The sequence below is a fragment of the Pseudomonas sp. WAC2 genome (genome assembly GCF_030403525.1).
In the GTDB taxonomy this organism is placed as follows: domain Bacteria; phylum Pseudomonadota; class Gammaproteobacteria; order Pseudomonadales; family Pseudomonadaceae; genus Chryseomonas; species Chryseomonas luteola.
Window position 1 is genome coordinate 342873 of sequence record NZ_JAUEPD010000003.1, and the last position, 114729, is coordinate 457601.

Annotated in this window: 106 protein-coding genes (2 of these 106 running past the window's edge); 49 read left to right on the plus strand and 57 right to left on the minus strand. The window is 54.8% G+C overall.

The features are described 5' to 3' along the window. Positions 1-297: the 5' portion of a hypothetical protein gene (locus tag QWJ10_RS08785; RefSeq protein ID WP_289925590.1), read on the minus strand. Its footprint begins 225 nt before the window's first position; only the first 297 of its 522 coding nucleotides appear in the window; it begins with the start codon at positions 295-297; its stop codon lies beyond the left edge, outside the window. A gap of 663 nt (positions 298-960) precedes the next feature. On the opposite strand from QWJ10_RS08785, the gene QWJ10_RS08790 reads away from it, so the two are divergent. Next, complete coding sequence (locus QWJ10_RS08790) at positions 961-1260, plus strand: hypothetical protein (protein WP_289925592.1); 300 nt, start codon at positions 961-963, stop codon at positions 1258-1260. 51 nt (positions 1261-1311) lie between these two features. Here the strand turns inward: QWJ10_RS08790 and QWJ10_RS08795 are convergent, their stop codons facing one another. After that, positions 1312-1605 (minus strand): hypothetical protein, encoded by a 294-nt coding sequence (locus tag QWJ10_RS08795; RefSeq protein WP_122041192.1) that lies wholly within the window; start codon positions 1603-1605, stop codon positions 1312-1314. 517 nt (positions 1606-2122) lie between these two features. Here QWJ10_RS08795 and QWJ10_RS08800 point away from each other — a divergent pair. The 3 genes from QWJ10_RS08800 to rfbD all read left to right on the plus strand — a co-directional run bounded on the left by QWJ10_RS08800 (position 2123) and on the right by rfbD (position 4812). Beyond that, entirely contained in the window at positions 2123-2797 is a 675-nt protein-coding gene (locus QWJ10_RS08800; RefSeq protein WP_074820994.1) for a 3-oxoacid CoA-transferase subunit A, read from the plus strand. Beyond that, a complete protein-coding gene (locus QWJ10_RS08805) occupies positions 2794-3438 on the plus strand; it encodes a 3-oxoacid CoA-transferase subunit B (protein ID WP_122041193.1) in 645 nt (214 codons plus the stop codon). Before QWJ10_RS08800 ends, QWJ10_RS08805 begins: the two co-directional genes overlap by 4 nt. A gap of 495 nt (positions 3439-3933) precedes the next feature. After that, entirely contained in the window at positions 3934-4812 is an 879-nt protein-coding gene (gene rfbD / locus QWJ10_RS08810; RefSeq protein WP_289925605.1) for a dTDP-4-dehydrorhamnose reductase, read from the plus strand. A 116-nt stretch (positions 4813-4928) separates the two neighbouring features. Here rfbD and QWJ10_RS08815 read toward each other — a convergent pair whose 3' ends face one another. The 3 genes from QWJ10_RS08815 to QWJ10_RS08825 form a co-directional block, all read right to left on the minus strand. Continuing rightward, entirely contained in the window at positions 4929-5927 is a 999-nt protein-coding gene (locus QWJ10_RS08815) for an LLM class flavin-dependent oxidoreductase (RefSeq protein WP_019366499.1), read from the minus strand. Then, positions 5924-6358, minus strand: coding sequence for a helix-turn-helix domain-containing protein (locus tag QWJ10_RS08820; protein ID WP_010796370.1), 435 nt, complete (start codon positions 6356-6358; stop codon positions 5924-5926). Before QWJ10_RS08820 ends, QWJ10_RS08815 begins: the two co-directional genes overlap by 4 nt. Before the next feature lie 160 nt (positions 6359-6518). After that, a complete protein-coding gene (locus tag QWJ10_RS08825) occupies positions 6519-7499 on the minus strand; it encodes an aldo/keto reductase (protein ID WP_289925611.1) in 981 nt (326 codons plus the stop codon). A gap of 196 nt (positions 7500-7695) precedes the next feature. On the opposite strand from QWJ10_RS08825, the gene QWJ10_RS08830 reads away from it, so the two are divergent. Beyond that, positions 7696-8121: an OsmC family protein gene (locus QWJ10_RS08830; RefSeq protein WP_010796368.1), complete on the plus strand. Its 426-nt coding sequence runs from the start codon at positions 7696-7698 to the stop codon at positions 8119-8121. 348 nt (positions 8122-8469) lie between these two features. On the opposite strand, the gene aroE is transcribed toward QWJ10_RS08830, so the two are convergent. Together aroE and hemF are read right to left on the minus strand one after the other, a co-directional pair. Continuing rightward, entirely contained in the window at positions 8470-9294 is an 825-nt protein-coding gene (aroE, locus tag QWJ10_RS08835) for a shikimate dehydrogenase (RefSeq protein ID WP_289925614.1), read from the minus strand. Positions 9295-9329: 35 nt separating this feature from the next. Beyond that, positions 9330-10244: an oxygen-dependent coproporphyrinogen oxidase gene (hemF, locus tag QWJ10_RS08840; RefSeq protein WP_112297975.1), complete on the minus strand. Its 915-nt coding sequence runs from the start codon at positions 10242-10244 to the stop codon at positions 9330-9332. Positions 10245-10376: 132 nt separating this feature from the next. Here hemF and QWJ10_RS08845 point away from each other — a divergent pair, with 132 nt between their 5' ends. Both QWJ10_RS08845 and QWJ10_RS08850 read left to right on the plus strand, forming a co-directional pair. After that, entirely contained in the window at positions 10377-11363 is a 987-nt protein-coding gene (locus QWJ10_RS08845; protein ID WP_289925617.1) for an NADPH:quinone reductase, read from the plus strand. A 70-nt stretch (positions 11364-11433) separates the two neighbouring features. Next, the gene (locus tag QWJ10_RS08850) at positions 11434-15084 is read left to right on the plus strand and encodes a PAS domain S-box protein (protein WP_289925618.1); all 3651 of its coding nucleotides are present in this window, start codon (positions 11434-11436) and stop codon (positions 15082-15084) included. 29 nt (positions 15085-15113) lie between these two features. On the opposite strand, the gene QWJ10_RS08855 is transcribed toward QWJ10_RS08850, so the two are convergent. The 3 genes from QWJ10_RS08855 to QWJ10_RS08865 are packed head-to-tail and all read right to left on the minus strand — an operon-like array spanning position 15114 to position 17915. Beyond that, positions 15114-15668 carry a Sua5/YciO/YrdC/YwlC family protein gene (locus tag QWJ10_RS08855; protein ID WP_289925619.1) on the minus strand — a complete coding sequence of 185 codons (555 nt, stop codon included), beginning with the start codon at positions 15666-15668 and terminating at the stop codon, positions 15114-15116. Positions 15669-15719: 51 nt separating this feature from the next. Then, positions 15720-16835, minus strand: a complete 1116-nt coding sequence (gene dprA, locus QWJ10_RS08860) for a DNA-processing protein DprA (protein ID WP_289925621.1) — start codon at positions 16833-16835, stop codon at positions 15720-15722. 54 nt (positions 16836-16889) lie between these two features. Then, positions 16890-17915, minus strand: coding sequence for a LysM peptidoglycan-binding domain-containing protein (locus tag QWJ10_RS08865; protein WP_289925622.1), 1026 nt, complete (start codon positions 17913-17915; stop codon positions 16890-16892). A gap of 143 nt (positions 17916-18058) precedes the next feature. On the opposite strand from QWJ10_RS08865, the gene def reads away from it, so the two are divergent. From def to QWJ10_RS08885, 4 genes are all read left to right on the plus strand, one after another. Then, positions 18059-18571: a peptide deformylase gene (gene def / locus QWJ10_RS08870; protein WP_289925623.1), complete on the plus strand. Its 513-nt coding sequence runs from the start codon at positions 18059-18061 to the stop codon at positions 18569-18571. Between the two features lie 123 nt (positions 18572-18694). Further along, positions 18695-19639 (plus strand): methionyl-tRNA formyltransferase, encoded by a 945-nt coding sequence (gene fmt / locus QWJ10_RS08875; RefSeq protein WP_289925624.1) that lies wholly within the window; start codon positions 18695-18697, stop codon positions 19637-19639. Then, a complete protein-coding gene (rsmB, locus tag QWJ10_RS08880; protein WP_019366490.1) occupies positions 19636-20943 on the plus strand; it encodes a 16S rRNA (cytosine(967)-C(5))-methyltransferase RsmB in 1308 nt (435 codons plus the stop codon). The genes fmt and rsmB overlap by 4 nt, the downstream gene beginning before the upstream one ends. Positions 20944-20956: 13 nt before the next feature. Further along, positions 20957-21271: a hypothetical protein gene (locus tag QWJ10_RS08885; protein WP_125888038.1), complete on the plus strand. Its 315-nt coding sequence runs from the start codon at positions 20957-20959 to the stop codon at positions 21269-21271. Positions 21272-21284: 13 nt separating this feature from the next. Here the strand turns inward: QWJ10_RS08885 and QWJ10_RS08890 are convergent, their stop codons facing one another. The 4 genes from QWJ10_RS08890 to QWJ10_RS08905 form a co-directional block, all read right to left on the minus strand. Next, positions 21285-21551 (minus strand): PilZ domain-containing protein, encoded by a 267-nt coding sequence (locus QWJ10_RS08890; protein WP_010796356.1) that lies wholly within the window; start codon positions 21549-21551, stop codon positions 21285-21287. 34 nt (positions 21552-21585) lie between these two features. Beyond that, the gene (locus tag QWJ10_RS08895; protein ID WP_010796355.1) at positions 21586-22905 is read right to left on the minus strand and encodes an Nramp family divalent metal transporter; all 1320 of its coding nucleotides are present in this window, start codon (positions 22903-22905) and stop codon (positions 21586-21588) included. 120 nt (positions 22906-23025) lie between these two features. Beyond that, positions 23026-23913 (minus strand): lysophospholipid acyltransferase, encoded by an 888-nt coding sequence (locus QWJ10_RS08900; protein WP_122044697.1) that lies wholly within the window; start codon positions 23911-23913, stop codon positions 23026-23028. Positions 23914-23968: 55 nt separating this feature from the next. Continuing rightward, entirely contained in the window at positions 23969-24538 is a 570-nt protein-coding gene (locus QWJ10_RS08905) for a DNA-3-methyladenine glycosylase I (RefSeq protein ID WP_289925625.1), read from the minus strand. A gap of 102 nt (positions 24539-24640) precedes the next feature. Here QWJ10_RS08905 and glyQ point away from each other — a divergent pair, with 102 nt between their 5' ends. The 4 genes from glyQ to QWJ10_RS08925 are packed head-to-tail and all read left to right on the plus strand — an operon-like array spanning position 24641 to position 28961. After that, entirely contained in the window at positions 24641-25591 is a 951-nt protein-coding gene (glyQ, locus tag QWJ10_RS08910) for a glycine--tRNA ligase subunit alpha (protein WP_026004032.1), read from the plus strand. After that, the gene (gene glyS / locus QWJ10_RS08915) at positions 25588-27642 is read left to right on the plus strand and encodes a glycine--tRNA ligase subunit beta (protein WP_289925626.1); all 2055 of its coding nucleotides are present in this window, start codon (positions 25588-25590) and stop codon (positions 27640-27642) included. Before glyQ ends, glyS begins: the two co-directional genes overlap by 4 nt. Before the next feature lie 5 nt (positions 27643-27647). After that, on the plus strand, positions 27648-28184 hold the full coding sequence (gene gmhB / locus QWJ10_RS08920) for a D-glycero-beta-D-manno-heptose 1,7-bisphosphate 7-phosphatase (protein ID WP_219651306.1): 537 nt from the start codon (positions 27648-27650) through the stop codon (positions 28182-28184). A 3-nt stretch (positions 28185-28187) separates the two neighbouring features. Further along, positions 28188-28961: a lysophospholipid acyltransferase family protein gene (locus tag QWJ10_RS08925; RefSeq protein WP_289925627.1), complete on the plus strand. Its 774-nt coding sequence runs from the start codon at positions 28188-28190 to the stop codon at positions 28959-28961. A 55-nt stretch (positions 28962-29016) separates the two neighbouring features. Here the strand turns inward: QWJ10_RS08925 and QWJ10_RS08930 are convergent, their stop codons facing one another. The 5 genes from QWJ10_RS08930 to dnaA form a co-directional block, all read right to left on the minus strand. Continuing rightward, a complete protein-coding gene (locus tag QWJ10_RS08930; RefSeq protein ID WP_125888033.1) occupies positions 29017-29574 on the minus strand; it encodes a GNAT family N-acetyltransferase in 558 nt (185 codons plus the stop codon). Positions 29575-29736: 162 nt separating this feature from the next. Further along, positions 29737-32157 (minus strand): DNA topoisomerase (ATP-hydrolyzing) subunit B, encoded by a 2421-nt coding sequence (gyrB, locus tag QWJ10_RS08935; RefSeq protein ID WP_019366479.1) that lies wholly within the window; start codon positions 32155-32157, stop codon positions 29737-29739. Then, the gene (gene recF / locus QWJ10_RS08940) at positions 32154-33263 is read right to left on the minus strand and encodes a DNA replication/repair protein RecF (protein ID WP_019366478.1); all 1110 of its coding nucleotides are present in this window, start codon (positions 33261-33263) and stop codon (positions 32154-32156) included. Before recF ends, gyrB begins: the two co-directional genes overlap by 4 nt. Positions 33264-33275: 12 nt before the next feature. Beyond that, positions 33276-34379 (minus strand): DNA polymerase III subunit beta, encoded by a 1104-nt coding sequence (gene dnaN / locus QWJ10_RS08945; protein WP_019366477.1) that lies wholly within the window; start codon positions 34377-34379, stop codon positions 33276-33278. A gap of 28 nt (positions 34380-34407) precedes the next feature. Beyond that, on the minus strand, positions 34408-35901 hold the full coding sequence (dnaA, locus tag QWJ10_RS08950; protein WP_289925628.1) for a chromosomal replication initiator protein DnaA: 1494 nt from the start codon (positions 35899-35901) through the stop codon (positions 34408-34410). A gap of 546 nt (positions 35902-36447) precedes the next feature. Between dnaA and rpmH the strand changes: the two genes are divergently transcribed. The 21 genes from rpmH to glmS all read left to right on the plus strand — a co-directional run bounded on the left by rpmH (position 36448) and on the right by glmS (position 56580). Beyond that, a complete protein-coding gene (rpmH, locus tag QWJ10_RS08955) occupies positions 36448-36582 on the plus strand; it encodes a 50S ribosomal protein L34 (protein ID WP_010796343.1) in 135 nt (44 codons plus the stop codon). 14 nt (positions 36583-36596) lie between these two features. Then, the gene (rnpA, locus tag QWJ10_RS08960; RefSeq protein WP_010796342.1) at positions 36597-37004 is read left to right on the plus strand and encodes a ribonuclease P protein component; all 408 of its coding nucleotides are present in this window, start codon (positions 36597-36599) and stop codon (positions 37002-37004) included. Then, positions 36997-37233: a membrane protein insertion efficiency factor YidD gene (gene yidD, locus QWJ10_RS08965; protein ID WP_073450114.1), complete on the plus strand. Its 237-nt coding sequence runs from the start codon at positions 36997-36999 to the stop codon at positions 37231-37233. The genes rnpA and yidD overlap by 8 nt, the downstream gene beginning before the upstream one ends. 14 nt (positions 37234-37247) lie before the next feature. Next, the gene (gene yidC / locus QWJ10_RS08970) at positions 37248-38981 is read left to right on the plus strand and encodes a membrane protein insertase YidC (RefSeq protein WP_019366474.1); all 1734 of its coding nucleotides are present in this window, start codon (positions 37248-37250) and stop codon (positions 38979-38981) included. A gap of 61 nt (positions 38982-39042) precedes the next feature. Beyond that, positions 39043-40410: a tRNA uridine-5-carboxymethylaminomethyl(34) synthesis GTPase MnmE gene (gene mnmE / locus QWJ10_RS08975; RefSeq protein WP_289925629.1), complete on the plus strand. Its 1368-nt coding sequence runs from the start codon at positions 39043-39045 to the stop codon at positions 40408-40410. Between the two features lie 437 nt (positions 40411-40847). Beyond that, positions 40848-42740 (plus strand): tRNA uridine-5-carboxymethylaminomethyl(34) synthesis enzyme MnmG, encoded by a 1893-nt coding sequence (gene mnmG, locus QWJ10_RS08980; protein ID WP_026004031.1) that lies wholly within the window; start codon positions 40848-40850, stop codon positions 42738-42740. 2 nt (positions 42741-42742) lie between these two features. Further along, positions 42743-43390 carry a 16S rRNA (guanine(527)-N(7))-methyltransferase RsmG gene (rsmG, locus tag QWJ10_RS08985; RefSeq protein ID WP_289925815.1) on the plus strand — a complete coding sequence of 216 codons (648 nt, stop codon included), beginning with the start codon at positions 42743-42745 and terminating at the stop codon, positions 43388-43390. An 8-nt stretch (positions 43391-43398) separates the two neighbouring features. After that, positions 43399-44184: a ParA family protein gene (locus QWJ10_RS08990; protein WP_010796337.1), complete on the plus strand. Its 786-nt coding sequence runs from the start codon at positions 43399-43401 to the stop codon at positions 44182-44184. A 9-nt stretch (positions 44185-44193) separates the two neighbouring features. Continuing rightward, the gene (locus QWJ10_RS08995; protein ID WP_125888029.1) at positions 44194-45066 is read left to right on the plus strand and encodes a ParB/RepB/Spo0J family partition protein; all 873 of its coding nucleotides are present in this window, start codon (positions 44194-44196) and stop codon (positions 45064-45066) included. 144 nt (positions 45067-45210) lie between these two features. Further along, positions 45211-45615 carry a F0F1 ATP synthase subunit I gene (locus QWJ10_RS09000; protein WP_010796335.1) on the plus strand — a complete coding sequence of 135 codons (405 nt, stop codon included), beginning with the start codon at positions 45211-45213 and terminating at the stop codon, positions 45613-45615. Positions 45616-45631: 16 nt separating this feature from the next. Next, a complete protein-coding gene (gene atpB / locus QWJ10_RS09005; protein ID WP_010796334.1) occupies positions 45632-46495 on the plus strand; it encodes a F0F1 ATP synthase subunit A in 864 nt (287 codons plus the stop codon). A gap of 115 nt (positions 46496-46610) precedes the next feature. Further along, positions 46611-46868, plus strand: coding sequence for a F0F1 ATP synthase subunit C (gene atpE / locus QWJ10_RS09010; protein ID WP_010796333.1), 258 nt, complete (start codon positions 46611-46613; stop codon positions 46866-46868). A 56-nt stretch (positions 46869-46924) separates the two neighbouring features. Continuing rightward, positions 46925-47395, plus strand: coding sequence for a F0F1 ATP synthase subunit B (locus tag QWJ10_RS09015; protein WP_010796332.1), 471 nt, complete (start codon positions 46925-46927; stop codon positions 47393-47395). An 11-nt stretch (positions 47396-47406) separates the two neighbouring features. Further along, on the plus strand, positions 47407-47943 hold the full coding sequence (locus QWJ10_RS09020; protein WP_019366468.1) for a F0F1 ATP synthase subunit delta: 537 nt from the start codon (positions 47407-47409) through the stop codon (positions 47941-47943). Positions 47944-47961: 18 nt separating this feature from the next. Continuing rightward, entirely contained in the window at positions 47962-49506 is a 1545-nt protein-coding gene (atpA, locus tag QWJ10_RS09025) for a F0F1 ATP synthase subunit alpha (RefSeq protein ID WP_010796330.1), read from the plus strand. A gap of 51 nt (positions 49507-49557) precedes the next feature. Next, positions 49558-50418, plus strand: coding sequence for a F0F1 ATP synthase subunit gamma (gene atpG, locus QWJ10_RS09030; protein ID WP_010796329.1), 861 nt, complete (start codon positions 49558-49560; stop codon positions 50416-50418). Positions 50419-50450: 32 nt separating this feature from the next. After that, positions 50451-51827, plus strand: coding sequence for a F0F1 ATP synthase subunit beta (gene atpD / locus QWJ10_RS09035; RefSeq protein ID WP_010796328.1), 1377 nt, complete (start codon positions 50451-50453; stop codon positions 51825-51827). A 39-nt stretch (positions 51828-51866) separates the two neighbouring features. Continuing rightward, the gene (locus QWJ10_RS09040; RefSeq protein ID WP_010796327.1) at positions 51867-52292 is read left to right on the plus strand and encodes a F0F1 ATP synthase subunit epsilon; all 426 of its coding nucleotides are present in this window, start codon (positions 51867-51869) and stop codon (positions 52290-52292) included. 141 nt (positions 52293-52433) lie between these two features. Continuing rightward, entirely contained in the window at positions 52434-53795 is a 1362-nt protein-coding gene (gene glmU / locus QWJ10_RS09045; RefSeq protein WP_289925630.1) for a bifunctional UDP-N-acetylglucosamine diphosphorylase/glucosamine-1-phosphate N-acetyltransferase GlmU, read from the plus strand. A gap of 101 nt (positions 53796-53896) precedes the next feature. Next, complete coding sequence (locus tag QWJ10_RS09050) at positions 53897-54667, plus strand: DeoR family transcriptional regulator (RefSeq protein ID WP_289925818.1); 771 nt, start codon at positions 53897-53899, stop codon at positions 54665-54667. 77 nt (positions 54668-54744) lie between these two features. After that, positions 54745-56580, plus strand: a complete 1836-nt coding sequence (gene glmS, locus QWJ10_RS09055) for a glutamine--fructose-6-phosphate transaminase (isomerizing) (RefSeq protein ID WP_289925631.1) — start codon at positions 54745-54747, stop codon at positions 56578-56580. Between the two features lie 36 nt (positions 56581-56616). On the opposite strand, the gene QWJ10_RS09060 is transcribed toward glmS, so the two are convergent. Then, complete coding sequence (locus tag QWJ10_RS09060; protein WP_237719490.1) at positions 56617-56916, minus strand: glutamine synthetase; 300 nt, start codon at positions 56914-56916, stop codon at positions 56617-56619. A 200-nt stretch (positions 56917-57116) separates the two neighbouring features. Then, the gene (locus tag QWJ10_RS09065) at positions 57117-57485 is read right to left on the minus strand and encodes a hypothetical protein (RefSeq protein ID WP_019366464.1); all 369 of its coding nucleotides are present in this window, start codon (positions 57483-57485) and stop codon (positions 57117-57119) included. Between the two features lie 55 nt (positions 57486-57540). Between QWJ10_RS09065 and QWJ10_RS09070 the strand changes: the two genes are divergently transcribed. Together QWJ10_RS09070 and QWJ10_RS09075 are read left to right on the plus strand one after the other, a co-directional pair. Next, the gene (locus QWJ10_RS09070) at positions 57541-58509 is read left to right on the plus strand and encodes a CobW family GTP-binding protein (RefSeq protein WP_289925632.1); all 969 of its coding nucleotides are present in this window, start codon (positions 57541-57543) and stop codon (positions 58507-58509) included. 85 nt (positions 58510-58594) lie between these two features. Beyond that, positions 58595-59659, plus strand: coding sequence for an energy transducer TonB (locus QWJ10_RS09075; RefSeq protein ID WP_289925633.1), 1065 nt, complete (start codon positions 58595-58597; stop codon positions 59657-59659). Positions 59660-59728: 69 nt separating this feature from the next. Here the strand turns inward: QWJ10_RS09075 and QWJ10_RS09080 are convergent, their stop codons facing one another. From QWJ10_RS09080 to QWJ10_RS09160, 15 genes are all read right to left on the minus strand, one after another. Beyond that, positions 59729-60217: an acyl-CoA thioesterase gene (locus tag QWJ10_RS09080; RefSeq protein WP_019366461.1), complete on the minus strand. Its 489-nt coding sequence runs from the start codon at positions 60215-60217 to the stop codon at positions 59729-59731. Positions 60218-60318: 101 nt separating this feature from the next. Next, positions 60319-61080 carry an SDR family oxidoreductase gene (locus QWJ10_RS09085; RefSeq protein WP_010796319.1) on the minus strand — a complete coding sequence of 254 codons (762 nt, stop codon included), beginning with the start codon at positions 61078-61080 and terminating at the stop codon, positions 60319-60321. Positions 61081-61236: 156 nt separating this feature from the next. Then, positions 61237-61638, minus strand: a complete 402-nt coding sequence (locus QWJ10_RS09090; RefSeq protein WP_010796318.1) for an SMI1/KNR4 family protein — start codon at positions 61636-61638, stop codon at positions 61237-61239. A 159-nt stretch (positions 61639-61797) separates the two neighbouring features. Continuing rightward, positions 61798-62643 carry a TIM44-like domain-containing protein gene (locus QWJ10_RS09095; protein WP_010796317.1) on the minus strand — a complete coding sequence of 282 codons (846 nt, stop codon included), beginning with the start codon at positions 62641-62643 and terminating at the stop codon, positions 61798-61800. Positions 62644-63152: 509 nt separating this feature from the next. Continuing rightward, the gene (locus tag QWJ10_RS09100) at positions 63153-63581 is read right to left on the minus strand and encodes an EamA family transporter (RefSeq protein WP_289925635.1); all 429 of its coding nucleotides are present in this window, start codon (positions 63579-63581) and stop codon (positions 63153-63155) included. Between the two features lie 53 nt (positions 63582-63634). Then, on the minus strand, positions 63635-65803 hold the full coding sequence (uvrD, locus tag QWJ10_RS09105) for a DNA helicase II (RefSeq protein ID WP_197872478.1): 2169 nt from the start codon (positions 65801-65803) through the stop codon (positions 63635-63637). Between the two features lie 74 nt (positions 65804-65877). Then, on the minus strand, positions 65878-67257 hold the full coding sequence (yegQ, locus tag QWJ10_RS09110) for a tRNA 5-hydroxyuridine modification protein YegQ (RefSeq protein WP_019366457.1): 1380 nt from the start codon (positions 67255-67257) through the stop codon (positions 65878-65880). A 131-nt stretch (positions 67258-67388) separates the two neighbouring features. Beyond that, positions 67389-67712: a hypothetical protein gene (locus QWJ10_RS09115; RefSeq protein WP_019366456.1), complete on the minus strand. Its 324-nt coding sequence runs from the start codon at positions 67710-67712 to the stop codon at positions 67389-67391. Between the two features lie 35 nt (positions 67713-67747). Next, positions 67748-68164 carry a hypothetical protein gene (locus QWJ10_RS09120; RefSeq protein ID WP_019366455.1) on the minus strand — a complete coding sequence of 139 codons (417 nt, stop codon included), beginning with the start codon at positions 68162-68164 and terminating at the stop codon, positions 67748-67750. An 80-nt stretch (positions 68165-68244) separates the two neighbouring features. Next, positions 68245-68568 (minus strand): hypothetical protein, encoded by a 324-nt coding sequence (locus tag QWJ10_RS09125; protein WP_019366454.1) that lies wholly within the window; start codon positions 68566-68568, stop codon positions 68245-68247. Between the two features lie 130 nt (positions 68569-68698). After that, the gene (locus QWJ10_RS09130) at positions 68699-69121 is read right to left on the minus strand and encodes a hypothetical protein (RefSeq protein WP_019366453.1); all 423 of its coding nucleotides are present in this window, start codon (positions 69119-69121) and stop codon (positions 68699-68701) included. A gap of 18 nt (positions 69122-69139) precedes the next feature. Continuing rightward, positions 69140-74077, minus strand: coding sequence for an RHS repeat-associated core domain-containing protein (locus QWJ10_RS23165; protein ID WP_354669624.1), 4938 nt, complete (start codon positions 74075-74077; stop codon positions 69140-69142). Beyond that, the gene (locus QWJ10_RS09150) at positions 74074-74814 is read right to left on the minus strand and encodes a DUF4123 domain-containing protein (RefSeq protein WP_197872480.1); all 741 of its coding nucleotides are present in this window, start codon (positions 74812-74814) and stop codon (positions 74074-74076) included. The genes QWJ10_RS23165 and QWJ10_RS09150 overlap by 4 nt, the downstream gene beginning before the upstream one ends. Next, positions 74804-76864: a type VI secretion system tip protein TssI/VgrG gene (gene tssI, locus QWJ10_RS09155; protein WP_289925639.1), complete on the minus strand. Its 2061-nt coding sequence runs from the start codon at positions 76862-76864 to the stop codon at positions 74804-74806. The genes QWJ10_RS09150 and tssI overlap by 11 nt, the downstream gene beginning before the upstream one ends. Positions 76865-77097: 233 nt before the next feature. Beyond that, complete coding sequence (locus tag QWJ10_RS09160) at positions 77098-77616, minus strand: Hcp family type VI secretion system effector (protein ID WP_010796308.1); 519 nt, start codon at positions 77614-77616, stop codon at positions 77098-77100. Between the two features lie 411 nt (positions 77617-78027). On the opposite strand from QWJ10_RS09160, the gene hexR reads away from it, so the two are divergent. Together hexR and QWJ10_RS09170 are read left to right on the plus strand one after the other, a co-directional pair. Beyond that, positions 78028-78906, plus strand: a complete 879-nt coding sequence (hexR, locus tag QWJ10_RS09165; protein ID WP_026004183.1) for a transcriptional regulator HexR — start codon at positions 78028-78030, stop codon at positions 78904-78906. Positions 78907-79014: 108 nt separating this feature from the next. Then, a complete protein-coding gene (locus QWJ10_RS09170) occupies positions 79015-79206 on the plus strand; it encodes a PA3496 family putative envelope integrity protein (protein WP_010796306.1) in 192 nt (63 codons plus the stop codon). On the opposite strand, the gene QWJ10_RS09175 is transcribed toward QWJ10_RS09170, so the two are convergent. Then, positions 79178-80131, minus strand: a complete 954-nt coding sequence (locus QWJ10_RS09175; RefSeq protein WP_074820887.1) for a LysR family transcriptional regulator — start codon at positions 80129-80131, stop codon at positions 79178-79180. The genes QWJ10_RS09170 and QWJ10_RS09175 overlap by 29 nt on opposite strands. A 152-nt stretch (positions 80132-80283) precedes the next feature. Between QWJ10_RS09175 and QWJ10_RS09180 the strand changes: the two genes are divergently transcribed. Beyond that, positions 80284-81699, plus strand: a complete 1416-nt coding sequence (locus QWJ10_RS09180; RefSeq protein WP_289925645.1) for an acetyl-CoA carboxylase biotin carboxylase subunit — start codon at positions 80284-80286, stop codon at positions 81697-81699. Positions 81700-81710: 11 nt separating this feature from the next. Beyond that, complete coding sequence (gene oadA / locus QWJ10_RS09185) at positions 81711-83516, plus strand: sodium-extruding oxaloacetate decarboxylase subunit alpha (protein WP_289925647.1); 1806 nt, start codon at positions 81711-81713, stop codon at positions 83514-83516. A gap of 23 nt (positions 83517-83539) precedes the next feature. Here the strand turns inward: oadA and QWJ10_RS09190 are convergent, their stop codons facing one another. Next, positions 83540-85546, minus strand: coding sequence for a bifunctional diguanylate cyclase/phosphodiesterase (locus tag QWJ10_RS09190; protein ID WP_125890043.1), 2007 nt, complete (start codon positions 85544-85546; stop codon positions 83540-83542). Positions 85547-85790: 244 nt separating this feature from the next. Here QWJ10_RS09190 and QWJ10_RS09195 point away from each other — a divergent pair, with 244 nt between their 5' ends. Continuing rightward, the gene (locus tag QWJ10_RS09195; protein ID WP_289925653.1) at positions 85791-87002 is read left to right on the plus strand and encodes a YeeE/YedE family protein; all 1212 of its coding nucleotides are present in this window, start codon (positions 85791-85793) and stop codon (positions 87000-87002) included. 45 nt (positions 87003-87047) lie between these two features. Here QWJ10_RS09195 and QWJ10_RS09200 read toward each other — a convergent pair whose 3' ends face one another. The 3 genes from QWJ10_RS09200 to aspA all read right to left on the minus strand — a co-directional run bounded on the left by QWJ10_RS09200 (position 87048) and on the right by aspA (position 91293). Further along, positions 87048-88046, minus strand: a complete 999-nt coding sequence (locus tag QWJ10_RS09200; protein WP_289925657.1) for an asparaginase — start codon at positions 88044-88046, stop codon at positions 87048-87050. Further along, positions 88043-89458, minus strand: a complete 1416-nt coding sequence (locus QWJ10_RS09205; protein WP_289925659.1) for an alanine/glycine:cation symporter family protein — start codon at positions 89456-89458, stop codon at positions 88043-88045. The genes QWJ10_RS09200 and QWJ10_RS09205 overlap by 4 nt, the downstream gene beginning before the upstream one ends. Before the next feature lie 404 nt (positions 89459-89862). Then, entirely contained in the window at positions 89863-91293 is a 1431-nt protein-coding gene (aspA, locus tag QWJ10_RS09210) for an aspartate ammonia-lyase (protein WP_122041245.1), read from the minus strand. 168 nt (positions 91294-91461) lie between these two features. On the opposite strand from aspA, the gene QWJ10_RS09215 reads away from it, so the two are divergent. The 5 genes from QWJ10_RS09215 (at position 91462) to QWJ10_RS09235 (ending at position 95168) form a co-directional block, all read left to right on the plus strand. Then, positions 91462-92370, plus strand: a complete 909-nt coding sequence (locus QWJ10_RS09215) for a LysR substrate-binding domain-containing protein (RefSeq protein ID WP_026004185.1) — start codon at positions 91462-91464, stop codon at positions 92368-92370. A gap of 207 nt (positions 92371-92577) precedes the next feature. Beyond that, positions 92578-93069: a 5-(carboxyamino)imidazole ribonucleotide mutase gene (gene purE / locus QWJ10_RS09220; protein ID WP_019367489.1), complete on the plus strand. Its 492-nt coding sequence runs from the start codon at positions 92578-92580 to the stop codon at positions 93067-93069. Continuing rightward, positions 93069-94151, plus strand: coding sequence for a 5-(carboxyamino)imidazole ribonucleotide synthase (locus QWJ10_RS09225; protein WP_289925663.1), 1083 nt, complete (start codon positions 93069-93071; stop codon positions 94149-94151). The genes purE and QWJ10_RS09225 overlap by 1 nt, the downstream gene beginning before the upstream one ends. A 141-nt stretch (positions 94152-94292) precedes the next feature. Continuing rightward, the gene (locus tag QWJ10_RS09230) at positions 94293-94541 is read left to right on the plus strand and encodes a GlsB/YeaQ/YmgE family stress response membrane protein (RefSeq protein ID WP_019367491.1); all 249 of its coding nucleotides are present in this window, start codon (positions 94293-94295) and stop codon (positions 94539-94541) included. 75 nt (positions 94542-94616) lie between these two features. After that, positions 94617-95168 carry a DUF3299 domain-containing protein gene (locus tag QWJ10_RS09235; protein ID WP_019367492.1) on the plus strand — a complete coding sequence of 184 codons (552 nt, stop codon included), beginning with the start codon at positions 94617-94619 and terminating at the stop codon, positions 95166-95168. 52 nt (positions 95169-95220) lie between these two features. Here the strand turns inward: QWJ10_RS09235 and QWJ10_RS09240 are convergent, their stop codons facing one another. Continuing rightward, the gene (locus tag QWJ10_RS09240) at positions 95221-95598 is read right to left on the minus strand and encodes a glutaredoxin (protein WP_010796292.1); all 378 of its coding nucleotides are present in this window, start codon (positions 95596-95598) and stop codon (positions 95221-95223) included. Between the two features lie 195 nt (positions 95599-95793). Here QWJ10_RS09240 and QWJ10_RS09245 point away from each other — a divergent pair, with 195 nt between their 5' ends. Further along, positions 95794-96468 carry a uracil-DNA glycosylase family protein gene (locus tag QWJ10_RS09245; RefSeq protein WP_289925668.1) on the plus strand — a complete coding sequence of 225 codons (675 nt, stop codon included), beginning with the start codon at positions 95794-95796 and terminating at the stop codon, positions 96466-96468. Here the strand turns inward: QWJ10_RS09245 and QWJ10_RS09250 are convergent. The 15 genes from QWJ10_RS09250 to tssH form a co-directional block, all read right to left on the minus strand. Then, entirely contained in the window at positions 96458-97018 is a 561-nt protein-coding gene (locus QWJ10_RS09250; protein ID WP_289925670.1) for a hypothetical protein, read from the minus strand. The two genes, QWJ10_RS09245 and QWJ10_RS09250, sit on opposite strands and share 11 nt — an antisense overlap. Before the next feature lie 151 nt (positions 97019-97169). After that, the gene (locus tag QWJ10_RS09255; RefSeq protein WP_289925673.1) at positions 97170-97682 is read right to left on the minus strand and encodes a hypothetical protein; all 513 of its coding nucleotides are present in this window, start codon (positions 97680-97682) and stop codon (positions 97170-97172) included. Further along, positions 97672-100737, minus strand: a complete 3066-nt coding sequence (locus tag QWJ10_RS09260; RefSeq protein WP_289925674.1) for a hypothetical protein — start codon at positions 100735-100737, stop codon at positions 97672-97674. Before QWJ10_RS09260 ends, QWJ10_RS09255 begins: the two co-directional genes overlap by 11 nt. A 29-nt stretch (positions 100738-100766) precedes the next feature. Continuing rightward, positions 100767-101243 carry a hypothetical protein gene (locus tag QWJ10_RS09265; protein WP_289925675.1) on the minus strand — a complete coding sequence of 159 codons (477 nt, stop codon included), beginning with the start codon at positions 101241-101243 and terminating at the stop codon, positions 100767-100769. Positions 101244-101251: 8 nt separating this feature from the next. Further along, positions 101252-103282, minus strand: coding sequence for a type VI secretion system tip protein VgrG (locus tag QWJ10_RS09270; RefSeq protein WP_289925677.1), 2031 nt, complete (start codon positions 103280-103282; stop codon positions 101252-101254). A 141-nt stretch (positions 103283-103423) separates the two neighbouring features. Continuing rightward, positions 103424-104410: a serine/threonine-protein kinase gene (locus QWJ10_RS09275; protein WP_289925680.1), complete on the minus strand. Its 987-nt coding sequence runs from the start codon at positions 104408-104410 to the stop codon at positions 103424-103426. An 11-nt stretch (positions 104411-104421) separates the two neighbouring features. Further along, the gene (locus QWJ10_RS09280; RefSeq protein ID WP_150348406.1) at positions 104422-105159 is read right to left on the minus strand and encodes a PP2C family serine/threonine-protein phosphatase; all 738 of its coding nucleotides are present in this window, start codon (positions 105157-105159) and stop codon (positions 104422-104424) included. Beyond that, positions 105160-108693 carry a type VI secretion system membrane subunit TssM gene (tssM, locus tag QWJ10_RS09285; protein WP_289925683.1) on the minus strand — a complete coding sequence of 1178 codons (3534 nt, stop codon included), beginning with the start codon at positions 108691-108693 and terminating at the stop codon, positions 105160-105162. It abuts the gene before it with no gap. A gap of 19 nt (positions 108694-108712) precedes the next feature. Then, on the minus strand, positions 108713-109588 hold the full coding sequence (icmH, locus tag QWJ10_RS09290; RefSeq protein ID WP_010796282.1) for a type IVB secretion system protein IcmH/DotU: 876 nt from the start codon (positions 109586-109588) through the stop codon (positions 108713-108715). A gap of 2 nt (positions 109589-109590) precedes the next feature. After that, the gene (gene tssK, locus QWJ10_RS09295) at positions 109591-110922 is read right to left on the minus strand and encodes a type VI secretion system baseplate subunit TssK (protein ID WP_289925687.1); all 1332 of its coding nucleotides are present in this window, start codon (positions 110920-110922) and stop codon (positions 109591-109593) included. A 4-nt stretch (positions 110923-110926) separates the two neighbouring features. Continuing rightward, the gene (gene tssJ / locus QWJ10_RS09300) at positions 110927-111400 is read right to left on the minus strand and encodes a type VI secretion system lipoprotein TssJ (RefSeq protein WP_122041256.1); all 474 of its coding nucleotides are present in this window, start codon (positions 111398-111400) and stop codon (positions 110927-110929) included. Positions 111401-111405: 5 nt separating this feature from the next. Continuing rightward, entirely contained in the window at positions 111406-112623 is a 1218-nt protein-coding gene (tagH, locus tag QWJ10_RS09305; RefSeq protein ID WP_289925692.1) for a type VI secretion system-associated FHA domain protein TagH, read from the minus strand. Positions 112624-112641: 18 nt separating this feature from the next. Continuing rightward, positions 112642-112776, minus strand: coding sequence for a hypothetical protein (locus tag QWJ10_RS09310; protein WP_010796278.1), 135 nt, complete (start codon positions 112774-112776; stop codon positions 112642-112644). Between the two features lie 61 nt (positions 112777-112837). Then, positions 112838-114343: a sigma 54-interacting transcriptional regulator gene (locus tag QWJ10_RS09315; protein WP_289925695.1), complete on the minus strand. Its 1506-nt coding sequence runs from the start codon at positions 114341-114343 to the stop codon at positions 112838-112840. 10 nt (positions 114344-114353) lie between these two features. Beyond that, positions 114354-114729 carry the 3' end of a type VI secretion system ATPase TssH gene (gene tssH, locus QWJ10_RS09320; RefSeq protein ID WP_289925698.1) on the minus strand. Its footprint extends 2231 nt past the window's final position, so 376 of the gene's 2607 nt are visible here — the last part of the coding sequence; the start codon falls outside the window, past its right edge; its stop codon occupies positions 114354-114356.

Below are 114729 nucleotides of genomic sequence, written 5' to 3' on the forward strand. Positions count from 1 at the left end.
CTGCGCGAGCACGGCCTCGACTACGGCCTGCTGCTGATACTCGGTAAGCGTGACCGTCAGGACAGTCAAGTGCTCGGTAATGGCCTCGCGCGCGGGCTCATCATCGGCCAGGTCGAAAAGTGAACAGAAGAAATGGCTGATTCGTTCACCCAGCGAACCTGTGGAAGAACCTGCCGTCTCATTTCGAGAGGCTGAAAGTGAGATATGCCGACCGGCTACGCCTTTTGCGATCAACTCATGTCGGACATGCTCGGCTTCGCTTAGGCAGCCGAAGGCTGCTTTGAGAATGTGCTCCATCGCTACCACCCTTTTTAGTTATTGTGTTCACAGCCCGCTTAGCCGGGCCTGTCGCTAAAGGCAGACAGCGCCACCTGAAGGGAAAGGGCTCATCTGCCTGCCAAGGGATTCTGCAACAAGGTAAAAAGGGTTGGTGAGAGCATTTCGTCCGCCCGGCACATGCCGATGGGCAGCAATACGACTAGGACTGGACAGATCCAAAAGACCTCTCTGACGGGGTCACTTTGAGCCGCTGCGCTGGAGTGCCTCTACTGAAACCATTCCAGCGAAACCGCTTCGATGCGCAGGAAGAAGAAGGCTCGCTTCAGAGCGCGCCTGTAAGCGTTGAGTCACCTTATACATTTTTAGACGAAAGGCTATGCCAGCATATCCTGGCGACGGCAGGGACGGGCAATACCGTGACTGACGTTTTGAAGCAGGGCTGGTCCAGCCAAGGCAACAAGACGTAATAAGGCCAGAAACGATCGACAGTCCAGAGGGTCCTATCCGTTCGAAAACATAGTCCAGGCACTTGAGCTAACGGCCTGTGGCTTTAGCACAAACCCATGCTTATTTACATGAACCTGCTCACAGGTCTGCACGGCAGCTCCCCATTTTCTTCGGAGCGCGCGTAGGATTTCAGGATGCAGTTAACCTGCCTGACTGCTTGAAAAGGAATTCAGCATGAAATGCCCCCACTGCAAACAAAGCATCAGCGCCTTCCACGCTGCAGTTTTCGGTCCTCCTGAATCGGATGGAAGCCGATTATGTCCCGAATGCCGCAAACCCTTTACCTTGAAGCTCGATGTGTTCAGAGCCATCCCAGCAGCAGCCAGCGGTGCCGCGGCCGCCCTGTTGATTGCCTTCAGGATTCCCTATGTCGGCTTTCTTCTGGGTGCCTTCGTCCTGGTATTTTCGCTATATCTGACCTCGATGCGCCTGACCAAACCTGCATCGGCTGAAGAAGAGGCAGTTTCACCATGAGCGTCCGGCTGCCACATCAGGCGGGCAGCCCAGAAAGGAGAGGGGGGTACGTCAGGACTTAGGCATGCCTTCCAGCATGTACTTCTCAAGCTCGACCCGGCACGTAAGGCGGGTGCAGGCAAAAACTCGGTCATTCCAGTCGGCCAGTTCCGGATAGTCATTCTGTTCGAGCGTATCCAGAAAGCCCTTGAGGCGGTATGCCTCGCTTGCGCCAAGGCGCATCAAATCAAAGCCGTGACTGATCGCAACGATCTGCAGCAGCTCGCTGACTCGCTCACCCCAAAAGACATGCTGCTCTTTGGGTACAAAACGTCCAATACTGGACGCGGAGTGAAGATAGCTCATTCAGTGTTTCCTGAAGAATATTCATTCAAATCCCTTGTGTTGATAGCGTTAGCGCGAAAGCCGAATTTCCTGTGGCCTCTTTAGTAAGTCGACACAGTAAAAGGAAACTTTAGGATCACAATGTTTTTTGCTTAACCGATTCTCCCGTGTTCAGGAATGATTCAGATTTCCCTACAATACCGTGAATTAGTGCACACAAATATTTGGGTAACCTAATTGCCAATGCTTGACCTAGAGCCTTTTGCCATCATCGCATTTGTGTAAGTCATTAAAATGACCAGCGCTGTGCCGGTTAATTCTCCAAAGGCCGTATTGAAATGCTGAGATGGTCTACTTGCCTTACAACAGCGTACTAATACGGGTGCCGATCGATAAACGCACATATGAAGCGTTTTGTGTCCGATTATCGGACACAACCACCTTTTTCAAGGGATGCAATCGCATATGCTCGGTGCATGCGGCTTACCTCCTCGGCTGGTGCATGAGCAACAGCGAGACCCTTGAATGAGGACATACAATGATCAACAAGATTGTCGAGAGCCTGAGCCAGGCGGTGGAAGACATCCACGATGGTGCCACCGTGATGATTGGCGGCTTCGGCCCATCCGGACAGCCTTCTGAGCTGATTGATGCGTTGATAGCGCACGGTGCGAAAGATCTCACCATCATCAACAACAATGCGGGCAATGGCGATGTAGGCCTGGCAGCCCTGCTCAAGGCAGGTCAGGTTCGCAAAATCATCTGTTCATTTCCACGCCAGACCGACTCCTATGTATTCGACGAGCTTTACCGTGCCGGCAAAATTGAACTGGAGTTAGTGCCGCAAGGCAATTTGGCCGAGCGCATCCGCGCTGCGGGTGCCGGTATCGGCGCCTTTTTCACGCCGACCAGCTACGGCACGATTCTGGCCGAAGGCGTGGAAACACGTGAAATCAACGGCAAGCACTACGTTATCCAATATCCCATTCATGCCGACTTTGCTCTGATTCGCGCGGACCGTGCCGACCGTTGGGGCAACCTGACCTACCGCAAGGCTGCCCGCAATTTTGGTCCCATCATGGCGACAGCCGCAAAGACTACCATCGTGCAAACCCGTGAAATTGTGGAGCTGGGCGAGATTGATCCGGAAATCATCGTTACGCCAGGCATTTTTGTGCAACGCGTCGTTCGTGTTTCAGGAGATCAGGAATGAACAGACTCAACCGCAACCAGATCGCTGCCCGAGTCGCCCAGGACATCCCGGAAGGGGCCTACGTCAATCTGGGCATTGGACTGCCGACGCTAGTGGCCAACCACCTGCCGGCTGACCGCGAAATTTTTCTGCACAGCGAGAACGGCATACTGGGCATGGGTCCGGCGCCAGAGGAGGGCAAGGAAGATTCTGATCTGATCAACGCTGGCAAGCAGCCTGTCACCCTGCTGCCAGGCGGTGCGTTTTTTCACCATGCGGATTCGTTTGCAATGATGCGCGGCGGCCATCTGGATATCTGCGTGCTCGGCGCTTTCCAGGTATCCGTCACAGGCGATCTGGCCAACTGGCACACCGGCGAGCCTGATGCGATTCCTGCCGTAGGGGGTGCTATGGACCTTGCAATAGGTGCCAAGCAGGTCTTTGTCATGATGGATCTCATGACCAAAGCCGGGCAAAGCAAGCTGGTCGAGCACTGTACCTACCCGCTGACGGGCGTAGGCTGCGTATCTCGTGTGTATACCGATCTGGCTATTTTCGATATTGCTGACGGCCGCGTGTATGCCAGCGAACTCGTCGAAGGCCTCACACTTGAAAGTCTTCGGGAAATGACTGGCCTTGCACTGGTACAAAAGCCGGTTTGACCCTTATCAAAGAAGAGCGGCCTTGCCATGGAACTCACAAGCCTCAAGGTACTAGGCCCGCTTCTTCTGCCAACTTCATGGCCTTTCAACAGCCTCTGTAAAGGTTTGTCTGTCTTGAAACAACTTTGCTGACAAACCGTCACAAAGGTGTGTTAGTGTTCGCCGACTAAGCACGCTGTTATTGGCACGTTTTATGACCAATCTCCTTTTCTGGCTGCCCACGCCGCCATAGCGCTCCGCCCCGCCTCTGGCCTTGCCCGTATAGGCAGGCACACTATCGCCCTGGTTTTTTATAAACTGCGGTGCTCTGTGTTTTTCGCTTTATTTAAAGTTTGCTTAACTTTTAAACGCGTTCAACATAGCGACCATCACATTGATTTACTGTTGGGCAATAATTGAGCATCAGTCGCTCATTATTAAACCAACCACTATCGGGTTCGTAATTAACTAGCTCACTGCTTTTTGATTAGTACCGCTCGATCAGGCTGGAGAACTATGAAGATTTTAATTACAGGTCGAAGCGGTCAGGTCTCTCAAGCGCTGCAAAGAAACCTTAAAACCGGCCATGAACTTATTGTCCTAGGTCGTGATGCCATGGATCTTGCAAATGAAGAAGCTATCCGTGAAACCGTTCGACGTGTGCAGCCAGACCTGATCATCAATGCTGCTGCATATACAGCTGTGGATAAGGCTGAGACCGACGCCGAAATGGCTTTCAAGGTAAACGCAGAGGCACCGCGGATTCTGGCGGAGGAAGCCGTGGCACGAGCCATTCCGTTCATCCACTATTCGACCGACTATGTGTTTGATGGTGACAAGAACGGGCCCTATAGTGAAGAAGATGCTACCTATCCCACCAGCGTATATGGCGAAAGCAAGCTGGCTGGCGAACAGGCGGTACAGGCCGTAGGTGGACAATATTTGATTCTACGAACCAGTTGGGTCTACTCCCAGGATGGCCATAACTTCGTTCGTACCATGCATCGCCTGCTGCAGGAAAAAGACGAGTTGCGCGTTGTAGACGATCAGATCGGCATACCGACATGGTCCGATACAATCGCGGCAGCCACTGCTCACATCGTGAGTCGCATTGCCATGGGGAACCCAGGCCCCTGGGGTATTTACCACCTTACCTCGACTGGCAAGACATCCTGGTTTGGCTTTACCGAAACGATTGCTCAGAAACTTGAAGAGCAAGGCCGTTTACGTGCCCGGCTTTATCCTATTGCCACGTATGAGTATCCCACTCCAGCGAAACGCCCAGCTAATTCACGAATGGATTGCTCACGTATTCAGACCAACTGGGGTGTGCAATTACCCGAGTGGAAAGAAGCCTTCGAACAGTTCTGGCAACAGAATTTTGCAGATAAGTAGCGCGCTAACTAGTTAATACTAATTTAATAGCCTATTGATATCTCTTTGGGATGCACTGATATCAGCTTTATTAATTTTAGTGTTAATAAAAAGGGCGCTGTAGCGCCCTTTTTATATCAGCCTTTAAGTTCGGCCAGAATCTGATACGACCTGAGTCGATCAGCATGTTCATACACGTCGCAGGTGAAAATCAATTCATCGGCATCGGTCTTCTCAAGCAGCAAATCGACCCGCTCGCGTACCTTGTCTGGTCCTCCAATGATCGCCATGCCCAGCATGTTCAGCACAGCGTCTTTTTCATGAGGCAACCATTCAGGACTCATGTTTCGAACCGGCGGGCGAAGCACTAGGCTTTGGCCACGCATCAATGCCAGGACGCGCTGATAAACCGTGCTTGCCAGGTAATTGGCTTCCTCGTCGCTGTCTGCAGCAACCAGCGGAACACCCAGCATGACATAGGGCTTGTCCAGCACCTCGGAAGGGCGGAAGTTTTCACGGTACAGACGAATCGCTTCATGCATATAGCGTGGCGCAAAATGGGATGCAAAGGCATACGGCAAACCTTTGGCAGCCGCCAGCTGAGCACTGAACAGGCTCGACCCCAATAGCCAGATCGGTATGTTGCTATCGACACCCGGCACGGCGATTACCCGCTGTTCTTCCTGTCGTGGACCCAGGAAGTACTGCAGCTCCTCTACGTCGGAAGGGAAGTCATCGGCGCTTCCCAAACGATCGCGACGCAGCGCATGGGCGGTCATCTGATCGGACCCAGGCGCACGACCAAGCCCCAGATCGATACGGCCCGGATACAGAGCATCCAGCGTGCCGAACTGCTCGGCCACAACAAGAGGGGCATGGTTGGGCAGCATGATGCCACCGGAGCCGATGCGGATCGTGGATGTACCACCCGCCAGGTAACCGAGCAGAACGGCCGTGGCCGAGCTGGCGATACCGTCCATGTTGTGATGCTCAGCGACCCAGAATCGGTTATAGCCCAGCCGCTCCGCATGGCGAGCAAGGTCAAGTGAGTTGTGCAGAGCCTGGGCGGCGTTGCCATCGTCCCGTACCGGCGCCAGGTCCAGAACGGAAATGGCAGTGTCTTTGAGTTGAGTCATGCAGAAGTCTCCTCGTTAGCCGCGGCAGGCTCTTCAATTTGCCGCTGCCGCACGGCCAGATCGTAGGTATCGCGCGCCTGCTGAATGATCGGCTGCGATTGAGCGGCCCAATCGGCCAAGGCTCTGATGGGAATGACCAGGCTTTGCCCGATCCCGGTCAGGGCATATTCCACTTGGGGCGGCGTTGAGGGAATGACCGTTCGGGTAATCAATCCATCGCGCTCCAGGTTGCGCAACGTGACGGTCAGCATTCGTTGGGAAATGCCATCGATCTGACGCTTGAGTTCATTGAAACGCAGTGGTCCGCTGTCCAGCTTGAAAACAGCCAGTACCGACCAGGCATCGCCTACACGGTCCAGCACATCACGGATAGGGCAGTCGTGGTTTTTCAGTCGGCGGCGCCCGGTAGCGGACTTGTTAAAATCGTCCATGGCAACCTCGCTGAGCGTGATTACATCAAGAAACTCACTTTACGCCTTTAAGGCAGTTATTAAAAGTAACCTGGCTCTTTTTAGTGACTATGAAACCGATAGGGTGAGGTAATGGCGCGGTAGGTCCGGTACGACAGGTGTCGTACCGGAAAGACCGTGATCAGGCAAAACCGACCACACCATGAGGGACATAAGGTTCCTCAAGGCGGGCGATCTCTTCGGCGGTCAGGTTGAGCGAGAGGGCGGCCACAGCGTCTTCGAGGTGCTGCGGTTTGGACGCACCAATGATGGGTGCACTGATGCCCGGTTTTTGCACAACCCAGGCCAGTGCCACTTGTGCACGCGGTACGCCACGCTCGTTGGCAATCTCGGCCACACGCTCAACCACACGGCGGTCGGCATCGGCCGTATTGGCATACAGGCTCTTGCCAAACTCGTCACTCTCAACGCGTGCGCTGCTGGTATCCCAATCTCGGGTCAGCCTTCCACGGGCCATGGGGCTCCAGGGAATGACCCCTATGCCTTCGTCAAGGCAGAGCGGCAGCATTTCGCGCTCTTCTTCGCGATACAGCAGGTTCACATAATTCTGCATGGTGACGAAACGGGTCCAACCATTTCGATCCGCCACGTGCAGAGCCTTGGCAAATTGCCAGGCGTACATGCTGGACGCACCGATATGCAGCGCCTTACCCGCCTTCACCACATCGTGCAGCGCTTCCATGGTTTCTTCGATGGGCGTTTCATAATCCCAGCGGTGGATCTGGTACAGGTCCACGTAGTCAGTGCCCAAGCGCTTGAGGCTGGCATCGATACTGGCAAAGATCGCCTTACGTGACAGGCCGCCCACGTTGGGCTTGTTGCGCATCGGAAAATAGACCTTGGTGGCCAGCACAATCTCGTCACGCCGGGCAAAGTCCTTCAGCGCCCGACCGACGATTTCCTCACTGGTACCATCGGAATAGGCGTTGGCGGTATCAAAGAAGTTAATGCCCATGTCGAGGGCTTTCTTGAGTAGCGGGCGACTCTCTTCTTCGCCCATCGTCCATGGATGATTACCACGTTCAGGCACGCCGTAGGTCATACAGCCCAGGCACAGCGGAGAGATTTTCAGGCCCGTAGACCCGAGGTTCTTATAGTCCATAACGACTCCTTGAAATGAATCAGACCGGAGAAAAGGCAGGTCATAGGCTGACCACAACCCTGGCCATTTGCTCCGGCCCTTTTACCTTACCCTGATGAACACCACCTGTACGCCTTACGTTTCGCCGCACCCTCCAACGAACTTTGCCCAGCATCCGATTTCACATATAACTCGAGTCATCCACAGGAGAGGAACCATGAAAAAGACAGCATCTGCTGTATGGCAAGGTGGTTTGAAGGACGGTAAAGGTACGATTTCCACAGGCAGCGGCGCGCTGAAGGAAAATCCCTACGGTTTCAACACTCGCTTCGAAGACCAGCCCGGCACTAACCCTGAGGAGCTGATTGGCGCAGCGCATGCGGGCTGCTTCTCCATGGCCTTTTCCATGATGCTGGGGATGGAGAACTTTACAGCCGAGCGTATCGAAACCAAGGCAGTGGTTACGCTCGATAAAGTAGGCGAAGGCTTCGAAATCACGACGATTGATTTGACCATGTCGGCCAAAATCCCAGGCATCGACAACGACCAATTCCAGGCCATCGCCAACAAGGCGAAGGAAGGCTGCCCGGTCTCTAAGGTACTGAACGCCAAGATCAGCCTGGATGCCACATTGCTGAACTGATATTCAATTCAGTGCCTGGCTACGCTGCCGGGCACTGGTTGCCGCAAATACCTTCCAGCAACACTTCAAGCGTAAATAGAGACAACATTAATCCTGTGGATATCTTCCCAACCTTGCACTGGAGCCAGATCTTATCCACATGCGCTATAGTCGCCTCCACTGCTACTTCCGCTTAGTGCACCTGACTTTTATCTGCAAGCGATTAATCCCGTCAGACATAACAGGCCTGCCGCAATATTCATTTTCAGCGTTGGATAACGTTCGGATCGTTTTGTACAGGCATTACTTATCCACAATCGCCAGCAGCAGGTCTCCTAATAAAGCTATTCAGAGGACGCAATGCTCTAATCAGGACGCCGCTAGCTGCTGTCTGAGTTCATGCAATACCGGGCTGCTCTCCGGCCGTATGCCGCGCCAGAGGTAAAATGCTTCGGCAGCCTGCTCAACCAGCATACCCAGACCATCCAGGGCTTGTACTGCGCCGTGTGTGGCTGACCAACAACAGAAGGGCGTTGGCTCCTTGCTGTACATCATGTCGTAGGTAACGGTTACCCCAGCGCGGACCAGGGTAGAGGTGATAGGGGGAACATCGCCGGAAAGGCTGGCAGCAGTGCCATTGATGATCAGGTCGAACGGCTCCGCCTCAAGGTTGAACGCTGCCGCCTCGATCATTCCCAGCGCTGAAAATTCACGCGCCAGCTGTATGGCCTTACTCTCGGTCCGATTGGCAATGACCAGGGCCGCAGGCCGCTCCGCCAGAATGGGCTCCAACACGCCACGTACGGCACCACCAGCGCCCAGGATGAGGATACGCTTGCCAGTCAGGGACAGGCCTGCATTGACCGTCAGATCACGAACCAGTCCGGCACCGTCAGTGTTGTCGCCCAGAAAGGTCCCGTCTTCCCGCTTCTTTAGCGTATTGACCGCACCGGCACGTCGGGCACGCTCAGTCAGCTCATCGGCAAATCGAAAGGCATCCTCTTTGAACGGGACCGTCACATTGGCGCCTGCCGCATCGGCAAAAAACTCACGCGCGCTGCGCTCGAACTCGCCAAGCGGCGCAAGCCAGGTGTCGTAGCGCATGGCCTGTCCTGTCTGCTCGGCAAAGCGGCTATGAATGGCAGGCGACTTGCTATGGGCGACAGGGTTGCCAATGACGGCATAACGGTCCATGGGATGTCCTTGAAGCAAAGATCAATGGGTCGGTATCAGGTATCAGCCAACCAGTCACGGTCGGTCAGGAAGTACTCGGTCAAACGAGCCTCTTCGCTACCGGGCGCCGGCTTCCAGTCATATCCCCAACGCACAATGGGTGGCAGGGACATCAGGATCGACTCGGTACGGCCGCCCGATTGCAGACCGAACAGGGTGCCGCGGTCATAGACCAGGTTGAACTCCACGTAGCGGCCGCGACGATAGGCCTGGAACTCGCGCTGTGCTTCGGTAAAAGGCTCGTTCCGACGACGCTGTACAATCGGCAGGTAGGCGTTCAGGTAGGCATCACCAATAGCCCGCAGAAAGGCAAAGCTGGTCTCGAAGTCCCACTCGTTCAGATCATCGAAGAACAGGCCACCGATTCCACGCGGCTCGTTTCGATGCTTGATCTGGAAGTAACGATCACACCAGGCTTTGTAACGCGGGTAGACGTCTTCACCGAATGGCGCACAGGCATCCCGTGCCACCCGGTGCCAGTGGATACAGTCTTCCTCGTTACCATAATAAGGCGTCAGATCCAGACCGCCACCAAACCACCAGACCGGTTCTTCACCGTCTTTTTCAGCGATGAAGAAACGCACATTGGCGTGGGAGGTGGGTACATTCGGGTTTTCAGGGTGGATCACCAGCGAGACGCCCATGGCCTCGAAACTACGACCTGCCAGCTCAGGACGATGGGCGCTGGCCGAAGGCGGCATGCTGTCGCCGTGGACATGAGAAAAGTTCACACCGCCTTTTTCGATGACGGCACCTTCACCAATCACACGCGTACGACCACCGCCGCCGGTAGGGCGTGTCCAGGCCTCCTCCATGAACCGGGCATGACCATCCTCCGCTTCCAAGGACTGGCAGATGCGATCCTGTAGATCGAGCAGGTATGCCTTTACGGCTTCGATTCGGTCTTTCACGGTCATCACCTGGAGTAGGGCAGGGTAAAGAAAGTCCTGAATCATACCACCGGAGGGTGCTTTGCCGGTTGACGCAGGCCTCTGCAAGGGATTGGATTAAGGTTCAGCCACTATTCTTACAAGGAAATCCCCATGGCAAAACGTATCCAGTTCAGCCGCACCGGCGGCCCGGAAGTGCTCGAATATGTCGATTTCACAACTGCCGAACCAGGGCCGAACGAGGTACGTGTCCGCAATGAGGCCATCGGACTCAATTTTATCGATACCTACTACCGGGGCGGCCTGTATCCCCTTGGTACTTTGCCATCCGGGCTGGGCAGTGAAGGCGCAGGGATCGTCGAATCCATCGGCAGTGGCGTAACGCGGTTCAAGGTTGGAGATCGGGTTGCCTATGCCACCGGCCCGCTGGGCGCCTATGCCGAGGTCCACACCCTGCCGGAGCGTAATCTGGTTCACCTGCCTGCAAGCGTCAGCTTTGAGCAGGCGGCAGCGGTCATGCTCAAGGGGCTGACCGTCCAGTACCTACTGCGCCAGACCTATCGTGTCGAAGCGGGCGAAACCATCCTGTTTCATGCCGCTGCGGGCGGCGTCGGCTCCCTGGCCTGTCAGTGGGCAAAATCGCTGGGTGTGCGCGTGATCGGCACTGTGGGCTCTGCGGCCAAGGCCGAACATGCCCGTCGCCTGGGCGCCTGGGAGACAATCAATTACAAGGAAGAGGATATCGCCAAGCGAGTCCTTGAGCTGACCAATGGCAGGAAGTGTCCGGTCGTTTATGACAGTGTCGGCAAGGATACCTGGGAGGCGTCGCTGGACTGCATCTCACCGCGTGGCCTGATGGTCAGTTTTGGAAATTCGTCTGGCGCTGTGACAGGGGTCAACCTGGCGATCTTGAACCAGAAAGGCTCGCTGTTTGTCACACGTCCGTCCCTGGCAGGCTATGCCGATACGCCAGAACGGCTGCAATCCATGGCAGACGAACTCTTCGGCCTGGTCGCCAACGGTACGCTCAAGATCGAGATCAACCAACGCTACCCGTTATCCGAAGCCGCCCAGGCGCAACGTGCCCTGGCAGGCCGCGAAACAACGGGGTCAACCGTTCTGATCTTGGAACGGTCATAATTGCAGGAAAGGAGGCAAGCCTGGCTTGCCTCCTCCGTAGTACCGCTGATTTGGAGCCTGTGTCGATCGTATGCCTCATCAAGCCCTCCTCGCTGCGATCCTCGACAGCGCTACGGATTACGCCATCATTACCACAGACCTGGACGGGCGACTGACCAGCTGGAATGCCGGTGCCCAGACGCTGTTCGGCTGGAGCGAGGCCGAGGCGGTCGGGAAGACCGTCGAGTTCCTGCTCAACGCCGAAGACCTCATCGGTCCCATTCTTCATCAGGAACGGCAAACGGCCCGAGCGAAAGGTCATGTGAACAGCCAGCGCTGGTATGTACGCCGCGACGGCACGCAGTTCTGGGGAAGTGCGCGAACCGTACCGCTCATGAAAGACGACCTTCATCTCGGCTTTCTGCTGACCCTGCGGGATCGAACCCAATCCCTGCATACCGAGCGCGACCGCGATCATCTGACTGACACGCTCAGCCGCCGCGTGACCCAGCTCAAGGCATTGGCCGAAGCAACGCGGGCGATTACCTCGGCGCCCGACATGAAAACCACCGTGGACGCCATTACCGAGCAGGCCCGCCTGATCGTTGGGGCTCACCAATCCGTAGTCAGCATGACCCAGGGTGAAGACTGGAGCCAATCCATCACCAGCGTGTCGCTTTCCGAGAAATACGCGAAGTGGCGCCATCTCGACGCCCTGCCCAGCGGCGGTGGCATCTATGCCATGGTCTGCGAGACCAATCAGCCCGTGCGCATGACCCAGGCCGAGTTGGAAGCGCATACGCGCTGGAAGAACTTTGGCACCTATGTCAATGAACATCCACCCATGCGCGGTTGGCTGGCGGTCCCGTTGATCAGCCATCAGGGCACCAATCTGGGTCTGATCCAGCTTTCGGATAAGTTCACGGGTGAGTTCGATGAGGCGGACGAAGCCATTGTGGTACAGTTGGCGCAGTTCGCGTCGGTCGCCATCGAAAAGGCCAGGGCACAGGATCAACTTCAACAAAGCCAAGCCCGGCTACAGCTCGAAAGTGGCTTGCTGACCAGCGTCCTGGAGCAGGCCCCTCTGGGTATTTCCATCTCCGAAGCGGGCACCGGGCGCTCATTGATGCTGAACAAGCAGATTCAGAACCAGCTTGGCATTACACCGGGCGGGGAGAGTCTGCATCGCTACAAGCATCTGGGAGCGGTTCATTCTGATGGCCGACCCTATGCCATTGAGGACTACCCGACGGTACGAGCGCTTTCCTCTGGAAATCCCATACCACCGGAGCCCATGATCTATCGGCGCGCGGACGGGACCGTTCGCACATTTGAAGTTTCCAGCGCGCCCGTGCGTAATTCCGAAGGCGAGGTCATCGCCTCGGTGACTGTTTCCATCGATATCGAAGATCGGCTTCAGGCTGAAGCCACTCTGCAGGACCGTACCAACCGCTTGTCCACGTTGATCAACCAGGCTGCGGTCGGTATCTGCCAGACGGACCTCAACGGCACGATCGTGCTCGTCAATGCACGCTACTGCGAGATTCTCGGGCGCTCCGAAGAAGAGTTGATCGGCAGTAATGTCGATGCACTGACGCATCCGTCAGATCGCCAGACCAGCAAGGTGCTGACCCAGCAGATGTTCAAGACGGGGGAGTCCTATCTGGTCGACAAGCGCTATATGCGGCCGGATGGCTCCCATGTCTGGACCAGCCTGCACGTCTCGCTGGCCCACGACGCAGAGGGCATGCCTCAGTATGTCAGTGCCGTGGTTGTGGACATTACCCAGCGCAAGCAGGCCGAAGCGTCGCTGCACCTGTCCAACCAGCGGTTCCGCGCCGCGGTAGATGCGGTTCAGGGGGTGCTGTGGACCAACAACGCCAAGGGCCGCATGATTGGAGAACAGCCCGCCTGGAGTGCTCTGACGGGCCAGACGTATGAGGAATATCAGGGCACGGGCTGGACCCGCGCGCTGCATCCCGAAGATGCGCCTCGCTCGCTCAAGCGGTGGCGTGCTGCTCTACGTGGACGCAAGACCTTTCACGACGAACAGCGCGTGCGTTGCCAGAACGGCAAGTGGCGGATCTTTTCGGTCCGGGCAATCCCGGTCATCGAAGAGGGCGTCATTGTCGAATGGGTAGGCGTACACACAGACATCACCGAGATTCGCCAGGTCGAGCAGCGTTTGCGCCAGCTGAACGAAACCCTGGAGCAACGGGTTGCCGAACGAACCGCCGAACGCGACCGCACCTGGGCACTGTCTGACGATCTCTTGGGTGTGTTCGCGCGTGAGCGCTGGCAAAGCCTGAACCCGGCCTGGACGCGCCAGCTGGGCTGGTCCCAATCGGAGCTGCTGGCATTTGAGCCTTCCCGTCTCGAGTATCCCGACGATCCATCGCCTACACAGTATTTTCGACAGCTCCCGATCGGTGAGACGATCAATGGCCTTCGCAGCCGCTACCGAGCCCGCTCAGGCGAATGGCATTGGATCGATTGGAAGGCCACGGCCGACAAGGATGGACAGGTTTATGTCTTTGCGCGGGATGTCACGGCTGAAGTGGAGGCGGCGGTCATGCTCAAGCAGACCGAGGAAGCCCTACGCCAGTCGCAGAAGATGGAAGCGGTCGGGCAACTCACCGGCGGTATTGCCCATGACTTTAATAACCTGCTGACCGGCATCATTGGTTCGCTTGAAATCATGAAGCGCCGAATTGGCAGCCAGCAGCTTCAAGGGCTGGAGCGCTACATGGAGGCCGCCAGTGTCTCGGCTCATCGTGCTGCCACATTGACGCAACGCCTGCTGGCCTTTGCTCGTCGTCAGACACTCGATCCTCAGCCCATCGATCTGAATGCCCTCGTCACTTCGCTGGAAGATCTGGTCCGGCGAACCCTCGGCGAGCACATCGAAATCATCACCCAGCTGCATCCCTACCTCTGGCATGCTCTATCGGATACCAACCAGCTGGAAAACGCCCTGTTGAACCTGGTCATCAACGCGCGCGACGCAATGCCTGACGGGGGTACCTTGGTACTCAAGACAGGCCATTTTTTCAATGAGGCAACCCATCCGCTGGAAGATCTGAATCCAGGTCACTACGTCACGCTAACGGTACGGGACAGCGGTACCGGCATGAGTCCGGAAGTTGTAGCCAAGGCCTTCGACCCGTTCTTTACCACCAAGCCCATCGGGCAGGGCACAGGCCTGGGTCTGTCGATGATCTATGGTTTCGTCAAACAGTCCGGCGGCCATGTCACCTTGCAAAGCGAAGTAGGGCAAGGCACAACGATTACCCTGTATTTCCCCCGTGCACTTCAAGCCGAGTCTCTGGATCAAGAGGAAGTCGAAGCGGTCGTAGCGCCAGGAAACGGCGAGTCCATTCTGGTCGTGGGTGATGACTCGGCCGTTCGCCTGCTCGTGGTTGAAGTACTCAATGAGTTGGGATACGCGGCCCAGGATACTCACCATGCACATGAGGCCCTGGCTATCCTGGAATCCGACTCGCCGGTGGATCTACTCATTACCGATGTGGGCCTGCCCGGCATGAGCGGTACGCAACTGGCCGAGCGGGCTCGGGCGTCACGCCCGACATTGAAGATTCTCTTCATGACCGGCTATGCGGGCGAAGCCGTCCAGCCCAAGGGTAGTCTGACCGAAGGTACCGACATAATCGGCAAGCCTTTCCTGATCGATGAACTGGCCAACCGGGTCCGTCATATGCTTGTTGACGAACCCCGGAGCTGACCATTTAGCCACAGAGGTCAGCTCTACTATCAGGGACGAAAGACCTGACCTGTTTCCAGATCGCGGATAACGCTGGGGCTTCTGCGACCACCCAGCGCACCGCCCAGCACGGCGTCCAGCTCTCGGGAAAAATACTGCTCAACCTTAAGCCGTGAACGGGCGGCCGGACGTCCCGCCGGGTTGGCGGAGGTAGAAATGATCGGGCCGCTCAAGGCACACAGTTCACGCACCAGAGGATGGTCAGTCACACGCAACGCCACCGTTTGATGCACACCCGTCACCCAGCCCGGCAAGCGGTTCTGGTGCGGCACCAGCCAGGTATTGGGCCCCGGCCATGTGCTCGACAGTTTGTCCTTCCATTCCTTGGGCAGATCATGCAGCAGGAAATCGAACTGCCTGATGTTGTCGGCCACTACAATCAAACCCTTTTCCAGCGGGCGCTGCTTGATACGCAGCAACCGATAGACCGCAGCCGCATCCCAGGGATCACATCCCAGGCCCCAGACTGCCTCGGTCGGGTAGGCGATTACACCGCCGTGACGTATGACGTGAGCAGCATATTGAACGCGCCAGCAGCTGAGCATCGGTTCACTCCTGTCCATAAAAAGATCACGAGTTTAACCGAGACTGACCCGTCACGCTCGATAGACCCAAAGTCCATTTTCACGGGCCACACGGCCATCCAGCTCAAGCTCCGTCAGCTCGGCCAGCAAATGAGAAACCTCGTAACCGCTGAGCTGGGCAAGCGTCTCGCTGTTTTGGGGGGAAGCCCTCAGTACGTCCAGCAAAGGATGCGTTTCACGTGGAACATCTGCTGGTTCGGGCTCATTCATCAAGGGCAGGGACGACTGTCCAAACGGTGCCTGCCACCCTCTGAGCGATTCCAGAATATGTTCGATACTCTCGACCAGTTGCGCCCCCTCACGGACCAACTGATGGCAGCCACGTGCGCCTGGATGGTGAATCGAGCCGGGAATGGCAAACACTTCGCGTCCTTGCTCTGCTGCCAGCCGCGCTGTGATCAGGGAGCCACTCGAAGGACTGGCCTCGACCACCAGTACACCGAGTGAAAGCCCGCTGATGATACGGTTACGCCGAGGGAAGTTGGCGGCGTTGGGTACTGCATCCAAGGGTAGCTCCGATACCAGCGCGCCACCGTGCTCAACGATACGACGAGCAAGGCTGATATGGCGACGAGGATAGAGTCGCTCAAGTCCTGTGCCCAATACAGCAATCGTAGCGCCGCTGGCTTCCAGCGCACCTTCGTGAGCTGCACCATCGACACCGAGCGCAAGGCCGCTGGTTACGCAGAAACCTGCCGCCGCAAGGCTCTTGGAAAACCGGCGAGCGTTATCAAGCCCATAGGCACTCGCCTGGCGGCTGCCGACCAGGGCGAGCTGGGGCCGCTCCAGCAGCTCCACGGCTCCCGCTACATAGAGCAGAGGCGGCGCCCCCTTGGTTTCGGCCAGTAGTGCGGAATAGCGGGGATCATCCCAACACACCACATGGTGAAGTTCGCCTTCTAGCCAGGCGAGGGCATGGGCTGCAAGTTCACGGGTTTCAGCCGTACGGCGTGCGTCTGCGCAGACGCCTGGAATACCCAATGCCTGCCAGGCGGAAGCCGGCGCACTAAGCGCTGCCGAAGCACTGCCAAAGGCATGAATCAGATGGTGAAAGCGGCGCGGACCAATTTCAGGGAGATTATGCAGACGCAGGCGGGCTTCAAGCTCCGCCGGAGAAGAAAACGACATACGATCATCCTTGATCGTGGCGCACCCCTTGAAAGGCTGCGCCAGTGTGACTATTTAGGGGTTACGGACCTTGTCCAGAACCGAGAGCTGACGAGTCGCATTCAGGACCAGGCCATAGCTGAGCTTGTCATAGGTGCGAAAGATCATTAGCAGACCAGAGCGCTCGTCGGGCACCTTGACGTTATCACCCGTTACCCGGTCGCGTACGGTTTCGCCGGTCTTGTAGACAGCCAGTACGTTGCCTTCGACCAGCCCGTCACGCATACCCTTGTTGATGATAACCACATCGAACTGGCCGATCTGGGTAACACCACGCGGAACATCAAGAATGATTCCGTTGATGTCCCTGTCGGGTGCACTGGGCATAAAGGTAGAGTTGACGACACGCTGCTCGGTGGGGAACAGGCGATCGCCCAGGCGAACCTCTTCATTGGTGCGGCTGAGCACCAGCGTGGTCATGTCGCCTTCAGAGGTCACCTTGTCGCCGCTACCGATATAATCGGCGTTAATGCCCAGAAATTCTTCAGTCTGGGGATCTTTATACGCTTTTCCCTGCCGATAAATACTGTAGGCAGGCTGGTCCTCGGTGAAGTGGCCACGTGCGTAGACTCGATCACCGGCGCCACTGACAACACGCTCGGCATTGCCGGCCACGATATAGGGGGCGTTCCTGAATTGATTGGCATCATCGATCACACGGTTCGACAGCAGGAAGCTGTTGATGGCCTCCAGCGGAATCGTCGGTATCGCTTCGGCAATCGGTGTCGACCGGATGGTAGGCGACAGTTTGATCGTGCCGCGGGGCTCGCCACGGTTGAGCATCAGCCGAGGCTGCCCGTCCACGTAGACAAGACTCAGTCTATCGCCGGGATAGATCAAATGCGGGTTTTCGACCTGTGGGTTGGCATGCCATATTTCTGGCCACTGCCAGGGCTTGCTCAAAAACTTGCCGGAAATATCCCAAAGGGTATCGCCGCGCACCACCATGTAACTGTCTGGATGCCCCTGGCGCAACTGTACGTCGGCCTGCACCCAACTGCTAGCCGCCACCAGCAACAGGGCGAACAACGATTTCCTCATCCGGTGAATCCCTTTACTATGTGCAATATGCAAAAAAACCCTGAGGGAATGCCCCAATCACTCCCTGGCGGGGCTGTTAAATCAACGCTGCTGCATCTTAGCAGTGCCTTTCGAATTTATTCCACACGTGCTTCACACACATCATGGCCCTTTTAAATATCCTAGAATTCCCTGATCCCCGCTTGCGTACTATCGCCAAGCCGGTTGCGAAGGTGGACGATGCCCTTCGTCAGGTGATCGATGACATGTTCGAAACCATGTACGAAGCACCTGGCATAGGATTGGCCGCTACCCAAGTCAATGTTCACAAGCAGCTGATCGTCATCGATATCAGTGAAGACAAGAGTCAGCCGCTCGTGTTCATCAACCCCAAACTAGAACCCCTGACCCAGGATCTGGGCGAGTACCAGGAAGGCTGCCTGTCCGTGCCGGGCTTCTACGAGAAAGTAGAGCGGCCCGAGCGCGTCAAGGTGAATGCCCTTGATCGTAACGGCGAGCCGTTCGAGATGATCTGTGAAGGTCTGCTGGCTGTGTGCATCCAGCATGAGGTCGACCACCTCAACGGTAAGCTGTTTGTGGACTATCTGTCCTCGCTCAAGCGTGACCGCATCAAGAAAAAGCTGGAAAAGCAGCACCGTATCCAGCAGAACGCCTGATTGCTCTGAAAAGGCCTGCAGCAGCAGGCCTTTTTCATTCTGGTGCCAAGACCTCTATCCTATGCAAGACTCGTCTTTATAGTAGCGAGCAGTTGCTGCCTTGTACTGATCCATGAGAGCCCCATGACTCAACCGTTGCGTATTGTCTTTGCTGGTACACCAGAATTTGCCGCCCGCCATCTGCATGCCTTGTTAAGGGTAGGCTACTCGATAGCCGCCGTGTATACACAACCTGACCGTCCGGCCGGACGAGGGCAGAAACTGGCGATGAGCCCCGTCAAGCAGCTGGCGGAATCTCACAATATTCCGGTGTATCAACCTCAGACGCTACGCAACGCTGATGCACAGGCAGAGCTTGCAGCCCTTAAGCCTGATCTTCTGATCGTCGTAGCCTACGGGTTGATTCTGCCTCAAGCTGTCCTGGATATTCCGCGCCTGGGCTGCATTAACAGCCATGCCTCGCTATTGCCTCGCTGGCGAGGGGCTGCGCCAATTCAACGTGCCATCGAAGCGGGCGATGCCGAAACGGGCGTCACGATCATGCGGATGGAAGCGGGCCTGGATACCGGTCCCATGCTGAGCAAGGTAAGCACACCGATTACCGCCGAGGACACCGGTGGCAGCTTACATGATCGTCTCGCCTTACTCGGCGCAGAAGCGGTTGTCGAAGCCATTCCTGCGCTGGCGGCCGGTACGTTGCCAGACAAGCTGCAAGACGATGCCTTGGCAACCTACGCTCATAAGCTTAATAAGGAAGAAGCCAAGCTGGACTGGAGTCGTCCTGCTGTCGATCTGGAACGGCTGATTCGTGCCTTCAACCCATGGCCGTTATGCCACAGCACACTGGCGGGAGAGGGCGTAAAAATCTACGCAGCAACAGTAGTAGACGGTAACGGACAGCCAGGTGAGATTCTGGAGGCCAGCCGTGAAGGCTTACGGGTTGCCTGTGGTGAAGGCGCGTTGCTGTTAACGCGTATACAGTTTCCTGGCGGTAAACCGCTCGCGTTTGCTGACTTGTTCAATGCCCGCCGTGAGCGCTTTGCCGCAGGTCAGGTACTTGGCTTATGAGTCTTAATCCCCGTCTTGCTGCGGCTCGGGCACTGGCTGCCGTACTGGCAGGCCGCGCCTCGCTGGGTAGCAGCCTGCCAGCCCAACAGGACAAGGTTGATCCACGAGATCGTGCGCTGGTTCAGGAGCTGGCTTTTGGTACCGCTCGCTGGCAACCCCGGTTGGCTCTGTTGGCCGAGAAGCTGTTACAAAAACCGTTCAAGGCAGCGGACCGCGATGTCGAGGCGCTGCTGCTGGTTGGTCTGTATCAGCTTTTTTACACCCGCGTGCCTGCCCATGCAGCTTTAGGTGAAACAGTAGGCTGCGCGGACAAGCTTAAAAAGCCTTGGGCAAAAAGCCTGCTTAATGCAGTGCTGCGCCGTGCCCAGCGCGAAGGCGAAGATCTGCTGGCAGGTCTTGAGCGTGACCCGGCCGCCCGGCTGTCGCATCCACGCTGGCTGCAGAAAGAACTCAAGGCCCGCTGGCCGGAGCAGTGGGAAGCGATCTGCCACGCCAACAATTTGCATCCGCCGCTTATGCTGCGGGTAAACCATCGCCTGGGAACGCGCGATGCCTACCTGGCTGAACTGGTCGCCGCCGGTATCGAGGCCGAAGCCTGCGCCTACAGCGAGGACGGTATTCGCCTGGTGGTCGCTCAGGACGTTAAAATCCTGCCGGGCTTTGCCGAGGGACGCGTCAGCGTTCAGGACGAAGCCGCGCAACTATCAGCCTTGCTGCTGGAATTGGCCCCAGATCAACGTGTCCTGGATGCCTGCTGCGCACCGGGCGGCAAGACGTGCCATATCCTTGAGCGGGAAGAGCGGCTGGCAGAGGTTGTGGCGATCGACGCGGAAGCGTCGCGTCTGGTGCGTGTGCGTGAAAACCTCAGCCGCCTCAATCTCTCTGCCAACCTGATCGCTGCCGATGGCCGTGCGGTGGACAGCTGGTGGGACGGCAAACCGTTTCAGCGCATCCTGCTGGATGCACCCTGTTCAGCCACCGGAGTTATCCGTCGTCATCCCGACATCAAGCTCACCCGCAAGCCCGAAGACATCCCAGCCCTAGCCCAACTGCAGGCCGAACTCCTGGATGCACTCTGGCCCACGCTGGAGGTGGGAGGCATTCTGCTGTACGCCACGTGCTCGGTAATGCCGGTCGAAAATACCGACAACATCGGCGCGTTTCTAGCCCGAACACCGGGTGCTCGAGAGCTGGATATTCCAGCCCCCTGGGGAATCAAACAGCCCCACGGGCGGCAGCTACTTCCTCAGGAAAATGGCCACGACGGGTTCTACTACGCCAAGCTGATCAAGATCGCTAAATAAGAGGGAAATGCCCATGCTCGAATCATTGGAAAAGATGTTGGCCAAAGGCATGGATAACCCCATGTTGCGTTTCGGGCTGGGCAAGGGCTATCTGGATGCCGGAAATGCCGTGCAGGCCGCTATACACCTTCAACGCTGCGTAGAGCAGGATGCCCACTATTCGGCCGCCTGGAAGCTGCTCGGCAAGGCACTGGAACAACAGGGAGACAGTGAAGGTGCCCGCGCGGCTTGGCAGTCAGGCCTGACTGCTGCGCAGACCAAAGGCGATAAGCAGTCGGAAAAGGAAATGACTGTTTTCCTGAAACGCTTGGACAAGAAGAAGGGCTAAGCCAACGCAGGGTTTACCCACGTAGAAAGCGAAAGCCTGCACCGAGCGCATCCACACGCATCAACTCCATGTCGACAACAGGCGCCTCGATGGGCAGGTCCAGCACCTGTCCCTGTACCCGCGTTCCCACAGGCCACTCCGTCAGCGTCTCGTGCTGCACATAGACGCCACCGTCGGAAAGGTCACGCGTCTGGCAGATCAGCTCGCCAAAGTCCGGGTGCGTAATGCGCAACCGGCACTTCATGGCTACACGGGGGTGGCGTCTCTGATTGATACCCATCAGGCTCTCCTACTTACTGCTTTTCCGTCTGTCATCAGAATAACCACTGCACCAGAAGCCACAGGTTGGCGAGACTGATGATACCGAACAGAAACCAGGCCAGCAGCTTGGTATAGGTGCGATTAGCAAAAGGGCCCATGAGTTTCGTATCGCTCGTCATGCGAATGAGCGGGTAGAGCGCAAAGGGAAGCTGCAGACTCAGGACAACCTGACTCAGCACCAATAGCTTGCCCACGGAACCCTCGCCCAACCACCACACGCCAATCAGCGCCGGGACCAGGGCCATGGCGCGTGTGGCCAATCGCTGCTGCCAGCAGGGAATCTTGAGTTGCAGATACCCTTCGAGGATGACCTGTCCGGCTACCGTCCCGGTAAAGGTCGAGCTTTGTCCCGAAGCCAGCAGCGCCACACCAAACAAAATGCTGGCGAGCGCACCGCCAACCAGCGGATCGAGCAGGTGGTACGCATCCTGAATCTCGACCACATCCGTATGGCCGGTACGATGGAATGCCGAAGCGGCCAGAATCAGGATCGCCGCATTGATCAGCAGGGCCAGCGCCAGCGAGCCGATGGTATCGAAACGCGCAAGCCGAATGGCCTCCAGCCGGCTGGCCTGATCCTTCGCCACCAGACGTGTCTGCACCACCGAAGAGTGCAAATAGAGGTTGTGCGGCATGACGGTCGCGCCCAGGATGCCGATCGCCAGATACAAGGGCTCCTGATGAGCGATCGCCTCCCAGGACGGTACGAAGCCTTTCGCCACGTCGGGCCAGAATGGATTGACCAGCATCAGCTCGATAAAGAAGCAGATACCGATCGTGGCGGCCAGCCCCAGCATGATGGCTTCCAACTGACGGAACCCTCGACGCTGCAAGCTCAGGATCAACAAAGTATCGAAGGCCGTCAGGATGATCCCTGTGGTTAGCGAGCACCCAAGCAGCAGATGAAATGCCAACGCGCATCCCAGCACCTCCGCCAGATCGGTGGCGATGATGGATATCTGTGCCAATGCCCAGTGCGTCTTGGCTGTCCGCGGGCTGTATCGCTCGCGAGAGAGCTGCGCCAGATCGCGGCCAGTGGCAAGCCCCAGACGCGCGCATAGGCACTGAACCACCATGCCGGCCAGGCTGGCCAGCAACACCACAAACAAGAGGCTGTAGCCAAAGCGGGAGCCTGCCTCGATGGCGGTCGCCCAGTTGCCAGGATCCATGTAACCGATCGAGACCAGAAGGCCCGGACCTGCAAACTGGAAAGCCTTGCGCCAGAAGGGCGCACCGGGCGTGACAGGCACCGACCCACTGACCTCGGAGGGACAGAAGGGTGCTGTAGCAATTTTGGGAATTGAGAATTTCACCTGTTGCTCTCGATCAGTAAGACGGTTTGCCTGTATCAAGGCCTGGTCTGGACCCGAACGGACCAGGCATCACACTTGGCTGGATATCAATGATTGACCACACAAGTGCATGGAATACACTCAGTACCAGCGAGGCTCGCCATCCGGGCGGTTTTTGAAGCGCTTCATGCTCCACATGTATTGCGTAGGATAGGTACTGACGTAACGCTCCAGCGCCTTGCTCATGGCGGCCACGGACACTTCCGGATCCTTGTCATACATTTCCGGTGGAGCAGCCTCGAGAATCACCTTGTAGCCACTGCCATCCGGCAGGCGCACCGCATGGAAGAACACCCCCCGCGCCTTACCCTTGGCCAACAGCGACGGCACAAATTTGCTGGTCAGCGCCGTAGTGCCGAGGAAGGGCACGAACAGCCCCGCACTTCGGCTAGGCTCGGGATCGGCCGGAATACCCACGGCGCCGCCCCGACGCACCTCCTTGATCACACTGATGATGCCTTCCGGGGTAGAAGGTGCCACACGGTTGCCCAGTTGAACCCGCTGTTTCTTCAGGAGCTCATCCACTGCTTTCAGCTTGGGCGGACGGTAGAAAATGATCGGCTTGGCATGGGAGCAATAAAAGTGGTTGAGCAACTCCCAGTTACCCAGATGGCTGGTAATGCCCACAAGGCCATCGCCTGAAGCCAATGCCTCCTGCAGCACGTCCATGCCTTCCACTTCACGAATCAGCTTGAGCGAGCGCTCTGCTGGCCAGATCCAGGCACAGGCGCTTTCGGTCAGGGTCTTGCCGATACCAGCCAGGCACTCCTTGGAGAAGTGCTCCAGCGCTTCGCCCTCAAGCTCTGGATAACAATGGGCCAGATTGATCCGGGTCACCTTGCCGGCACGTGTCGGCAGTTTCCACATGCACCAGCCAATGAAGGAACCCAGCCGCTGCACCATAGACCAAGGCAATAGGGCCAACAGACGCAAGAAGCCGACAATCAGCGCGCCTTTGAGCTTTTCCAAGAGCAACTCCCACAAGCATAAAACCCACTATTGTACTGCCGCACGCCGGGGCTGATCAGCCTTTCGGCATCTGATCACCACACAACACGGCGTAACGGTCGCAGTCCGTCGTGTGATCCATCACCAGCCCGGCGGCCTGCATATAGGCATAACAGATGGTCGGGCCGACAAACGTGAAGCCTGCCTTCCTGAGCGCCTTGCTCATCGCCTCAGCCTCAGGCGTGATGGCAGGGACCTCGCTGCGATCGCGGAAATGGTTGATCTTTGGCTCACCACCGACGAACGACCAGAGAAACGTCACCGGATCCTCCAGGCGCAGCCACGCCTGGGCGTTTTGCCGGGCAGCCTTGAGCTTCATCCGGTTGCGAATGATGCCTGCATCCTGCATGCGTACCTCAATCTCCTCATCGGTCATGGCCGCCAGTTGCCCAGGGTCGAAACCGAACAGCACCTCGCGATAGCGGGCGCGTTTTTTCAGAATCGTGATCCACGATAATCCCGCCTGGAAGCCTTCCAGCACCAGCAACTCGAACAGCCGCTGCGGATCTTTCAGCGGTATTCCCCACTCCTGATCGTGGTAGGCGATATACAGCGGATCGTCAGTACACCAGTAGCAACGCGGCATGAGGACTCCCTAATGGTCAGAACAGGCCGTTCACCTAAATATCATCCGAGTCTAATCGGTTATACTGCCTGACTTTTACCGTCTCCAGCACAGGTGAACGCCGTGACTTCGACTCCACCCGCCGTGCGCACCTTCCAGGATCTGATCCTCGCCCTGCAAAACTACTGGGCGGAGCAGGGCTGCGTTGTTTTGCAGCCCTATGACATGGAAGTCGGCGCCGGTACGTTCCATACCGCCACGTTCCTTCGCGCCATCGGCCCGGAAACCTGGAACGCCGCCTACGTACAACCCAGCCGCCGTCCAACCGACGGTCGCTACGGCGAAAACCCCAACCGCCTGCAGCACTACTACCAATTCCAGGTAGTCCTGAAGCCCAACCCGGAAAACTTCCAGGAGCTTTACCTCGGCTCCCTGAAGGCCATCGGCCTTGACCCGCTCGTCCATGACATCCGCTTCGTGGAAGACAACTGGGAATCGCCCACCCTGGGTGCCTGGGGTCTGGGTTGGGAAGTCTGGCTGAACGGCATGGAAGTTACCCAGTTCACGTACTTCCAGCAGGCCGGTGGCATCGAGTGCTATCCAGTGACCGGTGAGATTACTTATGGCCTGGAACGTCTGGCCATGTACCTGCAGGGCGTCGACTCGGTCTATGACCTGATCTGGACTGATGGTCCATTCGGTACCGTGACCTATGGCGATGTGTTCCACCAGAACGAAGTGGAACAGTCTACCTACAACTTCGAACATGCCAATGTGCCCAAGCTGTTCGAGCTGTTCGACTTTTATGAGTCGGAAGCAAATCGCCTGCTTGAGCTCGAATTGCCATTGCCGACCTATGAAATGGTGCTGAAGGCCTCGCATACCTTCAACCTGCTGGACGCCCGTCGCGCTATCTCCGTAACCGAGCGCCAGCGCTATATCCTGCGCGTCCGTACTCTGGCCCGCGCCGTGGCACACAGCTACCTCAAGGCCCGTGCACGCCTTGGCTTCCCCATGGCCACGCCCGAACTGCGTGACGAAGTACTCGCCAAACTCAAGGAGGCCGAACAATGAGCGCCCAGGATTTCCTCGTCGAACTTGGCACCGAAGAGCTGCCACCCAAGGCCTTGAAGAGCCTGGGCGAAGCCTTCCTGGCCGGTATCGAGAAAGGGCTCAAGGCGGCCGGGCTGAACTACACCGGCGCCCGCTATTACGCTGCACCGCGCCGTTTGGCCGTGCTGATCAACCAGCTAGATGAGCAGCAACCTGATCGCAGCGTCAATCTGGACGGCCCGCCGGTCAAGGCAGCCTTTGATGCCGACGGCAACCCTACACAGGCGGCGCAGGGTTTCGCTCGCAAGTGCGGCGTGGATATCAGCGAAATCGACCGTAGCGGTCCGAAGCTTCGTTTCTCCCAGACAATTCAGGGTCAACCAGCCGGCACCCTGTTGCCCGGGATTGTCGAAGCTTCCCTGAGTGAACTGCCTATTCCCAAGCGCATGCGCTGGGCCGCCCGTCGTGAAGAATTTGTTCGTCCAACCCAGTGGCTGGTCATGCTGTTTGGCAATGACGTACTGGATTGCGAAATCCTGGCCCAGACAGCCGGCCGCGAATCCCGTGGTCACCGCTTCCATAGCCCAGGCAGCGTAAACATCACGGCTCCCGCCAACTATGCTGAAGACCTTCGCGCAGCCTATGTGCTGGCCGATTTTGCCGAACGTCGCGAGTTGATCGAGCGCCGCGTCAATGAACTGGCCGCTGAACAGCGGGGCAATGCCGTCGTGCCGGCGGAGCTGCTGGATGAAGTGACCGCGCTGGTCGAATGGCCGGTACCTCTGGTGTGCTCGTTCGAGGAGCGTTTCCTCGAGGTTCCCCAGGAAGCCCTCATCGCCACCATGCAGGACAACCAGAAGTATTTCTGCCTGCTGGACGCTAACGGCAAGCTCCTGCCGCGTTTCATCACAGTGGCAAACGTCGAAAGCAAAGACCCGACCCAGATCGTCTCTGGAAACGAGAAGGTCGTTCGTCCGCGTCTGACCGATGCCGAATTCTTCTTCAAGCAGGACAAGAAGCAGCCACTGGAGCACTTCAACGAGCGATTGAAGAATGTGGTCTTCCAGGCTCAACTTGGCACTGTCTATGAGAAGTCCGAGCGTGTTTCCCAGCTGGCGGCATACATCGCCGAACAACTGGGCAGCGACGTAGAGAAAGCAGCACGCGCCGGCATCCTGGCCAAGTGCGATCTGGCTACCGAAATGGTGGGTGAATTCCCTGAAATGCAGGGCGTCGCTGGCTATTACTATGCACTGCATGGCGGTGAAGCCGAAGACGTTGCGCACGCGTTGAACGAGCAATACATGCCCCGCGGTGCAGGAGCTGAATTGCCTCGTACCGCTACAGGCGCCGCTGTTGCATTGGCAGACAAGTTCGATACCCTGGTTGGTATCTTCGGCATCGGCATGCTGCCCACCGGTAGCAAGGACCCATTCGCACTGCGCCGTCAGGCCCTGGGTGTGCTGCGCATCCTGATCGAAAAACAGCTGGACCTCAGTATTCCGGCTGCGATCGACAAGGCCATCGAACTGTACGGTGATAAGGTCAAAGCGGGCGATCTGGCTCAGCAGGTACAGGATTTCATCTTTGACCGCCTGCGCGCGCGCTATGAGGATGAAGGCGTTGCCGCTGAAGTCTATCTGTCTGTACGCGCCCTGAAACCCAACTCAGCACTGGACTTTGATCAGCGGGTGCAGGCCGTTCAGGCTTTCCGTGGCTTGCCGGAAGCCGCTTCGCTGGCAGCAGCCAACAAGCGTGTATCCAACCTTCTGGGCAAGGCCGAAGGCATGGTACTGGCCCAGGTCGATGCCAAGCTCTTCGAACACGACGCCGAGCGGGTATTGCTCGAAGCAATCACTGATGCCGAGCAGAACGTCGAGCCGCTGTCGCTGGCACGTAACTACCGCGAAGCACTCAACCGCCTGGCAAGTCTGCGTGAACCGGTCGATAGCTTCTTTGATCAGGTACTGGTAAACGCTGAAGACGAGCATATCCGCGCAAACCGCTACGCGCTCCTGGCACGTCTACGGGCACTGTTCCTGGGCATTGCTGATATCTCGTTGCTGGGTTGATTGATATGAAGCTGATCGTGCTGGACCGGGATGGCGTCATCAATCAGGATTCCGACGCGTTTGTTAAATCGGTTGAGGAATGGATTCCGATCCCGGGCAGTATCGAAGCCATGGCCCGATTGAGCCAAGCCGGCTGGAAGGTGGCGATTGCCACCAACCAGTCTGGTATTGCGCGCGGGCTGTTCGATGGCGAGACACTGGGGGCCATGCACGAAAAGCTCAAGCAGCTGGTGAGCGGGCAGGGCGGCCATGTCGATCTGATCGTTCACTGCGCCCACGGCCCAGATGACGGCTGTGACTGTCGCAAGCCAAGCCCGGGTATGTTCCGCCAGGTGGCACAGCATTACGGCATGACCGACCTGACCGGGGTTCCTGTGGTCGGTGACAGCCTGCGTGATCTGACCGCTGGTATTGCCGCGGGCTGTACGCCTTACCTTGTGAAAACAGGGAAGGGTGAGCGAACCTTGCAGAAGCCGCTCCCGGAAGGAACACAGGTCTTTCCCGATCTGGCGGCTGTTGTACAACATCTCCTACAGGACTAATCCATGCGCGTCCTGCGTACTGTGATCTTCTATATTCTCCTTGGCACCAGCGGCATCATCTGGTCGTGTGTATCCCTGCTGATCGCTCCGCTGCTTTCCTATCGAGCGCGCTATCGCTTTATCGTCAAGGCCTGGACGGGTTTTGCCGTTTGGCTGGCCAAGGTGGTTTGCGGTATCCGTTATGAGATTTCAGGGCTTGAGAATATTCCCAAGACACCCTGCATCATCATTGCCAACCACCAGAGCACCTGGGAAACCTTTTTCCTGTCTGCCCTGTTTGAGCCCACCTCACAGGTGATCAAGCGCGAGTTGCTCAAGGTACCGTTCTTCGGCTGGGCTTTTGCTTTGCTCAAGCCAATCGCTATCGATAGAAACAATGGCAAGGTTGCCCTTCAGCAGATTACCGAACAAGGCGGACGCTACATCAAGCAAGGCTGCTGGGTACTGATTTTTCCCCAAGGTACTCGTGTATCGCCGGGTGAAACTGGCAAGTTTTCTCGCGGTGGCGCTGCGCTGGCCTGTGCGTTGAACGTGCCGGTACTTCCTATCGCTCACAACGCCGGTGAATACTGGCCAAACAAGAGCTGGGTCAAGCGTCCCGGCACCATCAAAGTCATTATTGGTCCGGCCCTATCGCCCAATGGCTCTGATCCCCGTGCGATTGTAGACCTCAATACCCGTAGTCAATCCTTTATCGATCAAGCGCTGGCCTCTATATCCCCTGTGCATAACTCAGCGTTGACTGACCCTCCAGTCAGGCCCGCTACTAATAGTTGATCAGGTCAAAAAACAAAACCCGGGATAACCGGGTTTTTTTATGCACAGATGAAAATTATACAGAGGTCTGTTTCCATTCCTTTCGAAGCAAGCCATACATCATCACATCCTCGAATTGCTCTGCCTTGTGCATATCTTCGCGCCGGCACCCTTCATAGCTCATGCCTAGCTTTTCCAGCACTCTGATAGATGCGCGGTTTCGCTTGAAGCACTCGCCGAAGATCCGATTGAGTCCAAGCGTAGTAAAACCATATTCAATTACCACCCTTGCTGCCTCGCTACAGTAACCCTGATTCCAGTAGGCTTTGCCTATCCAGTAAGCCAAGCCAGCTTTTCGATGAGGAGAGCCGAAACCGCTCAGGCTTATCGTTCCAATCAACGCAGCATGTTCTTGAAGCACAACGGCCAGATTAAGGCTTCGTCCTTCCATAAACCAACGTTCATGATTGGAGATCCAGTGCTCTGCCAGTTCAAGGGTATAAGGCGAGGGCAGCGTCCCGGTCATGGAAGCAATATCGGGATTGTCAGCCAGCAGATAATGAAAAGGCGCATCGGCAGGGACATACGGCCTTAGCTGCAAACGATGTGTTTTCAACAAGGGAAGAGAAGACATGTGTTAACTCGGCTGTGTATAACTTTGAGATATACACAAGCTGTGTTACCAGCAGATTTCCAACACAGCTGTGGAAAATCAACGCATGGTATTGGTGTTGTTAAAGTTAAGCCCAATAAAAAAGGCCAACGTCTCCGTTGGCCTTTTGACTACTACGAGCGGTCAGACGTCCAGGTTCGATACTGCCAAAGCATTGCTTTCAATAAAGTCGCGACGCGGCTCTACCTGATCGCCCATCAGGGTATTGAAGATCTGGTCAGCAGCAATAGCGTCTTCAATCGTGACACGCAACATGCGACGTACATTCGGATCCATTGTGGTTTCCCACAACTGATCCGGATTCATCTCGCCCAAGCCCTTATAGCGCTGGATGCTGTAGCGTTTCGCTGTCTCGCCCATTAGCCACTCAAGAGCCTCACGGAAAGTAGAGACTGCCTTGCGGCGCTCGCCACGCTTCACATAAGCGCTGTCTTCAAGCAGGTTGTTGATCTGAGCGCCCAGCGTCGTGATCTGACGATAGTCATTGCTACCGAAGAAATCCCGGTTGAAGGTGACATAACTTGAGAGCCCGTGCGCTTTGGTCTCAACCTCTGGCAGCCAAAGATGACGTTCACGGTCTTCACGCAAGTTGACTTCGTAGGCAAGACCGGAGCGCTCATTGGTCTTCAGACGCGTACGCAGCATGTCGATCCATGCGTTCATCGCCGCTTGGTCAGCCAGTTGCTCCAATTCAACACGAGGCAGGTAAAGCATGTGCTCGCTGATATCCGACGGATACAGGCGGGACAGTCGCTTGAGTGACTTCATCACCGTACGATAGCTGTTCACCATTTTCTCCAGCTCAACGCCGGAAAGTCCTGGAGCATGCTCATTCACGTGCAGGCTGGCATCTTCAAGGGCGGTCTGCGTGAGGTATTCCTCCATCGCCTCGTCGTCCTTGATGTATTGCTCCTGCTTGCCACGCTTGACCTTATACAGCGGAGGCTGAGCGATATAGATATAACCACGCTCGATCAACAGGGGCATCTGACGGAAGAAGAACGTCAAGAGCAGCGTACGGATGTGCGAGCCGTCAACATCAGCATCGGTCATGATGATGATATTGTGATAACGCAGCTTATCGATGTTGAATTCTTCACGGCCAATGCCGCAGCCCAGCGCTGTAATCAGCGTACCGACTTCAGCAGAAGACAGCATCTTGTCAAAGCGCGCCTTCTCCACGTTCAGGATCTTGCCCTTTAGTGGAAGAATGGCTTGCGTACGGCGGTTACGGCCTTGCTTCGCCGAACCGCCTGCGGAGTCACCCTCCACGATGTACAGTTCTGACAGGGCAGGGTCCTTTTCCTGACAGTCTGCCAGCTTACCGGGCAGACCTGCGATATCCAGAGCGCCCTTACGGCGGGTCATTTCGCGTGCCTTGCGCGCCGCTTCACGAGCGCGTGCCGCATCGATCATCTTGCCGACAACCGCTTTGGCTTCACCGGGATTTTCGAGCAGGAAATCAGCGAATTGCTTACCCATTTCCTGTTCTACTGCAGTCTTCACTTCAGAAGAAACCAATTTATCCTTCGTCTGGGAAGAGAACTTGGGATCCGGAACCTTAACGGAAATAATTGCCGTCAAGCCTTCACGCGCATCGTCACCTGTAGTCGCAACCTTGAACTTCTTGGCCAGTCCTTCCGCCTCGATATAGGTGTTCAGGTTACGGGTCAGCGCTGAACGGAAACCGGCAAGGTGAGTACCGCCATCACGCTGAGGAATGTTGTTGGTAAAGCAGAGAATGTTTTCGTTGAAACTGTCATTCCACTGCAACGCCACTTCCACGCCGATACCGTCTTCGCGGTCACCTACGTTGAAGTGGAACACCTGATTGACAGGCGTTTTGTTAGTGTTGAGATAATCAACGAATGCACGCAGTCCGCCTTCGTATTTGAACATCTCCTCCTTTCCCGAGCGCTCGTCTCGCAGCAGAATGCCCACGCCCGAGTTCAGAAAGGACAGTTCGCGCAAACGCTTGGCCAGAATATCCCAGCTGAAATGGATGTTACTGAAGGTCTCGGCTGACGGCTTGAAATGGATTTGAGTGCCGGTCCCGTCCGTTTCACCAATCGCCTTGAGAGGCTCCTGCGGAACGCCGTGGACATAGACCTGTTCCCAAACCTGACCGAGTCGACGGATCGTCAGGCGCAGCTCTTCAGACAAAGCGTTTACAACGGACACACCTACACCGTGCAAGCCGCCAGATACTTTGTAAGTGTTATCGTCGAACTTACCGCCTGCGTGCAGCACCGTCATGATGACTTCTGCTGCCGAAACGCCTTCTTCCTTGTGGATATCGACCGGAATTCCACGTCCATTGTCGCGGACGGTTATGGACTCATCCGTGTGGATAGTAATGGTAATTTCATCACAATGCCCCGCTAGGGCCTCGTCGATAGAGTTATCGACAACTTCGAATACCATGTGATGCAAGCCGGTACCGTCATCGGTATCGCCGATGTACATTCCCGGACGCTTGCGAACTGCATCCAGTCCCTTCAGTACCTTAATACTGGAGGAATCGTAAGTCTGGTTCTCGCTCATGCTTTACTCCCAACGCTTGGGGTCTGCGTAATGGATCCCTGTTCAACATGGAACAAGGCCACTGGCGTGTCGTCTTGCCAGTTGGATTCCAATGATTCTTTCTCGACACACGTGATAAAGATCTGGCAGTTAAGGCCTTCCAGCAAACGGCATAATGCCTTGCGGTGCTGTTCATCCAATTCGGAAGGCAAATCATCTACCAGATAGACACACTGGCCGCGCTTGACTCGATTGATTAATCTTCCCTGTGCAATTCTCAATGCACAGACCACCAGTTTTTGCTGGCCACGCGACAGGATATCTGCCGCGTTGTGGCTACCTAGCCTAATTCGTAGATCGGCTCTCTGCGGACCGGCCTGCGTATGTCCAAGCTGCATGTCTCGGGTCAAGGACGCCGTCAACACATCCTGCAGCTCGCGGTCTTTGTCCCAGCCGCGGTAATAACTGAACGTCAGGTTTTCAATATCGACCAGCTCTTCCAGAGCAGCCTGAAACTCAGGTTTGAGCTCTGTAATATAGGCTCGCCGAAACGCATCGATTTCGTTGCTGGCTTGCGTCAGTTCTCTGTCCCACGCCTGTTGCGAGGCAGGATCCATTTTACCATGTCGCAGCCATGAGTTCCGCTGTCTTAGCGCTTTCTGAAGCCTTTGCCACACTTGTAGAAAACGCGGTTCCACGTGGAACACACCCCAGTCTATAAACTGCCGCCTGATCTTTGGGCTTCCTTCAAGCAATCGAAAACTGTCAGGATTGATCAGCTGAATCGGCAGAGTTTCAGCAAGTTGGGCGGTACTTCGAGCATTCTGCCCATCGATACGAATAGTGAAATCACCATTACGCTCACGCTGGACGCCCAGACTACTGACGCCATCACTAGGCAAGCTGACCTGGCCAAAGACCGTACAGGCGGCTTGCTCGTTCTGGATAACGGGTGACAATCGGGTGCTACGAAACGAGCGAGCAAGTCCTAGCAGATGGATACTCTCCAATACACTGGTCTTGCCGCTACCGTTGTCGCCGTAGAGGATATTGATCCGCGGGGAAGGCGTCAGCGTCACCGTGTGCAGGTTACGCACAGCGGTGACGGTCAGGCGGATAAGGGACATCGCGCCTCGAGATTACAGACGCATCGGCATGATGACGTAAGAGGACTCGTCATTGCCGGCTTCCTGAACCAACGCACTGCTATTGGAATCGGAAAGGGTAATGCGTACCTGGTCCGTCGTCATGACGCCCAGGACGTCGAGCAAATAGCTTACGTTGAATCCGATTTCCAGATCGGCACCAGCATAATCCACCTGCAACTCTTCTTCAGCTTCTTCCTGTTCAGGGTTGTTGGCCTGAATCTTCAGCTGATCGGTTACCAGCTGGAGGCGAATACCACGGTATTTTTCATTAGAAAGGATAGCCGTACGGCTGAACGCCTCCCGTAACAGCTGACGCTCACCAGTCAGAACCTTGTCACCGTTGCGTGGCAGTACACGCTCGTAGTCAGGGAATTTCCCGTCGACCAGCTTTGAAGTAAAGGTAAAGTCAGCGGTCGTCGCTCGAATGTGGTGCTGGCCCAACGTAACATTGACCGGCTCCTCAGGCTCGAGCAGCAACCGTGACAACTCCAGGATACCTTTACGCGGCACAATTACCTGATGACGACCTTCGTACTGGATTCCCGCTTCCTGTACGCACATGGCAAGACGGTGTCCATCGGTCGCAACTGCACGTAAATGGCCTTCGCTGACCTCAAGCAGCATACCGTTCAGATAGTAACGGACATCCTGCTGAGCCATGGCAAATCCAGTGCGGTCGATAAGACGGCGCAACTTGCTTTGCGGCAGGCTGAAGCTCATCGATCCGGGACCTTCCTCAACGGTAGGGAAGTCATTGGCCGGCAATGTGGATAATGTAAAGCGACTGCGGCCAGCTTTGACGAGCAGCTTCTGCTCATCGGTCCGAATATCGATCAGGGCATCGCTTGGCAAACTCTTGCAAATATCCATGAGTTTGCGAGCCGGTACGGTAATCTCGCCAGACTCAGCTTTGTCTTCGAGCGTTACACGGCCGATCAGCTCAACCTCAAGGTCAGTACCTGTCAAGGACAGTTCCTGGCCCTGGACCACCAGCAGCACGTTGGACAGCACCGGTAATGTCTGCCGACGCTCCACGACACCAGCCACGAGCTGCAATGGTTTCAACAAGGCTTCGCGTTGAATAGTGAAATGCATGGTCTTGTCCCTTGCCAAGTGCTTCTGATCAGGTCGTCAGTGTGCGCAATAGATTTTTGTAGTCCTCGCGAATATCAGCGTCGGACTCTCTGAGTTCGGCAATCTTACGACAAGCGTGCAGCACTGTCGTGTGATCGCGCCCGCCAAAGGCATCACCTATTTCTGGCAGGCTGTGATTGGTCAATTCCTTCGACAGGGCCATCGCCACCTGGCGAGGACGAGCGACGGAACGGGAACGTCGCTTCGACAACAGATCGGCAATCTTGATCTTGTAATATTCAGCAGCCGTTCGCTGGATATTTTCAATGCTAACCAGTTTGTCCTGAAGCGCCAGCAGATCCTTGAGCGACTCGCGAATCAGCTCGATCGTAATTTCTCGCCCCATGAAATGAGCATGGGCGATGACACGCTTGAGTGCACCCTCAAGCTCTCGAACGTTCGAGCGAATCCGCTGGGCGATAAAGAAGGCAGCGTCATGGGGAAGGTCTACCTTCGCCTGGTCTGCCTTCTTCATGAGAATGGCCACTCGCGTTTCCAGCTCAGGCGGTTCGACAGCTACTGTCAGCCCCCAGCCGAAACGCGACTTGAGGCGTTCTTCAAGCCCATCGATTTCCTTGGGGTAACGATCACTTGTCAGAATAACCTGCTGTCCGCCTTCAAGCAGGGCGTTGAACGTATGAAAGAATTCTTCCTGTGAACGCTCCTTGCGTGCGAAGAACTGGATATCGTCGATCAGCAAGGCATCAACGGAGCGATAAAAACGCTTGAATTCATTGATGGCATTCAGCTGTAGGGCTTTCACCATGTCAGCCACGAAACGCTCCGAATGCAGATACACAATCTTGGCATTGGGATTACGCTTGAGCAGATGGTTGCCCACTGCATGCATGAGGTGCGTCTTGCCCAAGCCAACCCCTCCATAAAGGAAGAGAGGGTTGTATCCATGCTTGGGGTTGTCCGCAACCTGCCAGGCTGCAGCACGAGCCAGCTGGTTGGACTTACCCTCGACAAAATTCTCGAAAGTAAAAGTACGATTGAGGTAGCTCGTATGCTTGAGCGCCCCTTCTACCTGAACGTTGCGCTCGGTCTTGTTGGCGACCAGAGGCGCTGGCTGCGGATCGGCATCATCAGCGATCGGCATCTCGATCTGCTGCACTGATGTTTCAGGCTCGGCAACCGGATCTCGACCCGTAGACTCAGGTAATGAAGGTGTATTGGATGCGACAGGAGCAGGCGGCGCCGTCATGGAAGGCGCTCGCGTAGGTTTGCTGCTCTTGCGACTTCCAATCAGCAGAGTCAGCTCGGGTACCAACCCATCATCGGATTGCTCCTCAAGCAGCTCAAGCAACCGGCTAACGTACTTTTCATTTACCCAATCCAGTACGAACCGATTCGGCGCATAAACGCGTAGCTCGGCTCCTTCTGCTTCTATTTGCAGAGGGCGGATCCAAGTATTGAATTGCTGAGAAGGCAGCTCATCGCGCAGTACATCGACACAGCGCTGCCAAAGTTCAACTGACACAGTCACTCCAGAAAGAAAGTCACCCTGTTATTGCCTCTGTATATGAAGAAGCAACGTGTTCAGGCAAAGGTGAATGCAGCACGACATTGTACCGTCGCCCCTGTCACTTATCCACATCAACCATTCAATCAGTTAAATAGAGAACACAAAATCAAAAATCTTTACTGTGGATAAGCGCAGGTCGAAAGCGGTTTGTTAGTAGGGTAACTGCCTGTTGATAACTCAGCTGTGGCTAAGTGCCTTATATATCCACAGTTAGTATCCAGGCGCAGCACAGCAGTTCGACGGCTTTACCGCATAGTTATACAATGGCAGATGTGAGTAGGAATGGAGCATTCACGCTCTTATCCACAGGAAAGGGCTCCTACATACATTAACACTGTATCTATCTTCTTTTTAATTCGTTCTTTTGTTGTTTTTTGCTGAATTTTTATTGACAACCGGTGCTGTATGGAAATTGACCTATTCACTGGCTTTCTCTAGAATCGCCGGTCTATTTAAACGGGGTGATTTCGCCTCGCTTCGTTCACACCTAGGTAAATGACCATGAAACGCACTTTCCAACCCAGTACTTTGAAGCGCGCCCGTACTCACGGTTTCCGTGCTCGTATGGCTACCAAGAATGGCCGTCAGGTTCTATCCCGTCGTCGTGCCAAAGGCCGTAAGCGTCTGGCAGTCTGATAGCCCCGGTACAGGTGGTGAGTCGAGACTTCAGCCGCGAAAAACGGCTTCTGACTTCAAGACAGTTTCAAAATGTCTTCGACTCTCCCACTATCAAGGTTCCTGGTAATAGTGTTCTTCTGCTTGTACGTCAGAATGGCTTGTCGCATGCCCGCCTCGGGCTGGTGATAGGTAAGAAGAGCGTCAAGCTGTCAGTCGAGCGTAACCGGCTCAAGCGTGTCCTTCGAGATTCCTTTCGTCACCATCAGCACATGCTTGAAGGTCTGGATATCGTTGTGATTGCACGTAAGGGCTTCGGTGATATTGAGAATCCCGACTTGCATCAGCACTTGGGCAAACTCTGGAATCGTCTGGCACGTAAACAGCTACAAAAGACCGATCCTTCCGAACATTCGAAACAGGCAAACGGTTCTTATGCGTAAGCCGGCTCTGCTGCTTATCCGCTTCTACCGTTATGTCATCACACCGATGATGGCATCTCATTGCCGTTTCTATCCCAGTTGTTCAAACCATACGTCCCAAGTGATTGCGCTGTGCAATTTCTTGCACGATGGCTGGATGGCAATGCGCCAATGGCGTCTTTGCCATTTCAGGCTCGCTGATGGATATGATCCGGTACCAGCAGACCCATCCCAAGCACCGACCTCTTAGATGGCCGAGTAATCATGGATATAAAGCGCACGTTTCTCATCGCCGCTCTAGCGATTGTGTCTTACACAGCGGTGTTGCAATGGAATAAGGATTACGGCCAGCCCGAAACGCCTTCTTCAGCACAATCCTCCGCTGCGGCGCTGCCGACTGACACGCCAACAGACAATACTGCTGCGGCCGATGTTCCAACCGTTGCAGGCGAAAGCTCGACGAACGGAACGGCTCCACAGACTGTAAGTGGCAATGGTCAACCCATCCATGTCCGTACGGATGTCATGGATGTCACGATTGATCCCCGTGGTGGTGACATCGTCAAATTGGGACTTGTCCAGTATCCACGTCGCCAGGATCATCCGGATGTACCCTTCACCCTGTTTGATAATGGCAACGAACGTCTGTATCTGGCACAAAGTGGTTTAACTGGATCCAACGGTCCGGACGCACGTCAGACAGGCCGCCCTGTTTATCAGAGTGCACAGCAGAACTACGTATTGGCAGACGGTCAGGATCAACTGACTGTCGATCTGAACTTTGCTGAAAACGGCGTCAACTATGTCAAGCGCTTTACCTTCCATCGCGGGCTGAAGCTTGATTGCTCGGATACCGAAAAGGCACAGAAGAAAATTTCCTGCATCAACCCCAATGCCTATCAGGTGCAGGTCAGCTATGTCATCGACAACCAGAGCAGCCAGAACTGGAATGGTATTTTCTATGCACAGCTGAAGCGTGACTCCAGTGGTGATCCATCTTCCACAACAGCCACAGGGGTTTCGACTTACCTGGGCGCTGCTGTCGGAACGCCGGAGGAGCAATATCGCAAGGTGTCGATGAAAGATATCGACAAGCAGGCTCTGCAGGAAACGGCCAAGGGTGGTTGGGTCGCCTGGTTGCAGCATTACTTCGTGACGGCTTGGGTGCCCAACAAGGATGAGCAGCACCAGATCCAGGGTCGCAAGGACAGTCAGGGCAATTATCTGGTGGGCTTTACCGGTCCGCAGCTTAGCGTAGCACCGGGTACCCAGGCAGAAACATCGGCAACACTTTATGCTGGTCCAAAGCTGCAGGAATATCTGAAGGAGTTGTCCCCAGGTCTTGAATTGACCGTCGACTATGGTTTCCTGTGGTTCATTGCTCAGCCAATCTTCTGGCTGCTGCAACATATCCACAGCATCCTTGGAAACTGGGGATGGTCGATCATCGTGTTGACTATCATCATCAAGGCTATTTTCTTCCCGCTTTCTGCAGCCAGCTATCGTTCCATGGCTCGCATGCGTGCAGTTTCTCCGCGTCTTCAGGCGTTGAAGGAACAGTATGGTGATGATCGCCAGAAGATGTCCCAGGCGATGATGGAGCTGTACCGCAAGGAGAAGATCAATCCGCTGGGTGGCTGCCTGCCGATCCTCGTACAGATGCCGGTATTCCTGGCCTTGTACTGGGTTCTGCTGGAGAGTGTGGAAATGCGCCAGTCCCCCTGGATGTTCTGGATAACTGACCTTTCGTCCAAGGATCCTTTCTTCATCCTGCCGATCCTTATGGGCGGTACCATGCTGGTTCAGCAAATGTTGAACCCCACGCCTCCGGACCCTATGCAGGCCAAGATGATGAAGATGATGCCCATTATCTTTACCTTCTTCTTCCTGTGGTTCCCGTCTGGCCTGGTGCTGTACTGGATCGTGAACAACTGCCTATCGATCGCGCAGCAGTGGTATATCAATCGTCGGATCAATGGCACTGCCAAACCGGCCTGATAGCCTTACGCTTTACACAGCGCCCCTTTCGAGGGGCGTTGTGCATTCTGGAGAATGAAAAATGAATCCGATTCAAGACACCATTGCTGCCATCGCTACAGCCACAGGCCGAGGTGGGGTAGGTATCGTCAGGGTTTCCGGGCCTGCGGTAAGAATCATCGCAGAGACAATCTGTGGTGGCTCGTTAACACCTCGCCATGCTCATTATGGTCCCTTCAGGGATAGCGCCGGTCTTACCCTTGATGAGGGAATCGCCTTGTTCTTCCCAGGACCCCACTCTTTTACAGGAGAGGACGTTCTTGAACTTCAAGGCCATGGCGGTCCTGTCGTTCTGGATTTACTGCTCAAGGCTGTCATTGCGGTAGGTGCGCGTTCAGCCCGTCCGGGAGAGTTCAGCGAACGTGCCTTTCTCAACGATAAGCTGGACCTTGCCCAGGCAGAAGCTATCGCCGACCTCATCGAGGCGAGTTCCGAGCAAGCTGCCCGTAATGCGCTACGTTCATTGCAAGGGGCATTCTCCAAGCGAGTAGAAAGCCTGACGGAACAACTGATCCAGTTGCGGATTTACGTGGAGGCAGCCATCGACTTTCCCGAAGAGGAAATCGACTTCCTGGCGGATGGCCATGTGCTGGGCCTGCTCAACGGTGTGCGCCAGGAACTGGCGCAGGTGGAAAAAGAAGCTGGTCGTGGCGCACTGTTACGCGATGGCATGACGGTGGTGATTGCTGGGCGACCCAATGCAGGAAAATCGAGTCTTCTCAACGCGCTGGCAGGCCATGAAGCTGCCATTGTGACGGACATTGCAGGCACGACCCGCGATGTCTTACGCGAACACATCCATATCGACGGTATGCCATTACATGTCATCGACACGGCGGGATTACGGGACACTACCGATCGGGTTGAGCAGATCGGCGTACAGCGCGCCCTGAGTGCTATTGAGAGCGCCGACCGGATACTGCTGGTGGTAGATTCCACGGCACCCGAGGCTCGGAATCCCGATGCACTTTGGCCAGAGTTTCTGTCACAGCGACCTGATCAAAACAAAGTAACAGTCATCCGAAACAAAGCTGATCTTTCGGGTGAACCTATCGCGCTTCAGGAAACCTCAGAAGGTATTCATACCTTAAGCCTTAGTGCAATGACGGGTGAGGGCATCGAGCATCTTCGAGAGCACCTCAAAGCCTGCGTTGGATTTGAGCAGACTGCCGAAAGCAGTTTTAGCGCACGCCAACGTCATCTCGAAGCGTTACACACAGCCCGTCATTATCTGGAGCACGGGCACCAGCAACTCGTAGTGAATGGCTCTGGGGAGCTCTTGGCGGAAGACCTGAGAGTGGCGCAGCAGGCATTGGGCGAGATTACAGGAGCGTTCAGTTCCGATGATCTGCTAGGCAGGATCTTCTCCAGCTTTTGCATCGGCAAATAGCCGCGTTTCATCGATTCAAGAAGCCCCACGGGATTACCCGCTGGGGCTTTTTTTTGCCTGTTGATAACCCTAGCTGAGGTCTGAGCAGAAGTTAGGGCTTAAGCTGTTCTGAAAAGGTGCTGTTGGTAACCTTCCTAATTATCCACAGCTATTCACGAGCTTTCGATAAGGAGAGTGACAGGTTCTCCTCTGACTTATCATTGTCTGTAACGCCCTGTGGGTAAAGGCAAACGCACGTTATCCACAGAAAAGAGGCTCACCATACATAATCGCATTAACAAGCTTTTATATATTTCTTCCTTATTATTTCTATTACCTGATGCCACCAAGTCTGCAGTTGATCATTTTTTGTTCAAAAGGACTTCATAGTGAGCAGAGGAGCCCTTATACTTCTGCGCCTTCCCTAATCCCCTAACCAAACAGGCACGAGGTGCGTGGTGGATTTCCCTTCCCGTTTTGACGTCATAGTGGTCGGCGGCGGCCATGCCGGCACCGAAGCTGCACTTGCTGCTGCACGCATGGGTGTCAAAACTTTATTGCTGACCCACAATGTTGAAACATTGGGGCAGATGAGCTGCAACCCGGCTATTGGTGGTATCGGCAAGAGCCATCTAGTCAAGGAGATCGATGCCCTGGGCGGTGCGATGGCTTCGGCTACCGACAAAGCAGGCATCCAGTTCCGGATACTCAATAGCCGTAAAGGCCCTGCGGTGCGTGCAACGCGCGCCCAAGCCGATCGCGTCCTCTACAAGGCTGCAATCCGTTATATGCTGGAGAATCAGCCCAACCTGTGGATATTTCAGCAGGCCTGTGATGACTTGATTGTTGAACAGGATCAGGTCAGAGGCGTCGTTACCCAAATGGGACTACGTTTCCTTGGGGATAACGTTGTGTTGACCACAGGCACCTTTCTAGGTGGGCTTATCCACATAGGCCTGCAGAATTACTCAGGCGGCCGGGCAGGAGACCCACCTGCCAATGCATTGTCCACACGGCTTCGTGAGCAGCCACTGCGTGTATCACGGTTGAAAACCGGTACACCTCCACGCATTGACGGTCGTACAGTGGATTTCTCTGTCATGACGGAGCAGCCTGGGGATAAACCTCTGCCCGTAATGTCATTCATGGGGTCAGTGGATGAGCATCCTCAGCAGGTTAGCTGTTGGATAACTCATACCAACAGTCGGACCCATGACATCATCCGCAACAATCTTGATCGCTCGCCGATGTATTCAGGCGTTATCGAAGGGATTGGCCCACGCTACTGTCCATCGATCGAAGACAAGATCCACCGTTTCGCGGACAAGGACAGCCATCAGGTTTTCCTGGAGCCTGAGGGACTGACAACTCACGAGTTGTATCCCAATGGCATTTCCACATCCTTGCCCTTCGATGTTCAGCTGGAGTTGGTGCGGTCGATGCGGGGTATGGAAAATGCCCACATCCTGCGTCCCGGTTATGCCATCGAATATGACTTTTTCGACCCGCGTGATCTGAAATACAGCCTGGAAACCAAGGTCATTGGTGGACTCTTCTTTGCAGGTCAGATCAACGGAACGACAGGATACGAGGAAGCTGGCGCCCAGGGGCTACTGGCAGGTGCCAACGCAGCCTTGCGTGCACAGGGCAAGGACAGCTGGTGTCCACGTCGTGACGAAGCTTACTTGGGTGTATTGGTCGATGATTTGATCACGCTGGGTACGCAGGAACCGTATCGGATGTTTACCTCCCGTGCGGAATATCGACTGATTCTGCGTGAAGACAATGCGGATCTGCGACTGACCGAACAAGGTCGACAGCTCGGTCTGGTAGACGATGCTCGTTGGGAGGCGTTCTGCCTGAAGCGTGAGCGCATTACCCTTGAGGAGCAGCGCTTGAAGAGTACGTGGGTGCGTCCAGGGACTGTACAAGGTGATGCCATTGCTGAGCGCTTTGGTACACCGCTGACCCATGAGTACAATCTGCAAAGTCTTCTGAGCCGTCCGGAAATCGACTATGTCGGCTTGATGGAGGTAACCGGCGGTGTCATCGAAGACGCGCAGGTTGCCGAGCAGGTAGAGATCAAGACCAAATACGCAGGTTACATCGAGCGTCAGCAGGACGAAATCGAACGGCTGCGCAGCAGTGAAAGCATTCGTCTACCGGCGGATCTGGATTACACCGCCATATCCGGTTTGTCGAAGGAAATTCAGCACAAGCTGAGCCAGGGCCGTCCGGAAACACTTGGGCAGGCTTCGCGGATTCCCGGTGTAACGCCTGCAGCCATTTCCCTGTTGATGATTCACCTGAAAAAGCGTTCGGCCGGACGCCAGCTGGAGCAGATGGCTTGATGTTGGAAGGAATGATTCGTTACGGCGAGGAGCTTCGCTCAGGAGCTAAGTCTCTAGGTGTCGAGCTGTCTGATGAACAGGTTGAGAAATTGCTGGCCTACATGGGCCTGCTGCAAAAGTGGAATAAAGCCTATAACCTGACGGCAGTCCGTGATCCAGATGAAATGGTTTCACGTCACTTGCTTGATAGTTTAAGTGTTGTCCCCCATATCAGGGCTGGTCGATGGCTGGATGTAGGCAGTGGTGGGGGTATGCCGGGAGTCCCGCTAGCCATCCTGTTCCCGGAAAGCACTTTTACCGTTCTGGACAGCAACGGTAAGAAAACACGTTTTCTCACGCAGGCAAAAATTGAGCTCGGCTTGGATAACCTCCAGGTTATCCACAGCCGTGTAGAAGAATTCACGCCTGACTATCGTTTCACCGGGATTGTGTCGCGAGCGTTCAGCTCGCTCGCTGATTTCACAAACTGGACACGACATCTGGGTGATTCATTGACACAATGGCTCGCCATGAAAGGATTGCATCCTGAGGATGAGCTTGTAGCGTTGCCAACCGATTTTAAGGTTGAAGCAGAACACGCCTTGCAGGTTCCAGGTTGCCAAGGGCAGCGGCATCTATTGATACTGCGCCGCATTGTTGAAGAGGGGTAAAGCGGCTCATGGCCAAGGTTTTTGCGATAGCCAACCAGAAAGGCGGGGTGGGGAAAACTACGACCTGCATCAATCTGGCTGCTTCGCTCGTTGCTACCCGACGTCGGGTACTGTTGATCGATCTCGATCCACAAGGCAACGCGACCATGGGAAGCGGTGTGGATAAGCACAATCTGGAACATTCGGTTCTGGATGTGCTGATCGGACAGTGTGATCTCATCGAAGCCATGCAGTTTTCCGAGCATGGTGGTTACCAGTTGCTACCGTCGAACCGTGATGTGACAGCTGCCGAAATTGAACTTCTGGATATGAGCAAGCGCGAGAGCCGCTTGCGTGAAGCGCTGGCACCCATTCGGGAAAATTACGATTACGTACTGATTGACTGCCCGCCGTCATTGTCGATGCTGACCATCAACGGGCTAGTCGCTTCGGATGGGGTTATCATTCCCATGCAGTGCGAATATTTCGCACTTGAAGGGCTGACTGACCTGATCGGTAGCATCCAGCGCATCGGACAGGCTCTGAATCCAGGCCTGAAGATCGAAGGTGTGCTGCGCACGATGTACGACCCGCGTATCAATCTGGCGAACGACGTAGCCGCCCAGCTCAAGGCGCATTTTGGCGATACGCTGTACGATACGGTTATCCCGCGCAACGTGCGTCTTGCCGAGGCACCCAGTCATGGTATGCCCGCGTTGACTTACGACAAGGCATCAACAGGGGCTGCAGCCTACCTGGCCTTGGCAAACGAACTGGCTCGTCGGCAGCGCAAAGCTGCAAAAGCAATCGCTTAAGGAATACACATGGCTGTCAAGAAAAGGGGACTGGGCCGCGGTCTGGATGCGCTGCTGAGCGGGGCTACGGCTAGCGTACTGCAGGAAGAAGCAGTCAAGGCCGACCAGCGTGAGTTGCAGCATCTGCCGTTGGACATTATCCAGCGCGGCAAGTACCAACCACGCCGTGACATGGACCCGGTCGCGCTCGAAGAGCTTGCCAGGTCGATTCGCGCCCAAGGCTTGATGCAGCCGATCGTGGTACGTCCCATTGCTGACAACCGCTATGAGATCATTGCCGGGGAGCGTCGCTGGCGTGCCAGCCAGCAGGCAGGGCTTGAGCGTATCCCAGCATTGGTCAGAAACATTCCTGACGAAGCCGCCATTGCGATGGCGCTGATCGAGAATATCCAGCGTGAAAACCTAAGTCCGATAGAAGAAGCCATGGCCCTTCAGCGGCTGCAGCAGGAATTTCAGCTGACGCAGCAGCAGGTGGCCGATGCAGTGGGCAAATCACGCGTCAGTGTGGCTAACCTGCTTCGACTGATAGCGTTGCCAGAAGAAATCAAGACGATGCTGGCGCATGGCGATCTGGAAATGGGCCATGCCAGGGCGTTGTTAGGTTTGCCAGCCTCAAAACAGGTCGAGGGGGCGCGTCATGTTGTCGCACGTGGATTGACCGTGCGTCAGACAGAAGCCTTAGTAAGACAATGGTTGAATAAGAAAGAAGCAGTTGAGCCTCCGGGGAAAGCTGATCCTGATATCATGCGTCTGGAGCAACGGCTGGCTGAGCGTCTGGGGGCTCCCGTACAGATCCGCCATGGGCAGAAGGGAAAGGGACAGCTGGTGATCCGTTACAGCTCACTCGATGAGCTGCAGGGCGTTCTTGCTCACATTCGCTAATATTCTAATGGTAGCGAATAGTCGTAAAGACTACCGCATGGCTTGAATGGGCGCGTGCAGACTCCTATACTCTGCGCGCTTTACGTCGGCACAAAGTATGCCAAGGCTTAAATAATAAGCCGACGCCAGAGGATTTCGAGCGCGATGGTTGATCGCACGCCCAAACGCCTGCCTTTTCACCGTCAGCCAGCATTTAACCTGCTGCTCGTCCAACTGGCCGTCACGATATGTGCAGCGTTATTTTTGTTTTGCTTCGTTGGTAGGGTCGCTGCTTATTCTGGTTTGATGGGTGGTTTAATCGCCTGGTTGCCTAATACATATTTCTCTTATAAAGCGTTCCGTTATTCGGGCGCCCGAGCTGCTCGCGACATAGTTCGATCATTCTATGCGGGAGAGGCAGGAAAACTAATTTTGACGGCACTGCTTTTTACAGTGGCGTTTGCGGGGATAAAGCCACTCATGCCACTGGCGTTGTTTGGTGTCTATCTATTGACGCTTTTTGTCAATGGATGCGCTCCCCTACTTGTCAAACGATCTTCTAGACCTTAAAGCGTTCGAGGCAAACATGGCAGCAGAATCCGCTTCGGGTTACATCCAGCACCACTTGCAGAATCTGACCTATGGTCTGCATCCGGCAAATGGTTGGAGTTTCGCCCACACCCCTCAAGAAGCGAAAGAAATGGGCTTTTGGGCCTTCCACCTGGATACTCTAGGTTGGTCGGTCGTTCTAGGCCTGATTTTTATTTGCATTTTCCGTGCCGTAGCAGTCAAGGCCACCAGTGGCCAGCCCGGTAAATTGCAAAATTTCGTCGAAGTCATTATCGAGTTCGTCGACAGCAGTGTCCGTGACACCTTCCATGGCCGTAATCCGCTGATCGCGCCTCTGGCACTGACGATTTTCGTCTGGATCTTCCTGATGAACCTTATGGACTTGGTGCCGGTTGACTGGTTGCCGTCCCTGGCTGGCCTGATAGGTGGTGAGCACACATATTTCCGTGTGGTTCCGACTACCGACCCGAATGCCACTATTGGTATGGCCTTGTCCGTATTTGCCCTGTTGATCTTCTATAGCATCAAGGTAAAAGGAATTGGTGGTTTCCTGGGCGAGCTGACTCTGCATCCGTTCCATAGCAAGAACATGCTGGTTCAGATCATCCTGATTCCGATCAACTTCCTGCTCGAGTTCGTAACGCTGGTGGCGCGTCCCGTTTCCTTGGCCTTGCGACTCTTCGGCAACATGTACGCCGGTGAGCTGATCTTTATCCTGATCGCCATGATGTTCGCCAACGGTCTGGCGCTGGGTGGTCTAGGTATTGTCCTGCAGTGGGCGTGGGCGGTCTTCCACATCCTGATCATTACCTTGCAGGCCTTCATCTTCATGATGCTGACCATCGTCTATATGTCGATGGCGCATGAAGAAAGTCATTAAGAGCTAGAGCACTTGATGATCCTCTCCGAAAGGGGAGGATGCCCGCGAGGGCAATGGGGAATAACAATTTTTTGCTTCAACCTTAACCAAGACGACTTAAAAGTCGGGAGGAAAAATGGAAACTGTAGTTGGACTGACCGCTATCGCCGTAGCACTGCTGATTGGTCTGGGCGCACTGGGTACTGCCATTGGCTTCGGCCTGTTGGGCGGCAAGTTCCTGGAAGGCGCTGCCCGTCAGCCGGAACTTGTTCCGATGCTGCAGGTGAAAATGTTCATCGTAGCGGGTCTGCTCGACGCCGTAACCATGATCGGTGTTGGTATCGCCCTGTTCTTCACCTTCGCTAACCCCTTCGTTGGTCAGATCGCTGGTTAATCATCCGAATCGATGATTCGTATGATTGACAGACAACGAACGAGCGAGGTGTTGGCGTGAACATTAATGCAACCCTGATTGGCCAGTCCGTTGCCTTCTTTATCTTCGTGCTGTTCTGCATGAAGTTCGTGTGGCCTCCGGTCATCGCGGCTTTGCGTGAGCGTGAAAAGAAGATTGCTGACGGCCTGGACGCTGCCAACCGCGCGGCTCGTGACCTGGAATTGGCTCAGGAACAAGCCACCCAGAAACTGAGCGAAGCGAAAGGTCAGGCAGCTGAAATCATCGAGCAAGCTAACAAGCGTGCTACCCAGATCATCGAAGAAGCGCAGGTCAAGGCCCGTGCTGAAGGCGATCGTCTGAAAGAGCAGGCTCAGGCTGAAATCGACCGGGAAATCAATAGCGCCAAGGAAGCTCTGCGTGCACAGGTTGGCCTTCTGGCTGTCGCTGGTGCAGAGAAGATCCTGGGCAAAACGATTGATCCCCAAGCCCACGCACAGTTGGTCGACCGACTGGCTGCGGAAATCTAAGCGAGGCCATCATGGCAGAACTGAACACGCTGGCCCGGCCATATGCCAAGGCAGCTTTCGAGTTCGCACAGTCTCAGCAGAATCTGACCAAATGGTCCGAGGAGCTGAGACTGCTCGCCGCGGTAACTCTGGATGGGACCGTGCGCCAGCTGCTTCAGCAACCGCAGTTGACCGCGGACGCCAAGGCCAAGCTGCTCATTGACGTGTGCGGCGATCAGCTGGATGTGCAGGCCCAGAACTTTGTTCGGACCGTGGCAGAAAACAACCGGATCGACCTGATGCCGACCATTGCTGAACTCTACGAAGAGTTCAAGGCCGAGCAGGAAAGATCCATCGAGGCGGAAGTCACCAGTGCTTTCGCTTTGAGCGACGAACAGCAAGACAAACTCGCCAAGGCTCTCAGCGCAAGGCTCGGTCGCGATGTGCGACTTCATGCATCCGAGGATGCAAGCCTGATCGGTGGTGTGGTAATTCGCGCCGGCGACTTGGTAATCGATGGCTCCGTTCGCGGCAAGCTCGCGCAACTGGCCGAAGCGTTGAAACCTTGAGTTTGAAGGGGCAGTAGCATGCAGCAACTCAATCCTTCCGAAATTAGTGAAATCATCAAGAGCCGCATCGAGAAACTCGATGTCTCTTCGCAACCGCGCAACGAAGGTACTATCGTCAGTGTTTCTGACGGTATCGTGCGCATCTTTGGTCTGGCCGACGTTATGTACGGGGAAATGATTGAGTTCCCGGGCGGCGTCTACGGCATGGCACTGAACCTGGAGCAGGACTCCGTAGGTGCCGTGGTTCTGGGTAATTACCTGGGCCTGGCTGAAGGCATGAGTGCCAAGTGCACCGGTCGTATCCTTGAAGTACCGGTTGGTCCGGAGCTTCTGGGTCGCGTTGTCGATGCCCTGGGTAATCCGATCGATGGCAAAGGCCCGATCAACGCCAAAGAAACCGATGCGGTTGAAAAAGTCGCTCCGGGTGTAATCTGGCGTAAGTCGGTAGACCAGCCTGTACAGACTGGTTACAAAGCCGTTGACGCCATGATCCCCGTTGGCCGTGGCCAGCGTGAGCTGATCATCGGTGATCGTCAGGTAGGTAAAACTGCCATGGCGGTGGATGCGATCATCAACCAGCGCAACAGTGGCATTCGTTGCGTCTATGTTGCCATCGGTCAGAAGCAGTCGACCATTGCCAACGTCGTACGCAAGCTGGAAGAGCACGGCGCACTGCAGAACACCATCGTAGTAGCTGCCAGTGCCTCTGAATCCGCAGCCCTGCAGTTCCTGGCTCCCTATGCCGGCTGCACTATGGGTGAATACTTCCGTGACCGCGGTGAAGATGCACTGATCGTTTATGACGATCTGTCCAAGCAGGCTGTGGCTTACCGCCAGATTTCCCTGCTGCTGCGTCGTCCGCCGGGCCGTGAAGCTTACCCAGGCGACGTGTTCTATCTACACAGCCGTTTGCTGGAGCGTGCTTCTCGCGTATCCGAAGAGTATGTAGAACAGTTCACCAAGGGCGCCGTTACCGGTAAGACAGGTTCCTTGACTGCTCTGCCGCTGATCGAGACTCAGGCAGGTGACGTTTCCGCGTTCGTTCCGACCAACGTAATTTCGATTACCGACGGCCAGATCTTCCTGGAAACCAGTCTGTTCAACTCGGGTATTCGTCCTGCGGTTAACGCAGGTATTTCCGTATCCCGTGTGGGTGGTGCCGCTCAGACCAAGATCATCAAGAAGCTGTCCGGTGGTATCCGTACCGCACTGGCTCAGTACCGTGAACTGGCAGCATTTGCCCAGTTTGCTTCTGACCTGGACGAAGCAACACGTAAGCAGCTTGAGCATGGTCAGCGTGTTACTGAGCTGATGAAGCAGAAGCAGTATGCACCGATGTCCATCGCCGAGATGGCTCTGTCGCTGTACGCCGCCGAGCGTGGCTTCCTGTCGGATATCCCGCTGGACAAGATTGGCAGCTTCGAGCAGGCCCTGATTTCGTACTTCAACCGTGATCACGCCGCACTGATGGCCAAGATCAACGAGAAGGGCGACTTCAACGACGAAATCGATTCTGGCATCAAGGCCGGTCTCGAGAAATTCAAGGCCACTCAAACCTGGTAAGCCCAGGCGGGAGCGTCGAGCGCTCCCGCTTGCTAACCCGATAGGTGTTACATGGCAGGCGCAAAAGAGATTCGCGGCAAAATCGCGAGCATCAAAAGCACACAGAAGATCACCAGCGCCATGGAAAAGGTAGCTGTCAGCAAGATGCGCAAAGCTCAGACGCGCATGGCTGCCAGCAAGCCTTACGCTGAGCGTATTCGTGCTGTGATCGGCCACTTGGCCAATGCGAACCCGGAATATCGCCATCCGTTTATGGTGGAGCGTCCGGTAAAGCGCGTGGGCTATATCGTGGTCAGCTCCGACCGTGGTCTGGCGGGCGGCTTGAACATCAACCTGTTCAAGACGTTGATTCGCGACATGGCAGAGCAACGCGATCGCAATGCTGAAGTCGATCTCGGTGTGATTGGCAGCAAGGGTGCGTCCTTCTTCCGCAGCTACGGCGGTAATGTAGTCGCAGCCATCAGCCATTTGGGTGAAGAGCCTTCGATCAACGACCTGATCGGTAGTATCAAGGTCATGCTCGACGCTTACCTGAATGGCCGTATTGATCGCCTGTACGTAGTGTCCAACAAGTTCGTCAACACCATGGTCCAGAAGCCGACAATCGAGCAGCTGGTTCCGTTGGTGGCTGAGCAGAACACCAGCCTGCAAAAGCATTGGGACTACCTCTACGAACCAGATGCCAAGACGTTGCTGGACGGCCTCTTGGTGCGTTACGTGGAATCTCAGGTGTATCAGGCAGTTGTAGAAAACAGCGCTTGTGAACAAGCGGCGCGGATGATCGCGATGAAGAACGCTACGGATAACGCAGGCGAGATCATCAGCGAACTGCAGCTGATCTACAACAAGGCACGCCAGGCAGCGATTACGCAGGAAATTTCGGAAATCGTCGGCGGCGCCGCTGCGGTTTGACGGACTGGTTCTAATTCTTCGAGGAACGCGAAATGAGTAGCGGACGTATCGTACAAATCATCGGCGCCGTAATCGACGTGGAATTCCCACGCGATTCCGTACCGAAAGTTTATGACGCTCTGAAAGTGCAGGGCGTGGAAACTACGCTGGAAGTTCAGCAGCAGCTGGGCGACGGCATTGTTCGTTCCATCGCGATGGGCTCTACCGAGGGTCTGAAGCGTGGTCTGGACGTTAACAACACTGGTGAAGCGATCAAGGTACCGGTAGGCGTGAAGACGCTGGGCCGTATCATGGACGTTCTGGGTAACCCGATCGACGAGGCGGGCCCCATCGGTGAAGAAGAGCGTTGGGAAATCCACCGCAAGGCACCGTCCTACGCTGATCAGTCCGGTAGCAACGAGCTGCTGGAAACAGGCATCAAGGTTATTGACCTGGTTTGCCCGTTCGCGAAGGGTGGTAAGGTTGGTCTGTTCGGTGGTGCCGGTGTAGGCAAGACCGTTAACATGATGGAACTGATCCGTAACATCGCCATCGAGCACAGCGGTTATTCCGTGTTCGCAGGCGTGGGTGAGCGTACTCGTGAGGGTAACGACTTCTACCACGAGATGAAGGATTCCAACGTTCTGGACAAGGTAGCCCTGGTTTACGGTCAGATGAACGAGCCGCCGGGCAACCGTCTACGCGTGGCCCTGACTGGCCTGACCATGGCCGAAAAGTTCCGTGACGAAGGCCGTGACGTACTGTTGTTCATCGACAACATCTACCGTTACACCCTGGCCGGTACGGAAGTATCCGCTCTGCTGGGCCGTATGCCTTCCGCAGTAGGTTATCAGCCGACGCTGGCTGAGGAGATGGGCGTTCTTCAGGAGCGTATTACCTCCACCAGAACCGGTTCGATTACATCCATCCAGGCTGTATACGTACCTGCGGATGACTTGACTGACCCGTCCCCTGCGACCACGTTCGCTCACCTGGACGCAACCGTCGTATTGTCCCGTGACATCGCTTCCCTGGGTATCTACCCAGCTGTGGATCCGCTGGACTCTACTTCTCGCCAGCTTGATCCGCTGGTGATCGGTCAGGAGCACTATGACGTTGCTCGCGGCGTTCAGTATGTTCTGCAGCGCTACAAGGAGCTGAAGGACATCATTGCGATTCTGGGTATGGACGAACTGTCCGAAGCGGACAAGCAGTTGGTATCCCGTGCTCGTAAGATCCAGCGCTTCCTGTCCCAGCCGTTCTTCGTTGCAGAAGTATTTACCGGTGCGCCAGGTAAATACGTTTCGCTCAAGGACACCATTGCTGGTTTCGGCGGCATTCTGAAAGGTGACTACGACCATTTGCCTGAGCAGGCATTCTACATGGTTGGCAGCATCGACGAAGCTATCGAAAAAGCGAAGAAACTGTAATCCGTGCGCCCGGAAACGGGCGCCTTACGAGGCATGCATATGGCCAAGACAGTCCAATGCGATATCGTCAGCGCGGAAGGAGCCATCTTCTCCGGAGCGGTGGAAATGGTGATCGCCCACGGTAACCTGGGGGATCTGGGTATTTCTCCCGGCCATGCTCCGCTGTTGACTGATCTCATGCCTGGCCCGATTCGCCTGATCAAGCAGGGCGGCGAGGAAGAGGTGTTTTATATCTCTGGTGGTTTCCTCGAAGTCCAGCCGAATGTCGTCGAAGTGTTGGCAGATATTGCCAGCCGGGCGAGCGATCTTGATGAAGCGGCTGCTCAGGAAGCCATGAAGCTGGCTGAGAAGACGCTGAGCGAGAAAGGCTCGAACTTCGATTACAGCGCTGCCTCTGCACAGTTGGCTGAAGCCGCAGCTCAGCTGCGTACCATTCAGCAGCTACGCAACAAGGCCAAGCGCTGAAGCAATACGCTTCGGGTATATGAAAGGGGTAGCTTCGGCTACCCTTTTTCATTTCTGGCCGTGAGCACTTGCTGAGCCCGTTTCTCTTCTGAGACTCTTTATCCGTGTCTAACGGCTTAACGGCCCTATCGAGGCGTAAACATGTCCCTTGAAATTGTCATTCTTGCTGCGGGGCAAGGCACCCGTATGCGCTCCGCTCTGCCCAAGGTTCTTCATCCGATTGCCGGGAAGGCCATGCTGGGACACGTGATCGATCGCGCCCGCGAGCTGGCTCCGCAAAAGATCCATGTAGTGATCGGCCATGGAGCCGAAACCGTCAAGCAGCGTCTGGCAGCAGATGACCTCAACTTCGTCGTCCAGCAGGAGCAGTTGGGTACAGGCCATGCTGTCGCCCAGGCGCTTCCCCATCTGTCGGCGGAGCGGGTACTGATCCTGTATGGCGATGTTCCGCTGATTGAAACGTCTACGCTTGAGCGCCTGCTAGAACAGGTTAGCGCTCAGCAGCTGGCATTGTTGACTGTAGAACTGGCAGATCCCACGGGTTATGGACGTATCCTTCGGGATAACCGCGGTGAGGTGTATGCAATTGTTGAGCATAAGGATGCCGATGCAACGCAGAAGGCAATCCGCGAAGGTAATACCGGTATTCTGGCCGTTCCGGGCGAGCGATTGGGAGAGTGGCTCGGTAGACTTTCCAACAGCAATGCACAAGGGGAGTATTACCTGACGGATGTCATCGCAATGGCCGTATCCGATGGCTTGCGCGTTGCAACGGCTCAGCCAGACGATGCCATGGAGGTTCAGGGAGCCAATGACAGAAAGCAGTTGGCTGATCTTGAGCGACACTATCAATGGCGCGCTGCGCAAGCGCTCATGACGCAAGGTGTAACACTACTGGATCCGACACGCTTTGATCTGCGTGGGCAGGTCCAGACTGGCCGTGATGTCACTATTGATATCAATGTTATTCTGAGTGGCACGGTGGTTATCGACGACAACGTCGAAATTGGGCCCAACTGTGTTATCCACAACAGCACGTTGAAACGCGGGGCGGTTATCAAGGCCAACAGTCATCTGGATGGCGCAGTAGTGGGTGAGGGTGCCGATGTAGGTCCCTTTGCTCGGCTACGTCCCGGTTCTGTTCTGGAAGCCAGGGTTCATGTGGGTAACTTCGTTGAGTTGAAGAACGCTCATCTCAATGAAGGCAGCAAGGCGGGGCATCTGTCTTATCTAGGTGATGCTGTTCTAGGAAAGAACTGTAACGTAGGCGCCGGCACCATTACCTGCAACTATGATGGTGCCAACAAATATAGAACTGAGATTGGCAATGACGTCTTCATTGGGTCTAACAGTTCGTTGGTAGCACCAGTCACGTTAGGCGATGGAGCAACCACGGCTGCAGGTTCTACCATTACGGAAAACGTGCCTGCACAGACGCTGGCACTGGGTAGGGCAAGACAGGTTAACAAGCCTGATTGGCAACGTCCTATCAAGAAGAAGTAGCCCAAAAGGCTGTGAAATACTCACAGCCTTTTTCATTCTGGGTTGACTTTTTTTCCGTTAAGGGTTTTGATTCGAAGTATATAAATTTCGAATCGAAACTTATGGCCAAGCGCAACACTCCACAACGTCGCCACGACATCCTTGCCCGTTTGAATAAACAGGGTGAGGTGACAGTTGATGAGTTGACCAAACTGTTTGCCACCTCAGAAGTTACGATTCGAAAGGATTTGGCCGCGCTCGAAAAGAATGGCCTCTTACTACGCCGATACGGTGGCGCCGTTTCGATCCCCCATGAGCTTCTGAACGATCTTGCTCAAGCGCCATCACCGTATAAACAGGCCATTGCACGGGCTGCCTCTTCACGTATCCGCGAACATGCCCGGGTCATTATTGATAGTGGCAGCACGACCGCTGCGCTTATTCCCGAATTGGAAAACAAAGCAGGTCTGGTTGTGATGACCAACTCGCTTCATATCGCCAATGCCTTGCGTGAACTTGAGCATGAACCGGTTTTGTTAATGACTGGCGGGACCTGGGACCCTCATTCGGAATCCTTTCAAGGACAAGTGGCTGAGCAGGTCCTGCGCTCTTACGACTTCGATCAGCTATTCATTGGTGCTGATGGATTGGATCTTGAACGGGGCACGACAACGTTCAATGAATTATTGGGCTTATCGCGTGTAATGGCTGAAGTGGCCCGAGAAGTCATCGTTATGGCAGAAGGGGATAAGGTTGGTCGACGTATTCCCAACCTAGAACTGCCCTGGTCGAACATTCATACGCTTGTGACTGATGAGCGTTTCCCTGATGAAGCCAGACACCAATTGGAACAACGGGGCATTACTATCATTTGTGTGGCTGTGGATAAATGATCTCCATCAAATATCCACAGCCACTCTTTAAAATTTGAACGAAGCATTCATATGCATTGCTTGTTTAGGAGTTTTCCATGTGTGGCATCGTAGGCGCCATTGCTGAGCGTAATATCACCGCTATCCTCGTTGAAGGGCTCAAGCGCCTTGAATACCGAGGGTATGACAGCGCAGGTCTTGCCGTACTGACGGCGCAGCAGACCCTTGAGCGCATTCGTCGCCCCGGCAAGGTCAGCGAGCTGGCTAGCGCGCTTAACAGTGAAGGCCTGACAGGTCGCCTCGGTATTGCCCATACCCGCTGGGCCACACATGGTGCGCCAACTGAAGCGAATGCCCATCCTCATTTCTCTCATGGTCAGATTGCAGTGGTCCACAATGGGATCATTGAAAACCATGAACCCCTGCGCGAGTGGTTAAAGGGGCTCGGTTATGTCTTTACCTCCCAGACCGATACCGAAGTCATCGTTCATCTTCTGCATCACAAGCTGAAGGAAACCAGTGATATCACGCATGCGCTGAAGGCAGCGGTGAAAGAGCTGCATGGTGCCTACGGTGTAGCGGTCATGAATATCGACCAGCCTGATCGTCTGGTCGCTGCCAGAAGCGGCAGCCCCTTGGTGATCGGTCTGGGTATTGGGGAAAACTACCTGGCGTCGGACCAGTTGGCGCTCCGACAGGTAACGGATCGCTTTATGTACCTAGAAGAGGGTGACATTGCAGAGATTCGTCTGAATGGCGTCTCGCTGTGGTCGGTGGACGGTGAAGCGGTAACACGTGAAGTTGTTCAGTTTACCGAAGGGGCCGAAGCCGCTGATAAAGGTTCGTTCCGCCACTTCATGCTCAAGGAGATTCATGAGCAGCCTGCTGTGGTTCAACGCACCTTGGAAGGGCGGTTGGGTCTTGATCATGTGGTGACCGAGGCGTTCGGCCCTCAGGCGGCAGACCTGTTTGGGCGTGTCAGGAATATTCAGATGGTTGCCTGTGGCACAAGTTTTCATGCCGGTATGGTGGCACGCTATTGGCTGGAAGGGCTCACGGGTATCCCTTGCCAGGTCGAGGTGGCAAGTGAATTCCGCTATCGGCGTGTAGCGGTACAGGCTGACACACTATTTGTGACCATTTCCCAATCAGGGGAGACAGCGGATACCTTGGCTGCGCTTAGAAATGCCAAGCCGCTGGGCTATTTGGGCAGTCTTGCAATTTGTAACGTCGCGACCAGCTCGCTGGTACGTGAGTCGGACCTGACCTTACTGACACAGGCTGGCCCTGAGATCGGGGTTGCCTCTACCAAGGCGTTCACGACTCAGCTGGTTGCGCTGCTGCTGCTTACGCTGTCGTTGGGCCGTGTTCAGAACCGTCTTGAGGCTGGCGTTGAGGCTGAATTGGTGGAAGAGCTTCGCCGTCTGCCCGCGCGTCTTGATGAGGCGCTTGCCATGGATAAGCGCGTAGAGAAAATTTCCGAGCTATTTGCAGAGAAGCACCATACCTTGTTCCTCGGCCGTGGTGCTCAATATCCGGTGGCCATGGAAGGCGCGCTCAAGCTCAAGGAGATTTCCTATATTCATGCCGAGGCTTATCCGGCGGGTGAGCTCAAGCACGGCCCGCTGGCGCTGGTGGACACTGACATGCCTGTGGTTACGGTAGCGCCCAATAATGAGTTGTTGGAAAAGCTGAAATCCAACCTTCAGGAAGTACGCGCTCGAGGCGGTCAGCTGGTTGTCTTCGCGGATGCAGAAGCTGGTCTTACCAACGGGGAAGGCACCCACCTGATCGGGATGCCCAGCATTCATGATGTGCTGGCGCCAATCCTCTACACCATACCGCTGCAATTGCTGTCTTATCACGTCGCTATATTGAAAGGGACTGATGTGGATCAGCCTCGCAATCTAGCCAAGTCGGTAACGGTTGAATAATGTATTCAGCAAAGCCCCGTTAAACGGGGCTTTTGTTTATGGGTTGGACGTGCAGCCACCAACACGGCCGCATAAAAGTGTTTGTCGACCTGCAGATGAGCTGGAGACGCGTCCACGTGAAGTCCAACCAATGGCCCGTGTAAAGCCGGACCAGATCTCGCCATCCGAGGCGTAACCTATCAAGAAACTGATTCGACCATAGTGTGCCTGGGTTTGCGTCCAGGTGCGCTGGGTTGCAGCATCGTATCCTTGGATAAAAATATGTTTATCCACAACCGATACATGATAGTGACTGCCTGCAAGGTCTTCGCAGCTGACTATTTGCCCCGTACTCATACAGTTCACAGGTAAGCCATCGGCAAATGCAAAAGATGAGCACAGCAAGGAAGGGGCAAGTAGTAGAGACCAGGCAGGCGGTCTTTTCATAAGATAGAAAACCATCAAACAGATTAGGTTGTTATCTTATAACCTATTTGCCTTGTGCCAGTAGCCTTTGCCATCAGCAGGATGATCCGTAAAGGCATCAGAGCCTGTCATCATTCAGTCCGCTTGGATGTATCCAGCCACGTGCCCTGGCTCTGCTGTTCACAGAACGGCTTCAAGAAGCGTGCATCCGTAGCAATGCCGTAATAATGGATGTCCTGTCTGTACGGCATGCCTTGTACTTGGGCGTTCTGGCAGATACCGAATCCGCCGGTAGGGCATTGTTCAGCAAAGGTAACCTCAACGTTCTGCTCTGCCAGTTGAGGCTTACAAAATCCATCATGAAATAGATTCGCTGGAATCGAGCGATTCTGCTGGCAGACTTTCACATCGACGCCTTTACCCTTGCTGTGGACCAGGCACGCTTCAGCCTGCACATAGAGCGGAGCGAGGAAGGCTAGACAGGCAAGTAGGCGATACATAGAGGTAACCGGCTTAAAGCGGCGACTCTACCACTGACCGAATCGAGACATAAACATGCTCAAGCATATACCTACCCACGTGATAACAGGACCTTTGGGGGCAGGCAAGACCAGCCTCATCCGGCATTTGCTGACGCAACGTCCTCAACACGAGCGGTGGGCAGTGCTGGTTAACGAGTTCGGTCAGATAGGGCTTGATGCTGCGTTGTTGCATACCACGGATGCCGGTATTTCATTGACTGAATTGCCGGGAGGATGCCTGTGCTGCGTCAACGGTGCGCCATTGCAGGTAGCCCTGGTGCAGTTGTTGCGCAGGGCTCAGCCCCAGCGCCTTTTCATTGAGCCGTCAGGGCTGGGGCATCCGGCTACATTGCTCAAGCAGCTCGCCGAAGGTACCTGGCAGGGCGTACTGGCGATTCAACCGGCAGTCATGGTGGTTGATGCTCACCGCTTGGCGAGCGGGGAACAGCTGCCTGATGCTCAACGTGAGGCGTTACCCGGGGTTGGGCTGCTGGTACTCAACAAGTCTGAGTTGTTGAATGACAGAAGCCGACAGGCGCTTCTAGCCTCCTTGCCCGACATCCAGTGGCAATGGACCCAACAGGGAAGGCTGCCTTTTGACCTTTTGCCCGGAAGCGCTTGTGTAGTTGGCCAACGTGCTCCCGATTCACTCCCAAAGCCTCCCCCTGGTCAGCAGGGACCATTACCTTCGCTGCTGTTACCTGGACAGCCCTTAAGGCAAATTCATGAGGCTGAAGGGCGCTTCGCCATAGGGTGGCGGTTTCACCATAGCAGCCAATTTAACCGCCAAGCAGTTCAGACATGGCTGGGCGCATTACCTGCACTGCTCAGGGCAAAAGCCATTCTGCATGCAGATGGGCAGTGGTGGAGCTTCAATCAAGCCAGTGGACAAGGTGAATGGCGGATCAGTGAGTGGCGCAAGGATAGCCGGGTAGAATTGATCTTCGAAACGGTCGTAGATGCGGCTGCCTTAGAGTCAGATTTGATGAATTACATGCAATAGGAATCCTGTTGTCGCTAAAAGTTGATAAATTCGTTATCTTAATGATAATGATTATTAAATCTGACCGCCTTTGTGGATCATTCCTATGTCGTTGACGTTGCCGGCGAGATCAAAATCGCCTGAGCAAGACCCTTCGCTGCAGCCTGAGCACCCTGCTGAATCGGCTGAAGGAGTACGTCTGTATGTCGTGCGCAGTGAGGTTGAGCCTGTTGATGGTGTAAATGCCAGTCGTACGGATCCAGGCGCAGAGATCATTTCGCTGCAAGGGTATTCACGAAGCGATGAGGTGCCTCCGCTGGAGGAGAACGTCGGCAACGCCGAGCCGACAACCGAAACAACGCCTCTTCGTCGTTGGTGGCTGGCCTCGGGGACTTCCTTTGTTATGCACGCGGCGCTGGCGGCTGCATTGTTTTTTGTCGTACAGACTCCGCCCGAACTCAAAATCAGCAAGGGTGATAGCCCAAGCGAGCTGAAGGTCAGCTTTATCCAGCTGCCTAAAAAGGAGCCTGCCCCAGAGCCTCCGGCAGCAGCGCCTACACCTCCGGCCCCACCAGAGCCCGAACCGCCTAAGCCGGAGCCTCCTAAGCCGGTTGAACCGCCCAAGCCCGTCGAACCACCCAAACCGGTAGTCGAAAAGCCCAAGCCAAAGCCGAAACCCAAGCCGGTTGAGCACACCCAGCAAAAACCGCTACCGGTCAAAAAGAAGCCTGAGCCCAAAGCAGAGCCTGAGCCAGCCCCGGCGCCTGCTGCACCGGCAGCGAGTGCTCCTACGCCTGCGGCTGCACCAAGCGCACCTGTTCAGGCACCCGTGGCCACGCCTGGCGCCAAGACCGCCGCTTCTGCAGGTCCTGCAGGCCTCCCTACTGGGAGCATCGACGACAGCGATATCCGTCCTTTGAAGATGGATCAGCCCAAATATCCTGATGTGCTGCGTCGTCGCGGATTAAGCGGGGAGGTCAAAGTGCTATTTACCGTAACCGCAAATGGCCGTATTACTGATGTGGAAGTACTGGAGTCGTCCAACAAAATGTTCGAGCGCTCCGTGCTCGATGCGTTGAGCAGCTGGCGCTTTGCTCCTCGTGTATCAGGTGGACAAATCGTACCGCGCAAGGCTACCAAGGTATTTATCTTCAAGCTGCAACGCCGCTAACGGCCGACAGGCTCCAATAAAAACGCCGCGGATAATCGCGGCGTTTTTGTTTAGGCCCTGATCAGGCGATCAAGGAAGTACGTCTTCCTTGATCGCCTGATACCGTTCTTGCAACTCTCGGCGAATTTGCCGGCGCTGCTGTGCCTGTATGCAGCGGCGTTTCTCGTCGAACGTCTTGGGTTCCAGTTGAGGAACGGGGCAGGGCTTGCCGTCGTCACCCAATGCAACCATCGTGAAGAAGCAGCTGTTGGTATGGCGTACCGAGCGCTGTTGAATGTTTTCCGTAATGACCTTTACACCGACCTCCATAGACGTCGTTCCGGTGTAGTTCACCGATGCCAAAAACGTAACCAATTCACCTACGTTGACCGGTTCGCGAAAGATCACCTGATCAACCGACAGTGTCACCACATAACGGCCTGCATAACGGCTGGCGCAGGCATAGGCTACTTCATCCAAGTGTTTAAGCAAGGCGCCACCATGCACCTTGCCAGAGAAGTTCGCCAAATCGGGCGTCATCAGAATGGTCATACTGAGCTGGTGATTACCGGCTTCCATATAGGCCTCGTCATATCCTCAAATCACCGGTAATTCCGGCGGCGTCAGTATGCAATGTTATGGCGATTTGCCATAGGACTCATGCGTTAGCTGTATTTGTCTTATGAGCGGCCCGCCGACAACCCCCTATCGATAGGCATGTCTGCGCCTGAAATAGCAGAGGCCTGCGGCTGGCATAGGAAGTACACCAGTTCAGCGACTTCTTCAGGCTGGATAAAGCGGGCTTGATCACCTTGCGGATACCGATTGAGCAAGTTGCGCCGGTAGCCGGTAGGATCGCCCTGGCCATAATGGGCCGCCTGAAAATCCAGCATGGGCGTATCGATATCGCCTGGGGAGACAGCATTGACCCGCACACCGTCCTTGGCCAGCTCAATGGCGAGGTTCTGGCTGAAGAAACGAATAGCGGCTTTAGCAGCGCCATAGGCGGCAGCACCCGAGACAGGTTGGCGACCCGCACCGCTCGAAATATTGATGATCGTTCCGCGGGTTTCCTTGAGAAACGGGATGGCAGCGGAGCACATGAAGAAGGTCGACTTGAGGTTGACCGACATGACGAGGTCATAATCCTCTTCGCTGAACGTCTCGACAGGGCCTTCGCGCCAGACACCTGCCGCATTGATCAGAGCATCGAGGCGGCCGGTACGCGCCATGACCTTGCTGATGAGGTTACGACAGCCTTCGGCCGTCCGTAGATCAGCTACGACGCTCGAATCCAGGGGAACATTGCCATTGAGATCATGCAGGCCATCCTTGTCCAGATCTGCCGCTGCAACGCGCCAGTGACTCTGTGAAAAACGCTGGGCCAGTGCTCGACCGAGCCCGCCAGCGGCACCAGTGATCAGAACGACAGGAGTGCTCATCCAGGGATTACCTTCTAGCGGAAAAGATAGCTATATCCAGACCTTGCACAGCCGCTTACGTTCAGCGTCTGGCCTACCATTCTCGTGCAATCCGCTACAAGCGTCTCGTAAAGCCTGCCAATAGCGGCAGGCTAACGCTATAGAGCTGATCAATGATCAGCTTTCCAGCCAGACATCCCGTGCCCAGATCCAGACGGAATCCCAGGTGTCATCGTCCAGCTCACCATCCGTCCAGAGCAGAACCTCGCCTTCCTGACTGACGGCGTAGTAGCCGTCACCGTCCTCACAAATGGGTATTAGATCGCGAGGTAGACCTTCCGACCAGGCTGTAGCGGCCACTTCTGGGAGGTAGGTATGGGACTGCGGATCGGTCACCGTTACGGGCTCGAGCTTGCCGTATACCACATCGCTGACGGTGAGAAGAAACTCGCGAAACTCGGGCGGAAGGCTGATCAACAGTTCTTCTTCGATTTCGACCAACAGGTCCTCATCGGGCAGCTCGAGCGGTACCGGAACAGGCTCGTTCTCTTCGCGCAGCCTTTCAATCACGTCTTCCATCAATACATCCTCTAATGCAGGGGTGCGTGTTATACCCTAGTCAAGAATATAAAAGATGGAAAAGGTGCCATCGAGAAAGCGCTACCTGTACGAACAGCGCGACAAACGGTAGAAACAAAAAAGCCCGGCATGGCCGGGCTTTTCTGAAACACAGAGCGATCAGGCGTTCTGACGGATACCGGCCAGCAGCCAGGGCTGGTTGCTACCTGCCAGGCGCTCCATACGCCAGCTTTCGCTGAAATTCTGACCCTGGTCGAAGCGAGACTCTTTCGACAAGCCAGAGAACGTGATGGTAGCAATGGTCTTGCCTTCCAGCTCTTCCACGCCATCCAGTTCAGCCTGCAAGTTCTCGATGTAGGTGGACTGGAAGCCTTCACCCAAGCTGGCACGCTCATCTTTCAGCCACTGGAGCATCTGAGGCGTCACAAACTCGGCGATTTTGTCCATCTCGTTGGCATCCCAGTGCTGCTGCAGAGACATGAAGTGCTCACGGCCAGCTGCAACGAAACGCTCTGCATCAAACCAGGCAGGCGCATTCATGACTGGCGCGGCACCACCCTGACCGAATCCGCCAGGCTGCTGTACAGGCGCTTCACGGTACATCGGTGCGTGGCCTGCCGGAGCGGGCTGATGCTGCTGATGTTGCTGCTGACGGCGGCGCGTGAATAGCTTGAACAGAACAAACGCTATCAGGGCCATGATCAGGAAGTCGAAGAACTGGAAGCCTTCGAAACCGTCGCCCATGAACATGGAAGCCAATAAGCCACCAGCGGCAAGACCGGCTAACGGACCCAGCCAGCGAGAAGCACCGCTAGCGGCTGGCGCCTGACGACCCGGTGCGGCTGCCGCTGCGCCTGGTTGCTGTTGAGGCGGTGCCGCCTGGCGTGTCTGGTGAATGGGAGCTGCACCAGCCGACTTGCCTCCACCCATGCGCTTAGCATTGGCATCAAGGCTCAGGGTCAGGCCCAGGCAGATGATCATGAAAAAACTCATTATGCGTTGCATCGTAAGATCTCTTATCGTGAACTACGTTGATGTCCATCTTGCGCCGGACATTGCGTAAGGGCTAGCGCTAATTGTTTCGGCTTTTTGCATGGTTTACTCAAGCCTTATCGTTTGCTGTTGGACTATTGCTTTATGCGCAATATTTCAAACCACTGGTCAGCTTCAAAAAAGCGTTAGCGCGTACTCAATTAGGGTGTTTTCTAAACATCGGCTGTGGCTAAAAGCACAGATCTGAAATTGATGGCTGAGCGCTATCATTTCATTACTACCTTGAGACGGTATGCTGTCCAAACCATTTGCATCTTGGGCTACGGGAGTGGAGTGTTGTGATGCAAGGGATGGTAGCTATCGCTTTACAAGGATACCGGCCTGTAAATGCCTGACAGAAGCAGTCGTGGCGGGGCTCGGTGAGTAGGGCGCCTGAGCACCTCTATGCAGGGAATAGGCTTGTCTTGCATGCTTCGGCAATCTCCCACCGTTTGACAAGCCTTTTCCTTGCGCCTTCAACCCTAGGGTTTCAGCGCCAATAGCACCACGCCAAAACCGATTGCGCCAATGCCGCACCATTGGCGCAGCGTCAGCTTTTCGCCTAGCAGCAGTACACCGAATAGGGCCACGAGCACTACGCTCAGCTTGTCTACTGGCGCTACCAGCGAAGCGTTACCCATCTTCAAGGCTCGGAAATAACAGATCCAGGAGGCACCGGTAGCCAATCCAGATAACACAAGGAAGAGATAGCTTTTTGGCGAGATCGAGCTTAAGGGCTGATACTGGTGGGTCGCATAAACGATCAGCACAAGCGACAGGAGCACTACTCCAGTCCGCAACAAGGTAGCAAAGTCCGAATTGACCTGGGCAACGCCAATTTTGCCAAAAATGGCTGTGAGCGCCGCAAAAACGGCTGACAGCAATGCCCAGAAGAGCCAGGAAGACGCCACGCAATGTCCTTCTTCAAACAGACAGGGCGGCGAAGGCCGCCCTGGATCGTACGTTAAACCGGCTCCAGCTTGGCGTAACTCACCATTAACCACTTGCTGCCTTCGGCGTCGAAATTCACCTGAACACGTGCATGTGGACCTGAGCCCTCGTAATTCAGAATGACCCCTTCGCCAAACAAGGCGTGATTGACTCGTTGGCCCAATGCAAACGTCGTGTCTGGAATGGCGGCACCTGCAAACGGATTAGGTCGACTTACGCCAAACGGCTGCTTGACCGAATTGGACAGGCGGACTTCCTGAATCAGGTTTGGTGGCACCTCGCGGATAAAGCGCGAGAGCTTGTTATAGGTCTCGGTTCCATGAAGCCGGCGCGTTTCCGCATAGGTCATCACCAGACGTTTCATGGCCCGGGTAATTCCCACATAGGCCAAGCGGCGTTCCTCCTCCAAGCGGCCGGACTCTTCCAGGCTCATCTTGTGAGGGAACAGGCCTTCTTCCATACCAGCCAGGAAGACCAGCGGAAACTCCAGACCCTTCGCACTGTGCAGCGTCATGAGCTGTACACAGTCTTCATGGCTGTCTGCCTGATTATCCCCAGATTCCAAGGCCGCATGGTCAAGGAAATTAGCCAGGGGAGAGCGATCATCGTCGCCACTGAAGTCAAAGGACTTCGCAGCACTGATCAATTCCTCGAGGTTTTCGACCCGGGCCTGACCTTTCTCGCCCTTTTCAGCCTTGTGGTAGGCGACAAGGCCCGTTTGCTCGATCACGATCTGAGTCAGGGTATGCAGCGGGACATCTTCAGACCTGAGCCCCAGTTCATCGATCAACTCAACAAAGGCATTCAGACTGGACGCCGCCCGACCGGATACCGACTTGGTGCCGACCGCATCATGCAGCGCTTGCCACATGGAGTAGCCGTTTGTGCGTGCAGTGTTACGCAGGATCTCGACCGTCTTTTCACCAATGCCGCGGGGCGGGACATTGATGACACGCTCCAGCGCCGCATCGTCATGGCGATGACAAATCAGGCGCAAATACGCCATCGCATTCTTGATTTCGGCGCGCTCAAAGAAGCGTTGGCCGCCATAGATGCGATAGGGGATTTTTTCCCTCAGCAACGCTTCTTCCAATACCCGTGACTGGGCGTTGGAGCGATACAGAATGGCCATTTCGCTTAGCGAGAGACCCTTCTTCGATTCGCTTTCGATGGTTTCGACGATATAGCGGGCTTCATCGTGCTCGTTGAAGCCCGCGTAAAGGGTAATGGCTTCGCCTTCACCCGTATCTGTCCACAGCTCTTTGCCGAGCCGGTCGCTATTGTTGGCGATCAGGCCATTGGCTGCCTGCAAAATCGTGCTGGTGGAGCGGTAATTCTGCTCTAGACGAATGATGGCGGCAGAGAAGTCCTGGTTGAACTGCTGGATATTCTCGATACGCGCGCCACGCCAACCGTAGATGGACTGATCGTCATCACCCACTACCATCAGGCTTTCACCGCCCTGGGCGAGCAGCTTGAGCCATGCGTACTGCACGGCATTGGTATCCTGGAATTCATCTACCAGCACATGGCGGAAACGGCGCTGGTAATGGGCAAGCAAGTCCGGATTATCGCGCCACAGCTCCAAGGCACGGAGCAGCAACTCGGAAAAGTCGATGACGCCGGCGCGAGCACACGCCGCTTCATACGCCTCGTAGATGCTGCGCATGGTGGCCAGGAACAGATCGCCACTGGCCTGGATATGCTGTGGACGTAGGCCTTCGTCTTTCTGACCGTTGATGAACCACTGCGCCTGCCGTGCCGGCCAGCGCTGCTCATCCAGCCCCAGATCCCGAATGACCCGCTTGACCAGGCGCTGCTGATCGTCGCTGTCCAGAATCTGAAAGTTCTGGGACAACTTGGCTTCCTGCCAATGAGCTCTGAGCAGACGATGGGCAAGCCCGTGGAACGTGCCGACCCACATGCCTTGCGGATTCATGTTCAAGAGCTGCTCGATCCGATGGCGCATTTCGGCAGCGGCTTTATTAGTAAAGGTCACCGCCAGGAGCGAGTGGGGCGACGCATGCTCGACCTGGATCAACCAGGCGATACGGTGCACCAGCACCCGGGTTTTGCCGGAACCGGCACCCGCAAGCACTAACTGTCGGCCAAGGGGCGCCGCCACCGCTTCACGCTGGGCGGCATTCAGGGAATTCAGGAGGAGAGAGAGGTCATCATGCATGAGCACATTGTAACGACTCGCGCGCTGGACTGCATGGGCGGCTGGTCAGCTTCATGCACGAACCAGCCGCTTTTTTACCGAAATTGCGGGTTTCGAGTGGTCGTACCTGCTTCCAAGTTGCGCATCAACAATCCATAGGCGAGATCGATACCTTCCGGAACCGCCAAGTAGACGGTATGGCTACTGCCCGGAGCGGTTTCCAGGCGGATACCGCGCGCGTTTTCCATCGCTTCGACTGAAAGGTTCATATTGCCGTTAGGCGTCATGACCTCGATAGAATCGCCCAAGTCGAAGCGATTCTTTACGATTACTTCAGCCAGTCCGTTGCGACGTTCACCGGTCAACTCACCCACGAACTGCTGGCGCTCGGATACCGAATAGCCCTGGTTATAGTTCTGATACTCGTCGTGCACATGGCGGCGCAGAAAACCCTCGGTGTAACCGCGGTGAGCCAATGACTCCAAGGTATCCATCAAGGATTTATCGAAAGGGCGGCCCGCCACTGCGTCGTCGATAGCCTTGCGATAGACCTGCGCCGTACGTGCCACGTAGTAATGGGACTTGGTCCGGCCTTCGATTTTCAATGAGTGCACACCCATCCTCGCCAACCGCTCGACATGGTGAACGGCTCGCAAGTCCTTGGAATTCATGATGTAAGTGCCATGCTCATCCTCATAGGCCTCCATCAACTCACCCGGTCGGCCCGCTTCTTCCAGCAGGAAAACCTCATCTGTAGGCGTACCAGAGCCTAGCGTTGGTTCCGGTACGTTGAGTGCGATAGGGTCATGATGCTGCACGATAGTGCCTAATGCATCCTCTTTCCCTAGATGAGCCTTGTACTCCCAGCGACAGGCGTTGGTGCAGGTGCCCTGATTAGGATCGCGCCGGTTGATATAGCCGGACAGTAGGCAGCGTCCGGAATAAGCCATGCACAGCGCGCCGTGAACGAACACTTCCAGCTCCATTCCCGGCACTTGTTGGCGGATCTCTTCAATCTCCTCCAGCGACAGTTCTCGGGACAGAATCACACGGGACAGACCTTGGCTCTCCCAAAACTTCACGCTCGCCCAATTCACCGCATTGGCTTGTACTGACAGGTGAATTGGTATCTGGGGAAACGCCTGACGCACCAGCATGATCAAGCCAGGGTCTGAAATGATCAATGCATCCGGACTCATGGCAATGACGGGCTCGATATCTTTCAGAAACGTCTTCAGCTTGGCGTTATGTGGCGCAATGTTGACCACCACATAAAATCGTTTGCCCTGCGCATGTGCCTCATTAATACCCAGCGCGAGGTGCTCATGGTCGAATTCATTATTTCTGACCCGGAGGCTATACCGTGGCTGCCCTGCATAAACGGCATCTGCGCCATAAGCAAAGGCGTAACGCATGGATTTGAGCGTACCGGCAGGGGAGAGGAGTTCGGGTTTGAAGAAAGGTGTGATGCTCATGGAATAGCGACTTCAAAGCCATGAGCTTATGAGAGCAGATTGTGGAGGGTATTGATCCAGGTCTATAAACCTGTGAATGCTGCTCGCAGTAAGGATTCGCTAACGCTTGGCGAACCCTTACTTGAATGCAACTAGGCGACAATATTGCCTAGCAGCATTACAAATCCCAGTACTCCCAACGGGAATGCCCAATACTGCATCGGAATCCAGAACAGGGTATGGCGCTTACGCAGCTCAACGGTTTGCTGGGTTTCTGGGTCAATCAGGATCTTTCCCGGACGGCTATTAAGTTGCTTACCGAAATAGAAAACGGCCATAGCAGATGCAAGTAGCGTTAGCGGAAAAACGATGAGATTACTTGCACCTAAAAGGCCACCTAGTAAGGAGCCAATCAAGGCCACAAAAAGGGGAATGATGACGACTAAAAAACCAAAACCTTGCCATATTAAGAGCATATTTTATCTTCCTTGATTGGGTTGTGACACATTAACTACCATGTGGAGCGATCTTCGGACTCAGCCTTTATAAGATCTTCCTTCCACTCTATTTTAGCAATTTCATAGATCTTTGAGAAGAAACCTCTTGGATCAACAATCTCATCTGCATACCAGGCAAGTGATCTGTATTCTTCTTCTAGGTACTCAAAATAAGAACTAAAATTGTGGCTTTCAATAGACAATAGTCCTCCTAGCTTTTCTAAAAGAACAAGCCTATGTCTGTAGGAAAGATAATTTAAGTTGGGAAGAATATATTTTCTTATTATTTCTTCTCTATCAGAGGTTTTGTTTGGATCGTATCTCCATAATTCTTCTCCTAAGTTTTCCTCTCTGTCATATATCTCAATGCCTCCTAAAAAAGAGTTAATGTTTGGTACATAGGGGTTTTCTAAAAAAGAATGTTTAAGCATTAGGCATATAGTTTAATTGCTAAGCTTTTATTAAAGCATATCGATAGCGGTCTAGACTGGATAAGTTTTTTTTAGCTTTTCTAAAGCATCATATATTCTATTTTTTCAGTTTTGATATTTTGCTTGCACCAGTCTGTTATTAATTTTACAGCCAAGCTTTTACTTACGTTAAGACTTTCATTCATAAATTCAAAGGTGATCCCGTTATTTTCTATAAATTCTTCAGGAGTTCCATCTGGATCTGAGTCTATATATACGCCAGAATGTTCTAAAGCTACGCTTTCTCCTTTGTTTAATGAGTCTATTAATAATAAAATATAATCATTGCTTGTTGAGGTCCTTAGGGTTTTAAAATCTAAAAGGCAGCAGTTTAAGATTGAAAAGTCTTTTTCTTTGGACGACATGGTGCATATTCTTTGAAAGTTAGTCGTAGGCAAGGCTTAGTCTCAAAAGCCTCATTTAGGTAAACTATTAAATAAATAAATCTGTTTCCGAGCATAGTGAGAAGCTCTGAAGAATTGAAAAGAAGTTTAACTACCATGAGGACTGATCTTCTGAGGCTGCTCTATTAAGGTCATCTGCCCATCTATTAGTAATAAATTCAAATATTTCTATGAAAAAACCCTTAGGGTTTTCAATTTCCGATGAATCCCAAGCAGTACAGGTATAGTCATCAGAATCATAGTCAGTTTCAAATAGTTCTGAAAAGTCAAAATTAGAATTTTCTAATGCCTCTTTTAGTACGTTGTAAAGTACAAATCTGTGCCGATAGGATATATTTTCTATTGCGGGTAAAATGTAATTTTTAATTATTTCTTCACGATCTTTTTCATCATTTGGATTGTATCTCCATAGCTCCTCTCCCAAAGTTTCCTCTCGGTCGTATATCTCTATGCCGCATAGTAAGTGGCTAACTTGAGGGTTGTAGGGAAGATCTGTAGAGGGATGTTTTAACATTTTTCACCTATTTAATTGCTATAAATTATCTACAGGAAACGCAGTGAAAGGCCTTCTTGTATTGTCTTTATCAAATTTTACTTCTGCTCCATTCATGTTTTCGTTAAATTTTGGATTTTGTGGATCTTTTTTGTTTGGCTTATATCCTCTTCCTGCCCCAGGTAAATCTACCCTAACGATATTATTGCCTTTATGGTCTACGCCTGTATGTAAAGGTAAGCCACGAGCCTCTCTTGTTAATGCGGCATTAATAGCATGCAACTGTAGTTTCCAATTTTTAAATTGAGAGCTTGGGTTACCCTTCGCTTTCTTGGGGAGTTCTCCGTTGCTAGGATCAGTCCCGTCAATCGCTCTTTGTTTGAGCTTATCTCTAGGGATTTCAGGACCATGCTTTGTTATGGTATGCATGTCATATCTTTCTTCGTATTCTTTGACACGACGTTTAGCATTAGCCTCAGATAATCTTTCTATCTTTGATTGACGTTCTTCTCGTGAGCGCTCAGGGCTGGGGGCGTTAGGCTCTCCTGAATTTATATTAGCAGTAGGAGTTTCCGCTGTGCCGGTGGAGCAACTTGCTATACCTGGGCAATTATTCAACCCCAACGGATCCACCCACCCCGTCGGGTTGGGCACATACTGATAGTTATTCAGCCCACCCGCTAGTTTGATAGGGTCGGGTGTCAGGAAGCGGCCCGTATTGGGATTGTAGTAGCGGTGCCGGTTGTAGTGCAGGCCGGTTTCCTGGTCAAAATACTGCCCCTGAAAGCGCAGAGGGTTTTCCAGCTCGGCGACTTCCAGTTTTGCCACGTTACCGTAGGCGCGATACTTGGCAGACCAGACGATAGAACCCGCTGCACTGGTCAGTTCCTGCGGTGTGCCGAGGTGGTCGAGCTGGTAGTAATAAGGTTCGGCTGCTTTCCCTTCACCGTGCAGCATCGCCAAGGGGCGGAACGTGCCGGGCTCGTAGACATAGCTGCGGTAGTGGTTTTGCCCGCTTTCGGCGATTAGCCGTTCGCCTTGCCAGAGAAACTCGGTGGTTTGGCCATCAATAGTTTTGGCGATGCGTCGACCAAAGGCGTCGTAACGGTACTCGGCGACTCGCCCGTCAGGGAGTGTTGTGGCAATCAGGCGGTGCTGGTTGTCATAGCGGTATTTAGTGACCAGTCGTTGAGCTGCGCCGCGTCGTTCACGAGTCAGATTGCCATAGGCGTCGTAATCGTAGTGGCTATCGCCCTGCATCAACAGGCGGTTGCCTTTGACGTTGGCAAGGCGTGCGCCTTCCTGTCCCGTCTGGCTAAGCAGGTTACCGGCCGGATCGTGGGCAAAGCTCTCGGGCAAATCGCCCCGAACCGCTATCAGTCGATCCAGCGGGTCATAATGGAAGTGCTTGTTGCCTTTGCGGGAGTCTTCGATCGCAGCGAGATTGCCATTGGCATCGTAGGCATAGCGACGTTGATAAACACTGCGCTCCTGTTGGCTGATGCGGTGGGCTTGGAGGCGGCCTTGCTCGTCATAGTGATAATGACTGAGCAGTGCGCCTTGCTGGCGGTATTGTTCACGTCCGCCCGGTAGGTATTGGTGGGCCGTTAGTGGCTGACCATTCAGGTCAATAGCGCTTAGCAGGCCGCCATTACGATAGCGGTAATCAAGCAGACTGCCATCCGGCAGGCGGCAATGGCTGAGCTGCCCAAGGACATCATATTGATAACGGAACGTTGCCCAACCTTGATGCTCGGTAATCAGGCGACCCTGAAGATCGTACTCATAGGCGAGCGGCCATTGGCCGTCATCTACACTGACCAACCGGCCAAGCGCATCATAGGCGTAATGGATTTTCTGGTCGTCAGGAAGTGTTTTAACGAGCAGCCGCCCAGCCGCGTCACGCTGGTAGCAGGTAACCAGCTGGCTGCCGTCTTCGCCGAATTCCGTTTTTTCCGTCAGATGGCCGTTAAGGTCGTAGGCATAGGCTGTTGTACGGCCATCAAAGCCTGTCTCTTCTCGAATCAGGCCGTTGGGGTAGTAGTCGAGCTGGTAGTGCTCACCACGTTCGTTCTCTATATCTGTCAATAACAGGCGAGCGTTGTCGTAGCGATAACGCAACTGGCTGCCATCAGGGTTGATCCGGCGACTGACGAGGTGCAGGTTGTCCGCGTATTCGTAGCGGGTAATGCGTCCTAACTCATCCCGCTCGGCTGTTATTTTGCCGTACGCATTGTAGGTAAACGCGCGCGTCCCACCGCCTGGCAGCGTAACCTGACTGAGTCGGCCAACGGCGTCCCATTGATACTGGGTAACAGCGCCTGATTCGTCCTGTCGAGTGATTTGGCGGCCAAGCGCATCGTACCGATAGCGGCGCTTGCCACCGTCGGGTAGCAACTCTTCTATCAGCTGGCCTTGGGGATTCCAGGTGAGTTCATGACGGCTACCATCAGGATGTTGAATACTGAGCAGGTTGCCCCGGCTGTCATAGTGATAGTGAGTGGTGTTGCCGTCTGGATCCGTCTGAGCGGTAATGTCACCTTGGGCATTACGCCGATATTTCCAGACAGCCTTGCCTCGGCTAACCGTGCGTACGAAGCCTTTATGGTATTCGTAATAGGTAGGCTCATCTTCAGGCGGAATGACAGCAATGAGATGACCCGCCTCGTCATGCTGGTATTCAGTGATAGCGCCTAGCGGATCTTTCTCGGCAATCAGCTGGCCTTTTTCATCGTATATCTTTTGATGCTTGGCGCCGTCCGGATCGATCTGTTGGACGAGGCGAGCATTTTCATCATGTTGGTAGACCTGTTGGCTGCCGTCTGAGTTATGAACGGTAACGGTACCGTTGTCCTCCCAGACGTAACGTGTATCCATCTGGGAAAAATTGGCCCAGTGATGGACGCAACGGGACTGTTTTCCTTCGTCTTCCCATTCCCAGAAGAACGTCGCTCCGCCCGCCAATTGGCGCTCTTGGATAACGTGCTGATCGTTGTAGCGATAATGCTCGCTTTCATCTGCCGCATTGGTAGCAGACAGGAGTTGGCCTTGGGCGTTATATCTATAGGTGGCCAGGGTCTGGACGGTATGCCAACTCGCTTCTTCATTATCGGCAGGGCGGTAGACCTGATAATCAACCGCTACGATATGAGCGTGCTCATATGTGAAACGCAGCGCACGACTGGTGTTATTTCTCAGGCGGACAATACGGTCTCGGGCATCCCGAGAAATGCTTAAGGTATTGCTATAGGCGTCGCTGATGGCGATCAGGCGGGCGCTTTGACCTATCCGGCGGAAGTGATAAAAACGAGGCGTTGCACCCGCTTGCGCAAGAACCAGCTCGCTTGGGTCCTCACCAAGATAGATCGCTGCAGCGGAAAGCCGGTTCGTAATGGCAGGGCGTTGCTGGCTTGGTAGCGGAAACTCGGTGCGGCGATTCTCATGGTCTGTCCAGATAACCGTGTCGCCCTGAATTTCCAACCTATGGGCCAGACTATGGCTCCATCCATAGCCCAAGCCAACATTGTGCTCGACAGCACTGGTGCGATAGAGGCGAGACCAGGGAAAGGCGAGCACCCCATCCAGCTCTCCATCGGTCAGGGTAAGCAATTCCTCACCTGTAACCATGGAAACCGGACAGCCGTTAGTGCAGGTTTTGGCGCATTCCTGCGAAGGTTTGTCGTTAGGATCTTTAGCCGGCTTGGAGACGTCATCAACCTTTTCTTCACGAGACAAACGCGTTTGACGCCGCGTTTTATTTCGGCTTGTTGTCGAGGCATTTTCAATCGTTTGGCTCGGCGTATCGGCTGGGGTAGGGCGTTTGCTTGCAGGCGCCACCTTGGCGTTGATTTTACGGGCTGTATTCGCCTCGCTGATTTCACCATGGGCCGCTAAAGGCTTTAAGGTGTCTGCATGTACAGACAATGCATGGGATTGACTTGCGTTGATTAACGTATCGGCAAGCTTGCTGATTAAAGCCGTCGCTTGACCAGACTTGAGTGTTTCCAAAGCTTTGGTGCCAACGCGGATTGCGAGCCCCGCACCGCCGCTCAAAATAATCCCGACGACAATATTGATTAAAAGCTCGCCGGTAAATTGAGCCAGTACTTCAACACATGTCTGAGGCGGTAATAGCTTGACCCAGCTAACAATTGCCGCCACGTAAATAAACATTAGTGGCTCATCACTAGCGATCAGTAAGGCTGTGCTTAGCGATTCCTTAGAGGCGGTATAGAGCTTTTTCAGCTCGTCTGGGCTCAGGTATTTAGCGAGCTTTTTAGCGTTCTCATAAGGATGAGCAATCAACTGAAAAAGTGACTTTATGTCGTCCCAGAGCGAGAGCAGTGCATGCTCAAAGCCCTCTAGGGCAGCCTCCAGTTGAAGTTTTAAACGTTGTCCCGAGTTAGCGCTTTGATAGGTGCTCCATAAGGGCTGGAATTGATTGGTCCATTCGCTTTGAAGCCATGCAGCAAGCTTTTGAATAACGCCTTGATAAGAGCTATATAGGGCTTCTACCTGAGCCTTTGTTACATTCGGGAAAAACGTAATGCGATAGAGCTGTCCACGTTTGCAGCCAGAAATGACTTTTATGCCGCTTGGGCCGATTTCATCATTAATGACGGGTCCTGTAACTTCATCTCCGCTCCAGGCTCTCGTAATAGGCTCCAGTCGTACGGGTGTATTGCCGATGGGAACAAAGCGGGCGGCTTCAAAAGTATGAACTAACGTGAACTCTCCATTCAGCGGGCACGTTGCGTAGTTCGTAACAGGGGAGGTGTAATCCTTGTCTTTGCTAATGCTTAACTCATCGCCAATCTTGAACGTTTGATCGGCATCCAATGCCCAACCGGTCCAGAGGCTTTCTGCCAGCTCTTTATAGGTGCCCAGGCAGCTTTTGAATTCAGAGATTACTTTGCTTGCGTCAGGTGACTCGGCACCCAAATCAATAAACGAGAACGAGCCGAGCCGAGGAATCATAGCGAAGCATCCTTTTCAAGTTGAGCGATAAGTTGCGCCGTATCGTCCATGTCTGTTTCCTGGCGCTGAACAAAGCGTTTGATCTTTTGTAAAAGATTGATTTCTGGGAATTTGAAGTAAATGTCTGGGTGATTTTCTTGAATGTGCTGCATCAGGTTATCGATCAGCGTTGAGGCATCGTTTTCATGCAATGCATCAAGTACCGTCTGGGGCACGTTCCACCAAGGGTATGTTCGAGCGGTTTGGTAAGTACTTGGGGTTATGCTGGCGTTGAATTGATTAACCCAGTACTGATCGAAGCAAGGTAATACGGTAGAGAACTGCTGATTCAGGGTCTGAATCACAGGGACCAGATGCCGGCCGTCCCAGAAGCGGAAAAACACTTCGCTACCGTCTGGCATAAAGACTTTGGTCAGACTCTTGAGGTGCTCGACGATAGCTGCTGGCTCGTGCGTGGCTAGGGCTAGCCATCCCCAGTCTTTATATTTTTCCTGAGCGGCCCAATCCAGAAATGTACTGTTTAGACTGAGCCTACCTAGGTAGGGCATCACCGGCTGCCAGTCGGCGTAGGGGGTACCTTCCCAAATGGGCAGAGGGACAAAAGCTTCATGAGCTTCGTAATAGGCCTTCAGTGGATTGGCATCGCTGGTGTTACTCATCACGACATAAAGTGATGAGCTATCAGCCGAGTATTTAGTCAACCATTCTTGAGGGGTAAGCAAATTATCAGAGCGCACAGAATCCCTCCTTGCACTTTTCGCATTCTTCACAGAAGGGTGCGTTACGCTTGAAGGTATTGATCTGTGCAGGTGTTAGCAGGGCACCTGCCTTGTCTGCGTCGGCTGGCTTTACAGGGCCCGGCAGCAGAGGAGCGGCACCGGTTCCGCTGCCAGCATTGCCGCCAGAATTGATACGAACCGTTGGGCCGACGATGGTGATGCCGCTGGCGTCCAGTTTGATGAAGCTGCCGCCGGCCTTGAACGTAAGCTCGCTGCCAGCTTCCAGGACAACTTTCAAACCACTGGATAAGTGGATTTCCTGTCCCGCACTGACGAACTGACCCGTACCGATCTTGATATGCTGGTTTTGCCCTACAGTGAGGTGGTCGTTGGTCTTGACCTCAACCTTGCGGTCCGCATCCGTGGTGCGATGCTCCTCAGCCTTGTATTCCGTGTAGCTGTTGGCCTCGACAATGTCGTGTCGCTCATGCCCCACGCGGATCTTCTGGTCGTGCTCGATGTTCTCGTCCCAATCCCGCTGGGCATGAATATAGATCTGCTCCTGGCCTTTCTTGTCCTCGATGCGCAACTCGTTATAGCCACCGCCGCCCGGTGTGCTCAGGGTCTTGAAGACGCTGCGGGTCTTGTTGGCTGGCAGGTCATACGGCACCTGATGTTCCATGTGGAACAGGCAGCCCGTGACCAGGGGCTGGTCCGGGTCGCCTTCCAAGAACGTGACCAGTACCTCCATGCCGATGCGAGGAATGGCGATACCGCCATAACGATCGCCCGCCCAGCTGGACGAGACGCGTAGCCAGCAGCTGGTCTGTTCGTTGGCCTGGCCTGCACGGTCCCAATGAAACTGCACCTTGACCCGACCGTACTCATCGCAATGGATCTCTTCGCCCTTGGGTCCAGTGACCACCGCGGTCTGGCTGCCCAGGATCTTGGGCTTGGGATGCTCAAGCGCAGGACGGAAGGGTACGTCCCAGGGCGTCGCTGTGAAGCGGTTGCGGTAGCCCTGGGTAAAGCCGTCGTGCTTGTCCACATCGCTGGTAACCGACTCCTCCAGCACCTGGGGCTGCTTGCCTTCATGCCAGATAGCGGTGAGTAGCCAGAGCTGGTTCCAGTCACGGCGGGGATGCTCGGACAGTTCCAGAAAGTGACCGGTCACCAGCTGGGGTTGATCGCTTTCACCTTCGGCCAGCTGATAGTCGCTGCGGTGACGCTCAAGGGCGCGCTGGGCGAGGTGCTTGCCGCGGGTGCGATCGGTAAAGCGACCTGGGTAGTCGTAGTCTTCCAGGTCGGGCTTAGCCTCGCTCTTGTAGGCGGCCTCCATGCGCAGGCGCGGCTGCTCGAAGTCATAGTCGCTGCGGGAGACACGGGCGGTACGGGTTTCCAGGCGTACGCCAAAGCGTTTGACCACCGGCTCGTCTGCCACCAGACCGGAGCCCTGCACATAGGCAGTGGGTGGGGTCAGTTTGGGAAAGCCGGTCTGGTCATCACCAAACACCAGGACGTGGTTATCCTGGGTATGCTCGAAGTGGTAGTGCAGGCCTTCCTCTTCGCAGAGCCGCTGAATGAAGTGCAGGTCGGTCTCATCGTACTGGACGCAATACTCGCGAGGCGGATAGACCGTTGGCCCCAGCTGGAAGCGGTAGGCGTCCGCCAGGATGCCGTGGTCTTCCAGCACCTGGGCAATGATCTGCGGAACGGTGAGCTTCTGGAAGATGCGCTGGTTGGTACGGTGCGCAAGGTAAGTCAGACGCGGCACCAACACGACGTGATAGCGGGTGAGGCGCTTGCCGGCATCGCCTTGGCCGATCTGGTAGAGCTGACCATGCACGCCGCTACCGTTGGGCGAGAAGGCAAGAAAGGCGCGCTGATGCAGCAGGGCTTCAAGGTCGAGGTCGGACCGTTCGCTGACCAGTTCGAGGTCAAAGCGAAAGGGCTGGCTGATCGACTCCTGTCCTGTGAAACTCAGGACTTGGAAATCAGGCGTGACCCCATCTGAGGTCGATCCGTGAATGGATAGCGAAAAGTGAGTCGTATTCGCTGGGTTGAACATTCCGTGTTCCTCCAGATGGTCGTCGCAAAAACAATTTCGGCCAGGAAACCTGGCCGAAAAGGCTAACCGTACTAGCATAGAATGAGCCAATGCCAGACATCATGGCGCTTGACTCATTGTGCCACCTCAAGCGGTTAGCAGGCAGTGAATCGGGTCTGTTTCTGACCAATCGGCTTCTGGAGGGGATCAGAAGCCGACACCGATTCACACCTGTCTGACGGATCGCCGCGAAATTAAGCGGAGATCGGGGAGCGCCAGTCGTCAGAGCCGGAAGTGCCGGATACTTCATGAGTCCAGACGATCTTGCGGTACGTGAAGTACACGTCTTCCAGGTGAGTGAAATGAGCCATGTTCGGATCTTGGCAGTTCGGCATGCGGGACTGCACGTCAACGATGATGGCGTCTTCCAGCTCGATGGTGAAGTAGTGTTCTTGAGTACCAGTAGCAGAAGTGCGGTACCACTCCAGGCGGCACTTGCTCAGGCGCTCGCCGGAGGTCAGTGCGTTGAAGATCAGCGGAGAGGACTTGTCGAAGACCTTGGTGATCATCAGCGGCTTGTGTACACGCTGACCAGTCGGCTGACCGGACTGCGGATCGCGTGGGATGATGACCTGGTGATTGAAAGCCTGAACCAGAATCTGGTCTTCATGGCCTTCCTGGAAGATGTTGCCGACGGAGTCTTCCGTGAAGGTGCCTGCAGTGATCAGACCTTGCTTGGTGCCTTCGAGGGACAGATACGCGGGTGTTGGCATGATGCTCTCCTTGCCTGAATAGTGGGCCCTTGGCCCGGGAGCCATACCTATTACAAACCCTGTGCCAATAAAATAAATTCTTTATTAATCAAGTAGTTATGATTTAATGAAGTGCGTGCCGCATAAGCTTTGCGACAGCTGTCACATAAAGGTGCGCAGCTTTTTGCGCATTGAGGCAGAAATCTTGCGCACTACGCTAGAAGCGAGTGAACTCGCCTTGTCTGTGCCTTTTTCGAGGATGTGGACCGGTGAGGGTGTGCCAAAAGTTGCGCTGTAGACGGTTTGTCTTATGGCTTCAATGCAAAGATGTCCATTACGCGAAATACTAAGTGAATGAATGACCTGGCGTCGATGTAGTATAAAGACGTACCACTACATGCCTTTTCCACCTCTGCTAGTCGAGTGCCGCTTGTGAACCTGATGCAACATATCGCCCAGTCGCGCCATTTATTGCGCAAGTCTGAGCTCAAGGTGGCTGAGCACGTCATGCTGGATCCTGCGGCTGTCATGCACAGTTCGATGGCGGACCTTGCTCATGAGGTAGGGGTTAGTGAGCCAACTATCGTGCGGTTCTGCCGTGCTATTGGGTGCGATGGTTTTCAGGACTTGAAGCTGCGTCTGGCCCAAAGTCTGGCTTCAGGGGCGAGCTTTGGACAGTTCGCCATCCATGAGAACGACTCGGTTGTCGATTTCAGCCTGAAGATTTTCGATACCACGCTGCACACGCTGATGGATATCCGCGAGCGCTTGGACATGCAGGCGCTCGAGCAGGCTATCGAAGAGATTTCCAAGGCCAAGCGGGTAATGTTCTATGGCTTTGGCGCTTCCGGCGCCGTGGCGACGGATGCCCAGCACAAGTTCTTCCGTCTTTTGCTCAGTGCGTTTGCCTATTCTGATCCCCACATGCAGGCGATGTCGGCAGCAACCCTGACGCCAGATGACGCGGCGATCTGTATTTCCCAGTCGGGACGCTCGAAAGACCTGTTGATCACGGCCAACTTGGTCCGGGACAGTGGGGCCAAGCTGATCACGATCTGCCCAAGCCAGACGCCTTTGGCAGAGTTAGCCAATGTCAGCCTGACGATTGATGTGCCGGAAGATACTGAGATCTATACGCCGCTGACATCACGTATTGCACACCTGGTCATTATCGATGTGCTGGCGATGGGGGTGGCGATGTCCCGAGGCCCGACGCTGGTCAACCACCTCAAAGGTGTCAAGCGCAGTCTGCGAAGCCTGCGGTTATCACCCAAGAGCATCAAACATCAGGACGAGCGCGACTCGCATTGATGATCAGGTGCAGCTCTTCGGCTGTCCCTTAAGCTTCACCAAGGCTTCGCCAAACCGTCATCTTTCCTGAGCAGGCTAAAGGCTCCACCTTTGCTTGGGAGATACGGTATGGCCATGTCTATGGACAGCGATTTTCTCGACGCCAAAACTCGCCGTAAACTGGCGGATCAACGCCGAATGGCCTTTCGACGTGCCATTGAGGATCGCAACGAGCAGTTACGTCTGGAGCAGGAGTTAACGGATTATCCCGAACTATTTTCTGCTTCGGTCGCTATGAGCGCTCAGCTCTCAGCGCACTGATTCGTTCGGCTAGCGCGGCGATTCGACTCCGTTCTTCCCGAATGAAGTTAAAAAACGCCTGTGCCACAGGAGACAGGCGTTTGCTGCGCGGATGAACCACGCACCAGCTGCGGCAAAGTGGAAGCTCCTGTACCGATAGCTCGCACAGTACGCCAGCCTTAAGCTCTCGGTGAACAGCCAGTCGTGGAAGCAGGGCAATACCCAATCCGGCAATGACACCTTCCCGTATGGCTTCCAGCGAGGTCAGTTCTTGCACGTCTGAAAAGTGGGCTCGCTTTTGCTTGAAGTACTCGTCACACGCCTGACGGGTGCCGGAGCCCGACTCTCGTACTAGCAGCGGACAATCGCTCAGATCCTTCAAGGTAAGGCTGCCGGTTTGGCTGACAGGATGTTCCGGAGCGGCCACTGCAACAATCTCGTTGTTGAGAAAGGGAAGAAACTCTAGGTCTCGGTCTGACGGTACCAGAGACATGATCATGATTTCGTCACGGTTTTCAGACAGCCGTCTGAGCATGTGATCGTGGTTGCCCACGCAGAGATGAACACTGACCTCCGGGTGCTGCTGCTTGAAGGCAGCGAACAGATGGGGCGCCAGGTATTGCGCGCTGGTTTCTACCCCCAGACGGAGTTGTCCGTGAAGCGAGCCCAGGAGATTGGAGAGCTGCATATCGAGACTGTTGAGGCGTCCAAAGATATCCTGTCCGGCGCGCAGCAAGGCATCGGCGGCTTCGGTCAGGTAAAGGGTTCTGCCACTGTATTCAAACAGTGGTTGTCCGAGCAGCTCTTCCAGCTGGCGAATCTGCAGGCTGACGGCCGGTTGCGTTAGGGCCATGACGTCAGCTGCACGGCTGTAGGAGCGTGTCTCGCATACGGCCTCAAACACTTGCAGCTGGCGTAAGGTGATACGCATCAAAGGTTTACGCATGGCTGAGCCGGCCTTATCGTTGATCTATAAGTAATACCTTATAGATACGCTAATAATTATTGATTTTCCATAATCCTTATTGCCGTCTAGGTTTGTGAGTGAATAAGAACAAATGCCCAAAGGGCTCCTTATCTCGCTCAAGAGGCCGGCGTGTGATCAAGAAAATCCTCATCGCCAATCGTGGCGAAATTGCGGTACGTATCGTGCGTGCCTGTGCCGAAATGGGTATTCGCTCGGTAGCCATCTATTCAGAGGCTGACCGCCATGCGTTGCATGTAAAACGGGCCGATGAAGCACATAGCATCGGCAGCGATCCGCTCGAAGGCTATCTGAACCCTCGCAAGCTCGTGAACCTGGCAGTTGAGACCGGGTGTGATGCGTTACATCCGGGATATGGCTTCTTATCCGAGAATGCCGAGCTGGCAGAGATCTGTGCGCAGCGCGGGATCAAATTTGTCGGCCCTAGTGCTGAAGTTATTCGGCGGATGGGAGACAAGACCGAGGCGCGTCGCAGCATGATTGCAGCAGGCGTGCCGTGTACCCCGGGCACTGAAGGAAACGTAGCCGATCTGAACGAGGCGCTGGTCGAAGCGGAGCGCATTGGCTACCCGGTGATGCTCAAGGCCACGTCTGGTGGCGGCGGCCGTGGTATCCGACGCTGTAATAGCCGTGAGGAACTGGAGCAGGCCTATCCCCGCGTCATTTCCGAAGCAACCAAGGCGTTTGGTAGTGCTGAAGTATTTCTCGAGAAGTGCATCGTCAATCCCAAGCATATCGAAGCTCAGATTCTGGCGGACAGCCTGGGCAATACCGTTCACCTGTTCGAACGGGACTGCTCGATCCAGCGCCGCAACCAGAAGCTCATCGAGATTGCCCCCAGCCCGCAGCTGACACCTGAGCAGCGTGCCTATATTGGCGATCTGGCGGTACGCGCTGCCAAGGCGGTCGGATACGAGAATGCCGGTACGGTGGAGTTCCTGCTCGCAGAAGGCGAGGTGTACTTCATGGAGATGAACACCCGGGTTCAGGTCGAACATACGATCACCGAGGAAATCACCGGGATTGATATCGTTCGTGAGCAGATCCGGATTGCCGCTGGACAACCGCTGTCGGTCAAGCAGGAGGACATCATCCATCGTGGATTTGCCCTGCAGTTTCGTATCAATGCGGAAGACCCTAAAAACAACTTTCTACCCAGCTTTGGGAAGATCACCCGCTATTACGCACCCGGTGGCCCTGGGGTGCGCACGGATACCGCCATCTATACCGGCTATGTGATCCCACCGTTCTACGACTCCATGTGCTTGAAGCTGATTGTCTGGGCGCTGACCTGGGAGGAAGCACTGGAGCGAGGCCTACGGGCGCTGGACGACATGCGGGTGCAGGGTGTGAAGACCACCGCACCTTATTACGAAGCGATTCTGCGCAACCCGGAATTTCGTAGCGGCCAATTCAATACGAGCTTTGTGGAAAGCCATCCAGAGCTGACGCAGTACTCGATCAAGCGTAACCCCGAGCAACTGGCCCTGGTCATCGCGGCCGCCATTGCCGCCCATGCCGGCCTGTGAGGAAAACAAGAATGTCCAAGAAGATCTTTGTTACCGATACCGTGTTGCGTGACGCACACCAATCCCTGCTGGCAACGCGCATGCGTACGGAAGACATGCTGCCCATCTGCGATAAGCTGGATCGGGTCGGGTATTGGTCACTGGAAGTCTGGGGCGGCGCGACGTTCGATGCCTGTGTGCGGTTTCTGAAAGAAGACCCGTGGGAGCGTTTGCGCACGCTGCGGGCCGCCTTGCCCAATACTCGTTTGCAAATGCTGCTGCGGGGTCAGAACCTGTTGGGTTATCGCCACTATAGCGACGATGTGGTCGAGGCCTTTATAGCCAAGGCGGCGGAAAATGGGATCGACGTCTTCCGGATTTTCGATGCCATGAACGATGTGCGCAATCTGGAAACGGCTATTAAGTCCGTCAAGAAAAGCGGCAAGCACGCCCAGGGCACTATTGCCTACACAACCAGCCCGGTACACACCGTCGAGGCGTTCGTCGAGATGGGGCGGACCATGGCAGGCATGGGCGTAGATTCTATTGCGATCAAGGACATGGCCGGGTTGCTTACACCCTACGCCACGGGGGAGCTGGTAAAGGCATTAAAAGAGGCATTGGATCTACCAGTGTTTATCCACTCCCATGACACGGCCGGTGTAGCTGCCATGTGCCAGCTCAAGGCGGTGGAAAACGGAGCGGATCATATCGATACCGCCATTTCCAGCCTGGCGTGGGGGACCAGCCATCCAGGGACCGAATCCATGGTTGCCGCGTTGCGTGGAACGCCCTATGACACGGGGCTGGACCTTGAGCTGTTGCAGGAGATCGGCCTGTACTTCCATGCCGTTCGCAAGAAGTATCACCAGTTTGAAAGCGAATTTACGGGAGTGGATACGCGCGTACAGGTCAATCAGGTGCCGGGCGGGATGATCTCCAACCTGGCCAACCAGCTGCGCGAGCAGGGTGCACTCAATCGCATGGGCGAGGTGCTGGCAGAAATTCCCCGTGTACGCGCCGATCTGGGTTATCCACCGCTGGTGACGCCGACATCGCAGATCGTTGGTACCCAGGCCTTTTTCAATGTCCTGGCGGGAGAGCGCTACAAGACCATCACCAATGAAGTGAAACTGTATCTGCAGGGCCGTTACGGCAAGGCACCCGGCAAGGTCTGCGAGCTGCTGCGCAAGCGAGCCATTGGTAATGAGGAAGTGATCGAGGTACGTCCAGCCGACTTGCTCAAGCCGGAACTCGATAACCTGCGCCGAGAGGCAGGAGAGCTTGCCCGGTGCGAGGAAGATGTACTGACATTTGCCATGTTCCCGGATATCGGGCGCAAGTTTCTGGAAGAGCGTGCAGCCGGAACCTTGCAGCCTGAAGAGCTGCTGCCCATCCCGGATGGAAGCGGTACGCCTCTGGCGCGTGAAGGCGTGCCGACTGAATTCGTGATTGATGTACACGGTGAAAGTTATCGGGTGGATATCACGGGTATCGGCCTGAAGAGCGAGGGCAAGCGGCATTTTTATCTGTCCATTGATGGTATGCCGGAAGAGGTGGTCTTCGAGCCGCTTAACAGTTACGTTTCGGGTGGGGATGGCAAGCGCCGTCAAGCCAGCGCGCCAGGGGATGTCAGTACGACTATGCCGGGTAATATCGTCGATGTATTGGTCAAGGAAGGTGATGTGGTCAAGGCGGGTCAGTCGGTACTCATCACCGAAGCGATGAAAATGGAGACCGAGATCCAGGCCTCTATCAACGGAACCGTCAAGGCTGTACACGTGGCGAAAGGCGATCGCGTCAATCCAGGCGAGGTTCTGGTCGAGATCGAGGCTTGAGCCAGCGGTAGAGCTGGTAGCGCTTAAAAAGCGGCCCGCTCTGCCGTCCAACGGGTGTGTTGATGTGCCAGAGCTTCCGGCAGGAGGGGCTCCGCCAGGAAAAAGCCCTGGGCCAGATCACACCCCAGCTCACACAAGAGATCCAGGTGCTCCTGGGTCTCGATACCCTCAGCAATGATCCTGGCACCAAATGCGCGGCTCATGTCGACCAGAGACTTGAGCAGGGCCCGGCGCTTATCGGCATCTTCCACTTGAATAATGGAAGAGTCGATTTTTACGGTATTGAACGGTAGCGCAAGCAGATAGGCGATATTGGAATGCCCAGTGCAGTAGTCATCCAGCGATAGGCGGATACCGGACGCTTGCAAGGTGGCGAACGTCTCACGGACCTGTGGGGTGATGTTCAAGGGAACACCTTCGGTCAACTCAAGGATCAGGCGTGAAGGCGCCAGCTTGGTTTCTCTCAAGACCTCGGCTACCCGCGCGGCGAAATTTGGATCGGCGAATTGTAGCGGCGAGACATTTACCGAAAGAGAATAGGCCTTTGGCCATTGAACGGCCTGATGGCAGGCGGTACGCAGGGCCCACTCGCCCAGCTCCAGGATGAATCCGCTTCGCTCGGCCAGAGGGATGAAAAAGTTGGGTGATATCAGACCCCGGGCCGGGTCATCCCAGCGGAGCAGGGCTTCATAGCCGACGACTTCAGTGCTCAAGCAGTCATGGATCGAGTGGTACTGCATGTACAGCCGACCCTCATCCAGGGCGCGACGCAAGTCGGCCGGCTTCAATTCGGGCAGGCCATCAGGCGTCTCGAACAATTGGCTGTCCGCTCGGCTGGCCAATGCAATCTGATTGCGCCCGAGCCGCTTGGCCCGGTAAAGCGCGCGGTCGGCGAATTCGATCAATTGCGATTGGTCATCTGGCTGGGGTGATTCCTGATCGCTGCACGCTGCGCCAATGCTGATAGAGACAATCAGCAGCTCGTCGCCCCGGGCCTGATGAGGAATGCCCAATGTTTCAATGGCGGCCCGCAGGCGCTCGGCCGTGATATGGGCCTGTTCCAGGGTGCAGTTAGGCAGGAGAACGGCGAATTCCTCACCTCCATACCGGGCCAGCAGATCGACTTCACGCAGCTGCTCACGCAAGGCAGAAACAATGCACTGTAGGCAGTTATCACCGGCCGGATGCCCATACAGGTCGTTGAAGCGCTTGAAGTGGTCAACGTCCAGGATCAGCAGGGAGAAAGGCGCACCGCCTGCTTCGTACCGACTCCATAGATCATCCAGTTGTGCGACGAAATAGCGGCGGTTGGCGATACCGGTCAGCGAGTCGGTATCTGAAAGCGTCTGCAGGGTACGGTTCGTATTGGAAAGACTCTGAACACGCAGTTTTTCCCTGAGATTAAGCAGATAGGAATACCGCTCCGAGCGCTCCAGCCAGAAATTGGCCAGTAGGGAAAAGGCACCGGTGACCAGAGCAATGCAGGTAGCAAACAGCCCTTGGGGAAAGGTCATGTTCACGGTAAAGGCGCAGCCCACGATGATTGGAAGTACCAGTATCGTAAAAGGCAAAGCGTATCGGAACGGCAACGCCATGGTGTTATTAGCGTAGATCAGGATCAGAGGAAGTGAAAACAGACACAAGGCTCTGTCCGGTGACGAGGACGACAGGATAATGGCTACCGCGGCGATAAATCCTGCAAGGCAGGGCAGCCAGGCACAGACCTCCCTGAATCGATAAGAATTCGTTTTCTTCAGGGTAAAAAGACAGGCCAGTGTTGGCAGCGAGGCGCAGAAGAGGTGCCAGAGAACGGCTTGAAAGAAGATGTCCTTCAACATTAGCCATTCACAGAAAAGAAAGCTGTTGTAGGCAAAGAAGGCCGTTACGTGAGACCGATAGATATGTCGCTTGCGCCGCCTGTGGATATCGTCTTGGTATTGATTCTCGACCATGGCGCTAAACATCAGCACGCGAGACGGATAAGCAATATCAATCTCGATTTGCTTGCCAAGATCGCTGGATAAGGTCATGCCGGAACCTGTTTGAAAGTGCGAAGCTCACGGTAGAGCTCATGAATGAGCAGCACCTGGCTTTTAGGGATGTAGCGTTTTGCCATCACCAAAAGACCGAATTTAGCGAAATAGTTCACATCCTGTAATCTTCACCGGACCAGCGGACTAATAGCCGTCTTAATGGTGGATATGACATTTAGATATTGGTATCGCGCTAATTCTTGACTAAAATAGTCAGGCTTAATGATGTCGAGGATTCTCAATGAGCCTTTCTATTACGTCCACGGCGCCTCGCCAGATCACCACGCCAGTAGTGGCGCTGGGGCTGGTGGTTCTGGGGGCTGTGTTTTTGGATATGGCTGTCAGCGGACGGCAAGCCTTACTGTTCATTCTGGGCGGTGCACTGGGGCTAACGCTTTATCATGCCGCTTTCGGATTCACGTCTGCCTGGCGGGTGTTCATTCGTGACCGGCGTGGCGCGGGCCTGCGTGCCCAGATGCTCATGCTGGCCATTGCCGTTGTGCTGTTTTTCCCGGCCCTGGGTGCCGGTACGCTGTTTGGCCAGCCGGTTACCGGCTTGGTATCGCCTGCAGGAACCTCCGTTGTAATCGGTGCCTTCATCTTTGGTATCGGTATGCAGTTAGGCGGCGGTTGTGCTTCCGGTACCTTGTTCACGGTGGGGGGTGGTAACGCACGCATGCTGGTAACGCTGCTGTTCTTCGTAATCGGCTCCGTTATCGCTACGCATCATCTGGGGTGGTGGTTCGCGTTGCCTTCATTGCCCAAGATCTCCCTGGTGACCAGCCTGGGCGTTGTGCCGGGTATTGCGGTCAGCCTGGCGCTGTTTGCCTTTATTGCCTGGATGACTGTGCGTCTGGAGCGCCGTCGCTATGGCAGTCTGGAAGCGACGGTACCCAATGAGCATCAAGGCGCAGCGCGTTTTCTGCGCGGGCCGTGGCCGCTGGTCTGGGGCGCTATTGCCTTGGCGATCCTGAACTTCTGTACGCTGGCCCTGGCGGGTCGTCCGTGGGGGATCACGTCAGCCTTTGCGGTCTGGGGTGCCAAAGGCGCTCAGCTGCTAGGTATCGATGTTGCCAGCTGGGACTTCTGGCAATTGCCGGCTAATGCCAAGGCCCTGAGCCAGCCTGTCTGGTTCGATGTTACCAGCGTGATGAATTTCGGCATCATCCTGGGTGCGCTGATTGCTGCGGGTCTGGCTGGACGCTTCGCGCCCAGTCTGAAGATTCCGACGCGCTCGCTGGTAGCTGCCATGATAGGGGGCCTGCTCCTGGGTTATGGCGCACGTCTGGCCTACGGTTGCAACATCGGGGCGTATTTTAGTGGTATCGCCTCCGGCAGTCTGCATGGCTGGCTGTGGCTGGTCGCAGCCTTTATCGGCAACAGCGTAGGAGTCCGTATTCGTCCGGTGTTCTTCCCGGGTGAACGTCCTGCTACTCAGCTGACCGGTTGCTAAGCGGTAAGTGAAAAAAGGGCCCTTCGGGGCCCTTTTTCGTATGGCTTATTCGCCAAGCTCGCCGCAGAGATCCTGCTGCAGCCAGTGGTTGACCTGCTCAGGCGCTAAGCCCGAGCCAATCAGCACCTGCAGTTTGGCGACAGCCGCCTCGCGTGTCATGCCGCCACCCGACACAACGCCGCAGGCACGCAGCCTGCTGCCTGCCTCGTAGACATCGAGTTCGACGCCCCCTTCGTGGCACTGCGTGACGGCAAGCAGTACAACGCCCTTGGCAGACGCTTCGCTCAGGCTGGTCAGGAAAGCATCATTGTCGCTGGGACCTGTTCCGCTGCCATAGCATTCGAGCACCAGGCCCTGCACGCCGGTACCTACAAGGGCAGATACGTGCTGAGCCGAGATTCCCGGAAACAGCGGTAGAACCGCTACTTGGGCAACCTGTCTGGCTTGGCCTGCCTTTAGCTCGACTGGTACAGCCTGACGTGGTTGGGCCAGTCGCTGGCGCGCGAGTGTCTTGAATGGATGACGGCCAAAGCTGCGAATCTTGCTGCAGCGGGCCGCATGTAACAGCTCGCCGTGAAAGTAAACGTGCACGCCCTGGGGGGCACCGTCTGCAAGCGTCTGCAAGGCACCGTCCAGGTTTTCCCAGGCGTCGCTGTCCGGTACGCCGGCCGGAAGCATCGAGCCTGTCAGTACAACAGGAATATCGAGCCCCAGCAGGTGAAAACTCATTGCCGCCGCGGTGTAGGCCAGCGTATCGGTTCCATGCAGCACCAATACGCCGGTGTAGCCCTGTTCGGCTGCCTCGACTATAGCTGCACTGAGCGTTAGCCAATAGGTTGGCGTCATGTTGGCGCTGTCCATCAGAGGCAGCACCTCCCGGAATTGCCACTCCGGTAACGCCCGCTCAGGCGCCTGGGCCAGAAAGGCACGCATGCGTGCCTCAAAGCCTGAGGCCGGCGCCAAACCCTTTTCGGTGGCCTGCATGCCGATGGTGCCGCCGGTATAAAGCACCATCAGGCGTTGTGAGTGACCGGTTTGAATCATGGCTTTGTCATGTCCTTGGCCGAGGCAGAAACTTTCCAGACCGCCGGATCAAGATCCAGATCGGCAAAGCCTTTGGGGTCGAATGTTGGAACCTTGTTTCCTGCCCGGATCTGACGGTCATAGTCACGCATGATGCGCAGCCCCACCTTGAACAGGAATGCCAGGGAGATCAGGTTGACCACTGCCAGCAAGCCCATGGTGAGGTCGGCAAAGCCGAACACGGTAGTCAGGTCTTGTTGTGAGCCCCAGATCACCAGCGCCACCACCAGAATCCGATAGATCATCAGCGCCACGCGGCTCTTGGTGAAGAAGCTCAAAGCATTCTCACCCAGATAATAGTTGTAGATGATCGTTGTGAAGGCGAACAGCAGCAGGGCGATACTGATGAAGACACGGCCCCACTCGCCAACCGTCGCGGCCAGTGCCGTCTGGGTCAGAACAACACCGGGGATATCGGCGCCCGGCTCATAGACGCCAGACAGCAGGATGATGAGTGCGGTAGAGGTACAGATGATCAGGGTATCAATGAATACGCTGAAGGACTGCACAACGCCCTGGGCTGCCGGGTGGGAAACTTCCGCTACGGCGGCCACGTTTGGAGCACTACCCAGACCCGCCTCGTTGGAGAACAGACCACGCTTGACGCCCATCATCAGCGCTGCACCCAGGCCACCGGCAAACGCAGGTTCAAGGCCAAAAGCACTGCGTACGATCAGGGTCAACGCCTCGGGAACACGATCAATGTGTAGAACGATCACACCCAGCGCAATGGCTATGTAAGACAGCGCCATTACCGGTACCAGAATGTCGGCTACCTTGGCGATCCGTACCACGCCACCAAAGATGATCAGGGTTATTACTGCCGTGAAGGCCAGTCCAGTAACCAGTGTAGGCAGGCCTAGCGAGTCGGAGAGCGAGGAGGCGATCGTATAGGACTGCAGTGCGCTGAAGCCCAGACCAAACGTCACCAGCAGCAGGATCGAGAACAGGATACCCAGCCAGCGCTGCTTCAAGCCATGCTGAATATAGAAAGCAGGGCCGCCCCGGTACAGGCCGTTGCCATCGCTACGCTTGTACAGCTGGGCCAATGCACATTCGAAATAACTTGTAGCCATGCCTAGCAGAGCTACTATCCACATCCAGAAGACCGCCCCTGGTCCACCCAGCGTAACGGCAACCGCAACCCCTGCAATGTTACCGGCACCTACACGGCCCGCCACGCTAAGCATCAGCGCCTGGAAGGAACTCAGCTGGCCGGGTTTTCGTTGAAAGGCTTCACCAAGGATGCCGAACATGCTGCCTAAATAGCGGAACTGCACGAAGCCCGAAAACAAGGTAAAGACAATACCCAGGCCAATCAGGCCGACAATGAGCAGTTTGCCCCAAAGAAAGTCATTCAGGAGATCAAGCATGAGTGCTTTCGCCTAATTGTAGTAATGGAAGCACCTGGGCTCCGGATAATTCCTGGCCAAGGCATTATGTGGGCGAGCGGTAATCCATCAATGGGATATCCGCTGCCTTCAGTGCCAACCCAAGGGTATGACAGAACCCCTAAATCGCAAGGTGTGCGAGCCGGAAACACGGCAGGCGGCAAGGTTGGCGCGCGTATCATCCAGAAGAGAGGAGAAGAGATCAAATCTAACTGCCTCAAAGGATCTATTGAAACAGTGCTGCTTGTTGCAACGGGCAAGCGGTAAAACACCTGCCTTTGATAATGTATGTGGCTGATAAGCCTGATTTAGAGAGCTTCAAAAAAAAGCGGGCACCCGAGGGCACCCGCTCAAAGCTCCTCACGAGGGGGTGTGAGGAGCGCCGGTTAAGCGTTGAGTTTTTTCGGCGCCAGGCGCGGAGCGATCATATTTTCCGGGCGCAGAATGTCAGCCAGGGTCATCTCGTCGAGCAGGTTTTCTTCTCGGACCAGCTCCAGCACACCACGGCCGGTTTCCAGCGCCATACGCGCAATACGGGTCGAGTTCTCGTAGCCGATGTATGGGTTGAGCGCCGTGACAAGGCCAATGGAATGCTCCACCAGCTCGCGGCAGCGGTCGACGTTGGCCGTGATGCCATCGATGCAGTGCTCGCGCAGCATGTCCATGGCGCGCTTGAGCAGGCGGATCGAGTCAAAGATCTTGTAGGCGATCAAGGGCTCCATCACGTTAAGCTGAAGCTGTCCGCCTTCGGCTGCCAGGGTCAGCGCCAGATCATTGCCGATCACCTCGAAGGCGACCTGATTAACGGCTTCTGGAATAACGGGATTCACTTTACCCGGCATGATCGAACTGCCTGGCTGGCGGGCTGGCAGATTGATCTCGTTAATGCCGGTACGCGGGCCGCTGGAGAGCAGGCGCAAGTCATTGCAGATCTTGGACAGCTTGACCGCCAGGCGCTTGAGCATGCCGGAGAACAGTACGAAGGCACCCATGTCGGAGGTGGCCTCGATCAGATCGGCGGCAGGCTTGAGCGGTTGGCCACTGATTTCAGCCAAGCTGCGCACGGCCAGGGTTTGATAACCAGGGTCCGCATTAATGCCGGTACCGATAGCCGTACCACCCAGGTTCACTTCGGTCAGCAGGTCCGGCGCAATGGTTTTCAATTTGCCCAGATCCTCGCCCAGCGTAGTAGCGAAGGCACGGAACTCCTGGCCGAGGGTCATCGGTACAGCGTCCTGAAGCTGGGTACGACCCATCTTCAGAACACTGGCGAATTCCACCGCCTTGCCTGACAGCGACTCGATCAGGCTCTCCAGGCTAGAGAGCAGGGTGTCATGGCCCAGCAGCAAACCCAGGCGGATCGCTGTTGGGTAGGCATCGTTAGTGGACTGCGCCATGTTTACATCATTATTCGGATGCAGGTATTTGTACTCACCCTTGCCATGGCCGAGAATTTCCAGCGCCACGTTGGCGATAACCTCGTTGGCGTTCATATTGGTGGACGTACCCGCGCCACCCTGAATCATGTCCACCACGAACTGTTCGTGGTATTCGCCGTTGATGATCTTGGTACAGGCCATCACGATGGCTTCGTACTTGTCTCCCGGCAGATAGCCCAGGCGATAGTTCGCCTCGGCAGCGGCCTGCTTCACCATCGCCAGTGCAACGACCAGCTTGGGGTAGTGAGACAGCGTAACGCCGGAGAGGCGGAAGTTGTTGACCGCACGCAGCGTCTGAATGCCGTAATAGGCTTCAGCGGGGACTTCGAGGGTACCAAGCAGATCTTTTTCGAGGCGAGATAATGCAGATTCGGACATGATAGGGGATCACTTCCCGGTGGGTGGCAAAAGCCTGATGCGTTATACAATAAGGCTTCCAGCCAGACGCTGACCAATGCTGTATCGGCGCACCCTATGCCGAAGTTGCATATGATGTAATGTGACGCGTCAGGATCGGCAGGCGTATCCATCCCCTTGAGTATGACCATGAACCTTGAACTGAAATGGCTTGAAGACTTTATTGCCCTGGCTGCCACTCATAGTTTTTCCCAGGCGGCGGAGCGCCGCTTCGTGACTCAACCTGCGTTCAGCCGACGTATTCGCAGCCTGGAGCAAAGCCTGGGGCTGACCCTGATTGACCGATCGCGTACACCAGTATCGCTGACCGAGTCCGGACAGCTCTTTCTGGTCACCGCGCGCAGTGTGGTGGAGCAGCTTGGCGAAGTGATCCGCCACCTTCATCACTTGGAAGGCGGGCAGGGCGAGGTGCTGCAATTTGCGGCGGCACACTCTCTGGCGCTGGGGTTCTTTCCGGGATGGATTGCTCGTCTGCGAAGCGAAGGGCTCAACATTGCGAGTCGCCTGATTGCCACCAACGTCGGCGAAGCGGTTCATGCCTTGAGGGAAGGCGGCTGCGATCTCATGATGGCGTTTTACGATCCCGACGCCGCCTTGCAGATGGATCCGGAGATCTTCCCTTCTATTCATCTGGCGCTGACCTCAATGCTGCCCGTGTGTGCAGCCCGGGAAGATGGCTCGCCATTGTACGACCTGGAGAGTGGGCAGAACTTTCCCTTGCTTGCCTATAGTGCCGGGGCCTTTCTCGGGCGCTCGGTCAATTTGCTGCTACGTCAGCGCAAGCTGCGCTATACCACTGTCTACGAGACGGCCATGGCCGATAGCCTCAAGAGCATGGCCTTACAGGGGCTGGGCATTGCCTGGGTGCCGCATCTGAGTGTGACCGCCGAGCTTGCCCGGGGAGAGCTGGTGCCTTGTGGCGGTGAGCAATGGCAGATTCCACTGGAGATTCGCCTGTATCGCTGCTCGCTCGTGCGCAAGGCAGCGGTGAGGCTGTTATGGCGCAAGCTCGAAGCAGGCGCTGGGACGACTGCGTGAAGTGCCTCTGGATAGGCAGCCAGACATGAAATAACCCGTCGCTATAAAAGGTCGTTCAACCTCTTTGTCCGGTCTGGCTTTACGGTATACTCAGTGGCCCCTGAGGCCGGTCTACATACCGGTCTGCATATACAAGCCACGTGCGGTCCTCCGACGTGGCTTGTTGGTTTCTGATGCGCCTGCGGGCGCCTGACAAGAGGCACGACGATGAGCGCACTCGTAGGCGTGATCATGGGCTCCAAGTCCGACTGGTCTACCTTGAGCCACACCGCCGACATGCTGGAAAAGCTGGGCATTCCCTTTGAAGTGAAGGTGGTCTCTGCCCACCGTACTCCCGATCTGCTGTTCCAGTACGCTGAAGAAGCGGCGGGGCGCGGCATTGAGGTCATCATTGCAGGCGCAGGCGGTGCAGCACACCTGCCAGGTATGTGTGCAGCCAAGACGCATTTGCCTGTACTGGGCGTGCCGGTGCAGTCTTCCATGCTGTCAGGCGTCGACTCACTCCTGTCGATCGTACAGATGCCCGCGGGCGTTCCTGTCGCCACCCTGGCCATCGGCAAGGCGGGCGCTATCAACGCGGCGCTGTTGTCGGCCAGTATTCTGGGCGGCAAGTATCCCGAGTATCACGAGGCGCTGAATCGCTTCCGTGAGGAGCAGACGCGTACCGTTCTGGACAATCCGGATCCGAGGGAAGCCTGATGAAAATCGGAGTCATCGGTGGTGGCCAACTGGGCCGCATGCTGGCGCTGGCGGGTACTCCGCTGGGTATGGATTTTGCGTTTCTGGACCCTGCTCCGGATGCCTGCGCTGCCGCATTGGGCGAGCACATTCGAGCCGACTACAGCGACCAGGATCATCTGCGTCAGCTGGCGGATGAGGTCGATCTGGTCACATTCGAGTTCGAGAGTGTGCCCGCTGAAACCGTCGCGTTCTTATCCCAGTTCGTTCCGGTCTTTCCCTCGGCGGAAGCCTTGCGTATCGCCCGTGATCGCTGGTTCGAAAAAACCATGTTCAAGGATCTGGGCATCCCAACGCCTGAGTTTGCCGACATCCAATCCCAGGCTGACCTTGACGCTGCCGCCGCACGCATCAGTCTGCCGGCTGTGATGAAGACACGTACCCTAGGGTATGACGGCAAGGGTCAGAAGGTCCTGCGCAGCCAGGCGGATGTCGAAGGCGCCTTTGCCGAGCTGGGTAGTGTACCGTGCATTCTTGAAGGCTTTGTGCCGTTTACTGGCGAGGTGTCATTGATTGCCGTACGTGCTCGTAACGGCGAGACGCGTTTCTATCCACTGGTACACAACACCCACGAAAGCGGAATCCTGCGGCTGTCCATTGCCAGTACAGACCATCCCTTGCAGGCGCTGGCGGAGGACTATGTAGGCCGTGTACTCGACAAGCTCGATTATGTCGGCGTGCTGGCGTTCGAGTTCTTTGAGGTCGATGGTGGGCTGAAGGCCAATGAGATTGCTCCCCGTGTGCATAACTCTGGTCATTGGACCATCGAGGGTAGCGAGAGCAGCCAATTCGAGAACCATTTGCGCGCTGTAGCAGGTCTGCCGCTGGGTTCAACCGCGAAGGTTGGTGAGAGCGCCATGCTCAACTTCATCGGCAAGGTCCCGGCCGTGGAGCAGGTTCTGCAGATCGATGATTGCCATCTGCATCACTATGGCAAGGCGTTCAAGGCGGGCCGCAAGGTTGGGCACGCCACATTGCGCTGCAGCGATGCGGCCACATTGAGGGCACGTATTGCTGACGTCGAAACCCTGATTAAAGCGTGACCGAAACGGACCCTTTCTTCAAAAGGGTCCGAGTTCCGCTTCGCTTCATAAAAAATTCGCTGAACCCCTGCGTTTTTCTTGCTGTCGGATTAAGCAAGCGGCACATGCCGTATCGAGCAAACCACAGAAGGGGAAAGATTCATGGGCATTATTGGAACCATCATCATCGGCCTCATCGTTGGCTTGATCGCACGTTTCCTCAAGCCTGGCGACGACAGCATGGGTTGGATCATGACGATCATCCTGGGTATCGTCGGCTCGCTGGTTGCCACCTATGGTGGTCAGGCTATTGGTATCTACCGTGCAGGCGAGGGCGCCGGTTTCATTGGAGCAGTCGTCGGTGCCGTTATCGTCCTGTTTATCTGGGGTATGGTGACTAAGCGTCGCTGATTTCCCGTCCGGGCAGTTGGGTTCAACGCCAAGAAGCTTCACACTAGTGCAACCCAACTGTCCGACACTTCTACCATGCGCTATCTCATCCTCGCCGTACTGCTTCTTTTTTCCCAGATTACAACTGCCGTAGCCCGAGAAGGCGAGCCGCCTGAGACCGATTGGCTGGCCCTCATGCCAGAATCGGATCGCAAGGCGCTGGAAGACATGCCCGAGATCACCCATGACACGCCCGAATTACCAGGCGGTTTTGAGAGCAAGGGCGGACTCAAGCAAAAAGACAGCAACCTGCCGGCCGTCATGCACTCTACGCGCACAGTGGCTGCCATGAATGGGAAGACAATTCGCCTGGGCGGTTATCCGGTTCCGCTGGAAAGCAACAGCAAAGGCAATTTCACTGAATTTTTCCTGGTGCCCTATCCAGGTGCCTGCATCCATGTTCCACCGCCACCGCCTAACCAGATCGTACTGGTACGCTTCCCGAAGGGCGTTCCCTTACCGGATATCTACGAGCCTTATTGGGTTATTGGGGCGATGAAGATCGAAAAAGTGGATAACGACCTGGCCGAAGCCTCATATGCCATCGACGCTACTAAAGTCCGTAAAGTAGAAGAAGCTGATCTGTAATAAGTGCAAGCAATAAAGCTATAAAAAGCCCGACGTGATCGGGCTTTTTTATTTAGCGGCTCGCGGGCGCGAAACGTTTATTAAGATACGCAATGATATCGTTGGACTCATACATCCAGGCGGTACGGCCTTCTTCCTCGATCCGGAGGCAAGGCACCTTGATACGTCCGCCACCCGCCAGCAACGCTTCGCGGTGCTCCGGGTCTTTCTTGACGTCCCGCAGAGCAATGGGCAGGTTCAGCTTGTGCATGGCTCGGCGCGTCTTTACGCAGAATGGACATGCCTGAAACTGATACAGCGCAAGTCCGGCTGTTTGCTCTTCTACCTGCTTCTGCGCCTCGGCGCTTCGCTTGAGCTTACGCGGGCGTGTCAGCAGATCCAGCCCAACAATGGTTTGGCCCAGGCCAATTCGCAGCGCCTTGATCAACATGTATGGCTATCCCTATAGATGTGAGGCGGGGGAGTTTACCCCATTGCACCGTAACGGAACGGCAATTGGTCGGCGTGAAGCTGCTATCGATGCGATTGAGAAAATGGGTATGGGGCGGAGCGCTACCCGAATCCATGAATTCTTTGCCTTTCTGATCGGTCACATAAACAAGAAGCCGATTATGAAGGATGTCCTATGCCCCTCGACCCAAAGATGCAACGAGCCTTTCGTGAGATCGCTAGCACGATTGAAGGCATCGATACAGAGGTCTATGAGAAGTACCAAAAGGACCCACTAGATCCTATTATTGGCTTGGGGCGTAAGGATGCACCTGTTGGTTTCTTTGGTCGGGATCCGGGGCGTGATGAGGTCAAGTACGGCGAACCCTTTATCGGTGCCGGCGGACAGATCGCTCGCAAGGTCATTTATGAGCACTTGCATGGCAAGCCCATGCCAGACTTTGACGCGGGCCGCTCCCTGAGCCAGGAGTTTTTCTGGGCCAACACCGTGCCGTATAAGCCCATCGGCAATAAAGCCTGGTCCGAAAAGATCAAGAAACGCTTTCACCCACTCATGCGACAGTTATTAATCGAACAGTGGCATGGCCGCACCATCATCACTTTCGGCCGCGAGGCCTTTCTCTGGTTTGCCATCGATCAACCCAAAGAAGAGAAACAACGCCTGGAAGCCTTCTGGAAAAGCGAAGATCGTTTTACAAACCATACCGAGGTCACGCTGACAGCAGAAGAGGGGAAAGGGCACGTGTTTACGCTATACCCACTCCCACATCCCTCGCCCTTGAATCAGGCATGGTTTGATAAGTTTCCGGATCTGTTAAATAAAAGGCTAAGAGTTTTATTTAAAAAATAATTTTATTTAGTTTGATTTTTAGATGGTCTGTACTTTCTTTGCTCTTTGTCGTACTCCCATACTTGAGGTTCGGTTTTAGGGTTTTTTCGTTATATATTATGCTTCCATCCCCAGCCCTCTTATAGGCTAAGAATACTATACGTTTGTATTCTCCTTTTGTGAGGTTTTTTTCATTTTCATCTAGTTTGAATCCAAAAAAGTAGTCACCGCCAGCGTTAGCCAGAAAACCATGGCATTGTATAAGTACATTATAAGTTCTATCGCGGCTTGAGCCCTCGCTAGAGTAAGATTCAAAAATATAGTCCTTATTTCCATCGCCATTAAGATCGCCCACCTCGTGAGTCTTTCCATCCTCTTTCAAAAGATCATTTGAATCTATTGTTATTAATGTATCAACGCTGATGTCATCATTAACCCAATGAGATATAAAGCTTTTGGGTCCTGTGTAAGCTTTGCAAATATTTTGATCGGCAGAATAAGCTAATGGTGACAGAATTGATAATGTAAATATTGAAGATTTAATAAGTCCTTTCTGTACGCATCTATGCATTTATTTAAAACACTTAGGGTTGACTCTTCCGAATAATTAGACAATGCTAAAATTTGTGTGTTAGATGTGTAGCACTGTACGCATATCTAATATGATTCTGACGGGGCTTATATTTATTTAAATAAGATGGCATAAGTTTATTTTATGTAAGCTATTCATTATTTTCTATTATTTTCAAAAGTTTAAATTTATTATCCTCAAATTCGTAGTAACGAGTCCTGTCTCTGTAAGGGAGCGGCTCGTTTTGTAGTCCATGCTCTGGGTCTGCTGTTGTGCCTGTAATTATAAGAAGTCTGCTGTAAGGCTTGAAGTCAATACTGAAAAAACTTTCTCCATCAGTTGTCTCTATCTGATACGCATTAGGAAGAGAAGCGACAACTTTCCCTTTTTGAATGTCTATTACTTCTCCACATACTGCTCCTCCACCGCAGCCATTAGTAAATAATACATAATGCCCGGAAAAATTTACAGGTTGCTTAGCTGCTAGTCTTCTATAATTATTCCATTGATCTTCTTCGTCGGTTTCAATGAAATCATGGTTGGCTCCTCTATATATCGGTATTGCCTTAAAATTATCGAAATTTAAATTATGAGCAAAAATGCTCTTTGAAAGTGTTGAGGTGATAATTATTAAAATTATCAGAGTTAGAGATCTATAATTCATTTTTTTTAGACTCCTCTAAAACTTTAATCATGTCATCTGGCATTATATGTGCTGTGTTTAGGCCGTCATTAGAGTAATAAGATTCACCTTCGAATTGCGCCGTGCGATTTTTGTAGATTTTTTTTCCATTCTGGTCCTTCAATGGCTTACCATCTTTATCCTTTAAAAGGACGGGGCTTATTTTTTTGCCTTTTCTAACTCCTGCAGAAGCAAATTCTTTAGCCCAAGCATAAATGGCCTCTTCAACAGAACCATTTGCTTCTAGAAAGTCTATAATTGGTTTCCTTTTAATTCTCAAAATATAATCTTCAAATATCTTATCTTGCATTTCTGAATCATACTTCAATTTTTTATCTAGATTAAGGCTTTTAACCGCATCTTCCAAAGTGGCGGTTACTATCTGGTAGCGACCTGTTGCAAACATATAGCCATCAGCTTGATTTTTCATTACCTCTTCGATAGTCATACGTGTTAAGTTAGTGTTGTAATAAGATTTGAGAGGACGTAGGCTATTGTAAGCTGAATAATCATTATTTGATTCCACTTTTCCTAAAAGCTCTGCAAAAGAGCTACGTGCCCATTTGTGATCTATCTTATTAATTGTTATGTGCTCTAGAAATGCTATAGGATGAAAATGATAAATGCTCTCAGGTATACAGTAACTATCGGATTTATAAATTTCGTCCCAGAAGACAAGATCATCTATTCTTTTAGATTCATGCTTTAAAATTTCAGGATAATCCTTTAATAATTCTTTTAGTATACTCCATTTTTCATTTTTGGAATTTCCAGACCACTCCGTAGGGTGGTAAGCAATAATTTTAGACCATTGCTCCCGTAAGTTTTTATCTCTTAAAGAGTTTTTTAGCTCTATTGGAGTTACTTCCCCATTACCATCACCTGTTTTGTCTATTTCATTATAAATAGTTTTAAAGAAATCAGGAGTGCTGTTTAATGAGATATAGTTATTCTGCTCGTTTTCATTATTTTTGACGATTCGAAACCCGAGCTTTTCCCAGTCAAGTTGACAAATTAATTCAATGCCTTTTGAGCCAATGGAGCTCTTTTTAATAAGGGCAACCTTTTGTGTTTGGCTTTCAATAATTTTTAGTTTTAAATATTCATTACCTGATTTATCTTTAAATGGCTCTAGTTGAGAATAAGGTAAAATATGCTCGGTTAGGGTTTTTTCTTCTGAATATTTTTCTTCGTCAAGTTCAATGCTAATTGGAGTGCCCGATGCTATCTTTAAAAATCTTCTTCCAATTTTTAAAGCAGCGCTATTTTTTAAAAAATCTGAAAGATGTTCCTCAGATGTAAATATCTCAAAATGGAGTTGATGTTTACTATTTTTTTTCCCAGCTTCGCTACTGGATGGAGTTTCGTAAAGGCCCATATATCCTACAGGATCGCCAGCTTTTATTGAGCACTTTGGAATTACAACTGAGTCAAATATACTAGGCGTTAAGCTATGTATTTCTAGAAATTTATATTTTTCATCTGTTGAAACGCATGCCCAAAATTTATTTGGAAGAATTCCTTCTCCTTTAAGTCCTCCAGAAACCAATTCGCACTCAGCAACTGGATACTTATTTCCATCAGGAAATACTAAGTTTAGAATTTGTTCGCTGTTAAATCTGATGATACTTCCCATGTGCAAAACTTGGTTTGGTAGTAATTGATCTCCGACCTTACCTCCCACTGGTTTGCTACGTACTTTGAGGCCGCTGGGTACAGTTACTCGAGCCTCAACAATTCCAGACCAATAGGATGGCTGTAGTTTCTCCATTGACGGAATTTTTTTAAATCTTACATTTCCTTGGGAATCCTTTAGGAATTCACCATTTTCTTTTATAGCGAACCAAACAGTATCATTTAGTTTCTTTTGTCCGATATTACCTTTTAGTATTCGACCTTGTGCAAATCGATATTTATTGTCTGCGGTATTTCTCTCCTCCAATATTTCAAACTCAACACCTGTGGGTATTTTTCCGATAATCTGGCTCTCTTTCTCGTCAATAGGAAGATCTCTTGCGTTCCAGCCACCATTAATAACTTTTAAGTTGAAAGAGTTCGATTTGTTTTTTTTGTAGGTATCATAAGAAGATAAATGCATATAGAGGCTATAGAAGGTTAGTTTGTTTTGCTTTCCTTTGTTTAGGCCGTCCTCTTTATTTTTGGGGGATATATAATTATGCTTGACTAAGCAGAAAGAAGTGGAATATTCAAGCTGCTCACAGGCCGAATTTCCTGTGAACTCAGAAGTTAAATAATTTTTATTTAAACGGTAGGCAATAACTTCTCCGTCAGCAATGCATCTTATAGGTTCAATATCTACGCATTGAGGAGTACTTTGGTCAGTGAAATGTATGCCGCCATGCCAGAAGTTATGATTTCCTAATAAATAATGCCCCGAACTTTCTTCTTCTAAGATTTTATAAATCTCGTCAAAACTATATGAGCCTCCATCCGCCTTTCTTAAAGGAAGCTGATAGCTTTGTAGGCCGTCTGGCTCTTTTTTTATTAGATTTTCATTTTTAGCTGGCGGTCTTATAACTCCGCTGGCTATGTCATTTATGTATTTTAAATATTGTTCTCTTTCAAGTTCTAGATGAGTATGTATAGCAAATGTTCTATTGCCACCTGCACCAGTCCCATATTGGATACCGATAGGTTTTCCATAGTCGACGTATTCTCCATTTTTTACAAAAAAGTCAGTGCGCAGGTGAAGTACCCGACCGATAAGCTTGCCGTTTGGACTATCATATATATTGACTGTCCCGAAGCTTTTTTTTGTTTCTACATAGCCGCTTATAGGGCAAGGGACAGGAATTGCTTGATTGCTTCCATTTATTTGTAATACAAAGTCCTTTTTTATCAATATTCTACCATCTACGGTTTTAGTAACCTCTTCTAAATGCCCATCGATAGTTTCGTATTTACGATTTGGCTCAATCCCAGCTGATGGATGGTGTTTTGCTAGGTCGCTATAAGAGTGTACGGTTTCAATGGATTTTCCTACACTTTCAACGATTGTATAAATTGTTTCGCTCATAAAGTCCGTCCTTAGACTTGCAGATTTAGTTATATGCCGCAGCGATTACCAAAAGCCTTAATGAATATATTATTGTCTGCGGTTTTTATCCAAAATTTAACATTTCTATCGTCACTTTCGCCATACTCTGAAATATTATATCTTTTTGATATAATATATTTTGCTTCTATGTTGTTTTTTTCATTTATGTATACTGCAGAGTTCTCGTTTGATTCTATTCTGTGGAGCTCTAATATTTTTTTATTTAAATTTATATATAAAAAATCATCTATTTCTACAGCGATAGGTGTTTCTTGTTTTTTTTCATAGTTTTTGTCAGCGGGAATATATGCACAGCGATAAACTTCATCTTTATGTTTTTTCCTGAAAATTTCTATAGCCTCTTCGTAACTCAAGGGATTCAAAGGGGAGAATGCTTTGGTTGAATTTTTGCCATAGGAAAAAAAGCTGATGCTAGTTAAAATAATCATTAAAACTAGACGGAAGTCTATTTTTTTATTTGTCATTTAGACATCTACTCAGAAAATAAGAAAAAATATTTTGGCTTAGATTTTTGATCTTCCATATTATTTTTTAAGGTTCTCTCTAGTAATACCCCAGCCTTATCCACATCCGCCTCGCCCGGTAAGCGGGGAAGCTCAATCGCAATACCCGAGCCGTTGCTGGCTGAGCCATCTGCGTTGATTTTGGCCATGGGGCCGATGATCGTGACGCCGCTGGGGTCCAGCTTGATGAAGCTACCGCCTGCCTTTAGGGTGAGTTCGATTCCCGCTTCGATGACCATTTTCTGGCCAGCCTTTAGGTGAATTTCCCGGCCGGCTTGGGTGAGTTGGGCTGTTCCCAAGTGGACATGCTGGTTCTGCCCCACGGTGAGGTGATCGTTAGTCTTGACCTCAACCTTGCGGTCTGCATCCGTGGTGCGGTGTTCCTCAGCCTTGTATTCCGTGTAGCTGTTCGCCTCGACAATGTCGTGTCGCTCATGCCCTACGCGGATCTTCTGGTCGTGCTCGATGTTCTCGTCCCAGTCCCGCTGAGCATGAATATAGATCTGCTCCTGGCCTTTCTTATCCTCAATGCGCAGCTCGTTATAGCCACCGCCGCCCGGTGTGCTCAGGGTCTTGAAAACGCTGCGGGTCTTATTGGCTGGCAGGTCATAGGGCACCTGATGTTCCATGTGGAACAGGCAGCCCGTGACCAGGGGCTGGTCCGGGTCGCCTTCCAAGAACGTGACCAGTACCTCCATGCCGATGCGAGGAATGGCGATACCGCCATAACGATCGCCCGCCCAGCTGGACGAGACGCGTAGCCAGCAGCTGGTCTGTTCGTTGGCCTGGCCTTCACGGTCCCAGTGGAACTGTACCTTGACCCGACCGTACTCATCGCAATGGATCTCTTCGCCCTTGGGTCCGGTGACCACCGCGGTCTGGCTGCCCAGGATCTTGGGCTTGGGATGCTCAAGCGCAGGACGGAAGGGCACGTCCCAGGGCGTCGCTGTGAAGCGGTTGCGGTAGCCCTGGGTAAAGCCGTCGTGCTTGTCCACATCGCTGGTAACCGACTCTTCCAGCACCTGGGGTTGCTTGCCCTCATGCCAGATAGCGGTGAGTAGCCAGAGCTGGTTCCAGTCGCGGCGGGGATGCTCGGACAGTTCCAGAAAGTGGCCGGTCACCAGCTGGGGTTGATCGCTTTCACCTTCGGCCAGCTGATAGTCGCTGCGGTGACGTTCAAGGGCGCGCTGGGCGAGGTGCTTGCCGCGGGTGCGATCGGTAAAGCGACCCGGGTAGTCATAATCTTCCAGGTCGGGTTTGGCGTCACTCTTGTAGGCCGCTTCCATGCGCAGTCGCGGCTGCTCAAAGTCATAGTCGCGGCGCGAGACACGGGCGGTACGGGTTTCCAGGCGTACGCCAAAGCGCTTGACCACCGGCTCGTCTGCCACCAGACCGGAGCCCTGCACATAGGCAGTCGGTGGGGTCAGCCTGGGGAAGCCGGTCTGGTCATCACCAAACACCAGGACGTGGTTATCCTGGGTATGCTCGAAGTGGTAGTGCAGGCCTTCCTCTTCGCAGAGCCGCTGAATGAAGTGCAGGTCGGTCTCATCGTACTGGACGCAATACTCGCGAGGCGGATAGACCGTTGGCCCCAGCTGGAAACGGTAGGCGTCCGCCAGGATGCCGTGGTCTTCCAGCACCTGGGCGATGATCTGCTGGACAGTGAGCTTCTGGAAGATGCGCTGGTTGGTACGGTGCGCAAGATAGGCCAGACGCGGCACCAGCACAACGTGATAGCGAGTCAGGCGCTTGCCGGCATCGCCCTGGCCGATCTGGTAGAGCTGACCATGCACGCCGTTACCGCTGGGCGAGAAGGCCAGAAAGGCGCGCTGATGCAGCAGGGCTTCAAGGTCGAGGTCGGGCCGTTCGCTGACCAGCTCAAGGTCAAAGCGAAAGGGCTGGCTGATCGACTCCTGTCCCGTAAAGCTCAGGACTTGGAAGTCGGTATCAACGCCATCCAGAACCAAAGAAAAATGCGTTTCGTTGGCTGCGAAAAACACAGGCGCCTCCTTGCGTCTGATAGGGAGCGAATCATGTGATCTAGTCGGCTTTTACTCAAGCCCGCCGCTCAACGAAACAGTGATTGCTTCACGTTTCTTGAGCAGCAGCCGACATAAGTCAGCGTTGTGGCTACGAACGGTCTAGGCGGACTGGCGAAGACCCAGCCAGCGACCCAAGGTAGAGGCCTGTTTAACATGGCGAAAACCCTCCAGCAGACCATTAGCATCGACCTGACGATCGGGTTCTGCGAACTGCAGCCCCGTTCGCAACGCTTGCCAGCACGGCTTTGGTAGTTGGGCAGGAGGTGTGAGTTCTATTTGCATGGCACGTGCCTGTTTCGCACTGAGGCGCCGATAGGGATGCTGACCAGTGGCCAATTCATACAAGACACAGGAAACGGCATATACATCAGCCGAGGGCGTCAACGGTGCTCCATCCAACAGTTCAAGGGAGGCATAACGTGGTGTCCAGGCGGTAAAGCGGCTTCGCGAGAGGCGGGGCAGGCCGGGCAGCACGCCTTCTACCGGCTGACCAAGACCGAAGTCGAATAGGCGAAGGCCGTCTTCGGCCAGGATGACATTGCTTGGCTTGATATCACCATGCAGAACTCCCTGACTATGGGCAAAGGCCAATGCCTCCAATAGCGGAATGGCAATGTCTCGCAGCGCCTCCCAGCCCAGGCCTTGTGGGTGATCACACAGCAACTTGTCCAAGGTCAGACCCCGGAGCATTTCCAGCGTTATGTAGGCACGCTCGCTTTCCCGATCGATATCAAAGCCATGCAGGCGAACAATATGGGGGTGACGGAGGCGGGTTGTCAGGGCGAACTCGCTGTAGAGCAATGCACTGGCATCAGGATATTCTGCAAAGTCCTCGCTCAACGTTTTGATGGCTACAAAGGGTTCGGGGTCGCCGTACTGTTCGCGCATCAGGTCGCGTGCGCGGTAAACCGCGCCCATACCGCCTACACCTAATAGGCGCTCCAGTTTGTAGCGTCCGCTGAGCACATCGGGTAACGGCTTTACGCCGTGAGCCCTGGGCAGGGTTTCCGATGCGGAAGGGGTTTTGTTGGCGAAGGCGAAATAGGTCAGCTCGTCTTCGGCAGCTGCCGCGTTGAGTTCGTCCATGAGGTACATCCTTACTCCTGTCGACGGATGACGATGGCGGTCAGGTTGTCGCGTGCGGGGCCTAGCAAGGCGGTATCGAAAAGCCGCTCTAGGGCAACCTGGGCAGACGGCAGGGACAGCGCCGCACCGATCGCGTTCTGACTGATTCCTTTATACAGGCCATCACTGCAGAGAAGCATACTGTCGCCCGGCATCAAGCTGAATTCAAGAATGTCGAGCGCCAGCGTTTCATTGGCGCCTATCGCCTGGGTAAGGGCGTGTGCTGCAGGATGGCGAGCAGCCTGTTCTGGCGTCAGTCTTTCTTCATCGATCATCCGCTGTCGTACCGAATGATCCTTGGTAAGTTGATAGAGCCTACCGCTACGCCAGAGATAACACCGGCTATCACCCGCCCAGACGCAGGCCGCACGCTCTTCGTCGCACAGCAAGACGACTACCGTGCTTCCAATAATGGTGTCCGTCTGGTCGGCCATTACCGTGAGCTCCTGGTTCAGCCGCCGGTTGAGCCAATGAAGGCACTGGCGGATCTGTTGCAGGCGTTCATCGAAGCCTGCGCCTACGGGGAGCTCTGCCAGGCTTTCGATAATGAGGCGGCTGGCCAGATCACCTTGGCTATGACCGCCCATGCCATCTGCAACAGCCCAGAGACCTTGCTCAGGGCTGTCCAGAAAGGCATCTTCGTTACGCGCTCGTACCTTGCCGGCATCGGTACGGGCTGCGCTGCGCCAACGTGTGGCAACGTCACTCATTTAGAGTGACGCCGGCAGTTTGAAGCCGCGCAGGTTGCCCACGTCGAACGGATTCGGCGAGCGCTGGCTGAGCAGCAGATAGCTGGCATGCAGACCTTCCAGATCTGCCTTGACCATGAGGGCGTCCCGGCTGCCGTTCTGCTCAATCTTCATGGCATCCAGCATACGGAACAGGGACCAGGGACCGCTGTTCTGCTCCACACCCACACGGCGACCATTGAGCTCCTCCAGCACGAGGCTGACGCGGCTCTCGTCATTCTCGGCAGGCCAACGGAACGCTGTCTGCACGATCGGGCCATGACGGTATTCCATCTGGTTGTTACCGATGCGCAGGTTGGCACGGGTCAGACTGGAATCCAGTGAGTAGGGCTCAAGCTTGAACATGACCTGCGGCTCCGCCGGATTCTCGGCAAAGAAACTGCGGCGAATCGTCTGGACCCGACCCATCTGAGCGAGGAACTCGCGGGACAGCGGCAGGCTGTGCCCGTCGATGCTACGCAGACGGTAGTTGCCGGAATCACCACTGACGAAAGGCTTCAGGTAATTGTCAAAGAACTTGTCCGCAACGCCCTGCATCTTGAAGAACTCACGGAAGTCCGCAATGGCTACGTCGCTCTCGCTGTCAGCTTTGAAGGGATACCGCTTGTTCAAAGCATTGTTGTAGAACGAATACATCTCGCTCTGGTAGCGCTGGTTCAGGTAGTCATAGGCATCGTTAAGCACCATCATCCAGCTGTCGTCCGCCAGCAGGCTCAGCCAGTTGTTTACCGGCTGCGGCAAGCGATTGGCCGCGTTGCGCAGGCTGTTGATGGCATCACGTTGACCTGCCATGCGATCACGCGCCATTTCAAAGGCGGCCTGCTCGGGGGCGCTGGCATGGGCAAGCCCTGCCATTTGCAGTTGAAGGTCGTTCAGTGCAGCCATGACCGGAACCATATCGGCCGCTGGGCCGCCGTTATCGTCCAGCAGGCGATGCAGTGGCTCGAAGCGTTTCTGCAGCGCTTTCTTGGCCGTATCCGGCAGGTTCTTGGCTAGCGCGTCGCCCGCCTTATCGGCAGCCGCGCTGGCCAGTGCAGCGGCCTTGGCTAGCTTCGCATTACCTTTTGGTGCAGCCTCCGCAAGGGCAGCCGCCGCATCGTTGCCGCCAGACTGGAAGCGGGTGTTGTCGCGGATCTCATTGAGTACTTGCAACAGCGGTGAGTTGGAGGCTGTCAGCGCCGAGAGCTGCATGGCACCCTGATTCGCATCGCCAATCGGAGCCAGTACCAGCTGAGTGACTGCTTCGCTCCAATAGTTGGCGTAGTCGTTGAAGTACAGCTGTTCCAGCTCAACCATCAGGCGCTTAAGGTCCATACCGGAGAGACCGTCGCTTTCGCCCAGTACCCAGTTGTCTTCAATGATATTGCGGACCAGGTTGATGCCTTGGGTCGTAAATGTCTGCTCGTAACCTTTCTGCGTGTAGAAGCCGGGAATGGCAAAGTCTGCACCGCCGTACACGGTACCCTGCGGACCCAGGTGTTGGCTGAAGCGGTATGCCGGCAGGCTGCTCGCCTGATCACGCAACATGCGGTACACCACGTTGGCCAGTGATTCGCTACGCAGGATCTGACGGGCCTGGGCAACGAGTGCATCGTTTAGCGGATAGCGGGTAAAGGATTGCTCCAGGAGGCGGGCAAAGTGGGAGTTGAGCCCATTCTGGACCACGGTGTCGCCGCTGTAGCGGGTCGACCAGTCAGCTGCTACCCAATCCTTCAGGAATCCATTGTCGCGCCGTTCTTCCAGGTTCAGCATCAGGTAGGCGCGCAGACTGCCTAGCAGGCGTTCGCGGTCGTTGAGGTTGGCATGGATCTGCTCTTCCAGCTGGCGCGCCACACGGGGCAGCAACTGATCTACCAGTTCCTGATGATAGGCCTGTTGCAGGGTTGGACGAGCCTTATTGCCCTGATAAAGACCGCTGCGTTCATGCAGTGCTACATCGCTGGCGGCTGGAAAGACATTGGCTACGGCATAGGCGCTATCCAGGGATTTCAACGCTGCCATGGCATCATCGGAGGGTGCCAGCGTCTTGTGCTGATCAGTCAGCTGCTGACCCAGGGTACGCAACTGTTCGAGACGGTCATGGTTTGCACTGAATCCTGTAGCCCACAGTACACCGAACAAGCCCAGACAGGCGGCAGCGCCTGCATAGAGGCCGCGCTGGCCCCAACTGATACGTGACGTTTCACGCTGATCCAGACCTGCCAGGTCGGCCTCAGGAAAGATGACGCGACTGAGCAGCTGGTGGATAAAGCGAGAGTGGCCGGTGCGATAGGTAGGCAGGGCGTTGCTGGGCAGGCCCAGGTTACGGCCGATGTTCATTGTGCTGGGGTCGAGGCTGTTGACCAGCTGTGGAGCGCTGGTGAGGTAGAAGCCACGTAGCTGGCTGGCACGCTGGTAACGGTTGCCGGAAAACGCCAGTTCGACGAACAGGCACAGACGCTCACCGATCAGTGCCAATTGGTGAGGAAAGTCGAGGATACGACCACGGCGTAGGGTATCGCGCTCCTGGTGGATACGCTGAATGACCTGCGTATTCAGGCGGCGCAGCAGCTCTTCGAACTCCTGGCGAACCACTGCTGCGTCTGTAGCATTTTGTTCCTTGCGGAAGCTGGTACCAAAGACCTGCTCGCTTTCCTCGCGGGACAACTGGTCGAAAAACTCTTCAAAGCCCAGTACCTGGTCTGCTTTGCTCAGGACAAGGTATACCGGAACGTCAACCTTCAGCTGCTGATGGATGTCGTGCAGGCGAGCACGAATCTGGCGAGCCAGGGTTTCCAGTTCGATTTCGGTGCCATTGAGCAACTGATCGACCGGTACGGTAACCAGTACGCCATTGAGCGGGCGTGCGCGACGGCGGCGACGCAACAGAGTCAGCAGCATCTGCCATGTGCTGGCATCTACAGTGGCATCCGGCTGGCTCAGGTAGCGGCCTGCGGTATCGACCAGGACACCGTGATCGGCAAAGTACCAATCGCAATGGCGGGTGCCACCGACATCCTTGGTGAGGCGGTTGGCGTCACGGTTAAGCGGAAACTCAAGACCGGAGAAATCCAGAAGGGAGGTCTTGCCACTGCCCTGGGGGCCGATCACCAGATACCAAGGCAATTCCTGTTTCCAGCGCTCGCTACGGGCGCGGTACAGGCTGGAGCTTTTCAGCGTTTGAAGTGCATCCTTGAAACGACTGCGCAGCTCCTGCTGTTCCTCGGTGATCTGTTCGTGACGACGCAGGCGCTCCTGGCCATCCTCGGTTTCGAGGGCGTGCTTTTTACGCACGCCGCTGCGCCAGCTGACGAATACAATGAAGAGGCCCCAGCAGAGAAACAGAGCGCTGAGTGTGACGAGTCGCGTAGTAGCCGGCGCCCAGAATTTATGATCGGCAACGGCCAGCAATGGCCCGACAAACCAGACCAATAAGGCCAGAATCAAAACCAGGGTCAAACTCCAGACCCAGGTCTTACGAAAAATAACCGCCAGATTGCGGAAGAACTGTTTCATTGCGCAAACATCCCTGTCGTCACGTATTTGGCTCGGCCATCTTGGCCGTAGTCAGCTGCTCGTATGGCTGCAGCACGCTTTCGCGTTGCTCGCCCAATACCCAGGCGAAGCCACCGTATAACACACCCAGGCACATCAGGGTGAACAGGGCGACCAACCACCACGGAACAATGCGTACAAGGCTGCGGCGACCATCCTGCAAACCTTGCCAATGGGGCGACAGCTCACGGGGAATATCGCCACGCAGCTGACGAATCTGCCGGTAAACGCTGTCGCGGATCGCTTCAAGTTCTAGCATGCCGCGGGGCAGGACCCGATACTTGCCCTCAAAACCCAATGCAAGACACAGGTACATGAGTTCAAGCATCTGGAGATGTTTGACGGGGTTGCGCGTCAGACGCTCCAGCAACTGGAAAAACTTCTCGCCACCAAAGGTCTCGTTGTGAAAGGTGCTCAGAAGGCTCATTTGAGACCATTCGCTTTCATTGCCCCACGGTGTTGTGACTACGGCTTCGTCGATGACGGTGCACAGCACATAACGCGCTGCCATGACCTGGCCGCTTTCAGCGCCTTCGCCAAAGGCTCGATGCTCGAACAGTTTGATGGCAGTCGTAAGGCGCTCTTTCAGGGCGTACAGGTCTTCGGCGTGATAGCTGTGCTTTAACTGAACTACTTCGGACAGCAGGCCGGAGGCGGCAGCAATCAGCGGGTTCACGCTCAAGTTGAAGCTTTCCGCCGGACGCAGGCGGGCCGCATAGATCATCCGTTCTTCCAGCTGCTCAACGCGAGGCGAGTCGGCAAAATCGGTTAACGGATTGTGAGCCGAGCTCGCCGTACCCTGGCGGCTCAGCACAACGGTTTTATCATCCTGACCGTAATCGTGATCCTTGATCATCGTCAGCTCCTGACTGCCCAGAATTTGAGTTCGAGCCCGGGGAAATCACCGGACACGTGAATGGCGAAGCCGCCCGACTGCTCCAGCTGCGCCTGTTCGTCGGCGCTGAGTTCGAGGGCGAAGTAGGTTTTGCCGGAATGGAACGGAATCTGCCGCGGCGCAACGGGCATGGGCTTGATCCGGATGCCGGGCAGGTGCAGGTTGACCAGCTGGCGGATACGCTCGACCGGGCCGATCTTCAGATGAGCCGGCAGGCGCTGGCGCAGCTCTTCCGAGTCGCACTGCGCACTGGCCGCCAGCACGAAGGAGGCGGAGGTGATGAGACTGTGGTCGTGCAGTGGCGATACCTGAATGCCGTACTGACGTTGTTGCAGGATCAGTTCAACCGCATGCTGCTCCAGCACCATCGACAGGACATGGCGCAGCGAATCCATCAGCTTGCGAAAGCTCAGGGCCTGATCGCTGTGCTGATAGCGGTTATCCAGACGCGGGCGCTTGGTTTCGCTGGAGAAGGTGGCCAATTCACCCAGAAGTCCGAGCAGTTCGCGGAAGATCAATTCGGGATGCAACTGCTCAAGCGTGAGGTAGTGGCGCAGGGTCGGCTCGTAGCGGTTGATCAGCTGGAGCATCATGAAGTCGCCCACTTCCGCGGTGCCTACCTTGCCGGTGGCGCGGATACGCTCGGCCAGAATATCGCCCCGGTGGGCCAGCATGCTGATGACTTCCTTCAGGCAGGACAACAAGTAGTCCGAAGCATGAACATGAAGATAGGTTGGGGTGAAGTCGCCATCCAGGCTGATGACGCCATCCGGCGTCGTGTCCAGTACTTCGCAGACCTTGAGCTTGACGAAGGCTTCGTCATTGGATCGCTCGCCGAGCAGTAGCTTGAAGTCCGGGCGGCCACAGCTGACCTGACTGATAATACTCTCGCCAGCGTTCGAGTCAGCCACTTCCGCCTCATAGGCACGGTAGCGAGCCAACACATCCTTCTGCTCGGGACGGCGTGTCTCGACATGGTTGCCCGTGACCAGCGGCAGGGCTAGATACACGGAGGTGCTACTAGTATTGGCGGGAATGTCCAGTGCCAGGGGCTCGCCCTCGCTGGTCAGCTCAAACAGCGTGCCATCCGGCAGAACGCCGGAGGCCTGGCTGATCACGAGTTTGCCCATGCTCAGAAACTGGCGATCAATGACCAGATTGAAGAAACCCCAGGCATAGCTGCCCAGTTGGCGTGTACGTGCCTTCAATTGATCATCGTGATACCGATCGCTTTGCTGGAAGTGCTGTGGACGCAGCAGCATACCTTCCTGCCAGATCACTTTATGTGCAGTCATGGGATCAGTCCTTGGCCTTTTTTTCAGGCGCGGCGGAGTGAATGCCTTCGGCATCCAGGGATAGATCCGCACGGGTGATCTGCTTGGCCGGAACTTCAATCACGTAGCGCCATTGGGTTTCCGGTAGATCACGGTACGCCGCCAGCACACCAACATAGCGGCTGCCGTCCTGGACGGACAGCTTCAGGTCACGTTTCTCGCCCGGGCGCAGCTCGATCTCTTCGGAGGCGACCAGATCCGGCGACAGCGCTTCGCGCGGGCGCTCGTATAGCGAGAAGAAATCCGCGTTCTGGAAGGCAACTGGATGCTTGAGTTCGATCAGGCGGATCACGATGGGCGAGGGACGACCATTGAGGTCCGGGTTCAGGGTATCGCTACCCGACAGGCTCAGGTCGAGCTTGGACATATCGGAGCTCAGGGACGAGCAGCCTGTCAGGGTCATGGCGGCCAGCAGGGCCAGGGGAGCGAAGCGGATCATGGGTTTCATCCTTGAAAATCGGTGTTGAGCGTTGCGATCAGACGGACCTGCTCTTCATAGGCAGTAGCGAAATCGCGGGCGAACAGGCGCTCGCTCCAGTCTCCATCCTGACGCAGGCTGTGGTGATGACGACGATATGCACGCCAGCGGCTGCCGGCGGTAGCGAATAGAGGTTTGCGGCCCTCGCGCTCGAACCGCAGGGTCAGCTGCTCAGGGTCCAGTTGATCCAGCGTCGCCTTGACTACCGCGCGACTGGCAGCAAGCAGGGCAACCTGATGAGCCTGAAGATCCCGGTAGGCACGGGTGATGGCCTGATCTGCCGGTAGCTGGCCGGGCTTGTCGCCCTTGAGCATATGTCCCAGCGTTTCGGTGCTGTCAGCGCCGTGCTTGAGCGGGTTATTACCGGCACTCTGAACGGTCGTGAGGGACAGGCGCAGCTCGTTCTTCACCTCGCTGCGGGTGCGCAGGGTTTGTTGCAGCCCATTCATGCTCTGACGCAGCAGACGCGCCGCATTGAGGGCCAAGGCTTCGCGTGCTTCGTCGTCCAGGCTGGACAGATCCAGGCCAAGCGCCTGACCGTAGCGGTCCCAGAACTTCTGTGATTGCCGCTTGGGTGGCGCCGCCCGTACCGGTTCCGGCTGTGGTACTACTTCCGGCTCAGGTATGGGAATCAGCTTGGGTACGGTCAGGCTTTCCATATCGACACGGGCATAGTCGGTACGGGATTCATCGACACGCGGACTTACCAGGCTGGATAACTCGTCGGGCTCCGTATAGCCCTGATCCTGACGGTCGAGGGCCGTAAGCGGGTCCAGTTCGAGAAAGGCATCATCCGGGATCAGACCATTGGCGCTGTTTGCCTGCATGGGGCGGCCCAGGTCCAGATCGAAGCGCGAAGGGTCTTGCAGGAGGCGGGCACGGATTTCGAAATCACCCAGGCAGAACGTGTTGCCGTGTTCGATACGATGTGGCTGGCCTTTGACCAGGCGGGCGCCGTTATCCTTGAGCGTGATGCCGTTGCTGCTGGTATCCGTGAGATAGAACGCGTCGTCACGGTAGCTGACCAGTGCATGGTGGCCGGACAGGACGCGATTACGATCCGGGATCACCCAGTCGCTGTCCTCGGCGCGGCCAATAATGCCGCCGACCTGTTTGAAGGTTCGCGTCGACAACATGCCGGGTACGAATTGCTGGGCGCTGACCAGATCAAAAACCAGTTCCATGGTGATGTACTCCTTGCGTCAATTGCCGCGGTTGAGTGCTTTCGGATCGCCAAGCGGGCGATAGTCCTTATCGGTGCTCTTGGGGTTGCTGGAGCAGCCAGCCACGCCCAGCGTCAGGGTCAGTAGAGCGGCGATCCAGAGTCGAGTGGGCATGTTGGCTACCTCAAGTGATGCGTGTAGGGGTGTGAAATGGGTAAAACGGGCATGGACCGGCTCATAGGTCAGTCGGGCTGATATTCAGCCGCTCCATGCGGTACAGCAGCGTGCGGCGTGGCAGACCGAGCTCACGGGCGGCGTGGGTCTGGTTGCCATTGTTCTTGCGCAGGCAGTCAATGACGAGTCCGCGCTCCAGCTGGTCCATCCGCTCGCGCAGGGTCAGGCCGACTTCAGGCATCGTCTCCTGGCGCAGCGGAAAATGTTCAGGTCGTAATTCATTGCCATCGCACAGCAGAACCGCGCGTTCAACGAGGCCTTTGAGTTCCCGGACATTGCCTGGAAAGGCATAGCCCGCCAGACGATCCAGGGCGGCCTCTGTCCAGCGGCAGGGCTCGCGCTGCAAAAAGGAGCAGGCGTTCTCGGCAAAATGGCGGGCTAGCCGGGGAATATCATCGCCACGCTCACGCAGTGCTGGTAGCTCGATGGGGAAGTGCGTGAGGCGGTAATACAGATCCTCACGGAAATTGCCCTGTAGCACCTGGTTGTAAAGATCGCGATGGGTCGCGGCAATGATGCGAACATCGACCTTGTGCGTCTCGGTAGAGCCGAGCGGACGTACTTCGCCTTCCTGCAGTACGCGCAGAAGCTTGGCCTGGAGCGTCAGGGGCATATCGCCGATCTCGTCCAGAAACAGGGTGCCGCCATTGGCAGCGTCAAACAGGCCTTGGCGATCCCGGTCGGCACCGGTAAAGGCTCCTTTGCGGTAGCCGAACAGCTCGCTTTCGAGCAGACTTTCCGGCAGTGCCGCACAATTCTGAACCACGAACGCCTGAGTACGGCGAGCACCACAGTCATGAATCGCGCGGGCAACCAGTTCCTTGCCTGTGCCGGTTTCGCCGGTCAGTAATACCGTGACCGGGTTATGCAGCACCTTACTGATCAGCTGGTATACGCCACGCATCGCGACGCTGTCACCAATCATGCCGTATCCACTGGCGCACGGCTTGACCGACTCGACTACCGGAGCGGTTTCCGGCTCGGATGTCTGCAGGCGCTGCAACAGGTTGAGCTGAGCGATGGCAAAGGTGCCCAGCGGCGAGAGCAGGCCACTCAGAGTCTCCAGGTCGCGGGTACGGTGTGTCGCGCACACCATGACACCTTGTACGCTGCCTTGTGCATCGGCCAGCGGCAGGCACAGTAGGCTTTTCCAGGTATAACCTGCTGGTAGAAAATCGACGGCATGCAGGCTGGGGTGAAGCTCGGTCAGAGCCAGCGGGCGATTCTGGAACAGGCAGTATTGCAACAGCTGGCCGTCGTAATCGGCGGGCAGGCTATCGTCGTGGCAGGACTGACGCTGCTCATCCAGCCAGGCTGCTGACAGGTTCAGCGATGTATGCGTGGCGTCCAGAAGATACAGCTGACAGAGATCAGCCTGAGAGAGCTGGGCAGCCGCTTCGATCAGCTCTCCCAGCAAGCTGTCGCGACTGGCCTCCTGTGCCAGACGCGCAAAGCGCTGAAGCAGCACTTCGGTCGGGCGCAAGGGCTGAATGGCTTCGGGAAGCATTGCGACCACCTCAGGCAAACTCACACATGACTGCACCATTGCCATCCAGCGTGGCGTGTACGCGGGTCAATGTTTCCCCTGCCGCCATGGCTTCCAGCAAACGGTCGGCGATGCGGGGAAGCAGGTGCTGGTCAAGCAGGTGATCGATCAGGCGGGCACCACTGTCGCTCTGGGTGCAGCGTTCGGTCAGATGATTGACCAGCGCTTCACTGTGGCTCAGCGTCAATTGACGGCGGGCCAGACGCTGGCCAAGGCGCTCCAGCTTCACGCCTACCAGCTCACGCAGCACGTCGCCACCTACGGGGTAGTAGGGGACAACGCGCATACGGGCCAGCAAGGCCGGCTTGAAGTGGCGGGTCAGTGCAGGGCGAATGGCCTGTTCCAGC

Excerpts from the sequence above, each read along its gene's own strand:
- QWJ10_RS09085 (WP_010796319.1), bottom strand. The coding sequence starts at position 61,080 with ATGAGCACTCCTGTCGTTCTGATCACTGGTGCCGCTGGCGGGCTCGGT.
- QWJ10_RS08885 (WP_125888038.1), top strand. The coding sequence starts at position 20,957 with ATGCTCGAATCATTGGAAAAGATGTTGGCCAAAGGCATGGATAACCCC.
- yidD (WP_073450114.1), top strand. The coding sequence starts at position 36,997 with ATGCGTAAGCCGGCTCTGCTGCTTATCCGCTTCTACCGTTATGTCATC.
- mnmE (WP_289925629.1), top strand. The coding sequence starts at position 39,043 with ATGAATCCGATTCAAGACACCATTGCTGCCATCGCTACAGCCACAGGC.
- gyrB (WP_019366479.1), bottom strand. The coding sequence starts at position 32,157 with ATGAGCGAGAACCAGACTTACGATTCCTCCAGTATTAAGGTACTGAAG.
- tssI (WP_289925639.1), bottom strand. The coding sequence starts at position 76,864 with ATGTTCAACCCAGCGAATACGACTCACTTTTCGCTATCCATTCACGGA.
- aroE (WP_289925614.1), bottom strand. The coding sequence starts at position 9,294 with ATGGACCGTTATGCCGTCATTGGCAACCCTGTCGCCCATAGCAAGTCG.
- QWJ10_RS09195 (WP_289925653.1), top strand. The coding sequence starts at position 85,791 with ATGAGCCTTTCTATTACGTCCACGGCGCCTCGCCAGATCACCACGCCA.
- QWJ10_RS09200 (WP_289925657.1), bottom strand. The coding sequence starts at position 88,046 with ATGATTCAAACCGGTCACTCACAACGCCTGATGGTGCTTTATACCGGC.
- tagH (WP_289925692.1), bottom strand. The coding sequence starts at position 112,623 with ATGGAACTGGTTTTTGATCTGGTCAGCGCCCAGCAATTCGTACCCGGC.
- QWJ10_RS09280 (WP_150348406.1), bottom strand. The coding sequence starts at position 105,159 with ATGAGTGACGTTGCCACACGTTGGCGCAGCGCAGCCCGTACCGATGCC.
- def (WP_289925623.1), top strand. The coding sequence starts at position 18,059 with ATGGCCCTTTTAAATATCCTAGAATTCCCTGATCCCCGCTTGCGTACT.
- atpE (WP_010796333.1), top strand. The coding sequence starts at position 46,611 with ATGGAAACTGTAGTTGGACTGACCGCTATCGCCGTAGCACTGCTGATT.
- QWJ10_RS09215 (WP_026004185.1), top strand. The coding sequence starts at position 91,462 with ATGAACCTTGAACTGAAATGGCTTGAAGACTTTATTGCCCTGGCTGCC.
- QWJ10_RS09095 (WP_010796317.1), bottom strand. The coding sequence starts at position 62,643 with ATGCAACGCATAATGAGTTTTTTCATGATCATCTGCCTGGGCCTGACC.
- QWJ10_RS09250 (WP_289925670.1), bottom strand. The coding sequence starts at position 97,018 with ATGCATAGATGCGTACAGAAAGGACTTATTAAATCTTCAATATTTACA.
- glyS (WP_289925626.1), top strand. The coding sequence starts at position 25,588 with ATGAGCGCCCAGGATTTCCTCGTCGAACTTGGCACCGAAGAGCTGCCA.
- tssJ (WP_122041256.1), bottom strand. The coding sequence starts at position 111,400 with ATGATCCGCTTCGCTCCCCTGGCCCTGCTGGCCGCCATGACCCTGACA.
- QWJ10_RS09175 (WP_074820887.1), bottom strand. The coding sequence starts at position 80,131 with ATGCGTAAACCTTTGATGCGTATCACCTTACGCCAGCTGCAAGTGTTT.
- aspA (WP_122041245.1), bottom strand. The coding sequence starts at position 91,293 with ATGTCCGAATCTGCATTATCTCGCCTCGAAAAAGATCTGCTTGGTACC.
- QWJ10_RS09205 (WP_289925659.1), bottom strand. The coding sequence starts at position 89,458 with ATGCTTGATCTCCTGAATGACTTTCTTTGGGGCAAACTGCTCATTGTC.
- QWJ10_RS09260 (WP_289925674.1), bottom strand. The coding sequence starts at position 100,737 with ATGAGCGAAACAATTTATACAATCGTTGAAAGTGTAGGAAAATCCATT.
- QWJ10_RS08800 (WP_074820994.1), top strand. The coding sequence starts at position 2,123 with ATGATCAACAAGATTGTCGAGAGCCTGAGCCAGGCGGTGGAAGACATC.
- QWJ10_RS09080 (WP_019366461.1), bottom strand. The coding sequence starts at position 60,217 with ATGGAAGCCGGTAATCACCAGCTCAGTATGACCATTCTGATGACGCCC.
- glmU (WP_289925630.1), top strand. The coding sequence starts at position 52,434 with ATGTCCCTTGAAATTGTCATTCTTGCTGCGGGGCAAGGCACCCGTATG.
- QWJ10_RS09255 (WP_289925673.1), bottom strand. The coding sequence starts at position 97,682 with ATGAATTATAGATCTCTAACTCTGATAATTTTAATAATTATCACCTCA.
- QWJ10_RS09090 (WP_010796318.1), bottom strand. The coding sequence starts at position 61,638 with ATGGAAGACGTGATTGAAAGGCTGCGCGAAGAGAACGAGCCTGTTCCG.
- yegQ (WP_019366457.1), bottom strand. The coding sequence starts at position 67,257 with ATGAGCATCACACCTTTCTTCAAACCCGAACTCCTCTCCCCTGCCGGT.
- atpD (WP_010796328.1), top strand. The coding sequence starts at position 50,451 with ATGAGTAGCGGACGTATCGTACAAATCATCGGCGCCGTAATCGACGTG.
- QWJ10_RS08890 (WP_010796356.1), bottom strand. The coding sequence starts at position 21,551 with ATGGGTATCAATCAGAGACGCCACCCCCGTGTAGCCATGAAGTGCCGG.
- yidC (WP_019366474.1), top strand. The coding sequence starts at position 37,248 with ATGGATATAAAGCGCACGTTTCTCATCGCCGCTCTAGCGATTGTGTCT.
- tssK (WP_289925687.1), bottom strand. The coding sequence starts at position 110,922 with ATGACTGCACATAAAGTGATCTGGCAGGAAGGTATGCTGCTGCGTCCA.
- QWJ10_RS09245 (WP_289925668.1), top strand. The coding sequence starts at position 95,794 with ATGCCCCTCGACCCAAAGATGCAACGAGCCTTTCGTGAGATCGCTAGC.
- fmt (WP_289925624.1), top strand. The coding sequence starts at position 18,695 with ATGACTCAACCGTTGCGTATTGTCTTTGCTGGTACACCAGAATTTGCC.
- atpA (WP_010796330.1), top strand. The coding sequence starts at position 47,962 with ATGCAGCAACTCAATCCTTCCGAAATTAGTGAAATCATCAAGAGCCGC.
- QWJ10_RS08905 (WP_289925625.1), bottom strand. The coding sequence starts at position 24,538 with ATGCCGCGTTGCTACTGGTGTACTGACGATCCGCTGTATATCGCCTAC.
- tssM (WP_289925683.1), bottom strand. The coding sequence starts at position 108,693 with ATGAAACAGTTCTTCCGCAATCTGGCGGTTATTTTTCGTAAGACCTGG.
- QWJ10_RS08830 (WP_010796368.1), top strand. The coding sequence starts at position 7,696 with ATGAAAAAGACAGCATCTGCTGTATGGCAAGGTGGTTTGAAGGACGGT.
- QWJ10_RS09075 (WP_289925633.1), top strand. The coding sequence starts at position 58,595 with ATGTCGTTGACGTTGCCGGCGAGATCAAAATCGCCTGAGCAAGACCCT.
- QWJ10_RS09125 (WP_019366454.1), bottom strand. The coding sequence starts at position 68,568 with ATGTCGTCCAAAGAAAAAGACTTTTCAATCTTAAACTGCTGCCTTTTA.
- QWJ10_RS09240 (WP_010796292.1), bottom strand. The coding sequence starts at position 95,598 with ATGTTGATCAAGGCGCTGCGAATTGGCCTGGGCCAAACCATTGTTGGG.
- QWJ10_RS09020 (WP_019366468.1), top strand. The coding sequence starts at position 47,407 with ATGGCAGAACTGAACACGCTGGCCCGGCCATATGCCAAGGCAGCTTTC.
- QWJ10_RS09160 (WP_010796308.1), bottom strand. The coding sequence starts at position 77,616 with ATGCCAACACCCGCGTATCTGTCCCTCGAAGGCACCAAGCAAGGTCTG.
- recF (WP_019366478.1), bottom strand. The coding sequence starts at position 33,263 with ATGTCCCTTATCCGCCTGACCGTCACCGCTGTGCGTAACCTGCACACG.
- atpG (WP_010796329.1), top strand. The coding sequence starts at position 49,558 with ATGGCAGGCGCAAAAGAGATTCGCGGCAAAATCGCGAGCATCAAAAGC.
- QWJ10_RS08820 (WP_010796370.1), bottom strand. The coding sequence starts at position 6,358 with ATGGACGATTTTAACAAGTCCGCTACCGGGCGCCGCCGACTGAAAAAC.
- QWJ10_RS09040 (WP_010796327.1), top strand. The coding sequence starts at position 51,867 with ATGGCCAAGACAGTCCAATGCGATATCGTCAGCGCGGAAGGAGCCATC.
- QWJ10_RS08790 (WP_289925592.1), top strand. The coding sequence starts at position 961 with ATGAAATGCCCCCACTGCAAACAAAGCATCAGCGCCTTCCACGCTGCA.
- QWJ10_RS08865 (WP_289925622.1), bottom strand. The coding sequence starts at position 17,915 with ATGAGGAAATCGTTGTTCGCCCTGTTGCTGGTGGCGGCTAGCAGTTGG.
- dprA (WP_289925621.1), bottom strand. The coding sequence starts at position 16,835 with ATGTCGTTTTCTTCTCCGGCGGAGCTTGAAGCCCGCCTGCGTCTGCAT.
- QWJ10_RS09120 (WP_019366455.1), bottom strand. The coding sequence starts at position 68,164 with ATGCTTAAACATTCTTTTTTAGAAAACCCCTATGTACCAAACATTAAC.
- atpB (WP_010796334.1), top strand. The coding sequence starts at position 45,632 with ATGGCAGCAGAATCCGCTTCGGGTTACATCCAGCACCACTTGCAGAAT.
- QWJ10_RS09060 (WP_237719490.1), bottom strand. The coding sequence starts at position 56,916 with ATGAGTACGGGGCAAATAGTCAGCTGCGAAGACCTTGCAGGCAGTCAC.
- rsmB (WP_019366490.1), top strand. The coding sequence starts at position 19,636 with ATGAGTCTTAATCCCCGTCTTGCTGCGGCTCGGGCACTGGCTGCCGTA.
- purE (WP_019367489.1), top strand. The coding sequence starts at position 92,578 with ATGAGCGCACTCGTAGGCGTGATCATGGGCTCCAAGTCCGACTGGTCT.
- QWJ10_RS08990 (WP_010796337.1), top strand. The coding sequence starts at position 43,399 with ATGGCCAAGGTTTTTGCGATAGCCAACCAGAAAGGCGGGGTGGGGAAA.
- gmhB (WP_219651306.1), top strand. The coding sequence starts at position 27,648 with ATGAAGCTGATCGTGCTGGACCGGGATGGCGTCATCAATCAGGATTCC.
- QWJ10_RS08845 (WP_289925617.1), top strand. The coding sequence starts at position 10,377 with ATGGCAAAACGTATCCAGTTCAGCCGCACCGGCGGCCCGGAAGTGCTC.
- QWJ10_RS09230 (WP_019367491.1), top strand. The coding sequence starts at position 94,293 with ATGGGCATTATTGGAACCATCATCATCGGCCTCATCGTTGGCTTGATC.
- QWJ10_RS09265 (WP_289925675.1), bottom strand. The coding sequence starts at position 101,243 with ATGACAAATAAAAAAATAGACTTCCGTCTAGTTTTAATGATTATTTTA.
- QWJ10_RS09000 (WP_010796335.1), top strand. The coding sequence starts at position 45,211 with ATGGTTGATCGCACGCCCAAACGCCTGCCTTTTCACCGTCAGCCAGCA.
- QWJ10_RS09275 (WP_289925680.1), bottom strand. The coding sequence starts at position 104,410 with ATGGACGAACTCAACGCGGCAGCTGCCGAAGACGAGCTGACCTATTTC.
- rpmH (WP_010796343.1), top strand. The coding sequence starts at position 36,448 with ATGAAACGCACTTTCCAACCCAGTACTTTGAAGCGCGCCCGTACTCAC.
- dnaN (WP_019366477.1), bottom strand. The coding sequence starts at position 34,379 with ATGCATTTCACTATTCAACGCGAAGCCTTGTTGAAACCATTGCAGCTC.
- QWJ10_RS08795 (WP_122041192.1), bottom strand. The coding sequence starts at position 1,605 with ATGAGCTATCTTCACTCCGCGTCCAGTATTGGACGTTTTGTACCCAAA.
- QWJ10_RS09225 (WP_289925663.1), top strand. The coding sequence starts at position 93,069 with ATGAAAATCGGAGTCATCGGTGGTGGCCAACTGGGCCGCATGCTGGCG.
- QWJ10_RS09310 (WP_010796278.1), bottom strand. The coding sequence starts at position 112,776 with ATGCCCACTCGACTCTGGATCGCCGCTCTACTGACCCTGACGCTGGGC.
- QWJ10_RS09130 (WP_019366453.1), bottom strand. The coding sequence starts at position 69,121 with ATGTTAAAACATCCCTCTACAGATCTTCCCTACAACCCTCAAGTTAGC.
- glmS (WP_289925631.1), top strand. The coding sequence starts at position 54,745 with ATGTGTGGCATCGTAGGCGCCATTGCTGAGCGTAATATCACCGCTATC.
- QWJ10_RS08825 (WP_289925611.1), bottom strand. The coding sequence starts at position 7,499 with ATGGACTATAAGAACCTCGGGTCTACGGGCCTGAAAATCTCTCCGCTG.
- QWJ10_RS09050 (WP_289925818.1), top strand. The coding sequence starts at position 53,897 with ATGGCCAAGCGCAACACTCCACAACGTCGCCACGACATCCTTGCCCGT.
- QWJ10_RS08925 (WP_289925627.1), top strand. The coding sequence starts at position 28,188 with ATGCGCGTCCTGCGTACTGTGATCTTCTATATTCTCCTTGGCACCAGC.
- QWJ10_RS08930 (WP_125888033.1), bottom strand. The coding sequence starts at position 29,574 with ATGTCTTCTCTTCCCTTGTTGAAAACACATCGTTTGCAGCTAAGGCCG.
- QWJ10_RS08805 (WP_122041193.1), top strand. The coding sequence starts at position 2,794 with ATGAACAGACTCAACCGCAACCAGATCGCTGCCCGAGTCGCCCAGGAC.
- QWJ10_RS23165 (WP_354669624.1), bottom strand. The coding sequence starts at position 74,077 with ATGATTCCTCGGCTCGGCTCGTTCTCGTTTATTGATTTGGGTGCCGAG.
- QWJ10_RS09065 (WP_019366464.1), bottom strand. The coding sequence starts at position 57,485 with ATGTATCGCCTACTTGCCTGTCTAGCCTTCCTCGCTCCGCTCTATGTG.
- QWJ10_RS09170 (WP_010796306.1), top strand. The coding sequence starts at position 79,015 with ATGGCCATGTCTATGGACAGCGATTTTCTCGACGCCAAAACTCGCCGT.
- QWJ10_RS08855 (WP_289925619.1), bottom strand. The coding sequence starts at position 15,668 with ATGCTCAGCTGCTGGCGCGTTCAATATGCTGCTCACGTCATACGTCAC.
- QWJ10_RS08815 (WP_019366499.1), bottom strand. The coding sequence starts at position 5,927 with ATGACTCAACTCAAAGACACTGCCATTTCCGTTCTGGACCTGGCGCCG.
- QWJ10_RS08995 (WP_125888029.1), top strand. The coding sequence starts at position 44,194 with ATGGCTGTCAAGAAAAGGGGACTGGGCCGCGGTCTGGATGCGCTGCTG.
- QWJ10_RS08850 (WP_289925618.1), top strand. The coding sequence starts at position 11,434 with ATGCCTCATCAAGCCCTCCTCGCTGCGATCCTCGACAGCGCTACGGAT.
- uvrD (WP_197872478.1), bottom strand. The coding sequence starts at position 65,803 with ATGCATGATGACCTCTCTCTCCTCCTGAATTCCCTGAATGCCGCCCAG.
- QWJ10_RS09235 (WP_019367492.1), top strand. The coding sequence starts at position 94,617 with ATGCGCTATCTCATCCTCGCCGTACTGCTTCTTTTTTCCCAGATTACA.
- QWJ10_RS09190 (WP_125890043.1), bottom strand. The coding sequence starts at position 85,546 with ATGACCTTATCCAGCGATCTTGGCAAGCAAATCGAGATTGATATTGCT.
- QWJ10_RS09115 (WP_019366456.1), bottom strand. The coding sequence starts at position 67,712 with ATGCTCTTAATATGGCAAGGTTTTGGTTTTTTAGTCGTCATCATTCCC.
- QWJ10_RS09315 (WP_289925695.1), bottom strand. The coding sequence starts at position 114,343 with ATGCTTCCCGAAGCCATTCAGCCCTTGCGCCCGACCGAAGTGCTGCTT.
- icmH (WP_010796282.1), bottom strand. The coding sequence starts at position 109,588 with ATGATCAAGGATCACGATTACGGTCAGGATGATAAAACCGTTGTGCTG.
- QWJ10_RS09070 (WP_289925632.1), top strand. The coding sequence starts at position 57,541 with ATGCTCAAGCATATACCTACCCACGTGATAACAGGACCTTTGGGGGCA.
- rfbD (WP_289925605.1), top strand. The coding sequence starts at position 3,934 with ATGAAGATTTTAATTACAGGTCGAAGCGGTCAGGTCTCTCAAGCGCTG.
- oadA (WP_289925647.1), top strand. The coding sequence starts at position 81,711 with ATGTCCAAGAAGATCTTTGTTACCGATACCGTGTTGCGTGACGCACAC.